Origin of the sequence: Mycetocola miduiensis, from assembly GCF_900115155.1 — a bacterium.
GTDB lineage: Bacteria > Actinomycetota > Actinomycetes > Actinomycetales > Microbacteriaceae > Mycetocola_A > Mycetocola_A miduiensis.
The window spans coordinates 1-110,484 of record NZ_FOVM01000010.1; the positions used below are offsets into that span (position 1 = coordinate 1).

The 110,484-nt window shown below is 65.5% G+C and carries 106 protein-coding genes and 1 tRNA gene; 84 read left to right on the forward strand and 23 right to left on the reverse strand.

Annotated features, from left to right (window positions below):
* From BM197_RS14430 to nusB, 13 genes are all read left to right on the forward strand, one after another.
* Positions 1 to 985: AAA family ATPase (locus BM197_RS14430; protein WP_143095087.1), on the forward strand; the 985-nt coding region annotated here is incomplete at its 5' end.
* A gap of 178 nt (positions 986 to 1,163) precedes the next feature.
* Positions 1,164 to 1,793: a 30S ribosomal protein S4 gene (gene rpsD / locus BM197_RS14435; RefSeq protein WP_090712772.1), complete on the forward strand. Its 630-nt coding sequence runs from the start codon at positions 1,164 to 1,166 to the stop codon at positions 1,791 to 1,793.
* Between the two features lie 144 nt (positions 1,794 to 1,937).
* Positions 1,938 to 2,171: a hypothetical protein gene (locus BM197_RS14440; RefSeq protein WP_090712773.1), complete on the forward strand. Its 234-nt coding sequence runs from the start codon at positions 1,938 to 1,940 to the stop codon at positions 2,169 to 2,171.
* A 43-nt stretch (positions 2,172 to 2,214) separates the two neighbouring features.
* Complete coding sequence (gene alaS, locus BM197_RS14445; RefSeq protein WP_090712774.1) at positions 2,215 to 4,872, forward strand: alanine--tRNA ligase; 2,658 nt, start codon at positions 2,215 to 2,217, stop codon at positions 4,870 to 4,872.
* A gap of 12 nt (positions 4,873 to 4,884) precedes the next feature.
* Positions 4,885 to 5,355, forward strand: a complete 471-nt coding sequence (gene ruvX / locus BM197_RS14450; protein ID WP_090712775.1) for a Holliday junction resolvase RuvX — start codon at positions 4,885 to 4,887, stop codon at positions 5,353 to 5,355.
* Positions 5,356 to 5,358: 3 nt separating this feature from the next.
* Positions 5,359 to 6,702: an endolytic transglycosylase MltG gene (gene mltG, locus BM197_RS14455; protein ID WP_245762562.1), complete on the forward strand. Its 1,344-nt coding sequence runs from the start codon at positions 5,359 to 5,361 to the stop codon at positions 6,700 to 6,702.
* On the forward strand, positions 6,702 to 7,565 hold the full coding sequence (locus BM197_RS14460; protein WP_090712776.1) for a shikimate dehydrogenase family protein: 864 nt from the start codon (positions 6,702 to 6,704) through the stop codon (positions 7,563 to 7,565). Before mltG ends, BM197_RS14460 begins: the two co-directional genes overlap by 1 nt.
* A 50-nt stretch (positions 7,566 to 7,615) precedes the next feature.
* Positions 7,616 to 8,827, forward strand: a complete 1,212-nt coding sequence (gene aroC, locus BM197_RS14465; protein ID WP_090712777.1) for a chorismate synthase — start codon at positions 7,616 to 7,618, stop codon at positions 8,825 to 8,827.
* Entirely contained in the window at positions 8,824 to 9,336 is a 513-nt protein-coding gene (locus BM197_RS14470; RefSeq protein WP_245762563.1) for a shikimate kinase, read from the forward strand. Before aroC ends, BM197_RS14470 begins: the two co-directional genes overlap by 4 nt.
* Positions 9,333 to 10,409 carry a 3-dehydroquinate synthase gene (gene aroB / locus BM197_RS14475; RefSeq protein WP_090712779.1) on the forward strand — a complete coding sequence of 359 codons (1,077 nt, stop codon included), beginning with the start codon at positions 9,333 to 9,335 and terminating at the stop codon, positions 10,407 to 10,409. Before BM197_RS14470 ends, aroB begins: the two co-directional genes overlap by 4 nt.
* Before the next feature lie 2 nt (positions 10,410 to 10,411).
* The gene (locus BM197_RS14480) at positions 10,412 to 10,849 is read left to right on the forward strand and encodes a type II 3-dehydroquinate dehydratase (RefSeq protein WP_090712781.1); all 438 of its coding nucleotides are present in this window, start codon (positions 10,412 to 10,414) and stop codon (positions 10,847 to 10,849) included.
* A gap of 117 nt (positions 10,850 to 10,966) precedes the next feature.
* A complete protein-coding gene (efp, locus tag BM197_RS14485; RefSeq protein ID WP_090712783.1) occupies positions 10,967 to 11,530 on the forward strand; it encodes an elongation factor P in 564 nt (187 codons plus the stop codon).
* Positions 11,530 to 11,943 carry a transcription antitermination factor NusB gene (nusB, locus tag BM197_RS14490; RefSeq protein ID WP_090712785.1) on the forward strand — a complete coding sequence of 138 codons (414 nt, stop codon included), beginning with the start codon at positions 11,530 to 11,532 and terminating at the stop codon, positions 11,941 to 11,943. The genes efp and nusB overlap by 1 nt, the downstream gene beginning before the upstream one ends.
* A gap of 109 nt (positions 11,944 to 12,052) precedes the next feature.
* Here the strand turns inward: nusB and BM197_RS14495 are convergent, their stop codons facing one another.
* On the reverse strand, positions 12,053 to 13,219 hold the full coding sequence (locus BM197_RS14495) for an FAD-dependent oxidoreductase (RefSeq protein WP_090712953.1): 1,167 nt from the start codon (positions 13,217 to 13,219) through the stop codon (positions 12,053 to 12,055).
* A gap of 163 nt (positions 13,220 to 13,382) precedes the next feature.
* On the opposite strand from BM197_RS14495, the gene BM197_RS14500 reads away from it, so the two are divergent.
* On the forward strand, positions 13,383 to 14,057 hold the full coding sequence (locus BM197_RS14500) for a hypothetical protein (RefSeq protein ID WP_090712787.1): 675 nt from the start codon (positions 13,383 to 13,385) through the stop codon (positions 14,055 to 14,057).
* Positions 14,054 to 14,947: a hypothetical protein gene (locus tag BM197_RS14505; protein ID WP_090712789.1), complete on the forward strand. Its 894-nt coding sequence runs from the start codon at positions 14,054 to 14,056 to the stop codon at positions 14,945 to 14,947. Before BM197_RS14500 ends, BM197_RS14505 begins: the two co-directional genes overlap by 4 nt.
* A 242-nt stretch (positions 14,948 to 15,189) precedes the next feature.
* Here BM197_RS14505 and BM197_RS14510 read toward each other — a convergent pair whose 3' ends face one another.
* Positions 15,190 to 15,708, reverse strand: a complete 519-nt coding sequence (locus tag BM197_RS14510; RefSeq protein ID WP_090712791.1) for a SixA phosphatase family protein — start codon at positions 15,706 to 15,708, stop codon at positions 15,190 to 15,192.
* Positions 15,709 to 15,806: 98 nt separating this feature from the next.
* On the opposite strand from BM197_RS14510, the gene pyrR reads away from it, so the two are divergent.
* The 29 genes from pyrR to pyk all read left to right on the forward strand — a co-directional run bounded on the left by pyrR (position 15,807) and on the right by pyk (position 49,923).
* Positions 15,807 to 16,346 carry a bifunctional pyr operon transcriptional regulator/uracil phosphoribosyltransferase PyrR gene (pyrR, locus tag BM197_RS14515; RefSeq protein WP_090712793.1) on the forward strand — a complete coding sequence of 180 codons (540 nt, stop codon included), beginning with the start codon at positions 15,807 to 15,809 and terminating at the stop codon, positions 16,344 to 16,346.
* Entirely contained in the window at positions 16,346 to 17,293 is a 948-nt protein-coding gene (locus tag BM197_RS14520; protein ID WP_090712795.1) for an aspartate carbamoyltransferase catalytic subunit, read from the forward strand. The genes pyrR and BM197_RS14520 overlap by 1 nt, the downstream gene beginning before the upstream one ends.
* A 3-nt stretch (positions 17,294 to 17,296) precedes the next feature.
* On the forward strand, positions 17,297 to 18,640 hold the full coding sequence (locus BM197_RS14525) for a dihydroorotase (protein WP_090712797.1): 1,344 nt from the start codon (positions 17,297 to 17,299) through the stop codon (positions 18,638 to 18,640).
* Positions 18,633 to 19,175 carry a PH-like domain-containing protein gene (locus BM197_RS14530; protein ID WP_245762564.1) on the forward strand — a complete coding sequence of 181 codons (543 nt, stop codon included), beginning with the start codon at positions 18,633 to 18,635 and terminating at the stop codon, positions 19,173 to 19,175. Before BM197_RS14525 ends, BM197_RS14530 begins: the two co-directional genes overlap by 8 nt.
* Positions 19,175 to 20,344, forward strand: coding sequence for a glutamine-hydrolyzing carbamoyl-phosphate synthase small subunit (gene carA, locus BM197_RS14535; protein WP_090712799.1), 1,170 nt, complete (start codon positions 19,175 to 19,177; stop codon positions 20,342 to 20,344). The genes BM197_RS14530 and carA overlap by 1 nt, the downstream gene beginning before the upstream one ends.
* The gene (carB, locus tag BM197_RS14540) at positions 20,344 to 23,637 is read left to right on the forward strand and encodes a carbamoyl-phosphate synthase large subunit (protein WP_090712801.1); all 3,294 of its coding nucleotides are present in this window, start codon (positions 20,344 to 20,346) and stop codon (positions 23,635 to 23,637) included. Before carA ends, carB begins: the two co-directional genes overlap by 1 nt.
* Positions 23,634 to 24,476 carry an orotidine-5'-phosphate decarboxylase gene (pyrF, locus tag BM197_RS14545; protein ID WP_090712803.1) on the forward strand — a complete coding sequence of 281 codons (843 nt, stop codon included), beginning with the start codon at positions 23,634 to 23,636 and terminating at the stop codon, positions 24,474 to 24,476. Before carB ends, pyrF begins: the two co-directional genes overlap by 4 nt.
* Positions 24,469 to 25,398, forward strand: coding sequence for a guanylate kinase (gene gmk, locus BM197_RS14550; protein WP_245762565.1), 930 nt, complete (start codon positions 24,469 to 24,471; stop codon positions 25,396 to 25,398). Before pyrF ends, gmk begins: the two co-directional genes overlap by 8 nt.
* A gap of 64 nt (positions 25,399 to 25,462) precedes the next feature.
* A complete protein-coding gene (gene rpoZ, locus BM197_RS14555) occupies positions 25,463 to 25,720 on the forward strand; it encodes a DNA-directed RNA polymerase subunit omega (RefSeq protein ID WP_090712805.1) in 258 nt (85 codons plus the stop codon).
* Between the two features lie 15 nt (positions 25,721 to 25,735).
* Complete coding sequence (gene coaBC / locus BM197_RS14560) at positions 25,736 to 26,950, forward strand: bifunctional phosphopantothenoylcysteine decarboxylase/phosphopantothenate--cysteine ligase CoaBC (RefSeq protein ID WP_177216855.1); 1,215 nt, start codon at positions 25,736 to 25,738, stop codon at positions 26,948 to 26,950.
* Between the two features lie 149 nt (positions 26,951 to 27,099).
* Positions 27,100 to 28,293: a methionine adenosyltransferase gene (gene metK / locus BM197_RS14565; protein ID WP_090712807.1), complete on the forward strand. Its 1,194-nt coding sequence runs from the start codon at positions 27,100 to 27,102 to the stop codon at positions 28,291 to 28,293.
* 34 nt (positions 28,294 to 28,327) lie between these two features.
* Complete coding sequence (locus tag BM197_RS14570; RefSeq protein WP_090712809.1) at positions 28,328 to 30,340, forward strand: primosomal protein N' family DNA-binding protein; 2,013 nt, start codon at positions 28,328 to 28,330, stop codon at positions 30,338 to 30,340.
* Positions 30,341 to 30,368: 28 nt separating this feature from the next.
* Positions 30,369 to 31,286: a methionyl-tRNA formyltransferase gene (fmt, locus tag BM197_RS14575; protein ID WP_090712811.1), complete on the forward strand. Its 918-nt coding sequence runs from the start codon at positions 30,369 to 30,371 to the stop codon at positions 31,284 to 31,286.
* Positions 31,287 to 31,295: 9 nt separating this feature from the next.
* Positions 31,296 to 32,717, forward strand: a complete 1,422-nt coding sequence (locus BM197_RS14580) for an RsmB/NOP family class I SAM-dependent RNA methyltransferase (protein WP_090712813.1) — start codon at positions 31,296 to 31,298, stop codon at positions 32,715 to 32,717.
* A 9-nt stretch (positions 32,718 to 32,726) separates the two neighbouring features.
* Positions 32,727 to 33,416, forward strand: a complete 690-nt coding sequence (gene rpe, locus BM197_RS14585; protein ID WP_090712815.1) for a ribulose-phosphate 3-epimerase — start codon at positions 32,727 to 32,729, stop codon at positions 33,414 to 33,416.
* 13 nt (positions 33,417 to 33,429) lie between these two features.
* Entirely contained in the window at positions 33,430 to 33,693 is a 264-nt protein-coding gene (locus BM197_RS14590; RefSeq protein WP_090712817.1) for a phosphoribosyl-ATP diphosphatase, read from the forward strand.
* Between the two features lie 55 nt (positions 33,694 to 33,748).
* Positions 33,749 to 34,588 carry an ATP phosphoribosyltransferase gene (gene hisG / locus BM197_RS14595; protein ID WP_090712819.1) on the forward strand — a complete coding sequence of 280 codons (840 nt, stop codon included), beginning with the start codon at positions 33,749 to 33,751 and terminating at the stop codon, positions 34,586 to 34,588.
* A 13-nt stretch (positions 34,589 to 34,601) separates the two neighbouring features.
* A complete protein-coding gene (gene hisF, locus BM197_RS14600) occupies positions 34,602 to 35,363 on the forward strand; it encodes an imidazole glycerol phosphate synthase subunit HisF (RefSeq protein ID WP_090712821.1) in 762 nt (253 codons plus the stop codon).
* Positions 35,363 to 35,743 (forward strand): phosphoribosyl-AMP cyclohydrolase, encoded by a 381-nt coding sequence (gene hisI, locus BM197_RS14605; protein ID WP_090712823.1) that lies wholly within the window; start codon positions 35,363 to 35,365, stop codon positions 35,741 to 35,743. The genes hisF and hisI overlap by 1 nt, the downstream gene beginning before the upstream one ends.
* The gene (locus BM197_RS14610) at positions 35,730 to 37,265 is read left to right on the forward strand and encodes an anthranilate synthase component I (protein ID WP_090712825.1); all 1,536 of its coding nucleotides are present in this window, start codon (positions 35,730 to 35,732) and stop codon (positions 37,263 to 37,265) included. The genes hisI and BM197_RS14610 overlap by 14 nt, the downstream gene beginning before the upstream one ends.
* The gene (locus BM197_RS14615; protein ID WP_090712827.1) at positions 37,262 to 37,867 is read left to right on the forward strand and encodes a Trp biosynthesis-associated membrane protein; all 606 of its coding nucleotides are present in this window, start codon (positions 37,262 to 37,264) and stop codon (positions 37,865 to 37,867) included. The genes BM197_RS14610 and BM197_RS14615 overlap by 4 nt, the downstream gene beginning before the upstream one ends.
* 328 nt (positions 37,868 to 38,195) lie before the next feature.
* Complete coding sequence (locus BM197_RS14620) at positions 38,196 to 38,426, forward strand: DUF6704 family protein (protein WP_090712829.1); 231 nt, start codon at positions 38,196 to 38,198, stop codon at positions 38,424 to 38,426.
* A gap of 4 nt (positions 38,427 to 38,430) precedes the next feature.
* Positions 38,431 to 39,201, forward strand: coding sequence for an indole-3-glycerol phosphate synthase TrpC (gene trpC / locus BM197_RS14625; RefSeq protein ID WP_090712831.1), 771 nt, complete (start codon positions 38,431 to 38,433; stop codon positions 39,199 to 39,201).
* A gap of 3 nt (positions 39,202 to 39,204) precedes the next feature.
* Entirely contained in the window at positions 39,205 to 40,416 is a 1,212-nt protein-coding gene (gene trpB, locus BM197_RS14630) for a tryptophan synthase subunit beta (protein WP_090712833.1), read from the forward strand.
* Complete coding sequence (gene trpA, locus BM197_RS14635; protein WP_090712835.1) at positions 40,410 to 41,201, forward strand: tryptophan synthase subunit alpha; 792 nt, start codon at positions 40,410 to 40,412, stop codon at positions 41,199 to 41,201. The genes trpB and trpA overlap by 7 nt, the downstream gene beginning before the upstream one ends.
* Before the next feature lie 48 nt (positions 41,202 to 41,249).
* Positions 41,250 to 42,221: a prolipoprotein diacylglyceryl transferase gene (lgt, locus tag BM197_RS14640; RefSeq protein WP_090712837.1), complete on the forward strand. Its 972-nt coding sequence runs from the start codon at positions 41,250 to 41,252 to the stop codon at positions 42,219 to 42,221.
* 145 nt (positions 42,222 to 42,366) lie between these two features.
* Positions 42,367 to 46,944, forward strand: a complete 4,578-nt coding sequence (gltB, locus tag BM197_RS14645) for a glutamate synthase large subunit (RefSeq protein ID WP_090712839.1) — start codon at positions 42,367 to 42,369, stop codon at positions 46,942 to 46,944.
* The gene (locus BM197_RS14650) at positions 46,937 to 48,394 is read left to right on the forward strand and encodes a glutamate synthase subunit beta (RefSeq protein ID WP_090712841.1); all 1,458 of its coding nucleotides are present in this window, start codon (positions 46,937 to 46,939) and stop codon (positions 48,392 to 48,394) included. Before gltB ends, BM197_RS14650 begins: the two co-directional genes overlap by 8 nt.
* A gap of 86 nt (positions 48,395 to 48,480) precedes the next feature.
* On the forward strand, positions 48,481 to 49,923 hold the full coding sequence (gene pyk, locus BM197_RS14655) for a pyruvate kinase (RefSeq protein ID WP_090712843.1): 1,443 nt from the start codon (positions 48,481 to 48,483) through the stop codon (positions 49,921 to 49,923).
* A 62-nt stretch (positions 49,924 to 49,985) separates the two neighbouring features.
* Here the strand turns inward: pyk and BM197_RS16380 are convergent, their stop codons facing one another.
* Positions 49,986 to 50,153 (reverse strand): hypothetical protein, encoded by a 168-nt coding sequence (locus tag BM197_RS16380; RefSeq protein WP_177216856.1) that lies wholly within the window; start codon positions 50,151 to 50,153, stop codon positions 49,986 to 49,988.
* Positions 50,154 to 50,313: 160 nt separating this feature from the next.
* Here BM197_RS16380 and BM197_RS14660 point away from each other — a divergent pair, with 160 nt between their 5' ends.
* On the forward strand, positions 50,314 to 50,856 hold the full coding sequence (locus BM197_RS14660; RefSeq protein ID WP_090712845.1) for a DUF6328 family protein: 543 nt from the start codon (positions 50,314 to 50,316) through the stop codon (positions 50,854 to 50,856).
* A gap of 33 nt (positions 50,857 to 50,889) precedes the next feature.
* Positions 50,890 to 51,732, forward strand: a complete 843-nt coding sequence (gene ku / locus BM197_RS14665; protein ID WP_090712847.1) for a non-homologous end joining protein Ku — start codon at positions 50,890 to 50,892, stop codon at positions 51,730 to 51,732.
* Positions 51,733 to 51,738: 6 nt separating this feature from the next.
* Here ku and BM197_RS14670 read toward each other — a convergent pair whose 3' ends face one another.
* A complete protein-coding gene (locus BM197_RS14670) occupies positions 51,739 to 53,232 on the reverse strand; it encodes an FAD-dependent oxidoreductase (protein ID WP_090712849.1) in 1,494 nt (497 codons plus the stop codon).
* Positions 53,233 to 53,418: 186 nt separating this feature from the next.
* On the opposite strand from BM197_RS14670, the gene BM197_RS14675 reads away from it, so the two are divergent.
* From BM197_RS14675 to BM197_RS14690, 4 genes are read left to right on the forward strand one after another with little or no spacing between them, the layout of a single operon-like run.
* A complete protein-coding gene (locus BM197_RS14675; protein ID WP_245762566.1) occupies positions 53,419 to 54,294 on the forward strand; it encodes an SDR family oxidoreductase in 876 nt (291 codons plus the stop codon).
* 28 nt (positions 54,295 to 54,322) lie between these two features.
* Positions 54,323 to 54,589 carry a DUF7218 family protein gene (locus BM197_RS14680; RefSeq protein ID WP_090712852.1) on the forward strand — a complete coding sequence of 89 codons (267 nt, stop codon included), beginning with the start codon at positions 54,323 to 54,325 and terminating at the stop codon, positions 54,587 to 54,589.
* A 26-nt stretch (positions 54,590 to 54,615) separates the two neighbouring features.
* Positions 54,616 to 55,584, forward strand: a complete 969-nt coding sequence (locus BM197_RS14685; RefSeq protein ID WP_090712854.1) for a DNA topoisomerase IB — start codon at positions 54,616 to 54,618, stop codon at positions 55,582 to 55,584.
* A 59-nt stretch (positions 55,585 to 55,643) separates the two neighbouring features.
* The gene (locus BM197_RS14690; RefSeq protein ID WP_090712856.1) at positions 55,644 to 56,159 is read left to right on the forward strand and encodes a CinA family protein; all 516 of its coding nucleotides are present in this window, start codon (positions 55,644 to 55,646) and stop codon (positions 56,157 to 56,159) included.
* Here the strand turns inward: BM197_RS14690 and BM197_RS14695 are convergent.
* Positions 56,153 to 56,560, reverse strand: a complete 408-nt coding sequence (locus BM197_RS14695; RefSeq protein ID WP_090712858.1) for a ribosomal maturation YjgA family protein — start codon at positions 56,558 to 56,560, stop codon at positions 56,153 to 56,155. The genes BM197_RS14690 and BM197_RS14695 overlap by 7 nt on opposite strands.
* 114 nt (positions 56,561 to 56,674) lie before the next feature.
* Between BM197_RS14695 and BM197_RS14700 the strand changes: the two genes are divergently transcribed.
* The 3 genes from BM197_RS14700 (at position 56,675) to BM197_RS14710 (ending at position 59,240) form a co-directional block, all read left to right on the forward strand.
* Complete coding sequence (locus BM197_RS14700) at positions 56,675 to 57,541, forward strand: hypothetical protein (RefSeq protein WP_090712860.1); 867 nt, start codon at positions 56,675 to 56,677, stop codon at positions 57,539 to 57,541.
* Between the two features lie 121 nt (positions 57,542 to 57,662).
* Positions 57,663 to 57,974, forward strand: coding sequence for a DUF7882 family protein (locus BM197_RS14705; RefSeq protein ID WP_090712862.1), 312 nt, complete (start codon positions 57,663 to 57,665; stop codon positions 57,972 to 57,974).
* Between the two features lie 135 nt (positions 57,975 to 58,109).
* The gene (locus BM197_RS14710) at positions 58,110 to 59,240 is read left to right on the forward strand and encodes a fatty acid desaturase family protein (RefSeq protein WP_425435732.1); all 1,131 of its coding nucleotides are present in this window, start codon (positions 58,110 to 58,112) and stop codon (positions 59,238 to 59,240) included.
* Here the strand turns inward: BM197_RS14710 and BM197_RS14715 are convergent.
* Positions 59,218 to 59,682, reverse strand: coding sequence for a hypothetical protein (locus BM197_RS14715; protein ID WP_090712866.1), 465 nt, complete (start codon positions 59,680 to 59,682; stop codon positions 59,218 to 59,220). The genes BM197_RS14710 and BM197_RS14715 overlap by 23 nt on opposite strands.
* 116 nt (positions 59,683 to 59,798) lie before the next feature.
* On the opposite strand from BM197_RS14715, the gene BM197_RS14720 reads away from it, so the two are divergent.
* A complete protein-coding gene (locus BM197_RS14720; RefSeq protein WP_090712868.1) occupies positions 59,799 to 60,275 on the forward strand; it encodes a DUF6194 family protein in 477 nt (158 codons plus the stop codon).
* A 96-nt stretch (positions 60,276 to 60,371) separates the two neighbouring features.
* Here the strand turns inward: BM197_RS14720 and BM197_RS14725 are convergent, their stop codons facing one another.
* Both BM197_RS14725 and BM197_RS14730 read right to left on the reverse strand, forming a co-directional pair.
* Positions 60,372 to 61,016, reverse strand: coding sequence for a hypothetical protein (locus BM197_RS14725; protein WP_090712870.1), 645 nt, complete (start codon positions 61,014 to 61,016; stop codon positions 60,372 to 60,374).
* A 132-nt stretch (positions 61,017 to 61,148) separates the two neighbouring features.
* Positions 61,149 to 61,231: transfer RNA gene (locus tag BM197_RS14730), tRNA-Leu, on the reverse strand.
* Positions 61,232 to 61,269: 38 nt separating this feature from the next.
* On the opposite strand from BM197_RS14730, the gene BM197_RS14735 reads away from it, so the two are divergent.
* Positions 61,270 to 61,875, forward strand: coding sequence for an ANTAR domain-containing response regulator (locus tag BM197_RS14735; RefSeq protein WP_090712872.1), 606 nt, complete (start codon positions 61,270 to 61,272; stop codon positions 61,873 to 61,875).
* A 136-nt stretch (positions 61,876 to 62,011) separates the two neighbouring features.
* On the opposite strand, the gene BM197_RS14740 is transcribed toward BM197_RS14735, so the two are convergent.
* The gene (locus BM197_RS14740; protein WP_090712874.1) at positions 62,012 to 62,434 is read right to left on the reverse strand and encodes a hotdog fold thioesterase; all 423 of its coding nucleotides are present in this window, start codon (positions 62,432 to 62,434) and stop codon (positions 62,012 to 62,014) included.
* Between the two features lie 57 nt (positions 62,435 to 62,491).
* On the opposite strand from BM197_RS14740, the gene polA reads away from it, so the two are divergent.
* The 7 genes from polA to uvrB all read left to right on the forward strand — a co-directional run bounded on the left by polA (position 62,492) and on the right by uvrB (position 73,079).
* The gene (gene polA, locus BM197_RS14745) at positions 62,492 to 65,158 is read left to right on the forward strand and encodes a DNA polymerase I (RefSeq protein WP_090712960.1); all 2,667 of its coding nucleotides are present in this window, start codon (positions 62,492 to 62,494) and stop codon (positions 65,156 to 65,158) included.
* A 45-nt stretch (positions 65,159 to 65,203) separates the two neighbouring features.
* Positions 65,204 to 66,880 carry a DUF885 domain-containing protein gene (locus BM197_RS14750; protein ID WP_090712876.1) on the forward strand — a complete coding sequence of 559 codons (1,677 nt, stop codon included), beginning with the start codon at positions 65,204 to 65,206 and terminating at the stop codon, positions 66,878 to 66,880.
* Positions 66,881 to 66,958: 78 nt separating this feature from the next.
* The gene (locus BM197_RS14755; protein ID WP_090712878.1) at positions 66,959 to 67,888 is read left to right on the forward strand and encodes an ATP-grasp domain-containing protein; all 930 of its coding nucleotides are present in this window, start codon (positions 66,959 to 66,961) and stop codon (positions 67,886 to 67,888) included.
* Between the two features lie 177 nt (positions 67,889 to 68,065).
* Entirely contained in the window at positions 68,066 to 69,511 is a 1,446-nt protein-coding gene (rpsA, locus tag BM197_RS14760) for a 30S ribosomal protein S1 (RefSeq protein ID WP_090712880.1), read from the forward strand.
* Positions 69,512 to 69,688: 177 nt separating this feature from the next.
* Positions 69,689 to 70,348 (forward strand): TetR/AcrR family transcriptional regulator, encoded by a 660-nt coding sequence (locus BM197_RS14765; RefSeq protein WP_090712882.1) that lies wholly within the window; start codon positions 69,689 to 69,691, stop codon positions 70,346 to 70,348.
* 13 nt (positions 70,349 to 70,361) lie between these two features.
* Positions 70,362 to 70,970 carry a dephospho-CoA kinase gene (gene coaE, locus BM197_RS14770; RefSeq protein ID WP_090712884.1) on the forward strand — a complete coding sequence of 203 codons (609 nt, stop codon included), beginning with the start codon at positions 70,362 to 70,364 and terminating at the stop codon, positions 70,968 to 70,970.
* Positions 70,971 to 71,012: 42 nt separating this feature from the next.
* Positions 71,013 to 73,079 carry an excinuclease ABC subunit UvrB gene (gene uvrB / locus BM197_RS14775; RefSeq protein WP_090712885.1) on the forward strand — a complete coding sequence of 689 codons (2,067 nt, stop codon included), beginning with the start codon at positions 71,013 to 71,015 and terminating at the stop codon, positions 73,077 to 73,079.
* 6 nt (positions 73,080 to 73,085) lie between these two features.
* On the opposite strand, the gene BM197_RS14780 is transcribed toward uvrB, so the two are convergent.
* Complete coding sequence (locus BM197_RS14780) at positions 73,086 to 73,760, reverse strand: protein-L-isoaspartate(D-aspartate) O-methyltransferase (protein ID WP_090712887.1); 675 nt, start codon at positions 73,758 to 73,760, stop codon at positions 73,086 to 73,088.
* Positions 73,761 to 73,818: 58 nt separating this feature from the next.
* Here BM197_RS14780 and uvrA point away from each other — a divergent pair, with 58 nt between their 5' ends.
* The 10 genes from uvrA to BM197_RS14830 all read left to right on the forward strand — a co-directional run bounded on the left by uvrA (position 73,819) and on the right by BM197_RS14830 (position 85,117).
* Positions 73,819 to 76,710: an excinuclease ABC subunit UvrA gene (gene uvrA, locus BM197_RS14785; protein WP_090712889.1), complete on the forward strand. Its 2,892-nt coding sequence runs from the start codon at positions 73,819 to 73,821 to the stop codon at positions 76,708 to 76,710.
* Positions 76,711 to 78,612, forward strand: a complete 1,902-nt coding sequence (gene uvrC, locus BM197_RS14790) for an excinuclease ABC subunit UvrC (protein WP_090712891.1) — start codon at positions 76,711 to 76,713, stop codon at positions 78,610 to 78,612. It begins immediately after the preceding gene.
* 42 nt (positions 78,613 to 78,654) lie between these two features.
* A complete protein-coding gene (rapZ, locus tag BM197_RS14795; protein ID WP_281247452.1) occupies positions 78,655 to 79,539 on the forward strand; it encodes an RNase adapter RapZ in 885 nt (294 codons plus the stop codon).
* 48 nt (positions 79,540 to 79,587) lie between these two features.
* Positions 79,588 to 80,568: a DNA-binding protein WhiA gene (gene whiA / locus BM197_RS14800; protein ID WP_090712893.1), complete on the forward strand. Its 981-nt coding sequence runs from the start codon at positions 79,588 to 79,590 to the stop codon at positions 80,566 to 80,568.
* A gap of 107 nt (positions 80,569 to 80,675) precedes the next feature.
* Positions 80,676 to 81,302, forward strand: coding sequence for a superoxide dismutase (locus tag BM197_RS14805; RefSeq protein WP_090712895.1), 627 nt, complete (start codon positions 80,676 to 80,678; stop codon positions 81,300 to 81,302).
* A gap of 101 nt (positions 81,303 to 81,403) precedes the next feature.
* Complete coding sequence (gene gap, locus BM197_RS14810; protein ID WP_090712897.1) at positions 81,404 to 82,408, forward strand: type I glyceraldehyde-3-phosphate dehydrogenase; 1,005 nt, start codon at positions 81,404 to 81,406, stop codon at positions 82,406 to 82,408.
* Between the two features lie 10 nt (positions 82,409 to 82,418).
* Positions 82,419 to 83,636: a phosphoglycerate kinase gene (locus BM197_RS14815; protein WP_090712898.1), complete on the forward strand. Its 1,218-nt coding sequence runs from the start codon at positions 82,419 to 82,421 to the stop codon at positions 83,634 to 83,636.
* Entirely contained in the window at positions 83,633 to 84,427 is a 795-nt protein-coding gene (gene tpiA / locus BM197_RS14820) for a triose-phosphate isomerase (protein WP_090712900.1), read from the forward strand. Before BM197_RS14815 ends, tpiA begins: the two co-directional genes overlap by 4 nt.
* A 69-nt stretch (positions 84,428 to 84,496) precedes the next feature.
* Complete coding sequence (gene secG, locus BM197_RS14825) at positions 84,497 to 84,748, forward strand: preprotein translocase subunit SecG (protein ID WP_090712902.1); 252 nt, start codon at positions 84,497 to 84,499, stop codon at positions 84,746 to 84,748.
* A 9-nt stretch (positions 84,749 to 84,757) separates the two neighbouring features.
* Positions 84,758 to 85,117 carry an RNA polymerase-binding protein RbpA gene (locus tag BM197_RS14830; protein WP_090712904.1) on the forward strand — a complete coding sequence of 120 codons (360 nt, stop codon included), beginning with the start codon at positions 84,758 to 84,760 and terminating at the stop codon, positions 85,115 to 85,117.
* A gap of 87 nt (positions 85,118 to 85,204) precedes the next feature.
* Here BM197_RS14830 and pgl read toward each other — a convergent pair whose 3' ends face one another.
* The 6 genes from pgl to tkt are packed head-to-tail and all read right to left on the reverse strand — an operon-like array spanning position 85,205 to position 93,342.
* Positions 85,205 to 85,975: a 6-phosphogluconolactonase gene (pgl, locus tag BM197_RS14835; RefSeq protein ID WP_090712905.1), complete on the reverse strand. Its 771-nt coding sequence runs from the start codon at positions 85,973 to 85,975 to the stop codon at positions 85,205 to 85,207.
* A complete protein-coding gene (locus tag BM197_RS14840; protein WP_090712907.1) occupies positions 85,972 to 86,934 on the reverse strand; it encodes a glucose-6-phosphate dehydrogenase assembly protein OpcA in 963 nt (320 codons plus the stop codon). Before BM197_RS14840 ends, pgl begins: the two co-directional genes overlap by 4 nt.
* Positions 86,931 to 88,475, reverse strand: coding sequence for a glucose-6-phosphate dehydrogenase (gene zwf / locus BM197_RS14845; RefSeq protein WP_090712909.1), 1,545 nt, complete (start codon positions 88,473 to 88,475; stop codon positions 86,931 to 86,933). Before zwf ends, BM197_RS14840 begins: the two co-directional genes overlap by 4 nt.
* A 36-nt stretch (positions 88,476 to 88,511) precedes the next feature.
* Positions 88,512 to 90,122 carry a glucose-6-phosphate isomerase gene (locus BM197_RS14850; RefSeq protein WP_090712911.1) on the reverse strand — a complete coding sequence of 537 codons (1,611 nt, stop codon included), beginning with the start codon at positions 90,120 to 90,122 and terminating at the stop codon, positions 88,512 to 88,514.
* Positions 90,119 to 91,231 carry a transaldolase gene (gene tal / locus BM197_RS14855; RefSeq protein ID WP_090712912.1) on the reverse strand — a complete coding sequence of 371 codons (1,113 nt, stop codon included), beginning with the start codon at positions 91,229 to 91,231 and terminating at the stop codon, positions 90,119 to 90,121. The genes BM197_RS14850 and tal overlap by 4 nt, the downstream gene beginning before the upstream one ends.
* 20 nt (positions 91,232 to 91,251) lie before the next feature.
* Positions 91,252 to 93,342 carry a transketolase gene (tkt, locus tag BM197_RS14860; RefSeq protein ID WP_090712915.1) on the reverse strand — a complete coding sequence of 697 codons (2,091 nt, stop codon included), beginning with the start codon at positions 93,340 to 93,342 and terminating at the stop codon, positions 91,252 to 91,254.
* Positions 93,343 to 93,618: 276 nt separating this feature from the next.
* On the opposite strand from tkt, the gene BM197_RS14865 reads away from it, so the two are divergent.
* A complete protein-coding gene (locus BM197_RS14865; protein WP_090712917.1) occupies positions 93,619 to 94,539 on the forward strand; it encodes a heme o synthase in 921 nt (306 codons plus the stop codon).
* A 400-nt stretch (positions 94,540 to 94,939) separates the two neighbouring features.
* Here BM197_RS14865 and BM197_RS14870 read toward each other — a convergent pair whose 3' ends face one another.
* Positions 94,940 to 95,899: a COX15/CtaA family protein gene (locus tag BM197_RS14870; protein WP_177216857.1), complete on the reverse strand. Its 960-nt coding sequence runs from the start codon at positions 95,897 to 95,899 to the stop codon at positions 94,940 to 94,942.
* A 273-nt stretch (positions 95,900 to 96,172) separates the two neighbouring features.
* Here BM197_RS14870 and sufB point away from each other — a divergent pair, with 273 nt between their 5' ends.
* The 7 genes from sufB (at position 96,173) to BM197_RS14905 (ending at position 103,141) form a co-directional block, all read left to right on the forward strand.
* Positions 96,173 to 97,591, forward strand: coding sequence for a Fe-S cluster assembly protein SufB (sufB, locus tag BM197_RS14875; RefSeq protein ID WP_090712919.1), 1,419 nt, complete (start codon positions 96,173 to 96,175; stop codon positions 97,589 to 97,591).
* Between the two features lie 6 nt (positions 97,592 to 97,597).
* Positions 97,598 to 98,809: a Fe-S cluster assembly protein SufD gene (sufD, locus tag BM197_RS14880; RefSeq protein ID WP_425435736.1), complete on the forward strand. Its 1,212-nt coding sequence runs from the start codon at positions 97,598 to 97,600 to the stop codon at positions 98,807 to 98,809.
* Positions 98,810 to 98,811: 2 nt separating this feature from the next.
* On the forward strand, positions 98,812 to 99,135 hold the full coding sequence (locus BM197_RS14885) for a non-heme iron oxygenase ferredoxin subunit (protein ID WP_090712923.1): 324 nt from the start codon (positions 98,812 to 98,814) through the stop codon (positions 99,133 to 99,135).
* Between the two features lie 4 nt (positions 99,136 to 99,139).
* A complete protein-coding gene (gene sufC / locus BM197_RS14890) occupies positions 99,140 to 99,904 on the forward strand; it encodes a Fe-S cluster assembly ATPase SufC (RefSeq protein WP_090712925.1) in 765 nt (254 codons plus the stop codon).
* 9 nt (positions 99,905 to 99,913) lie between these two features.
* A complete protein-coding gene (locus tag BM197_RS14895; protein ID WP_090712927.1) occupies positions 99,914 to 100,243 on the forward strand; it encodes a metal-sulfur cluster assembly factor in 330 nt (109 codons plus the stop codon).
* A gap of 26 nt (positions 100,244 to 100,269) precedes the next feature.
* Complete coding sequence (locus BM197_RS14900) at positions 100,270 to 101,478, forward strand: MalY/PatB family protein (protein WP_090712929.1); 1,209 nt, start codon at positions 100,270 to 100,272, stop codon at positions 101,476 to 101,478.
* A 64-nt stretch (positions 101,479 to 101,542) separates the two neighbouring features.
* Positions 101,543 to 103,141, forward strand: a complete 1,599-nt coding sequence (locus tag BM197_RS14905) for an ABC-F family ATP-binding cassette domain-containing protein (RefSeq protein ID WP_090712931.1) — start codon at positions 101,543 to 101,545, stop codon at positions 103,139 to 103,141.
* A 135-nt stretch (positions 103,142 to 103,276) separates the two neighbouring features.
* Here the strand turns inward: BM197_RS14905 and BM197_RS14910 are convergent, their stop codons facing one another.
* The 3 genes from BM197_RS14910 to BM197_RS14920 are packed head-to-tail and all read right to left on the reverse strand — an operon-like array spanning position 103,277 to position 104,642.
* On the reverse strand, positions 103,277 to 104,122 hold the full coding sequence (locus tag BM197_RS14910; protein WP_090712933.1) for an SURF1 family cytochrome oxidase biogenesis protein: 846 nt from the start codon (positions 104,120 to 104,122) through the stop codon (positions 103,277 to 103,279).
* Entirely contained in the window at positions 104,119 to 104,343 is a 225-nt protein-coding gene (locus tag BM197_RS14915) for a hypothetical protein (RefSeq protein WP_090712935.1), read from the reverse strand. The genes BM197_RS14910 and BM197_RS14915 overlap by 4 nt, the downstream gene beginning before the upstream one ends.
* Complete coding sequence (locus BM197_RS14920; protein WP_090712937.1) at positions 104,340 to 104,642, reverse strand: DUF3099 domain-containing protein; 303 nt, start codon at positions 104,640 to 104,642, stop codon at positions 104,340 to 104,342. The genes BM197_RS14915 and BM197_RS14920 overlap by 4 nt, the downstream gene beginning before the upstream one ends.
* A 100-nt stretch (positions 104,643 to 104,742) precedes the next feature.
* On the opposite strand from BM197_RS14920, the gene fabG reads away from it, so the two are divergent.
* Positions 104,743 to 105,465, forward strand: coding sequence for a 3-oxoacyl-ACP reductase FabG (fabG, locus tag BM197_RS14925; RefSeq protein ID WP_090712939.1), 723 nt, complete (start codon positions 104,743 to 104,745; stop codon positions 105,463 to 105,465).
* Positions 105,466 to 105,601: 136 nt separating this feature from the next.
* Here the strand turns inward: fabG and serB are convergent, their stop codons facing one another.
* The gene (gene serB, locus BM197_RS14930; protein ID WP_090712941.1) at positions 105,602 to 106,273 is read right to left on the reverse strand and encodes a phosphoserine phosphatase SerB; all 672 of its coding nucleotides are present in this window, start codon (positions 106,271 to 106,273) and stop codon (positions 105,602 to 105,604) included.
* Positions 106,270 to 107,514 (reverse strand): glucose-1-phosphate adenylyltransferase, encoded by a 1,245-nt coding sequence (locus tag BM197_RS14935; RefSeq protein WP_090712942.1) that lies wholly within the window; start codon positions 107,512 to 107,514, stop codon positions 106,270 to 106,272. The genes serB and BM197_RS14935 overlap by 4 nt, the downstream gene beginning before the upstream one ends.
* Before the next feature lie 46 nt (positions 107,515 to 107,560).
* Here BM197_RS14935 and glgA point away from each other — a divergent pair, with 46 nt between their 5' ends.
* The 3 genes from glgA to BM197_RS14950 all read left to right on the forward strand — a co-directional run bounded on the left by glgA (position 107,561) and on the right by BM197_RS14950 (position 109,944).
* Positions 107,561 to 108,748 carry a glycogen synthase gene (gene glgA, locus BM197_RS14940; RefSeq protein ID WP_090712944.1) on the forward strand — a complete coding sequence of 396 codons (1,188 nt, stop codon included), beginning with the start codon at positions 107,561 to 107,563 and terminating at the stop codon, positions 108,746 to 108,748.
* 50 nt (positions 108,749 to 108,798) lie between these two features.
* Positions 108,799 to 109,581 carry an ABC transporter ATP-binding protein gene (locus BM197_RS14945; RefSeq protein WP_090712946.1) on the forward strand — a complete coding sequence of 261 codons (783 nt, stop codon included), beginning with the start codon at positions 108,799 to 108,801 and terminating at the stop codon, positions 109,579 to 109,581.
* Between the two features lie 114 nt (positions 109,582 to 109,695).
* Complete coding sequence (locus tag BM197_RS14950; RefSeq protein ID WP_090712948.1) at positions 109,696 to 109,944, forward strand: type B 50S ribosomal protein L31; 249 nt, start codon at positions 109,696 to 109,698, stop codon at positions 109,942 to 109,944.
* Positions 109,945 to 110,134: 190 nt separating this feature from the next.
* Here BM197_RS14950 and BM197_RS14955 read toward each other — a convergent pair.
* The coding region (locus BM197_RS14955; protein ID WP_143095088.1) for an integrase core domain-containing protein at positions 110,135 to 110,484 on the reverse strand (350 nt) is incomplete at its 5' end.

Below are 110,484 nucleotides of genomic sequence, written 5' to 3' on the forward strand. Positions count from 1 at the left end.
GGTGATCTCGCCATTACTCTCCCGTTCCCTTCTACTGACTCTTGAGCAGCTCAGCGACGACGACCTGCGCGTCGTCCTCGACCGGGCCATCGACGACCCTCGCGGCCTCGGCGGCCGGTTCGAGGTCACCGCAGACGCCCGCGACACGATCATTCGGCTGGCGTCCGGGGACGCCCGTCGCGCGCTGACGGCGCTGGAGGCGGCATCCGTCAGCGCGGACTCGCTCACGAGCGCCGATGCGCCGCAGGATTCCGACGGCGACGACGAGCTCGACGACGGCGCTCGCGAAGACGCCGATCTCGATGGCACCGGCGAGGCGCCGGCCGAACCCTCGAGCCATCGCCCGGTGATCACAGCAGAAGTGGTGTCGTCGGCTGTCGATCGTGCCCTGCTCCGGTATGACCGGAACGGAGACGAGCACTACGACGTCATCAGCGCCTTCATCAAGTCCATCCGCGGATCCGACGTCGACGCTGCGCTGCATTACCTCGCACGGATGATCGAGGCGGGGGAGGACCCCCGCTTCATTTCCCGCCGGATCATCGTTTCAGCTGCTGAAGACATCGGGATGGCCGACCCGAACGCTCTCGTCATTGCCGTCGCTGCGGCGGACTCCGTGCAGTTCATCGGTATGCCCGAAGGTCGGATCCCACTCGCGGAAGCTGTCGTGTACCTCGCAACGGCCGCGAAGTCGAATGCCTCATACGTCGCAATCGACCGCGCCATCGCCGACGTACGCGCCGGCAATTTCGGCCGCGTGCCGAAGCCCATGCGCGACGCCCACTATGCCGGGGCGAAGCGGCTCGGCCACGGCAAGGGCTACCGGTACCCTCACGATGCCGAGGTCGGCGTGGTGGAGCAGCAATACCTCCCAGACGAACTCCGGGGCGTCCGCTATTACCAGCCCACCCAGCACGGCCACGAACGGGATGTTTCGTCACGGCTGGCGAAGCTGCTCCGGATCGTGCGCGGGGGGCGTGGCTGATCCGTCCTCGTGTTAGGCTTGTTGCTGGCCTAGACCCGGTTTGAGCGTGCGGCTGCGCGAGAACCCTGGTTGACGGACGTGTTCATTAGCCGAACACCCCTGGCTCACCCCTCTGACTTTCCGGCTCGCCTTCGCGCGTGCCGGCACATCCAGTTTGAGATTCCATCGAAAGGAAACCGTGTCTACCAAGTCACGTACACGCAGCAAGACCCGCCTGTCCCGGGCACTGGGCATCGCCCTCACCCCGAAGGCAGCGAAGTACCTTGAGAAGCGCCCATACGCTCCCGGTGAGCACGGCCGCACCAAGCGCAAGACCGATTCCGACTATGCTGTGCGTCTTCGCGAGAAGCAGCGCCTGCGCGCCCAGTACGGCATCCGCGAGAAGCAGCTGAAGATCGCGTTCGAAGAGGCTCGTCGCATCAAGGGACTGACCGGTGAGAACCTCGTCGAGATCCTTGAGACCCGTCTCGACGCTCTCCTCGTGCGTTCGGCCATCGCCCGCACCACCGCGCAGGCCCGCCAGATGGTTGTGCACCGCCACATCCTCGTCGACGGCCAGCTCGTCGACCGTCCGTCCTTCCGCGTGAAGCCGGGCCAGCTCATCCACGTCAAGGCCCGGAGCGAAGGCACCGAGCCGTTCCAGGTTGCAGCGGCCGGCGGACACGTCGACGTTCTCCCGAAGCTCCCGCCGTACCTCGAGGTCGAACTCGACAAGCTCCAGGCTCGCCTTGTTCGCGCCCCGAAGCGTGCCGAGGTCCCCGTGACCTGTGAAGTGCAGTTCGTCGTGGAGTACTACGCAGCTCGCTAAGCATTCGCTTATCAGCAGAACGGGGTCGTGGCTTTGCCGCGGCCCCGTTTTCGCGTCCCAGCCGGCATTCGGCGGGGTCCATGACTTGCCCGATAAGATGAATAGCTTGCAAAGCACCGCCCCACAGTAAATGGAGGAGCCCCTATGAAGAACCTGCTCTGGTTGATCGCAGGCATCGGCGCCGGTTTCGTGGTCGCCCACGAGATCAACAAAACGCAGCGCGGCAAGGAATTCTTCGCCGACCTCGACATCAAGCTTCGCGAGTTCAGCGAAACCGTCGCGGACGCGTACAAAGAGCGCGAAGCCGAGCTTCGCGACAAGATCGATGACCTCGCCCGTAATGCTGAAGACGCGCTCGGCGACCTCAACAAAAACTGATCCACGCGCTTCGACGCACCCCTGAACTTCTCCGAACGGACCCATGAGAACCGCTGATATTCGCCAGCGCTGGCTTGATTTCTTTGCCGAGCGCGGCCACACCGTCGTCCCTTCAGCCTCGCTGGTCTCCGATGACCCGTCGCTGCTGTTCACCGTCGCCGGCATGGTCCCATTCGTTCCGTACCTCACCGGTCTGGTGCCTGCGCCATACCCGCGTGCGACGAGCGTTCAGAAGTGCATCCGCACCAATGACATCGAAGAGGTCGGCAAAACCCCGCGCCACGGCACCTTCTTTCAGATGAACGGAAACTTCTCCTTCGGCGACTATTTCAAGGAGGGCGCGATCACGCACGCGTGGGAACTCCTCACCACGTCGGAGAGCGACGGAGGCTACGGCTTCGACGAGAAGGACCTCTGGGTCACCGTCTACAAGGACGACGACGAAGCCATCGCGCTGTGGAAGAAGATCGCCGGGCTGCCAGAGGAACGCATCCAGCGACTCGACAAAGACACCAACTACTGGCACACCGGCCAGCCAGGCCCTGCCGGCCCCTGCTCGGAAATCTTCTTCGACCGCGGACCGGCGTACGGCGCCGACGGCGGACCGGCGACGGATGACGACCGTTACGTCGAAATCTGGAACCTCGTGTTCATGCAGTACCTGATCGGCGACGTCCGTTCGAAGACCGACTTCCGGATCGTCAGCGAGCTGCCGAGAAAGAACATCGACACCGGCATGGGACTCGAACGAGTCGCGTTCCTCAAGCAGGGCGTCGAGAACATGTACGAGATCGACCAGATCCGCCCCGTTCTCGACCGCGCAGCGGAGCTCTCCGGGCGCCGCTACGGCGCCGATCACTCGGACGACGTGCGAATGCGCGTCATCGCCGACCACGTGCGCAGTTCACTGATGCTGATGAGCGACGGGGTATCCCCGTCAAACGAAGGCCGCGGTTACATCCTCCGCCGCCTGATGCGCCGCACGGTGCGCGCCATGCGCCTGCTCGGCGTCGACGGAGCGTCGTTCCCCGAGCTCTTCGCTGCATCCCGTGACGCCATGAAGTCCTCGTACCCCGAGGTCGAACACGACTACAACCGGATCTCCCAGGCTGCGTTCGGCGAGGAGGAAACATTCCTCCGCACCCTCGCAGGCGGCACGACAATCCTCGACCTCGCCGTCACCAAGACCAAGGACACCGGCAGCGGAAAGCTCCCGGGCGACACCGCCTTCCTGCTCCACGACACCTACGGGTTCCCGATCGACCTGACCCTCGAGATCGCCGAGGAAGCCGGGCTGTCCGTCGACCGCACCGCATTCGACTCGTTGATGGCGAAGCAGCGTTCGATGGCCAAGGCCGACGCGAAAGCCAAAAAGACGGCCCTCGCCGACCTGTCGGTCTACAGCGCGTTCCGTGCACAGGGTGAGACGATTTTCACCGGCTACACCGACCTCGAAACCGAATCACGCATTCTCGGCCTCATCGTCGACGGGCACTCCGTGACGACCGCAGTCGCCGGCGACATCGCCGAAGTGATCCTCGCCGAAACGACGTTGTACGCGGAGTCCGGCGGCCAGGAAGCAGACCAGGGGCTCATCGTCGGCCCGGGCTACGAACTCGACGTCCTCGACGTCCAGAAACCGGTCAAGGGACTGATCAGCCACAAGGTCCAGGTCTCCAGCGGAGAAGTGGGCGTCGGCAGCCTTGCCCGCAGCGTCGTCGACGCGAACTACCGCCGTGGGGCAAAACAGGCCCACTCCGGAACCCACATCATCCACGCCGCACTGCGTCAGATCCTCGGCCCGAACGCACACCAGTCCGGTTCGTACAACAAGGCCGGCTACCTGCGTCTCGACTTCACCTGGAACTCAGGGCTGTCTCCCGAAACCCGTTCCGAGATCGAAGAGGTCTCGAACAACGCGATCCGTGACAACCTCGAGGTCGTCACCCGTGAACTGCCGCTCGACGAAGCGAAGTCGCTCGGCGCGATGGCGCTGTTCGGTGAGAAATACGGCGACGTGGTCCGTGTCGTCGACATCGGCGGCCCGTGGTCGCGCGAACTCTGCGCCGGAACCCACGTCGCATCGAGCGCCGAGATCGGCATGATCAACCTCGTCAGCGAATCCAGCGTCGGCTCAACGAACCGCCGTGTCGAATCGCTCGTCGGGCTCGAGGCGTTCCGCGACCTCGCTGCCGAGCGGGCGATCGTGTCACAGCTCACCTCGTCGCTCAAGACCCCGAGAGACCAGCTGCCCGACCGGATTGCGGAACTCGTCGCGAACCTCAAGCAGGCCGAGAAGAAGATCCAGTCCTTCGAGGCTCGTGCGCTCTCCGAGCGCATCCCGGCACTCCTGTCCAGCGCGCGCGACGGCGGCGGTTACCGCATCGTCGCCGAAGCACTCGGCACCCTTGCGTCGGCAGACGACCTCCGCGCGCTTGTGACCGGCGTCCGTGAACGCCTGGGCACCGAAGCATCCGTCGTCGCACTGGCCGCTACCGTCAACGACCGGCCGATCGTCATCGTGGCCACCAACGACGCAGCCAGGAAGCTCGGGGCGAGGGCAGGCCAGCTGGCCCGCACCGCTGCCGGCATCCTCGGTGGCGGCGGGGGCGGCAAGGACGACCTGGCACAGGGTGGCGGGTCGGATGCCACAGCCATCCCGTCAGCGTTGTCGGCGATCGTCGACGCGGTCGCCCGCTAAACCGTGGCTGGTATGCGCAGTGGCGTCCGGGTCGGCATTGATGTCGGCAAGGCGCGGATCGGTGTTGCCAGGTCGGATGCGCATGCCATGCTCGCGACCCCGGTCGAAACGGTTCCGCGCGCGGCCACCGGCGACGCTGACATCCGTCGGATCCTGCAGATCACCGAAGAGCTGAACCCGATCGAGATCGTCGTCGGCCTGCCGCTCGCCCTGCACGGCGGGCACACGGCATCGACCGACGATGCCGTGGCATTCGCGACCGCGCTGGCGACAGCATCCGCCATCCCGGTCCGCCTCGTCGACGAACGGCTGTCGACGGTGTCGGCGCACTCGGCGCTGCGGACCTCAGGTAAACGGCAAAAGGGATCACGTGGCATTGTCGATCAGGTTGCCGCCGTCATAATCTTGCAACATGCCCTCGATACCGAGCGTGGCAGTGCGCTGCCACCCGGCTCTCTCGTCGGCACGAACGAAGGACCCTAGTACGTGACTGAACAGACGCCGCGTGACGATGCGTTCGACGCCATTTTCGGATCAGACGCACCGGACACGCCCGCCGGGTCGGAGTCGGCCTCAGCCGGGAACCCACCCCCGATGTCGCGGCGTGAAGCACGCGAACAGGCCGAGCGGGCGCGGGCTTCCGCCGCACCCAAGCCTGGGACCGAAACCGTTCCCGATGCCGTTGAAGAGCCAGCAGACCCGCCTGTTCAGGACCGGCCGGCGCGGCGCGCAACTGACGCCCCCGACTACCCGCCGAGAGAAAAACGCAAGCGGACTGGGTGGATCGCCGCGCTCGTCGTCCTTGTGCTCGTCGGCGGCATCGGCGGAGGCGGACTGTACGTCTGGAACACGTTCGAGCCCCAGATCCGGAAGGTGATGGGCTGGCAGGAACCGATCGACTACGAGGGCTCGGGCAGTGGCGAGGCGATGGTCTTCATCTCCGCCGGCGACACCGGCATCGACATTGCCAGGACGCTGAAGAACCGCGGGGTCACGAAGACCACAGACGCCTTCTACGAACTGCTCCTCACCCAGGGTTCCGAACCGGTCTTCCACCCGGGCGTATACAAACTGGCGAAGAAAATGAGCGCGCAGACAGCACTCGACGCATTGCTCGACCCGGCGAACAAGGTCGAACGAACGGTACTAATACGCGAGGGCATCACCGGCGCCGAAATCCTCGCCGAGATCTCCGCCGGAACCGAGATCCCGCTCGAAGAGCTCCAGGCGGCTGTCGCCGACCCGACCGCCTACGGCATCCCCGCCACGGCGCCGTCGATCGAGGGCTGGCTGTTCCCTGCCTTGTACACCTTCGACCCCGACTTGAGCGCGCAGGATGTCATTCAGGTGCTCGTCGACCGCAGCATTCAATCGCTCGACGACGCCGGCGTCCCTGTGGAGGACCGGGAACGCATCCTGACCATCGCGTCCATCATTCAGCGTGAAGCCCGCCACGACGAGGACTTCTACAAGGTCAGCCGCGTCATCTCCAACCGTCTCGCTGCGAACATGAACCTCGAGATGGACTCGACGGCCCAGTACGGCGAGAACGCAGAGCCGGGAACGGTCTGGTCGACCAAGGAGGCACTCGAATCCGACAATCCGTGGAACACCTACGTGCGCCCCGGACTGCCCGTCGGTCCCATCGCGAGCCCCGGCGACGCCGCGATCGCCGCCGCCATGGCGCCTGCAGAAGGCAGCTGGCTGTTCTTCGTCACGGTGAACCTCGAGACCGGTGAGACGGTGTTCACGAACACGCTGGCCGAACACGACGCAGCGGTCAAACAGCTGAGGGCCTGGTGCAAGGCGAACCCGGACAAAGGCTGCTGATGGTTGCGCGCCTTGCCGTCTACGGTTCGCCGATCGCCCACTCACGATCGCCGATCCTGCACCGGACGGCGTATCACCTGCTCGGTTTCGACTGGGAGTACGGCTCCCGCGACGTCATCGCCGCCGACCTGCCCGGCGTCATACGTAGCCTCGACGACGACTGGCGGGGACTGTCCCTGACCATGCCGCTGAAACAGGCCGCTTACCAACTCGCCAACACGCGCGACGCCATGGCCGAGCTCACCGGCGCCGTCAACACCCTGCGATTCGTCGGGTCGGGCGCGGAACGCACCCTGTTCGGCTACAACACCGACGTCGCAGGCATCACCCGCGCCCTGGCCGCGGTCGGTGTCACCGTGGCCCCACACGTCCACGTCCTCGGCGGGGGAGCGACAGCTGCCAGCGCCGTCGTCGCCGCTGCTGAACTCGGCGCGCTCTCCGTGTCGGTCCTCGCCAGGTCACCGGGCAAATCCGAGTCCCTGATCGCGCTTGGCCACCGGGCCGGCCTCACGGTCGACCTGGTCCGGTTCGAGGACGTCGGGCGCCTCCCTCAGCCACAGCTCGTCGTCAACACCCTCCCAGGCGGATCACCGCCCCCTGTGAGCTACCCGGTGCCCGTGATTGCAGGGGCTGCGCTGCTCGATGTCGCCTACGATCCGTGGCCGAGTGAGCTCGCGTCGAGGTGGGCGGATGCAGGCGGCCCGGTCGCGAACGGACTGTCGATGCTCGTCCACCAGGCCCTCATACAGGTCCGCATCTTCGCATTCAACGATCCGTTCCAGCCCGTGGAAGACGAGGAGAACGTACTCGCCGCCATGCTGGCATCCGTCGGTCTCGACATGAGCGGGCGCCCGAACGCCTGATGCCCCTGGGGCCGTCCGAGCGAGGCCGGGCGCTGTGAAAGGATAGAGCCATGCTTCGTTGGCTCACTGCCGGAGAGTCTCACGGCCCGGAACTCATTGCAATCGTCGAGGGTCTTCCCGCCGGCGTTCCCGTCTCCCTCGACGCCATTCGCGCCGACCTCGCCCGCCGCAAGCTCGGCTACGGGCGCGGATCGCGGATGAAGTTCGAACAGGACGAGTTGAACATCTCGGGAGGTGTGCGCCACGGCTTCAGCCTGGGGAGCCCTGTCGCGGTGCGCATCGGGAACACCGAGTGGCCGAAGTGGGTCGAGGTGATGAACCCGGAACCGGTTGAGGAAACCGAGAAGTCCCGCGGCCGCAGTGCGCCGCTGACCCGTCCCCGCCCCGGGCACGCCGACCTCGTCGGCATGCAGAAGTACAACTTCGATGAAGCCCGTCCCATCCTCGAACGCGCCAGTGCGCGGGAGACCGCGGCGAGGGTCGCCCTCGGCGCCGTCGCGCGCGGCTTCCTCGCCGAACTCGGCATCACGCTCGTGAGCCACACCCTGTCGATCGGGCCCGTCCGCGTGCCGGAGAACAGCGCGCTTCCGACCCCGTCCGACGTCGACCGGCTCGACGCCGATCCGCTGCGCTGCTTCGACCCGGCCACCTCGGAACTGATGGTCGCCGAGGTCGACGCTGCGAAGAAGGACGGTGACACGCTCGGCGGCGTCGTCGAGGTCCTCGCCTACGGGCTGCCGCCCGGGCTCGGATCGCACGTGCACTGGGACCGCCGCCTCGACGGCCAGCTCGCCCAGGCGCTGATGGGCATCCAGGCCATCAAGGGCGTCGAGGTGGGAGACGGATTCCTCACCACGACCCGTCGCGGGTCCGCAGCACACGATGAACTCTTCGCGATCGACGACGAGATCGTCCGGTCGAGCGACAAAGCCGGTGGAACCGAAGGCGGCATGAGCACGGGCACCGTCTTGCGCGTCCGCGCCGGAATGAAGCCCATCGCCACCATCCCTCACTCGTTGCGCACCGTCGACGTCGCCACCGGCGAGGCCGCCGGAGCCCACCACCAGCGCTCAGACGTCTGTGCCGTCCCCGCAGCCGGTGTCGTGGCTGAGGCCATGGTGGCGCTCGTCCTCGCCAACAGTGTCCTCGAGAAATTCGGGGGAGACGCCGTTGAAGAGACGAAGCGCAACCTCCAGTCGTACCTCGCGGCGATCCCGGCTGGGCTGAAGACCGCGACGGTATCGACACCAGACATCCCGTGAGCACGCCGGCGCTGCCGCTGCCCCTCGTTTTGATCGGACCGATGGGAGCAGGGAAGACGAAGATCGGCCGCCGTGTGGCGCGTGCGCTCGAGGTGCCGTTCATCGACACCGACAAGCGCATCGTCGCCGACCACGGCGCGATCACCGAGATCTTCGCCGAACGCGGTGAGCCGGCGTTCCGTGAACTCGAGCGGGACGCCGTCGCCGCTGCGCTGGCGGAACCCGCTGTGGTCTCGCTCGGTGGAGGAGCGGTGCTCCACCCCGACACACAGCGGGACCTGGCCGGGTGCACCGTCGTGCTGCTCACCGTCACAGGTGAGGCGGTCGCCGCGCGCATCCGCACCGACAAGCGGCCGCTGCTGAAGAACGGCACAGGCGACTGGCAGCGTATCTACGACGAACGCCGCCCGATTTATGACCGATTGGCGACATTCAGTTTTGACACCTCGAGCGAGCCGATCGAGCGCATCGCCGAACGAATCGCAGACTGGGCGAGAGGACACGCATGAGCACCATCACGACGATAGAGGTCACCGGAACCGATGCGTACAGCATCGAGGTGGGCCGCGGCATCCTCGACCGTCTTCCAGCCATGCTGGGCGACCAGGTGGCAAAAATCCTCCTCGTTCACCCGCCGACTCTCGGTGAGAAAGCGGAACAGCTGCGGGCGAGCCTCGCCGACCGGTACCAGGTGCTGCTCGCCGAAATTCCGGATGCCGAGACCGGCAAACGTGTCGAGGTCGCCGCGTTCTGCTGGCAGATCATGGGGCAGGCGGACTTCACCCGCACCGACGCCGTGATCGGGTTCGGCGGGGGAGCCACGACCGACGTCGCCGGCTTCGTCGCAGCCACCTGGCTCCGCGGTGTGCGGCTTGTACAGGTTCCGACCTCTGTTGCGGGCATGGTCGATGCGGCCGTCGGCGGCAAGACCGGAATCAACACCAACGAAGGCAAGAACCTCGTCGGCGCCTTCTACGCCCCAGCCGGGGTGATCGCCGACCTCGACCTGCTTGACACGCTACCCAGGAACGAAATCCTCGCCGGGTTTGCCGAGATCGTGAAGTGCGGTTTCATCGCCGAGCCGGAGATCCTCGACCTCATCGAGGCAGACGTCGACGTCGTCACCGACCCGACCACCGACGAGTTCCGCCGCGTCGTCGAACTGTCGATTGCGCTCAAGGCGCGTGTGGTCAGCGAGGACTTCAAGGAGGGTGGTGTGCGCGAGATCCTTAACTACGGGCACACCCTCGGGCACGCGATCGAACACGCCGAACGGTACCAGTGGCGCCACGGAGCCGCGGTTTCGGTCGGCATGATGTTTGCTGCCGAGCTATCCCGGCTGGCTGGACGCCTGCCCGATGCGGTCGCCGACCGGCACCGGAGCATCCTCGACTCGCTCAATCTGCCCACCGAGTACCCCGTCGGGCGCTGGAACACGCTTCTCGCGACGATGCAGCGCGACAAGAAGGCGCGGGCGGGGATGCTCCGCTTCATCGTGCTCGACGACCTCGCCAAGCCCACGGTGCTCGCCGGGCCCGAAACCGCCCTGCTCTTCGCCGCCTACCAGGAGATCGGCTCATAGTCATGACAACAGTCCTCGTCCTCAACGGCCCCAACCTCGGCCGGCTCGGTTCGCGCGAGCCCGATGTTTACGGCAGCGGCGACCTCGACGACCTCTGTGCGCTCCTGACCGCCGACGCCCCTGACGGTGTCACCATCGACCTGCGGCAGACCAACGACGAGGCTGAGCTCATCGGCTGGATCTATGAGGCCGTCGACTCCGGATTCCCGGTGATCCTCAACCCGGCAGCATTCACCCATTACAGCTACGCGCTGCGGGATGCTGCCGCTCTCGTTTCGAAGGCCGGCCTGCCGCTCGTCGAGGTCCACATCTCCAACCCCCACGCGCGCGAGACCTTCCGCCACACGAGCGTCATCTCCGGTGTCGCGACCGGCGTCATCGCCGGTTTCGGTTTCGACTCCTACCGCCTCGCTCTGACAGCGGTCACCCGCGCCGGCTGACCGTTCCCAGGTATCCCGGTTAGCGGCGTCTTTGGCGACGGGTCGTGCGGCAGGTAAACTTCCTGAGACGGCCCCGTCGGGCCGGACCTCTTCCCACTGAAATGGAACCCCCTCTTCATGGCATCTACCGCCGACATCCGCAACGGAATCGTCCTCAACATCGACGGCCAGCTCTGGAACGTCATCGAATTCCAGCACGTCAAGCCGGGCAAGGGCGGCGCTTTCGTCCGCACCAAGCTGAAGAACGTCGTCTCGGGCAAGACCGTCGACCGGACATACAACGCCGGCACGAAGATCGAGATCGAGAACGTCGACCGCCGCGACTTCACCTACCTGTACCAGGATGGTGAGTCCTTCGTATTCATGGACGTCGCCGACTACGACCAGCTCACCGTCCCCGGCACGATCGTCGGCGACGCCGCAAACTTCATGCTCGAGAACCAGGCCGTCACCATCGCTCTCAACAACGGCAACCCGCTGTACGTCGAGCTGCCCGCATCCGTCACGCTCGAGATCACGTACACGGAGCCGGGCCTGCAGGGCGACCGATCGACCGGCGGCACCAAGCCCGCCACCGTCGAGACCGGCTACGAGATCCAGGTTCCGCTGTTCCTCGAACAGGGCACCAAGGTCAAGGTCGACACCCGCACCGGTGACTACATGGGCCGCGTCAACGACTAGTGAGCGCCCGTAGTAAAGCCCGCAAGAGGGCTCTCGACATTCTTTATGGTGCCGACCTCCGTGAGATGCCGTTGCGCGACGCCCTGACTGTCGAGGCGCAGCGTGCGGCGAGCGAACCGCAGCGTGAAGCATCCTGGCTCTACGCCCGCGACATCGTCGACGGAATCATCGATAACGCCGAAGAAATCGACGAGCAGATCGAGACCTACGCGCAGGGCTGGACGCTCGCGCGGATGCCCGCTGTCGACCGTGCGATTCTCCGGATCGGCGTGTGGGAGGTTCTCTTCAACGACGAGATCCCCGCGGCCGTCGCCATCGATGAGGCCGTTGAATCCGCCAAGACTCTGTCGACGGATGACTCGGCCGGTTTCGTGAACGGCCTGCTCGGCAAGATCGCGCAGGCGAACGGCTAGAACCCCTCCTGAACGCCCGCCCGTCCTGTGACGCGGCGGGCGTTCGGCGTCGAGGGATGCCGGGGGCTGGGCTCGTGCGCGGGTGTTCCTGCGCCGCGCGGGCCTTTTTTCACCCGCGCGCGGTCGAAACACCCGCGTCGGCGAGTGAAACGACCCGATCGGTCACGGCGTCGTCCGTATCGAGCAGTTTCACGATGCCGGCGACCGCCGCCCGGCCGGCGCGGTTGGCGCCGATCGTGGACGACGACGGACCGTACCCGACAAGGTGCACGCGGCGGTCCGTTGCGACAGCTGTGCCGTCCATGACGATGCCGCCGCCCGGCATCCGCAGGTGCAAGGGAGAGAGGTGGTCGAGGGCCGCACGGAACCCGGTCGCCCAGAGGATCACATCCGCCCGCTGGAAGGAGCCGTCGGTGAGGCGGACGCCGTCCGGTTCGATCGAGGCGAACATCGGATGCCGCTCCAGCACGCCGCGGGACGCCGCCGCCCGCAGCGCGGGGGTCCAGATGAGCCCGGTGACCGAAACGACGCTCTGCGGCGGCAGTCCCTGACGGACCCGTTCCTCGACGAGCGCGACAGCGGCGGAGCCCGCTGTGCTGTCGAAATCCGCATGGCGCCAGACGGGTTCCCGTCGGGTGAACCAGCTCGTGGTCGCGACCGCCGAGATCTCATCGAGCAGCTGGACGGCCGAGATCCCGCCGCCGACAACGACGACGTGCTTGCCGGCGAACTCATCCCGGGAGACGTAGTCGGCGACGTGCAGTTGGCGGCCACGGAACGTCGACTGGCCTGGGTAGAGGGGCCAGAACGGGCGGGTCCACGTTCCGGTGGCGTTGATCACCGCGCGTGCCGACCAGCTGCCGGCATCCGAATCGATGCGCAGTCGCCCGTCCGGATCTTCGTCTTCGCGGTGCACGTGAGTGACCCGCACCGGCCGGACGATAGCGAGGTCGAGCTCGCGCTCGTAGCCGTCGAAGTAGCCGGTCAGGAACTCCGAACTGGGCTGGGCGGGGTCCACATCGGGTTTCGGGATCCCGGGGAGGTCGCTGATCCCGTTCACGGTCGCCATCACCAGGCTCTTCCAGCGGTGCCGCCACGCACCGCCCGGCCCGGTCTCCGCGTCCAGCACGACGTAGGTGCGGGCATCCGTTGGCGTCGTCTGCCCGATCGCGGGCACGAAACCCCGGCGCTGCAGGTGGTACGCAGCGGAAAGCCCGGCCTGCCCGGCGCCGATGACGACGACGTCAGCCAGGCGCGCAGGAGTGGGGGAATTCAGTGTCACGCTCGGATGTAACGCCGCGCGCGCGGAAGTCCTTCCCTCTGCAGCGATCCGCCGGGACGCCGGTGTGCATGGGCGTCAGTAACGCCGCGGTAACGCCCGCTTCGTAGAGTCCAGGCAGCGGTTCGACGCCGCCTGGCTCAGGGCGGGAGGAGATGCCATGCGCCGCGGAATCTCAACTGTTGCGCCAATTCTTGTGGTGGTCTTCGTGCTGGCAGCGTGCGCGCCACTCCTGGCAGACACTCCTGCACCGTCGAGTGTTCCCACCGAGTGCGCGACTTCCGCTTCCACCCCCGGCCCGGACACCGAATGGCCGCCGCCTGACACCTGCGGGGAGTTCTTGCCCGCACCCGATCTTCTCTATCTGCCGGTGGAATTTGCCGGCTGCGGCAGCACCGTTTCGGTGATGGGAGGCGATTCTCGGACCCTCGAGTACACGTCCACCGTCCGGGACGACGGCTCAACCCTCGTGGAATACCGGGGTAGTTACACCCTGGACATCGCTCGGGACTATGGCGGCGGACTGGATGCCTTTGTCGACGAGTTGGATGTTTCGGGGCAGGGATACGATCTCCACTCGACAGACGGGGTAACCGTCACCTATTCACGGGAAGGCCCTGCGATTTTCGCCTCGGTCGATGCAGTGGAGGCGCAGGTCTTCGCAGAAGAGGGATTCCCTGCATTGTTCTTCTTCGAGAGCGGCACCGTCACCGAAAAGGTTGTCTTCACCGGCTCCGACGCTCTGGCGGTCGACGAGGCCGAGTTCACCGAGAACACGGTAAGCGGAGTTCAGAGCATCTGCTATCTGCTCGACCCGTCGAATCCGGGTGAATGATGAGCGATGATGCGGGAGAGACCCCGTCCCGGGAGCCGGCCGGACCAGACAAGAAGAAGCCGCTCGCTCTCCGCCCGATCCTGTGGCTCGGCGGAATCGTCGTCGCAGCGTTGGGCATCGCGCTGACCAACGCCCTGGTCCCGCAGTTCGGCAAAGGCATCAATCAGATCACTCAGTCGGGTGAGGCAGTGAGCGTCGACGACGTGTCCATCTGGCGGGTCGGTTCCTACCTGGCGTTCCCTTTCGAGTTCAGCCCCGACCAGATTGAGACCCTGAACGAGCAGGGGGAACAGGATCAGTGGCTCGTGGACCAGGGCGCCGTCGACATGGGAAGCGTCGAAGTGCGGCTCGCCTTGTCGGGGAACAGGGCAGACACCGTTCGAATCGTCAATATGACGCCGGTCAGCGACTGCTCGCAGTCGCCGTATTCCGGAGCGCTGTTCATTTCACCACCGGCTGGCGGCGAGTCCATCACCCGCTTGAGCTTCGACCTCGACGACCCCAACCCGGTCGCGAAAACCACGAACGTTGAGGACGGCACCTTCGAGGAGGAACCGTACTTCGCCAACAACACAATGTCGCTCAAGCAGGACGAGCAACAAGTGTTTATCGTCACCGCAACGACGCAGCTGCATCTGTGCAGTTTCGAACTCGAACTGTCCATTCTCGAGGACGGCGAGATACGGACGCAGACGATCGACGACCACGGGAGTCCATTCCAGGTGACGGCGCGGCTGCCCGACCGTCGGCAGTGGGGCCAGGTCTATCTGGGCGGGGTGTTGTGTGCGGGCCGTTATGTCGCAGCCACGGAGCGTTGGCTCCAGAGCACGGGGGAGAGTCTGGACGATGTCGCGGTTTGCGACAACGAAGGGAACGAACTGCCCGAGTAGGGCGGATGCCGCGACGCACGATGTGCAGGAGATCGCACGGCTATCAGGATGCTTCCGCCCCTTCGGTCCTGATGACCGTACGATCTCCTGATTTGCGTGCGACCAAGCAGCCCGAGGCAAGGACAGAGGCCCGAGAGAAAGGACAGAGGCGCGAGAAAAGGACGCCACGGCCGCAGCATCCTTATCTGGCGCTGTTCTCCTTGCCCCACACCGATGAGGGGCGGGATCCCGGTACGCCGCCCTCAGCCGCCCCGCGGCACCACGAAGTGGGTGATCTCGGCGTCCCGGCCGTCCAGCTCGGCCCACGGGGTGAGGGTCTCGAGCACGGCAAATGCGCTCGTGGGGTAGCGGAAGGCGGCGTCAGCCGACGCTTCGGAGTCGTTCGACGCCAGGCGGGTCACCAACTCCTGGACGCCCGGCATGTGCGCGACGAGGAGCACACAGCGGGCGGTCTCAAGCACATGGTTGATCACGGCGAGCATGCGAACAGCGGATGCCGCATAGAGCGCGTCGTGCAGGTCGGGCTCGGGAGCATCACCCAGCCCTGACCGAACCTTGGCGCAGGTCTGCTGCGCCCGCGTTGCGGTCGAGCAGAGGATGACATCGGGACGGATGCCGTTCGAGTGCAGCCAGGTCCCGGCGAGCGATGCTTCGCGGACACCCCGGGGGAGGAGGGGCCTGTCGAGATCCGCTACGCCGGGCGGCCACGCCGACTTGGCGTGCCGCATGATCAGCAATCGTTTCGTGAAAGGCTTGCTCATGGCAGCAGCATACGGTCGGGCCCGTGGGCGGGCTGATAGGCTGGAGCAAATCGACAACCTTTAACGCCGTCCAGAGAGACGGAGAAGGGAGTCAGCAGATGAGTGCGCGCGTCGTATTTCAGCAGGCTGATATCGCCCGAGCGTTGACTCGGATTTCTCACGAAATCCTTGAGTCCAATCGAGGCGCAGACGACCTCGTTCTTCTCGGAATCCCGACCCGCGGGGTGGTCCTCGCCGACCGGATCGCCGCGATCATTTCCGACATCAGCGGAACTCCGATGGAGGCCGGGTCGCTCGACGTGACCATGTACCGCGATGACCTCGCCAAACATCCGACGAGAACACCGTCACCCACCCGCATCCCGGCATCCGGCATCGACGGCAAGACCGTGATCCTCGTCGACGACGTGCTCTACTCCGGCCGCACCATCCGCGCCGCACTCGACGCGATCGGCGACATCGGCCGCCCCCGCGCGGTCCGACTGGCCGCACTCATCGACCGGGGGCACCGGGAACTTCCGATCCGCCCGGACTTCGTCGGCAAGAACCTGCCGAGCGCACAGACTGAACGGATCAATGTGCACCTCAGCGAGATCGACGGCGCCGACCTCGTCTCGATCGATTCGGCGGCCCGCTGATGCGCCACCTGCTGTCGACCCGAGACCTCGACCTCGACACCGCGATCCGCCTCCTCGACGTCGCCGAAGACATGGCAGACACCCAGCAGCGCGAGGTGAAGAAACTCCCGACGCTGCGGGGCAAAACCGTCGTCAACCTCTTTTTCGAAGACTCCACCCGCACCCGGATCTCGTTCGAAGCCGCAGCGAAACGCCTGAGCGCGGATGTCATCAACTTCAGCGCAAAAGGATCAAGCGTCTCCAAAGGCGAGAGCCTCAAGGACACCGCACAGACGCTTCAGGCGATGGGGGCGGATGCCGTCGTCATCCGTCACCCGGCATCCGGCGCCCCGCAGACCCTCGCGACGAGTGGCTGGATCGACGCCGGCATCCTCAACGCCGGCGACGGCACCCATGAGCACCCCACCCAGGCGCTGCTCGACGCCTTCACCATCCGCAAACGCGTGCACGGTGCGGGTTCCCGCGGCAAGAGCCTCGACGGCCTCGCCGTCACGATCGTCGGCGACATCCTGCATTCACGGGTTGCCCGGTCGAATGTCTGGCTGCTCACCACACTCGGCGCCACCGTCACCCTCGTCGCGCCGCCGACCCTCGTCCCCGTCGACACGCGCAACTGGCCGGTGACCATCGGCTACGACCTCGACGATGCCCTGGCATCCGGACCGGACGTCGTGATGATGCTCCGTATCCAGGGCGAACGGATGCGTGACGCCTTCTTCCCCAACAGCCGCGAGTATTCGAGACGCTGGGGGCTCGACGACGGGCGACTGCACCGGTTGGAGCCGACTACCATTGTCATGCACCCCGGACCCATGAACCGGGGCCTCGAAATCTCCGCTGCTGCCGCCGACTCACCCATGTCAACCGTGCGTGAACAGGTCACCAACGGGGTTTCCGTGCGAATGGCCGCACTGTACCTGCTGCTTTCCGGCGATCGGGAGAACTAGAACATGACGAACACCTACCTGATTTCCGGCGCAGCTTTACCGGACGGAACACGAACCGACATCGTGCTCAAGGACGGCCTCATCGCTGAACTCGGGACCGGGCTCTCCGCCGCAGGCGCACAGCGCATCGACGCCGACGGCCTCGTCGCGCTTCCCGGTCTGGTCGACCTGCACACCCACCTGCGTGAACCCGGCTACGAACAGAGCGAGACGGTACTCACCGGAACCCAGGCCGCCGCCGCCGGCGGATTCACCGCCGTGTTCGCGATGGCGAACACCTCGCCGGTGGCAGACACCGCCGGCGTCGTCGAACAGGAACTGTCGCTGGGGGAGCAGGCGGGATACGCCACCGTGCAGCCCATCGGCGCTGTCACCGTCGGCCTAGCCGGTGAGCAGCTCGCCGAACTCGGCGCGATGGCATCCTCCCGCGCAAGGGTGCGGGTGTTCTCCGACGACGGTGCCTGCGTCTGGGACCCGGTGCTCATGCGCCGCGCCCTCGAATACGTGAAGTCGTTCGACGGGGTCATCGCCCAGCACGCCCAGGAGCCGCGCCTGACCGTCGGCGCGCAGATGAACGAGGGCGCCGTCTCCGGTGAACTCGGCCTAACCGGCTGGCCCGCCGTCGCCGAAGAGTCGATCATCGCCCGCGACGTGCTCCTCGCCGAGCACGTCGGCTCGAGCCTCCACATCTGCCACGTCTCCACGGCGGGCTCGGTCGACGTCCTGCGCTGGGCGAAGGCCCGCGGCATCCGGGTCACCGCCGAGGTCACCCCGCACCACCTACTTCTCGACGAGGAACTCGTCCGGAGCTTCGACGCCCGATACAAGGTCAACCCGCCGCTGCGCCGCCCGGAAGACGTCCTCGCCCTCCGCGAGGCCCTCGCCGACGGCACCATCGACATCGTCGCCACCGACCACGCCCCGCACCCGGTCGAGAGCAAAGACTGCGAGTGGGATGCCGCCGCAAACGGCATGGTCGGCCTCGAGTCAGCGCTCAGCGTCGTCCACGCATCCGTCGTCGAGTCCGGCCAGCTGGACTGGACCGACATCGCCCGAGTGCTCTCCTCAGAGCCGGCCCGGATCGGACGGATCACCAGCCACGGCCAGGGCATCGTCGCCGGTGCACCCGGCCAGGTCACCCTGTACGACCCGTCAGCCAGCCGTGAGTTCGGCACCGCCGACCTCACCGGGAAAGGCGTGAACTCGCCGTTTTTCGGCCGGACGCTTCCTGGCAGGGTGATCGCCACGTTCCACAACGGTTTCGCAACCGTCCTCGACGGCGAACTCCGGCCGACGGAAGACGTCGCCCGGTTCGCCGCCGAGCAGAGGATGGGCGCCCGTGTCTGAACGCCTCCTTCCCGCAGCTCTCGTCCTGGCGTTCCTCGCCCTCCTGCTCCTCGGCATGTGGCTCGCCTGGCGCGCACGGTCCAGGCGTGATGCCGGGGTGTCCGCCGGACAACCGTTACCGTCGGGCGGCATCCACCCGATCCTCGCCACCGACGTGCTGTACGTTGCGACGACGAAGGCCGGCCAGCCGCTCGAACGCCTCGCCATCCGCGGTCTCGCTTTCCGGGCCCGCGCCGAACTCACCCTCGCCGACGAGGGCGTCGTGCTCGCCGTGCCCGGGCAGGAGCCGATCTTCATCGGCGCCGCGCAGCTCGACTCGGCGCAGCCTGCGACCTGGACGATCGACCGCGTGGTCGAGTCCGACGGGCTGATCGCGCTCTCCTGGCGATCCGGCGATACGGATGTCGACAGTTACCTCCGCGTTATCGACCCGCCCCAGCACACCCGCGTCCTGTCCACCCTGTCGTCCCTGATCTCAGCGCAGGCCAGCCCAGCGCCCGCAGACTCCACCACTCCCACTGAGAGCGAGAAATAATGAGCAGCTCACCTTTCGGTTCGGCGACCCCCGCCGTCCTCGTCCTCGAGGACGGAAGCCGCTACGTCGGCCGTGCATACGGCGCCATCGGCAAGACCCTCGGCGAAGCCGTGTTCGCAACCGGCATGACCGGCTACCAGGAGACCCTCACCGATCCGTCGTACGCCGGGCAGATCGTTCTGATGACCGCACCCCACATCGGCAACACCGGTGTGAACAATGAAGACAAGGAATCGAAGCAGATCTGGGTCGCCGGGTTCGTTGTGCGCGACCCTTCCCGCGTCGTCTCGAACTTCCGCGCAGAGGACAGCCTCGACAACGACCTCAGCGCGAGCGAGGTCGTCGGCATCAGCAACATCGACACCCGCGCGGTCACCCGCCACATCCGCGATAAGGGCGCCATGCGTGCCGGCATCTTCTCGGGCGAATTCTTCGACCTCTCGGAGGGCGACCAGCTCGACCAGGTCCGCCAAGGGCAGGAAATGACCGGTCGGAACCTTTCCCACGACGTCTCCACCATCGACCCGTACGAAGTGCCTGCGACGGGCGACCGCATTGGCCGCGTCGCGGTGCTCGACCTCGGCATCAAGACCTCGACGGTGAAGTACCTGTCCGAACGCGGCTTCGACGTGCTCGTCCTGCCGCAGAACGTCACAGCCGAACACGTGCTGTCGCTCAACCCGGATGCGCTGTTCTTCTCGAACGGCCCAGGCGACCCAGCGGCATCCGACGACCACGTCACCCTGCTGCGGGAGGTCCTCCACGCCGACGTCCCGTTCTTCGGCATCTGCTTCGGCAACCAGCTCCTCGGCCGGGCACTCGGCTTCGGCACCTACAAACTGCCTTTCGGGCACCGCGGCATCAACCAGCCGGTGCTGGAAAAAGCCACAGGCAGGGTCGAGATCACCTCGCAGAACCACGGTTTCGCCGTCGACCTGCCGATCGACGGCGAGCACCAGTCGCCTGAGGGCTTCGGCCGGGTCACCGTCAGCCACTACAGCCTCAACGACCAGGTCGTCGAGGGCCTCGCCTGCCTCGACATCCCCGCCTTCAGCGTTCAGTACCACCCGGAGGCTGCTGCAGGCCCCAACGACGCCAACCACCTCTTCGATCGATTCCGCGACCTCGTGATCTCAAACAAGGCCAACACAGCAGGAGACAACAACTAATGCCCAAGCGCGACGACATCCAGAGTGTCCTTGTCATCGGCTCAGGTCCGATCGTCATCGGCCAGGCAGCTGAATTCGACTACTCAGGCACCCAGGCTTGCCGTGTGCTTCGCGAAGAGGGCGTCCGCGTCATCCTCGTGAACTCCAACCCGGCGACGATCATGACCGACCCCGACTTCGCCGACGCCACCTACATCGAGCCCATCACATGGGAAGTCCTCGAGACGATCATCGCGAAGGAAAAACCGGATGCCATCCTGCCCACCCTGGGCGGGCAGACGGCTCTCAACGCCGCGATCCAGCTACACGAGCACGGAATCCTCGAGAAGTACGACGTCGAACTGATCGGCGCGAACTTCGAGGCGATCAACAAAGGTGAAGACCGCCAGATCTTCAAGGACCTCGTGATCGAGTGCGGCGCTGACGTCGCGAAGTCGTACATCGCGCACACCGTCGACGAAGCCATCGGATTCGCCGAGGACCTCGGCTACCCGCTCGTCATCCGCCCCTCGTTCACCATGGGCGGCCTCGGCTCCGGTTTCGCGTACACCCGCGACGAGCTCGTGCGCATGGTCACCGACGGCCTGCACCAGAGCCCCACCACCGAGGTCCTCCTCGAGGAATCCATCCTCGGCTGGAAGGAATATGAACTCGAACTCATGCGCGACACGGCCGATAACACCGTCGTCGTCTGCTCGATCGAGAACGTCGACCCGGTCGGCGTGCACACCGGCGACTCCATCACCGTCGCCCCGGCGCTCACGCTCACCGACCGCGAGTACCAGAAACTCCGCGACATCGGAATCGACATCATCCGCGCCGTCGGCGTCGACACCGGCGGCTGCAACATCCAGTTCGCCATCGACCCGGCCGACGGACGCATCATCGTCATCGAGATGAACCCCCGGGTGTCCCGCTCGAGCGCGCTCGCGTCGAAGGCGACCGGATTCCCAATCGCGAAGATCGCCGCCAAGCTCGCCATCGGTTACCACCTCGACGAGATCCCCAACGACATCACCAAGGTCACGCCGGCGAGCTTCGAGCCAACACTCGACTACGTCGTCGTCAAGGTTCCCCGGTTCGCGTTCGAGAAATTCCCGGCAGCGGATGCCACGCTCACCACCACCATGAAGTCGGTCGGTGAGGCGATGGCGATCGGCCGCAACTTCACGACGGCGCTGCAGAAGGCGCTGCGCTCCCTTGAGAAGCGCGGCTCCAGCTTCCACTGGGGCGAAGAGAACCGTTCCGTCGAGGAACTCCTCGAGATCGCCGCTGTGCCGACCGACGGCCGCATCGTCGTCGTGCAGCAGGCCCTCCGCCTGGGTGCAACACCGGAGCAGCTGTTCGAAGCCACCAAGATCGACCCGTGGTTCCTCGACCAGATCGTGCTCATCAACGAGGTCGCCGAGTACATCCGGGATGCCGCGCGGCTCGACACCGACGTGCTCACCACCGCCAAGAACCACGGCTTCTCGGACGTCCAGATCGGGCAGCTGCGCGGTTTCGGTGAGGCCGAGGTGCGCGAAGTGCGCCACATCCTCGACGTGCGCCCCGTCTTCAAGACTGTCGACACTTGCGCGGGGGAGTTCCCGGCGCTCACGCCGTACCACTACTCCAGCTACGACTCCGAGACCGAAGTCATCCCCTCCGACCGGCGCAAGGTGGTCATCCTCGGCTCCGGCCCCAACCGGATCGGCCAGGGCATCGAGTTCGACTACTCCTGCGTCCACGCCTCGTTCGCCCTCCGCGACGCCGGGTACGAGACGATCATGGTCAACTGCAACCCGGAGACCGTCTCAACGGACTACGACACCAGCGATCGGCTCTACTTCGAGCCGCTGACGCTCGAAGACGTCCTAGAGATCATCCACGCCGAAAGCAAGTCAGGCGAACTCGTCGGGGTCGTCGTCCAGCTGGGTGGCCAGACCGCCCTCGGGCTCGCCGCCGGCCTGAAGGCTGCCGGAATCCCGATCCTCGGCACCACGCCTGAAGCGATCGACCTCGCCGAGGAGCGCGGCGCGTTCTCGCAGATCCTCGAAAACGCCGGATTGCTCGCACCGAAAAACGGCACAGCCACCGAGGTGAACGGCGCCGTCACGATCGCTGAAGACATCGGGTACCCGGTGCTCGTGCGGCCCAGCTTCGTGCTCGGCGGCCGCGGCATGGAGATCGTCTACGACAGCGCGTCGCTCCGCGACTACTTCGTCCGGATGGCCGATCAGGGCATCATCGGCCCGCAGCACCCGCTGCTGGTCGACCGGTTCCTCGACGACGCCATCGAGATCGACGTCGACGCCCTCTACGACGGCACCGAACTGTACATCGGCGGCGTGATGGAGCACATCGAGGAGGCCGGCATCCACTCCGGCGACTCGAGCTGCACCCTGCCTCCGATCTCGCTGGGGCGTACGCAGATCGACCGGGTCCGCGAAGCCACCCTCGCCATCGCCCAGGGAATCGGCGTGCAGGGACTCCTCAACGTCCAGTTCGCCATCGGCGCAGGCATCCTCTACGTGCTCGAAGCGAACCCGCGGGCCTCGCGCACCGTTCCGTTCGTCTCCAAAGCACTCGGCATCCCCCTGGCCAAGGCCGCATCGCTCGTGATGACGGGTGCGACGATCGCCGAGCTCAAGGACTCCGGACTGCTGCCCCCTGTCGACGGTTCGCGCGTCCCGATGGACTCGCCGGTCTCGGTCAAGGAAGCTGTGCTGCCGTTCAAGCGGTTCCGCACCACGGATGGGCGGATCGTCGACTCCATCCTCGGCCCGGAGATGCGGTCCACCGGTGAAGTGATGGGAATCGACAAGGACTTCCCCCGCGCATTCGCGAAGAGCCAGACCGGCGCGTACGGCGGAATTCCGCTCACAGGCACCGTCTTCGTCTCGGTCTCCGATCGCGACAAGCGGTCGATCGTCCTGCCGATCCTCCGCCTGCAGGAGTTCGGCTACGAGATCCTCGCAACGGTCGGCACAGCGGAGATCCTCAACCGTAACGGCATCTCGGCGCGAACGGTCCGCAAGTACAGCGAGGGCGACGAGTCCGAGCTGGGCGAACCGTCGATCGTGGAACTGATCAACCGCCACGAGGTCGACATCGTCATCAACACGCCGTCCGGACGCAGCGGCCGCGCAGACGGGTACGAGATCCGCGCCGCGGCGGTCGCCGAAGACAAGCCACTGTTCACGACAATCGCCGAACTGACCGCAGCGGTCGCGTCGATCGAAGCAGTGCGCAACGGCTTCGAAGTCCGATCGCTGCAGGAGTACGCCAAGGACCGGGCGCTGCTCGCATGAGCCTCGCCTTTGCGACCCGCCTGGCCGGCGTCTTCGCCGGCCAGGGCCGGCTGTGTGTGGGCATCGACCCGCACAGCTGGCTCCTGTCGGAATGGAACCTCCCCGACAGCGCAGAGGGTGCACGGGAATTCGGGTTGCGCGTCGTGGACGCCGCCGACGGGCTCGCCGGCATCGTCAAGCCACAGGTTGCCTTCTTCGAACGGTTCGGCGCCCGCGGCTTCGACGCGCTCGAACAGGTGATCAGTGACGCCCGCAGCCGCGGCATTCTCGTCATCGCCGACGCGAAACGCGGCGATGTCGGATCCAGCGTCGACGCGTACGGGGAAACCTGGCTCGGTGACGGCTCGCCCCTCGAATCGGATGCAGTCACCCTGAACCCGTTTCAGGGTGTCGGCGCGCTTCACGGGCCGTTCGAACTGGCACATCGGAACGGCAAAGGTGTTTTCGTGCTCGCCGCCACATCCAACCCGGAGGGTATCGCCGGTCAGAAGGCAAAACTCGCGTCCGGTGCGACCCTGGCCCGGAGTATTCTCGACGACGTGACAACATGGAACGCAGCGCACGCGACCGGTCCTCTTGGCGACGTCGGCGTTGTACTCGGGGCGACCCTCGATCTCTCCGGATTCGAACTCGGGGATGCTCCGGTCCCCGCACCGCCCGTGCTCGCTCCCGGTTTCGGGCACCAGGGGGCATCCGCGTCCGCTTTGAAAACTATTTACGGGAACCTGGCCGACGGCGTTATCGTCTCCGAGTCCCGTGCCCTCCTTGCGGCGGGCCCAGGCGGTATCCGCCAGGCCGTCGCCGCCCGAGCAGAAGAGGTGAGGCTGGCCAGTGGCTGAACCGACCGACCGAACACCACCAGAGGTTGACCGCGTCGCGGCATCCCGCGCCGCCGTCGAAGCCCGTCGCGCCCGCGCCGCGTTGAAGAACTCGATCGCCGTTGGCACCGTGACCGCGCTGTCCGTCCTCGATGACGGACTGGAGCATCCCGACGGTGTCGCCGGACGGATGCGGGTCACCGACTTCCTGCTCAGCGTCCCGGCCATCGGCCGTACCAAACTCAGCCGCATCCTCGACGACCTCGGCATTTCGCCGTCGAAACGGATCGGTGGCCTCGGGCACAACCAGCGCGTGCGCCTCAGGAACTTCGTCATCGACCGGGAGGCGCGAAACCGCGGCAGGCGCAAGAGCCGCCTCGTCGTTCTCGCCGGACCGACCGCCGTCGGCAAAGGAACAGTGGCTACCTACATCCGGGAGAACTATCGGGACGTCCTGCTCTCGGTCTCGGCGACCACCCGCGCGCCCCGGCCGGGAGAGGTCGAAGGGGTGAACTACTACTTCGTCGACGACACCGAGTTCGACCGGCTGATCGCCGACCACGAGCTGCTGGAGCACGCGACGGTCCACAACGCGTACCGCTACGGCACTCCACGAGCTCCGATCGACAAAGCACTCAGCGCCGGGCACAGCGTGCTCCTCGAGATCGACATCCAGGGCGCGATGCAGGTACGTGAGGCAATGCCGGAGGCAACGCTCGTGTTCCTGCTGCCACCCAGCTGGGACGAACTCGTCCGCCGCCTGGTCGGCCGGGGCACCGAAGATTCCGAGGAACGCGAACGCCGGCTCAGCACCGCAAAGCACGAATTGGCGGCCCAGAACGAGTTCGATTACCGGGTCGTGAACCACACCGTGGCCGAAGCTGCCCGGGAGGTCGTAGACTTGATGCAGACTCGCGGCCCGTCAGTCGCCCCCAAGGCATGACTCGCGGCCGCCGACAGACCTCTATTTCTCCAATCCGCAACACACGAGGAGTGTGACTTCAGTTATGGCTGAAAAGCCCAAGGGAATCATTGACCCGCCCATCGACGACCTGCTCTCCAAGGTCGACTCCAAGTACGCTCTGGTGATTTTCGCTTCCAAGCGTGCCCGCCAGATCAACGACTACTACTCCGACCTGCACGAAGGCAGCCTCTTCGACAACGTCGGCCCGCTCGTCGACTCACACGTCGAAGACAAGCCGCTCTCCGTTGCCCTCCACGAGATCAACGAGGACAAGCTCGTCCTGCGTCCCATCGTCGAGTAGCACGTCGTCCTCCCGATGACAGGTTCGCTGAATGTCGTTGTCGGCATAACGGGTGGCATCGCCGCGTACAAAGCGGTCGGTGTCATCCGTTCTTTTGTGCTCGCAGGACACCGGGTCCAGGTGGTCGCCACCCAGGGTGCTCTGCGGTTCGTCGGCAGGCCTACCCTCGAAGCGATCTCACGTAATCCGGTGCACACCGAACTGTACGAAGGCGTCGCCGAGGTACGCCACGTGGCGATCGGGCAGGCAGCGGATCTCATCGTCATCGCCCCGGCGACGGCGAACACCATCGCCCGTTTGGCTTCCGGCCTCGCCGAAGACCTGCTGGGCAACACGGTGCTGGCGAGCACAGCGCCCGTGGTGATTGCCCCTGCCATGCACACCGAGATGTGGCAGAACCCCGCCACCCAGGCCAACATCGCCACACTGCGCTCACGCGGGGTCACCGTCGTCGGGCCGGCAAGCGGCCAGCTCACCGGCGCCGACACGGGCCCTGGGCGCATGGAAGAACCTGAGACGATCGTCCAGGCAGCACTCGCAGCGGCAGCCCAAGCCCCTGGCGACCTCGACGGCGCCCGCATCGTCATCACAGCGGGCGGAACCCGTGAAGCGCTCGACCCGGTGCGTTTCATCGGCAACCGCTCAAGCGGCAAGCAGGGCGTCGCCCTCGCCAGTGCTGCCCTCCGCCGAGGCGCGACAGTGACGCTCATCGCGTCGCACCTCGACGTGGCCCCACCGGGCGGCGTCACCCTGGTCTCCGCGCCGAGCGCCACCGAGCTCCAGCAGGCGGTGACGGATGCCGCCGCCGAGGCAGACATCGTCATCATGGCTGCAGCCGTCTCCGACTACCGCCCCGCCGAAGTGCTGGACGCGAAAATCAAAAAAGAAGACACCGGCACCGAGCTCACGCTGAGACTCGTGCAGAACCCCGACATCCTCGCCGGGCTCGCAGCATCCGCCCGCCCCGGACAAAAAATCGTCGGCTTCGCTGCGGAAACGACACCGGGCGAGGACGAACTGCTCGAGATCGGACGGGCGAAGCTCGCCCGCAAGGGATGCGACTTCCTCGTCGTCAACCGGGTCGGCTGGAACGAAGGATTCGCGCTCGACACCAACAGCATCGTGGTGCTCGGGAAGGGCGGCAACGTCGTTCTCGAAGCATCCGGAACCAAGCTCGAGATCGCTGACCGCATCCTCGACGCCGTGACCTCTGGCGTTCCGGTTCGCTGACCACGACCGCTGTCTCCCGAAAAGCCTGCCAGCAACCCGACGATATAGTGATGAGGGCTTTCGCAGCAGCATGATGTCGGTGGTCCCATCGATACTGAACTGCGGGCGTCCCTCACCATTGTTTTCGCCCCGTACCTTTTGGAGTTGGTATGACGCATCTGCGCCTGTTTACCTCGGAATCCGTCACTGAAGGACACCCAGACAAGGTCTGCGACCAGATCTCAGACAGCATTCTGGATGCCATGCTCGACCAGGATCCAGACAGTCGCGTCGCCGTCGAAACGCTCGTCACCACCGGGCTCGTCCACGTTGCCGGTGAGGTCACCACCGAGGCATACGTCGAAATCCCGGCGCTGATCCGCGAACTCGTGACCAACATCGGCTACAACCACTCCGACGTCGGCTTCGACGGCGCCTCCTGCGGGGTCTCGGTTTCGATCGGCCAGCAGTCCCCGGACATCGCACAGGGCGTCGATGACGCATTCGAGTCTCGGGAGCAGGCCAGTTCGGACGCGCTCGACCACCAGGGTGCAGGGGACCAGGGCATCATGTTCGGTTTCGCCACCACGGAAACAAAGCAGCTCATGCCTGTACCCGGCTGGATCGCGCACCGCCTCGCGGAGCGGCTCACCGCCGTCCGCAAGTCGGGTGAACTCGACTACCTCCGCCCAGACGGCAAGACCCAGGTCACGATCGGCTACGACGGAATCACCCCGAAGAGCGTCGAAACCGTTGTGCTCTCGACCCAGCACGAGGACGGCATCGCACTCGACCGCCTGCGCGCAGACGTCGAGGAGCACGTCATCCGGCCCGTCCTCGACGGAGTCGAACTCGACACCTCCGGCGTGAACTTCTTGATCAACCCCACCGGCCGTTTCGTCATCGGTGGCCCCGCCGGCGACGCCGGACTCACCGGCCGCAAGATCATCATCGACACCTACGGCGGAGCTGCGCGCCACGGTGGCGGTGCGTTCAGCGGCAAGGACCCGTCGAAGGTCGACCGTTCGGCCGCCTACGCCATGCGCTGGGTGGCCAAGAACGCCGTGGCCGCCGGATTCGCCGACAAGCTCGAAGTGCAGGTCGCATACGCGATCGGCAAGGCAGCGCCGGTTGGACTGTACGTCGAAACGTTTGGCACGGCGAAAATCTCCGAAGACACCATCGTCGACGCTATCCGCGAGGTCTTCGACCTGCGGCCTGCGGCCATTGTGCGCGACCTCGACCTGAAACGCCCCATCTACGCCGCGACCGCCGCCTACGGGCACTTCGGGCGCGAACTGCCGGACTTCACCTGGGAGCGGCTCGACAAGGTCGCCGACCTGCGAAGCGCCGCGCGGCTCTGAATCATCTGGGAGCGGCAGTGAATCAAGGCGTGTTATGACCACGGGCGCCGCAACCGGATGGGCAACACCGGCGCCGGCCAGGCGTGGCACGACCGCCCGGGTTGTCCTTGATTCCCCGTTGCCACAGCTCGACCACCTCTTCGACTACCGGATCCCCGATGGGCTCGCCGCCGAGGCGATCCCCGGGGTGCGTGTGACCGTGCCCCTGCGTTCAGCCGGCCGGGTCGCTCGCGGCTACATCGTCGAGACGGTCGACGCGTCCGACGGCTTCGACGGCGAACTGAGCCCGCTCGACTCCGTCGTCTCCGCCGTCCCGGTCCTTACGCCTGAGGTGTGGGCGCTCGCACGGAAGGCGGCCGACCGGGCTGCTGGCGGTGCCGGCGACATCCTGCGGCTCGCCATCCCACCGAGGCAGGTGCGGGTGGAGAAGGTCTGGCAACGCGCCCAGGAGGAGAGCCCCGCGGTGTCGTCGCCGCCGGACGCGCCAGAGATCGACGGCTACGGTTCTGCACTGGCCGACCTTCTCGCCGGGCATCAGCGAATCGCGCTCGATGTGATTCCGCAGGTCGTTCAGCTTGAATCAGGGACCTGGGTCGGGCGCTGGGCGGTCACCATCGCCCAGGCTGCCGCGCGAACCGTTGCCGCGGGGGAGACCGCAATCCTCGTCGTTCCCGACTACCGCGACAGCGACCAGTTGTTCGCCGCCCTCAGCGAGTATCTTCCTCCTGACCGGATCACCCGAGTCGACGCGTCGCAACCGAACGCCGACAGGTACCGGGCATTCCTCGACTGTCTCACCGACATCCCGAGGGTGATCCTCGGCAACCGATCAGCCGTGTACGCGCCAGCGAAATCCCTGGGCCTTCTCACAATCTTCGACGACGGAGACCCGCTGTACTCCGAACCGCTCGCCCCGTACGTGCACGCAAGGGATGCAGCGCTCATCCGCCAGCAGCAGTCAGGGGCCGCCCTCGTCCTCGCCGGACACACCCGAAGCGCCGACGCGCAACGGTTGGTAGACATCGGCTGGCTCGACGCCATCGGACCGGAACGAGCCAAAGCACCCCGCGTCGTCATCACCGCGAAGGCGGACCATGAGGATGCTGTCGCCGTGACCGCGCGCATCCCGTCGATGGCGTGGCGGCTGGCCAAGGAAGCGATCGCCTCGGGCCCCGTGCTCGTCCAGGTCGCCCGCCCCGGCTACGCTCCCGTGGTCGCCTGTGGCACGTGCGCCTCGGCCGCGAGGTGCCGCACCTGCGCCGGCCCGCTCAGAATCGCCAGCGCCGGAGCCGCCCCGTCCTGCACGCTCTGCGGGGCCATCGCCGCCGGCTGGGTGTGCCCGACCTGCGAAGGAACGAAGTTACGACTCGTCACCCGCGGAACCGGTCGCACCGCCGAAGAACTCGGGCGGGCTTTTCCCGGTGTGCCTGTGCTCATCTCTGACGGTGAACGCCAGGTCACCGCCGTCGAGGGGAAACCGGCTCTCGTCATCGCAACCCGCGGCGCCGAGCCGGTGGCCGCCGGCGGCTATGCCGCTGTCCTCCTCCTCGACGCAGGCCGGATGCTCGCTGCAGAACATCTCCGCATCGGCGAGGACTGCCTGCGCTGGTGGTCGAACGCCGCCGCTCTCGCCCGGCCCGGCGCCCCTGTGGTGCTCACCGGTGTCACCGGCGACCTCGCTCGCGCACTCGCCACGTGGACCCAGCCCGCCTTCGCACACGCAGAACTTCTGGATCGGCGCGCCCTGCGGTTCCCACCCGCCGTCCGGGCGGCATCCGTCTCAGGCGACGCCGCCGCTGTCGCCGAAGCCCTCGCCGAGGTCCGCGACCTGCCGGGAGCCAGCATTCTCGGGCCGACACCCGCCGATGACGGGGTACGGGCGATCCTCCGGCTCGACTACGGGCAGGCCGGAGAAGCCGCGCGGCTGCTTCGCGGTGCCGTCGTCAGGAACGCGACGAAGCGGCGCAAGGCACCGCAGGGGAAAGCCGGTTACCGGCCGCCACCTACACTGAAAGTCCGCTTCGACGACCCGGAGATCCTGTCATGACCGCCAGCAACACTCGAATCGGATTCGCATGAGACTTCTCTTCGCCGGCACGCCCGACGTGGCTGTGCCGAGCCTGCAGCGCCTCCTCCGGAGCGAGCACGAGGTTGTCGCCGTGCTCACCCGGGAGGATGCACCGCTCGGCCGCAAACGCGTCCTCACCCCGTCGCCGGTCGCCCGTGCCGCTGAGGATGCCGGAATTCCGGTCATCAAGGCGAACCGGCTGACCGACGACGTCACCGCCGCCATCGAGAACCTCGACACCGACCTCGGGGTCATCGTCGCATACGGCGGTCTGCTCCGTGAGCCCCTGCTGTCCACGCCACGCCACGGCTGGATCAACCTGCACTTCTCCCTCCTGCCCGCATGGCGGGGGGCGGCGCCCGTGCAGCAATCCGTGCTCGCCGGAGACACGATCACCGGCGCAAGCGTGTTCCAGCTCGTTCGGGAACTCGACGCAGGCGACCTGTTCGGCGTCGTCGAACACCCGATCGACCCGGATGCCACAGCCGGAACCCTGCTCGCCGAACTCGCCGAGTCGGGCGCCGGGTTCCTCGCCGGCGTCGTCGACGACATCGGCAGCGGCCAGGCCCGAGCAGTGCCCCAGACCGGGACGCCCACCCTCGCCCCGAAACTGCGCATCGAAGACGGCCGGCTCGACTGGGCCGCACCCGCGAACGAGGTCTACAACCGGTTCCGTGGCGTCACGCCCGAACCCGGCGCACACACCACGATCAGCGGCACGCGGTTCAAGATCCTCGACGCCCGACTGGCGCCGTCGGTCACGCTCGAGGCGGGGATGATTGACCGGCTCGACGGCCGCATCCTCATCGGAACCGCAACGTCGGCACTTGAACTCCTGCAAGTCCAGCCGGCCGGAAAACCGGCCATGGCAGCATCCGACTGGTGGCGAGGACTCAGCCACGACCAGCCCGTCCGGGCAGAGTAGGTACCACTCATGACTCCAACACAGGCGCCACCGCCCTCGACCGTCCAGCCCGCCAGGCGCATCGCCTACGATGTCCTCGCCGCGGTGAGCAACGATGACGCGTACGCGAACCTGCTGCTGCCGACCCTCATCGCGCGGGCTGCGCTCAACTCAGCAGACGCGGGCCTCGCCACCGAACTGACCTACGGCACCCTCCGGCTCCGCGGCTACTACGACCGGGTGATCGCCATCGCCGCCGGCCGCGATATCAGCCAGATCGACGCCGGCATCCTCGACGTTCTCCGGCTCGGCGCGCACCAGCTCCTCGCCACCCGCGTCGCGCCGCACGCAGCGGTCAACGAGTCCGTCGCCCTCGCCCGCAGAGTCGGATCACGTTCGGCCGTGGGGTTCACCAACGGTGTCCTGCGTACCATTTCACGCTCAACCCCCGATGAGTGGCGTGAGCGCGTCCTCGCCGCGGCGAAGAACCCGGACGACCGGCTCGCAGCCGACTTCGCCCACCCGGCCTGGATTCTCCGTGCCTTCCGGCAGGCCCTCGCATTGGAGGGCCGCGCGGACGAGCTCGAGCAGCTCCTCGCCGCCGACAACGAGGCACCGCGGGTGAATCTGATCGCGCTGCCGGGTCTCGCTGAGGTACCGGAGGGCGCCGAATCGAACCGGCACTCGCCGTTCGGGTTCACCCTGTCCGGCGGAGACCCGGATGCCGCGATCCGTCACGAGAACGGACGCCTCCGCGTGCAGGACGAAGGGTCGCAGCTCGCTGCCCTCGCGCTGAGCCGGGTGCGTCCGACCACCGCGGGGGAGCGCTGGCTCGACCTCTGCGCCGGACCGGGCGGCAAGACCGCGCTGCTCGGCGCCGAAGCCGCCCTGTCGGGCGCGACGGTCACCGCCAACGAGCTCGTCCCTGCCCGTGCCCAACTCGTCCGCCGTGCCGTCGCCCCGGTTCCCGGCGACATTACAGTCACGGAACTCGACGGCACGCAGGTCGGCGAGCTCCAGCCCGAGGCGTGGGACCGCATCCTGGTCGACGCCCCCTGCACGGGCCTCGGCGCGCTCCGCCGCCGCCCAGAAGCGCGCTGGCGCAAGACCGCGAAGGATGTGGCCGACCTCACCGTGCTCCAGCAGTCACTGTTCCTCTCCGCATTCGACGCGCTCAAGCCCGGCGGCGTCATGGCCTACGTCACCTGCTCACCGCACCTCGCCGAGACCCGTGGCGTCGTCACCGACGCACTGCGGCGGCTGGGGCCAGCGGCTGAGCTGCTCGACACCGCCCGGGTGGTCCAGTCGATCGCCGTTGAGAGCCTCGACCTGCCCGCCGTGGACTCTCCTGACGGCGGTACGACGGTTCAGCTGTGGCCGCATAGGCACGGGACGGATGCGATGTTCATCGCGCTGATCGCCAAATCGCCATCGACCGGCGGCACTCGTTAGGCTGTCGGGATGTCGATTCGAATCTCCCCGAGCATCCTGGCCGCTGATTTCGTCAACATGGAGCGTGACCTCGGTCGAATCGGCACAGCCGACCTCGTCCACGTCGATGTGATGGACAACCACTTCGTGCCCAACCTCACCTTCGGGCCGCAGATGGTCGACCGGATCCAGCAGGTCTCAGTGCTGCCGCTCGACGTGCACCTGATGATCGACAACCCCGACCGTTGGGCGCCCGGCTACGCCGAACTGGGCGCATACAGCGTCACCTTCCACGCCGAGGCGACAGCCGAGCCCGTTGCCCTTGCCCGTCGTCTTCGGTCGATCGGCGCCCGAGCCGGTATCGCCCTCAAGCCGGGCACACCCGTCGAGCCGTATCTGGAGCTGCTCGGCGAGTTCGACCAGGTGCTCGTCATGACGGTCGAACCCGGCTTCGGCGGCCAGTCGTTCATGCACGAGACGATGCCCAAGCTGCACCTGCTGCGGCAGGAACTCTCCCGCACCGGCGGAGATGTCTGGTTGCAGGTCGACGGCGGAATCAACGAGGACACCGTCGGCATCGCCGCCGAAGCTGGCGCAGACACCTTCGTCGCCGGCTCGAGCGTGTTCAACTCGGACCGTCCCGAACTGCGGATCAGCGCGTTGCGCGAGGCTGCGGCATCCGGTCACGCCCACGCGCACGGCCCGTCGGCGCGGACCTAGTACCCTGATAACTGTGAAGACATTCGACGACCTGTTCGCAGAACTCAGCCTGAAGGCTACCGAACGCCCGGAGGGCAGCGGCACGGTTCGCGAACTGGATGCCGGCGTCCACGCCATCGGCAAGAAGATCGTTGAAGAAGCCGCAGAAGTGTGGATGGCGGCCGAGTATCAGAGCGACACCGAGACCGCCGAAGAGATCTCGCAGTTGATCTACCACCTGCAGGTTCTCATGCTTGCGAAAGGCCTCTCGCCGGAGGACGTCTACCGACATCTGTGACGCCAGCGCCACAGCCGACACCTCCACGAACAGATCAAACACGAGAGACTTCCGCATGTTGAGAATCGCAGTGCCCAACAAAGGCTCGCTAGCTGAGACAGCCGCCCAGATGTTGTCCGAGGCCGGGTACGCCGGTCGCCGTGACCCCAAAGAGCTTCACCTTCTCGACGCTCCGAACGGCGTCGAATTCTTCTTCCTCCGCCCGCGCGACATCGCCACCTATGTCGGATCGGGGGCACTCGACGTTGGCGTCACCGGTCGCGACCTTCTCCTCGATTCCGGCTCGGACGCATGCGAAATCGAAAGCCTCGGCTTCGGCGACTCAACCTTCCGTTTCGCGGGACCCACCGGCCGGTTCTCGAACCTCGCCGACCTCGCCGGGCACCGGGTGGCGACGAGCTACCCCGGCCTCGTCGGAGCGTTCCTGGCCGGGCACGACGTCGACGTGACCCTCGTTCCGCTGGACGGTGCCGTCGAATCCGCCGTGCAGCTCGGTGTGGCGGATGCTGTCGCTGACGTCGTCTCCACCGGCACGACGCTGCGCAAAGCGGGTCTCGACATCTTCGGCCCGGTGATCCTCGAATCGACGGCCGTGCTGATCGGCTCCCCGCAGGAGAAACCGGGACTGGAGACGCTCCGACGCCGGCTGCAGGGTGTTCTCGTCGCCCGCCGTTTCGTGCTGATGGATTACGACCTGCCGGCGGAACTGCTCGACCAGGCCACAGACATCGCCGGTGGCATCGAATCACCGACCGTGTCGCCGTTGCGCGACAAGGACTGGGTCGCCGTCCGTGTGATGGTTCCGCGCGAGCGCACCAACCAGATCATGGACTCCCTGTACGAGCTGGGCGCGCGGGCGATTCTCGTCAGCGCCATCCACGCCGCGAGACTTTAGCGGGGGCGGACCGATGACCGTTGCGTGCCGTGTGATTCCTTGCCTCGACGTCGCCGCGGGCCGGGTCGTGAAGGGAATCAACTTCCAGAACCTCCGTGACGCCGGCGACCCCGTCGAACTGGCCCGCCGCTACTACGAGCAGGGTGCGGACGAACTCACGTTCCTCGATGTCACCGCCACCGTCGACAACCGGGCGACCACCTACGACGTCGTCACCCGTACGGCGGAGCAGGTTTTCATCCCGCTCACCGTCGGTGGGGGAGTTCGCTCCGTCGACGACGTGGCTCGGCTGCTCGGCAGCGGCGCAGACAAAGTCGGCGTCAACAGTGCCGCGATCGCCAGGCCGCCGCTCCTTGGCGAGATCGCCGACCGTTTCGGCGCGCAGGTTCTCGTCCTCTCCCTCGATGTGAAGCGGGGCGGATCCACGCACTCCGGCTTCATCGTCACCACCCACGGCGGCCGCACCGAAACGACGATGGACGCGCTCGACTGGGCACGGGAAGCCATCGAGCGCGGTGCCGGGGAGCTCCTCGTGAACTCGATCGACGCCGACGGGACGAAGCAGGGCTTCGACACCGAACTGATCTCACTCATGCGCGAGATCAGCAGCGTCCCAGTGATCGCCTCAGGCGGCGCGGGCAAAGCGGCAGACTTCCCACCGGCGATCGCAGCCGGCGCGGATGCGGTCCTGGCTGCGAGTGTTTTCCACTCGGGCCTGCTGACCATCGCCGACGTCAAACAGGAATTGACCCACGAAGGGGTATTGGTGCGCTGATGAGCGTTTCGTCGACCATCCAGCAGATTCAGTTCGATGCGGACGGCCTCATCCCGGCCATCGTGCAGCAGTGGGACACCGGAGAGGTGCTCATGCTCGGTTACATGAACGACGAGGCGGTCCGGCGCACCCTCACCGAAGGCCGGGTCACCTTCTGGTCGCGGTCCCGGCAGGAATACTGGCGCAAGGGCGACACCTCCGGCAATGCCCAGTACGTGAAGGGCGCGGCGCTCGACTGTGACGCCGATACCCTGCTTCTGCAGGTGGAACAAATCGGCGTTGCCTGCCACACCGGCACGAGGACGTGTTTCGACGCCCACGAGCTCAGCCCCGCCATCGGCGACCAGCCCGACGAGGAATCCGCCGATGACAACGAGTAGGGGCACGGGCTCCACCGACCGGGCGTCCTTCAATGCGCTCGCACGCGACCACCGTGTCATCCCGGTGATTCGTGAACTCTTCGCCGACGGTGAGACCCCGGTCGGGATCTACCGCAAACTCGCCATCGGCAGGCCGGGCAGCTTCTTGCTGGAATCCGCCGAACAGGGCGGCATCTGGTCTCGGTTCTCCTTCGTCGGCGTGTCCACGTTCGGCGTGCTCACCCAGCACAACGAGTCCGTTGAGTGGATCGATTACGGGATCAGCCGGGAACGCGCCCTCGGGGATGCCACGGGGCTGCGTCCCCTGCAGGCGATCTCCGAGCTGCACCGCCGCTGGGAGACGCCGCACATCGACGGTCACCCTCCGCTCACCGGCGGCCTGGTGGGATTCATCGGCTGGGAGGCCATCCGGCAGATCGAGAAGCTGCCGCACCGCCCGCCGAAAGAGTTCGACGTGCCCGGCCAGGCACTGTGCTTCGTCGCCGACCTCGTCGTGCTCGACCACCGCAGCGGCACCGTCCAGCTCATCGCGAACGTGCTCAACGACGGCCTCGACGACGAAGCGACCCTGTGGCGCTCGGCGCAGGACCGGCTCGACGCCATGCAGTCCCGGCTGGCCCAGCCGAACGACGCCTGGCTCGCCGAGGTGGATCTCGCGACGGCTCCGAACCCGCGATTCCGTACGGAGAAGTCCGACTTCCTCGACGCGGTCGTGACGGCGAAAGAGCGCATCCGTGACGGTGATATCTTCCAGGTCGTGGTGTCCCAGCGCTTCGATGAGGATTGCACTGCCGAACCCATCGACGTGTACCGAATTCTACGGAGTCTCAACCCGAGCCCGTACATGTACCTGCTTACCCTGCACAACGTCGATGGCACGCCGTACTCGATTGTCGGTTCGAGCCCTGAAGCGCTCGTCAAGGTGCAGGACAAACGGGTGCTCACCCACCCGATCGCCGGATCGAAGCCACGCGGGGACACCCCGGAACGGGACATCGAACTGGCCGATGAGCTTTCCGGGGACGCGAAGGAACGCGCCGAGCACCTCATGCTCGTCGACCTTGCACGCAACGACCTGCTCAAGGTGTGCACGCCCGGCAGTGTCGAGGTGACCGAGTTCATGCGCATCGAACGGTTCAGCCACATCATGCACCTTGTGTCGAGCGTCGAGGGAACCCTCAGGGACAGCGCGAGCCCGATCGACGTGTTCACCGCCACCTTCCCGGCGGGAACACTGTCAGGGGCGCCCAAACCCCGCGCCCTCGAGATCATCGATGAGCTCGAACCCGCTCAACGGGGCGTGTACGGGGGAGTGGTCGGGTACTTCGCGTTCTCGGGTGACATCGACCTCGCCATCGCCATCCGCACGGCGACCATCGTGAACGGGGTCGCCCACGTGCAAGCCGGCGGCGGTCTGGTTGCCGACTCGGACCCGGAGAGCGAATACCTCGAGTCGCAGCACAAAGCAGCAGCGCCGCTCCGCGCGGTGGCTGTCGCGAATGCGATGAAGCGCGTGCGATGACATCCACACCGCGCTCGGGGAAGCGCTCGAAGTACCTCCTGATCCTGGGCTCGCTGGCCCTCAGCGGAATGGCCCTGATTGCCTGGACGCAGACCTGGCTAGTGGTGGAACTCGCGCCGGGTTCGCCGGCGACAACGGTGACCGTCGATGGCGTGGTCGCGGCTCCGGCCATCGCGGCCCTTGCCCTTGCCGGGCTCGCCCTCGCGGCGGCGCTGGCCATCGCCGGACTGCTGTTCCGCATCATCCTCGGTGTGCTCAACATCGTGCTCGGCGGTTGCATCGCCCTGTCTGGAGTGCTTGTACTCACCGGGCCCGTCGCCTCGAGCGAGGCCGCTGTGACCAACGCCACCGGGATCGCCGGGTCGAAGTCCATCGCGGACCTCGTCTCAGCCACCTCGCTCACCCCGTGGCCGTTCATTGCTCTCGCCACGGGCATCCTGCTCACCCTCGTCGGAGTGGGCATCGTCGTCACCGCCAGGCGCTGGCCGTCGTCGTCCCGCAAGTATTCGGCGGTTCGCATGGAGCCCGCCGACTCGGACGCCATGCCCGACTCGGTCGACAGCTGGGATGACCTCACGAGGGGCGACGACCCGACCCGCTGAGTCACCGTGCCTGGGACCCGCTCGGTCACAATCGGTCGAAACGCCTCCACCTCGGGCGAAAATGGGTGCACTTTCGCCCGACGAGTCGCCATTGCCGACCGAGCAACGGATGCCGCCCGCGAGCCGCAAACAGGAGATCGCACGAATACCAGGACCGAAAGGCCACAAGCATCCTGCTAACCGTGCGATCTCCTGAAAACCGTTCGAAGAGAAGCAAGCCGTCTTTGTGATGCCCGCCGCCCGCCGTTCGGTGGCCAAGCAGCCGCCGCAGGCGCCCACCTCCGACACCCGATAGACTGATCCGGCACTGATTGATTGAAGGAGACCCATGAGCGCAGAGTCGACAGACCTAGGACACGGCCACTCACCGGCTGCCTGGACGGCGGTAGTAGTGATGCTGCTCGCGTTCCTCATCGGCACCGTCGCCTTCTGGCTGGACTGGGCCTGGCTGGTTTGGGCTTCGGCAGGCCTGCTCGTCGTCGGCGCGCTTCTCGGCTGGATCCTCGCCAAGGCGGGATACGGCGTGAACGGCCACAAGTACAGCCCGAAGGACCACTAACCCCGTGCTGGCCGACCTTACGGCTGGCGCACTCCACGACGCACGCGAGCGCGAACTGTTGCGCCCGCTTTCCGTTGTTGAATCCGCTGCTGCGGATGCTGCGCCACCACTCGATGCCCTTTGCGCGCTGTCACCGGCGGCATCCGTCAAGATCATCGCCGAAGTCAAGCGCGCGAGCCCTTCGCGCGGTGACCTCGCCGACATCCCGGATCCGGCCCAGCTCGCTGTCTCGTACGAGCGCGGGGGAGCCAGCGCGATCAGCGTCCTCACCGAAGGCCGCAAGTTCAAGGGATCGCTCGACGACCTCGTGAACGTGCGCAACTCGGTCGAGATCCCTGTGCTCCGCAAAGACTTCATCTCGATCCCATACCAGGTCTTCGAGGCCCGGGCTGCAGGGGCTGACATCGCCCTGCTCATCGTCGCAGCACTCGACCAGCGCACCCTCGCCGAGCTGTACAGCCTGATCACCGACCTCGGCATGACCGCGCTCGTCGAAACCCACAGCGCTGACGAACTGGAACGCGCCCTCGACCTCGGCGCAGGACTCATCGGCGTCAACGCGCGCGACCTATCCACCTTCGAACTCGACCGCGACCTGTTCGGGCACCTCGCACCGCAGATCCCTTCAGGGGTCATCCGCGTCGCCGAGTCGGCCGTCAAGTCCCCGTCCGACGTCGCGCACTACCGCGAAGCGGGAGCGGATGTCGTCCTCATCGGAGAAGCGCTCGTCACGAGCGACCCCATTCTCACCCTCGGCGAATTCCTGGCGGTATAACTCATGGCACTACGCGACGAAACAGGCCCATACTTCGGCGACTTCGGCGGGCGCTTCGTGCCCGAATCCCTCATCGCCGCCCTCGACGAACTGTCGGAGGCCTGGGAGCTGGCGAAGCTGGACCGCGGATACGCGGCCGAGCTCAACGAGCTGCACAAGACCTACACCGGGCGCCCGTCCCTCATCACCGAGGTCCCCCGGTTTGCGCTACACGGCGGAGGGGCCCGGATGATCCTCAAGCGCGAGGACCTCAACCACACCGGCTCACACAAGATCAACAACGTCCTCGGCCAGGCGCTTCTCACCAAGCGGATCGGTAAGACCCGGGTCATCGCCGAGACCGGCGCCGGTCAGCACGGCGTCGCCACGGCGACCGCAGCCGCACTGTTCGGGCTGGATTGCGTCATCTACATGGGCGAAGTCGACACTGAGCGCCAGGCCCTCAACGTCGCCAGGATGCGCCTGCTCGGAGCTGAGGTCGTCGCCGTCAAGACGGGCTCACGCACCCTCAAGGACGCCATCAACGACGCCATGCGCGACTGGGTGACCAACGTCGACACCACGAACTACATCTTCGGTACCGTCGCGGGCCCGCACCCGTTCCCGGCGATGGTCCGCGACCTCCAGAAGATCATCGGCGAGGAAGCCCGCCAGCAGGTCCTCAACCTGACCGGAAAGCTTCCGGATGCCGTCGCGGCCTGCGTCGGCGGCGGATCGAACGCGATGGGCATCTTCCACGCCTTCCTGGATGATGCGGATGTCGCGCTGTACGGTTTCGAAGCCGCCGGCGAGGGTGTCGAAACACCCCGCCATGCCGCCACCATCACCAAGGGCCGCGCCGGCGTGCTTCACGGCGCCCGCAGTTTCCTGCTCCAGGACGAGGACGGCCAGACCATCGAGTCGCACTCGATCTCCGCCGGCCTCGACTACCCGGGTGTCGGCCCTGAGCACTCCTGGCTGGCCAGCATCGGCCGGGCCAACTACCGCCCGGTGACGGATGCCGCCGCGATGGCCGCCCTCCGCCTGCTCAGCCGCACCGAAGGGATCATCCCCGCGATCGAGAGCGCCCACGCCCTGGCTGGCGCGCTCGAGCTCGGCAAGGAACTGGGCCCTGACGCCACCATCCTCATCAACCTGTCCGGTCGCGGCGACAAGGACATGGAAACAGCCGGTCGGTACTTCGACCTGATCGACGCAGGAGCAGAACAATCGTGAGCAGTGTGGCATCCGTCCTCCGAGCTAGACGGGATGCTGGCAGCGGCGCCCTGATCGGTTACCTTCCGGTCGGGTTCCCCAATTTCGACGAAAGCGTCGATGCGGCCGTCGCCATCGCCGAGAACGGCGTCGACATCATCGAACTGGGCCTCCCGTATTCGGACCCGGTCATGGACGGCCCTGTCATCCAGAAGGCCACCCAGCAAGCGCTGGCCAACGGGTTCAAGCTGCGGCACGGTTTCGAGGCCGTCCGGCAGATCACCGCTCGCGTCGACGTCCCCGTCCTCATGATGACCTACTGGAACCCTGTCGTGCAGTACGGCGTCGAGCGGTTCGCCGACGACCTCGTCGCAGCAGGCGGCGCCGGCCTGATCACCCCGGACCTCATCCCAGACGAAGGCAGCGACTGGCTCGCCGCGTCTGAGCGCACCGGGCTCGACCGGGTGTTCCTCGCCGCACCGTCTTCGAGCGACGCGCGCCTCCGCCAGGCCGTCGAGTCGAGCAGGGGATTCGTCTACACCGTGTCCACCATGGGCATCACCGGCGCGCGCAGCGACGTCGACCAGGCCGCGAAAGTCCTCGTCTCGCGACTGCGTGACGCGGGCTGCGAGCACGCCTGTGTCGGGCTGGGGATCTCCACGGCCGAACAGGTGCGCGAGATCCTCGCATACGCCGACGGAGCGATCGTCGGTTCAGCGCTCGTCAAGGCTCTCGCCGAAGGCGGAGTCGAGCGCGTCGCAGCCGTCGCCAGCGAATTGGCGCGGGGAACCAGCCGCGCGAACTAGAGTTAACCGCGCACGAACGACAGCAACCCAGAAAGGCATGGAACCCACGTGTCCATCCACCTGAGCATCCCGAGCCCGGACGTCAGTTCGATCCAGCTCGGTAACTTCACGATTCACTTCTATGCCATCTGCATCCTTGTCGGCATTCTTGCTGCCGCCTTCCTGACCAACGCCCGGCTGACGAAGCGAGGCGCCGAACCCGGCATCGTCCTCGACATCATTCTCTGGGCCGTGCCGTTCGGCATCATCGGGGCGCGGGTCTTCCACGTCATCACCCACCCGGACGACTACTTCTACCCCGGCGCCGACCTGCTGCGCACCCTCTACATCTGGGAGGGCGGCATCGCGATCTTCGGTGCGCTCATTGGTGGAGCGGTCGGCGCCTGGATCGGCTGCCGGATAACCGGCATCCGCTTCTGGACGTTCGCCGACGCTGTCGCTCCCGGGCTGCTCCTCGCCCAGGCATTCGGACGATTCGGCAACTGGTTCAACCAGGAACTGTTCGGTACCCCGACCACCCTGCCTTGGGGCCTTGAGATCGACCAGTCGAATCCCGCCTGGCCGCTCGGCCTTCCGGCAGGAACCCTGTTCCACCCGACCTTCCTCTACGAAGTGATCTGGAACCTCGCCGGCGTCGCCGTCCTCCTCCTGCTCGAGCGGATGTTCCGCCTCCAGTGGGGCAAAGTCCTCGGTCTCTACCTGATCTGGTACGGCCTCGGCCGTACCGTCTGGGAGTCGATCCGGATCGACCCGAGCGAGGTCATCCTCGGCCTGCGGGTCAACGTCTGGGCAGCCCTGCTCGCGATCCTCGTCGGCCTTGTGATCTTCATCGTGCAGTCCCGCAGGCACACCGGTCTCGAGCCTGGGCCGTACGTCCTCGGTCGCGGGTGGGAAGGTGCTCCTGCTGGGGTACACTCGTCTCACAGCGATTCGGACTACGTGGATCTCGGCGAGCCCGAGGAAACCGCTCCCGAATCGATCGACGCCGCCGCCACAAGTGAGATCGGCTCAAAGTCTTAGGTCCAGCCGCACCAACGGCTTTCCCCCGATAACACATTCGCCTGGCGTGTGAGATCACACTGCCCACTGCCGGGCGACGAACCCTCAATTTCTCTGGGCCATCGTCGTCCCACCGCCGATAATTCCTTGTGAGGACGGTTTTTCGATGGAGCCTCGACCCACTTTTTCCCAGTTCAGCCTGGTTCCTCCTGCCCAGGGTCTGTATGACCCTGCGAGCGAGAAGGATGCCTGTGGCCTGGCGATGGTTGCCACGCTCCGAGGCACCGCCGGCCACGACATCATCGTTTCGGCGCTCGACGCGCTGAGAAACCTCGAGCACCGCGGGGCCATCGGCTCTGACGCCGGAACTGGTGACGGTGCGGGCATCCTGACCCAGGTCCCCGACGAGTTCCTCCGGGCCGTCACCGACTTCGAGCTGCCCGCGGCCGGCCAGTACGCCGTCGGCATCGCGTTCCTGCCGCTCGACGACGTCGAACGGGCCGAGCTCAAGGCCGGGATCGAACGGCTCGCCGACTGCGAGGAACTTCAGGTTCTCGGCTGGCGCACCGTGCCGACCGACGACGACAACCTCGGCAGGCTCGCCCGCGACGCGATGCCTGCGTTCGAGCAGCTGTTCGTGTCGAGCACGAACACGACGGATGCTGGTGAGCTGGTCTCAGGGATCGCCCTCGACCGGCAGGCGTTCCGTTTCCGCAAGCGCGTCGAACGTGAACTGAACGGGTACTTCATCTCGATGTCGTGCCGGACCCTCGTCTACAAGGGCATGGTCACGACACTCCAACTCGAGCCGTTCTACCCCGACCTCAGCGACGAGCGCTTCGCCTCGAAGCTCGCGATCGTGCACTCCCGCTACTCCACGAACACGTTCCCGTCGTGGCCGCTCGCGCAACCGCTGCGGATGATGGCGCACAACGGCGAGATCAACACCGTCGAAGGAAACCGCAACTGGATGCGTGCCCGCCAGTCGCAGCTCGAATCCGACCTTCTCGGCGACATCCGCCCGCTACTGCCGATCATCACCCCCGGCGCGAGCGACTCAGCCTCGTTCGACGAAGTGCTCGAGCTGCTCACCCTCACGGGTCGGACGCTGCCGCACGCGATGATGATGATGGTTCCTGAGGCATGGGAGAAGCAAAGCGGAATCCCGCAGGAGCTCCAGGACTTCTACGAGTTCAACTCGATGCAGATGGAACCCTGGGACGGACCGGCTGCGCTGACCTTTACCGATGGCACGGTCGTCGGTGCGACGCTCGACCGCAACGGCCTGCGCCCCGGGCGCTGGCTCGAAACCACCGACGGCCTCATCGTCCTCGGCAGCGAGATCGGCGTGCTCGACATCGCTCCCGAACGGGTGAAGCGGAAGGGCCGCCTGCGTCCGGGTAAGATGTTCCTCGTCGACACCGAGGCACAGCGACTGATCGAAGACGACGAAATCAAGGCGGAACTCGCCGCGTCGCAGCCGTGGGGCGAGTGGCTCGAAGCCGGCCGTATCAACCTCGCCGACCTGCCTGAGCGCGAGCACATCGTGCACACGCCCGCGTCGGTCACCCGGCGCCAGCGCACCTTCGGCTACACCGAGGAGGAAGTGCGGATCCTGCTGCGCCCGATGGGCCAGACCGGTGCCGAACCTCTCGGTGCGATGGGTTCGGACACGCCGATCGCCGCACTGTCGAAGCGTCCCCGCCTGCTGTTCGACTACTTCACCCAGCAGTTCGCGCAGGTCACGAACCCGCCGCTTGACTCGATCCGCGAAGAGGTCGTCACGTCGCTGAAGCTCGGCCTCGGCCCTGAGCGCAACCTCCTCAGCTGGGGTCCGGAGCACGCTCACCAGGTCGTCCTCGACTTCCCGGTGATCGACAACGACGAACTCGCGAAAATCCAGCACATCGACCCGGCACACGGTTCCAGGACCACGACGACGATCAGGGGGCTCTACCGATTCGACGAGGGCCCGGATGCCCTGCGCAACCGGCTCACCGCGATTTGTGCGGAGGTGGACGAAGCCATCGAGGCCGGCGCACACTTCCTGGTGCTGAGCGACCGCGACTCGAACAAGGACCTGGCGCCGATCCCGTCGCTGCTCCTGCTCGCCACTGTGCACCACCACCTTCTCCGTGCCGAGAACCGCCTCAAGGTCGGCATCGTCGTCGAAGCCGGCGACGTGCGCGAAGTGCACCACGTGGCTACCCTGATCGGGTACGGCGCGTCCGCGATCAACCCATACCTGGCCATGGAGACCTGCGAGGATCTCGTCCGCAGCGGAGCCATCGAGGGCGTCACCCCCGAGAAGGCCGTGCGCAATGTCATCTACGCACTCGGCAAGGGCGTGCTCAAGATCATGTCCAAGATGGGCATTTCCACCGTCTCGTCGTACGCGGGCGCTCAGTGCTTCGAGGCCGTCGGGCTGAGCCAGGACTTCGTCGACGAATTCTTCACCGGCACCCACTCGAAGCTCGGCGGCGTCGGGATTGACGTAATCCAGGCCGAGAACCTCCGCCGCCACCAGTCGGCCTACCCGCTCAACACCGCGGAGATCTCCCACGAGCGGCTCGAAACCGGCGGAGAGTACTCGTGGCGCCGTGACGGTTCGCCGCACCTCTTCAACCCGGACACGGTGTTCCGCCTGCAGCACTCGACCCGCACCCGGCGATACGACATCTTCCGCGAGTACACGCAGCTCGTCGACAACCAGGCCGAAAACCTGATGACCCTCCGCGGGCTGTTCAAGCTCAAGACCGCCGATCGGGACCCGGTCCCGCTCGACGAAGTTGAGTCGGTGGCTTCGCTCGTCAAGCGGTTCTCCACCGGCGCGATGAGCTACGGGTCGATCTCCCAGGAAGCACACGAGACGCTCGCCATCGCCATGAACCGTCTTGGCGCGAAGTCGAACACGGGCGAAGGCGGTGAGGACACCGACCGGCTCCTCGACCCCGAACGCCGCAGCGCAATCAAGCAGGTGGCATCCGGCCGGTTCGGCGTCACGAGCATGTACCTCACTCACGCCGACGACATCCAGATCAAACTCGCCCAGGGTGCAAAGCCGGGCGAGGGTGGCCAGCTACCGCCGACGAAGGTGTACCCGTGGGTGGCGCGCACCCGCCATGCGACCGCAGGCGTCGGACTGATCTCGCCGCCTCCGCACCACGACATCTACTCGATTGAAGACCTGAAACAGCTGATTTTCGACCTCAAACGGGCGAACCCGTCCGCGCGAATCCACACCAAGCTGGTCAGCCAGTCGGGGATCGGCGCTGTCGCCGCCGGCGTCGCCAAGGCTCTCTCGGATGTCATCCTTGTCTCCGGCCACGACGGCGGAACCGGTGCCAGCCCGCTGAACTCGCTCAAGCACGCTGGAACGCCGTGGGAACTCGGGCTGGCCGAGACGCAGCAGACGCTCATGCTCAACGGCATGCGCGACCGCGTCGTCGTCCAGGTCGACGGGCAGCTGAAGACGGGAAGGGACGTCATCATTGGCGCCCTGCTCGGCGCTGAGGAATTCGGGTTCGCGACGGCGCCGCTCGTCGTCTCCGGATGCGTCATGATGCGCGTCTGCCATCTCGACACCTGCCCCGTGGGAGTCGCCACCCAGAACCCCGTCCTGCGTGAGCGGTTCGCCGGCAAACCCGAGTTCGTCGTTAACTTCTTCGAATTCATCGCCCAGGAGGTGCGCGAGTACCTGGCTGAGCTGGGCTTCCGCACGCTCGAGGAGGCCATCGGCCACAACGAGCTTCTCGACACAGACACGGCGATCGAACACTGGAAGGCGTCGGGGCTCAACCTCGAGCCGATCCTGATCGGGCCGACGTTCCGCGCGGACGAACCGAGGATGCACGCCAGGGAGCAGGAGCACGACCTCGACAAGCACTTCGACGTCGAGCTCATCAAGCGCAGCCACAACGTCCTGGAGCACGGAGGATCGGTTCGCATCGACCTGCCGATCCGCAACACCGAACGCGCCGTCGGCACCATGCTGGGACATGAGGTCACCCGCCGCCACGGCGAGAACGGGCTCCCGAGTGATTCCATCGACGTCCGGCTGACCGGTTCTGCCGGGCAATCGTTCGGAGCGTTCCTCCCCAGTGGGATCACCCTCCGCCTCGAGGGCGACTCGAACGACTATGTCGGAAAGGGCCTGTCCGGAGGCCAGATCGTGGTGCGTCCGCCGAGGTCGAGCACCTTCGACGCAGACCGCAACGTCATCGCAGGCAACGTCATCGGCTACGGTGCGACGCAGGGGAGCATGTTCATCTCCGGCGTCGTCGGGGAACGGTTCCTCGTCCGCAACTCCGGTGCGACCGCCGTCGTCGAAGGAGTCGGCGACCACGCACTCGAGTACATGACCGGGGGACTGGCGCTCATCCTCGGAGCGACCGGGCGCAACCTCGGCGCCGGGATGTCAGGCGGCACCGCCTACGTCTTCGACCTGCAGCCCGACCGGGTTAACCGCGAGGCGCTCCAGTCCGGCGAGCTCGAACTCACCGCACTCGGCAGCGCCGACGGCGAAATCGTCCGCGACCTGCTGGAGCGGCACCGTGCTGAGACCGGTTCAGCACGTGCGGAACGACTTCTCGCCAATTTCGACGAAAGCATCCGCTCATTCGTGAAAGTCCTGCCCCGCGACTACGCAGCCGTGCTGCGCACTCGCCAGGACGCCGTCGCCGAGGGTCTTGACCCTGACGGTGACGTGGTCTGGGGCCGAATCCTGGAGGTAACCGGTGGCTGATCCCAAGGGATTCCTGAAAGTAACGGAACGGGAGCTGCCGAAGCGGCGCCCCGTGCCGATCCGGCTGATGGACTGGAAAGAGGTGTACGAGCAGGGCGATCCCACCCAGCTGCGCCGGCAGGCTGGCCGTTGCATGGACTGCGGTGTGCCGTTCTGCCACCAGGGCTGCCCGCTCGGCAACCTGATTCCGGAGTGGAACGACCTCACCTGGCGCGGCGAAGGCAGACAGGCCATCGAGCGGCTGCACGCCACCAACAACTTCCCGGAGTTCACGGGCCGGCTGTGTCCTGCACCGTGTGAGAGCTCGTGCGTGCTGGGCATCAACCAGCCGGCCGTGACCATCAAGCAGGTCGAGGTGTCGATCATCGACCAGGCGTTCGCGAACGGCTGGGTCGACTCGCACCCGCCCGAAAGCCTCACCGGCAAGACCGTCGCCGTCGTCGGCTCCGGCCCTGCCGGGCTCGCGGCGGCACAGCAGCTCACCCGCGCCGGCCACACCGTCGCCGTGTTCGAGCGGGACGACCGGATCGGCGGCCTCCTGCGCTACGGCATCCCCGACTTCAAAATGGAGAAGAAGCACATCGACGCCCGTCTCAAGCAGATGGCCGACGAAGGCACCCGGTTCCGCGCCGGGGTGAACATCGGTGTGGACATCAGCTGGAGCGACCTGCGTGCGCGCTACGACGCCGTCGTCATCGCGACCGGCGCCATGGTTCCCCGCGACCTGCCCATCCCCGGTCGGGACCTCGCCGGGGTGCACTTCGCCATGGACTACCTCGTGCCGCAGAACAAGGTCGGCGCCGGAGACGACGTCACCGGCCAGATCACGGCTGAGGACAAGCACGTCGTCGTCCTCGGCGGCGGTGACACCGGTGCGGACTGCATCGGAACCGCGCACCGCCAGGGTGCGGCATCCGTCACCAACCTGGCGATCGGCAAGCAGCCGTCGCCGGTGCGGACCGACGCGCAGCCATGGCCGATGATGCCGAACCTCTTCGAAGTGCAGAGCGCCCATGAAGAAGGTGGAGAGCGGGAGTACCTCGTGTCGACCGTGGAATTCCTCGCCAACGAGTCGGGTGAGGTCCGCGCCATCCGGGTTGCTGAAACCGAATTCATCGACGGTCGCCGGGTTCCGAAGAGCGGAACCGAACGGGAGATCCCCGCGGATCTCGTCCTGCTGGCACTCGGCTTCACCGGACCCGAATCGGATTCGCTCGCCCCACAGCTCGGTGTTCCGTTCGACGATCGCGGAAACGTGGAACGCGACAACGATTACCAGACCAGTGAACCGGGTGTCTTCGTTGCAGGAGACGCCGGCCGAGGACAGTCGCTCATCGTCTGGGCCATCGCAGAAGGCCGAGCGGCGGCCGCTGCGGTCGACCGGTATCTCGAGGGGGAGACGAACCTGCCGGCACCCGTCCGCCCGACCGACCGCGCCATCTCGCTCTAGACTCGATGGCGGGGCTTACGCCCGCCCGCTTCCCGCCCCGCAATCCCGCCAGCGCATTCGAAGCGCAGAAATATGGAGCAGTACCTATGAGACGAGCCAAAATCGTCGCGACCCTCGGCCCGGCTACCGCCAGCTATGAGGATATCCGCGCGATCATCGACGCCGGTGTGAACGTGGCCAGGATGAACCTCAGCCACGGCAGCTACGACGTGCACGAAGGCGTCTACGCCAACGTCCGGAAGGCAGCAGCCGACGCCGGAAAGCCCGTCGCAGTTCTCGTGGACCTCCAGGGACCGAAGATCCGCCTCGGCAAGTTCGAAGGCGGGCCCTATGAGCTCGCCGAAGGCGACATCTTCAAGATCACCACCGAAGACGTTGTCGGCAGCAGGGAACTGTCCGGCACCACCTTCAAGGGTCTGCCGAACGACGTCAAGCCCGGTGACTTCCTGCTCATCGATGACGGCAAGGTGAAGGTCAAGGTTCTCGAGACCGACGGCGTTGTCGTCACCACCGAGGTCGTCGTCGCCGGGGCCGTCTCCAACAACAAGGGCATCAACCTGCCCGGTGTCGCTGTCAACGTTCCGGCCCTGAGCGACAAGGACGAGGCCGACCTTCGCTGGGGCCTCAAGCTCGGCGCCGACTTCATCGCCCTGTCGTTCGTCCGCAACGCCGAAGACATCACCCGCGTCCACGAGATCATGGCCGAAGAAGGCAAGCGACTCCCGGTCATCGCCAAGATCGAGAAGCCGCAGGCGGTCGACAACCTCGAAGAGATCATCGACGCGTTCGACGGCATCATGGTCGCCCGTGGCGACCTCGGCGTCGAACTGCCGCTCGAAGCGGTGCCGATCGTGCAAAAGCGCGCCGTTGAACTGTGCCGCCGCATGGCCAAGCCGGTCATCGTCGCCACCCAGATGCTCGAGTCGATGATCTCCAGCCCGATCCCGACGCGTGCAGAAACCTCGGACGTCGCCAACGCCGTCCTCGACGGTGCGGATGCTGTCATGCTCAGCGGCGAGACCAGCGTCGGTGAGTACCCGGTGATCACCGTGCAGACGATGGCGCGAATCATCGAGTCGACCGAGGACCACGGTCTCGAGCGCATTCCTCCGCTCGGCACCAAGCCCCGCACCCAGGGCGGCGCCATCACCCTGGCCGCGAGCGAGGTCGCTGACTTCGTCGGCGCCAAGTTCCTCTGCGTCTTCACCGAGTCAGGTGACTCCGTGCGCCGGATGGCTCGTCTGCGCACACAGATCCCCGTCCTCGGATTCACTCCGGACGAAGGCATCCGTCGCCGCATGCAGCTCAACTGGGGTGTCGAGACGTTCCTGGTCGACCGGGTGACCCACACCGACGCGATGTTCGGGCAGGTCGACGATGTTCTCCTCGGGCTTGGCAAAGCACAAATCGGTGACAAGGTCGTCGTGATCTCCGGTTCCCCTCCCGGAATCTCGGGATCGACCAACGACCTGCGCGTGCACAAGGTCGGCGACGCACATCACGGAGTCGTACCCGCTTACCAGAACTAAAAGCGGCGGTTTCTACAGCGCGGGTCCGGGTTCCGGGCCCGCGCTGATGTCGTTCGGGGTTGTTACAGGTCGTCAGTCAGGTTGTCGTCATCCGAGTCGAATTCGAGGTCGTCGATCGGACGCTCGTCGTCGGGAAGAACGTCCAGGTCATCGTCGTCGTCTGGCAAAACCGCGAGGTCCTCGTCCTCGTCGTACTCCACCGGGTCGTCGTCTGGTGTCAGGTGCGTCATTGTGCGATTTCCTTCCCGCTTCTGAGCTGGGGTAGCCCTTCCGCGCCCCCGTTGTCGGGAAACACTAGGCTTGCGAGGAGCCGTGCTCAAGCCCTTGACCGGCCTCGAACGCCGGTGTTAACACAGAGCACAGGCACGACCGAGAACCGAAGGCGGACCGATGGCACCGGAGAGCACTTCCCAACCCGAGCGTCCAGGAGGAGGCGACGTCACGGGCGACCGCCACGAGACTGAGACGGAACGGTTGGACCGCAACTGGACCGATGTGCTGCAGGAGTTGAGGGTCGTGCAGGCCGGCACTCAGATTCTCACCGCTTTCCTCCTGGCGATCGCGTTCCAGCCGCGGTTCCCCGAGCTCGACAACTATCAGCTGCTGCTGTACCTGGCACTTGTGTCTGTGTCCATCACCACCACTCTCCTCAGCCTCCTGCCGGTCAGTGCCCACCGAATCCTGTTCGGCCACCTCGTGAAGGAGGCGACCGTGCAGATCGGAGACCGGATGCTTCGCGCGGTTCTCGTGGGCGTGTCCTTGTCGATGATCGGCACCGCGATGCTCATCTTTGACTTCGTGATCAGCCGCCAAGCCGGCGTCATCGCTGCGGTGACCGTCGCACTCATCGTCCTCGCGCTCGGACTCATCATTCCTCTCGCTGTGCGGGGTTCGGTGGCCCGGCGGCACCCCGAACAGGTTCGCAAGGGCTAGGCATCATCCGTTCGACTGGTGTTCACTGGTGGCATGAGAGCAATCTGGAAGGGCGCGATCACGTTCGGGCTGGTCAACGTGCCGGTGAAGGTGTACAGCGCCACCGAAGACCATGATGTCGCCCTGCACCAGGTGCACGACAAAGATGGCGGCCGCATCCGATACCAGCGTCGCTGTGAAATCTGCGGCAAGATCGTCAAATACGAGAACATCGACAAGGCGTATGAGGACGGCGATCGCACCGTCATCCTCACCGCCGAGGACATGGCATCCCTTCCGTCGGAGAAGAGCCGCGAGATCGAGGTCGTCGAATTCGTGCCGAGCGACCAGGTCGACCCCATCATGTACGACCGCAGCTACTATCTCGAACCGGACTCGTCGTCCGCCAAGGCGTACGTTCTCCTGCGCCGCACCCTCGAAGCCACTGACAGGACCGCGATCGTGCAGTTCGCTCTGCGGCAGAAGACCCGGCTCGGCGCACTGCGCTCCCGCGACGGTGTTCTTCTCATCCAGACGCTGCTGTGGGAGGACGAAGTCCGCAAGGCTGAGTTCCCGGCGCTGAACGAGAGTGTCCGGATCTCTGCCAAGGAGCTCGAATTGTCATCGTCACTGGTCGACAGTTTCGCCGACGACTTCACGCCGGAGAAGTTCTCGGACAGCTACCAGGAGGAACTCAAAAAGCTCATCGAGGCAAAGCTCGAGCAGGGCGATGCTGTCGACACCGATGCGACGTTCGGCGAGAGCGCCGAGGAGTCGGGTGAGAGCGGCGAAGTGATCGACCTGATGGAAGCCCTCCGCCGAAGTGTGGAGAAGTCCAGGGACGCGAAGAAGAAGTCGTCGAAGACGCCGGCGAAGAAGACGAGCAAACCCGCCTGAGCCGGCTCACTCGGCGAGCGGCTGGACGGCTGGTCCTTCGAGAACCTCTCCGTTCGGTGTGTACCGGGAGCCGTGTAGCGGGCAGTCCCACGACCTCTCGGCGTTGTTCCACGCGACGATACCGCCGAGGTGGGTGCAGACGGCGGACCGGCGGTGCGTGACACCGTCTATCGTGCAGACCGCCACCGGCGAGACCCCGTGCCGGACGACGATCCCTTCGCCTTCGGCCGGGGGATTCGTTGGCTCGGGAGTGAGTTCGGCTGCTGCCCAGCCGTGTGCCAGGTCGCCGGCGACTTTCGCCCCGGCCTCGAGCGTGCTCCCGATTGCGGTGAACGCCGATGGCCGGCTTTCGAGGCTCTCGGCCCAGGCCGGGCGGGCGTCGGCCAGACGTGACGACAACGCGATCGCAGCGGCGACCGCATTGGTGAAGCCCCATTTCGCGTACCCGGTAGCGACCAGCACGCGATCGTCGCCAGCGGTGATCGGACCGAAGTGTGGCAGCTCGTCTGTCGATCGGTAGTCCTGCGCCGACCAGCTGTGCGAGGCAGCGGTGCCGGAGAATGTCGTCTCTGTCCATCGCAGCAGGTCGTCGAACCGCTCCAACGTCGGAGCGCCCTTGCCGCCTCGGTGGCCGTTGCCGCCGACGACGAGATAGCTGCCGTCTGCGCGATGGACGTCGCGGATCGAGCGGGTCTGCTCGTCGACGGACAGGTACATGCCTTCGAGCGACCGGTCGGGCCAGCGGCAGGCGATCGCGTAGGAGCGCTGGGGGATCAGCGTCGCAAAGTGAGCACCGCGTTTCGGGAACGGGGTGCCCGTCGCGACAACCACGCGCTCGGCGGCGACGTCGCCCCGGCTGGTCGACACAATGCACGGGTTACCGGACTCGATCGATGTCGCGCGGACGCCCTCGATGACCAGCCCGCCGTTCCGGCGAATTGTGCGGACGAGCGAGTCGAGAACGTCCATCGCGTCGACCTGGGCCTGGTCGGCCAGGTACACGGCCGCCAAAACCGGAAACGGGAGCTCCAGACTGCGGGTCGCCGAGACGTCGAGTCCGAGGGCGGATGCCGCGTCAAGCTCCGCTTCGACGGTCGGGGCCCCGGCATCCGTCGCGGCGTATGTGACAGCGGTGCGTTCGTCGTAAGCGACGCCGTTGTCGCGCAGGTGACTGAGCAGCCAATCCTGCCCGGCCCTGTTCGCCGCAACGTAGGCTTCAGCGAGTTCGCGAGAGACGGCATCCCGGATCTGGGACAGCCGAGACCCCTGCAGCAGCGACACCTTACCCGTCGTGTTCCCCGTCGTGACAGCGCCAACCGACCGCGCCTCGAGCACGACGACCGACCGCCCCTGCTCGGCGAGCATCGCCGCGGTGGTGAGTCCGGAGAGGCCGGCTCCGAGGATGACGACATCGACGGGGTCCAGCGAGCGCCATTCGTCCGTCGTTATGGGGGCCGGGCGGTCCAGCCAGAGTGAACGGTGCTGGGGCTGGGGCGTCATGGTGGGTATCTTTCGGTCTCGCGGCACGGGGTGCCCGGGCTGTACTGGGTGCCGGAGCCGGATAACGCTACTGGGATTGCCCGGCGTGGCGCCACCCCTTGAGCCCCGTGAACGCAGGCACGTATGGTTGCTCGCACCATTCGCCCGTCGACCGCCGAGCGCGGATCCCACCCGAAAGGTCTCTCAGTGACCAACACCGATCCCACAAAGAAATACACGTCCGAGGACTTCCCCCGCCAGGAACAGGACCAGCCGGGCCTGACGTCGAAGACCGACCCGCGCCCCGACCACGGCGAGGACAGCTATGTCGGAAGCGGAAAGCTCGACGGGCAGGTCGCGCTGATCACCGGGGGCGACTCCGGAATCGGCCGTGCCGTGGCCATTGCGTTCGCCCGCGAAGGCGCCGATGTGGCGATCTCCTACCTTCCTGAGGAGCAGGACGACGCTGAGGACACAGCGACGTGGATCGAGAAAGCGGGCCGCCGTGCCCTGCTGCTGCCAGGCGACGCGCGCGAAGAGCAGTACAGCACCGACATCGTCGAACTCACGGTGGAGGAGTTCGGGCAGCTGGACATCCTTGTGCTCAATGCGGCATACCAGGAGAACCGGAAAGGGCTGGAGAACATCCCAACACCTGAGTTCGATCGCGTGTTCAAGACCAACCTCTACGCCCCCATGTGGACCGCCCGCGCGGCGATCCCGCACCTCAAACCGGGTTCCTCCATCATCACCACGTCGTCGATCCAGGCCTTCCAGCCGTCACCGGAACTGATCGACTACGCCATGACCAAGGCGGCACAGGTCGCGTTCACCCGAGCACTCGCCGACCAGCTCGGCGAGAAGGGCGTCCGGGTCAACGCTGTGGCCCCAGGCCCGATCTGGACCCCCCTGATCCCTGCGACGTCATGGCCGGACAAGGTTGTGACGTTCGGGCAGGACACTCCGCTCGGGCGAGCCGGGCAGCCGGCCGAACTGGCACCCGCCTACGTTTTCCTGGCATCCGACCAGGCATCATACGTGTCGGGTTCCGTACTCCCGGTCACCGGCGGTAAGAGCCTGTGACCGGCGGAAGAGACCGAGGGGAGGGGCGATGCCAAAGGACAGCAACCCGTCGTTGAAGGACCCGGAGCTCTACGACGAGCTCCGAAAGGATGGCGCATCGAAGCAGAAGGCTGCCCGGATCTCCAATGCGGCTGCCCAGCGGGGACGAGCCTCTGTTGGCCGCAAGGGCGGCGAGTCGGGAAGTTACGAGGACTGGACGGTCGCTGACCTTCGGAAGCGCGCGAAGGAGGTCGGAATCAGCGGCTATTCGAATAAGCGCAAAGCCGACCTTATTTCGGAGTTGCGCAATTCCTGAGTTCACGCGAAACGGCAGGAGGCCCGGTGCCCCGGCTTCGCAGGAGTGACACGACCGGGCCTGGGTACGGGCGGAGGAGGACCCGCTCCGGGTTCCGTTACATCGACGAAGGCGGCCGACCGCTCCACGACGAAGCCACCATCGAGAGGATCACTGCTCTCGTCATCCCGCCCGCCTGGACGGATGTCTGGATCGCCCCATACGCGAACGCACACATCCAGGCGGTGGGCACTGACGGGGCGGGGCGCAGGCAATACCTGTACCACGAGGCCTGGTCGAGAAAGCAGGCCGAGCGAAAGTTCGACAGGGCTCTCGACCTTGGCCTCGCGCTGCCCTCCGCGCGACGGCTGGTGACTCTCGACCTGCGGGGTGTAACCGGCTCGCGTGAACGCGCCCTCGCCGCCGGCTTCCGCCTCCTCGATTCCGCCCGGCTCCGCGTCGGCAGCGAACGCTTTGCGCTGGAACACGGCAGTCACGGGCTGACAACCCTGCTGTGTGCCCACGCGACGGTCAGTGGGAACAGTGTGCTACTCGACTTTCCCGGAAAAAGTGGGCAGGCGTGGTCAAGCGAAACCGAAGATGAGGACCTCGCCGCGGTCGTCCGGTCGCTCAAAACGCGCGGGCCACGGGCGCGGCTCCTGGCCTGGAAGAGCGGAAACACCTGGCGGCCACTGCGGGCGCAGGAGGTCAACGATTACGTCCGCGAACGAACGAACGGCGACTTCACCGCCAAGGACTTTCGCACGCTTCACGGGAGCATCATCGCTGCGACGGCGTTGCGCCGGCTGGGTGTTGCGCCGAACGCGACCCGATGTGCCCGGAACGTCGTGATCGCGGTGAAGGAAACGGCTGACGCTCTCGGCAACACCCCCGCTGTCGCCCGCAGCAGCTACATCGATCCGCGCGTACTCGACCGGTACCAGTCCGGCGACCTGCTCGAGGGTCGGGGTCTCGCGCCGGAGACCGCCCTACGCCGGCTCATCCTTGGAACCTGAACGGGCGCAGAGGAGTCAACCCCTTGGGGGAGCCCCGCCTCGCTGACAAGAATGAGGGGATGACCTCACCTGACCCCAGCGAAGCACAGGCTGCAGCCCTGGCCGAGTCCATTGCAAACGCCGTGGACGGCACCACATTTCGGATAGCCGTCGCGGAGTCGCTGACCGGTGGTCTGCTCGCATCGAGGCTCGCCGCTGCGCCCAACTCGTCGAGCTGGTTCGCCGGGGGAGTGGTCGCATACATGACCGAGACGAAGCACCGGGTACTCGACGTCGGTCCAGGACCTGTCGTCTCCGCCAGGGCGGCCGAGCAGATGGCAACCGGTGTGGCGAGGCTGCTCGGCGCTAACCTCTCGCTGTCCGTCACCGGCGTCGGCGGGCCTGACAAGCAGGACGGCCGGGAGGTGGGCACCGTCTTCATCGGCATCCATTCACCGCGCGGTGAACTCCACGTCGCTGAAAGACAACTCGGCGGCAGCCCTGAGGAGATCGTGGACTCCGCAATAGTTGCAGCACTGCGCCTGCTCGAGTCGCGGGTGCACGCGCTCGTCCAGCAGAACGCGCGCAGTCACTGAGCCTTGGGTTGCCTGCTCACCGCACGACGGGCGATCAAGCGCCTCGCCAGGTGGTCGATGAGCACCGCACAGAGTGTTCCCGCCGCATAGGCGATGAGATCGGATGCCACAAACGTCGTACCGAGGACGTAACGGGTCGGCGGCACCAGGCGTGCAGCGGCCGTCGGGATGCCGGTGAGCTGCAGCATTTCGACGACGACGCAGATGCCGAACGCGATCGCCCCGATCCGGACGGACGGCGCCGCGGGCATCACCAGCGCGATGAGCGCGAACAGCAGCGTCGCGTAGAGGATGCCACCCGCAGCGTCGCCCGCAACCCCTGGCACCGTTCGCAGCAGCAACCCAACCGCAACGATAGGTACGCAGACAGCGAGGAGGACACCTCTCGATCGGGTCCTCATGAATGGGTTCCTGGGCACGCCCTCATTCTGGCGGACTGCGCCAGAGCCCGTCGTCCGAACTCGAGTGCCGTCTGCCGCGTATCCTGAACGAAGAACGAGCAGGGGAGAACGCCGATGGACTTGACCGACGTGCTCTCCGACCTCTATCTCCGCGCTCCGACGGAATTCGTGACGGTGCGCACCGCCCGGGTTCAGGCAGCGCGGGACGACGGCGACGCCGAGCTGGCGAAGCGCATCGGCCGGCTTTCGAAGCCGTCGACCGCTGCATGGCTCATGAACCTGCTTGCAGCGAGACGGACGACGGACGTCGACGACATCGTCGAGTTGGGGGCGTTGATCCGGGATGCCGAGAAAAACATGGACGCCCAGGATCTGCGACAGCTTGGAAAACAGCGCATAGCGCTCATCCGCGCCCTGGCCAGGCAGGGCGAAGCGCTGGCGGCGGAGGCGGGCCAGAAGGTCAGCGCTGCCGCCATGCTCGAGGTGGAGCAGACGCTGCACGCGGCGATGTCCGACCCGGCGGCTGCCGACGCGGCGCGGAGCGGACGGCTCGTCCGGGCGTTGTCGTCGAACGGAATCGAACCCGTCGACACCGACGGCGCCGTTGCTGAGCCATCGGTGATCATCGAACGGGCGTCACGCCCTGCACTCAGGGTCGTTGAAGACGCGTCTTCCCCCCGCCGCCTCGCGGAAGCCGAGAAAAAGGCTGAGGCTGCCGCGGCCGCGGCCGCAGCGGCAAAAGACGAACGGGAGGGGGTTCGCGAGAAACATCGTGCCCTCGCCGGGCACCGTGCCGAACTCACGCGGGAACGACAGGATCTCACAGCCCGGCTTTCGAAGCTTGACGAGGAATTGTCGGCCATTGAGCGGGAAGACGACGCTCTTCGCCGCGCCGCGGCGTCCGTCGATCACCGGCTCGATGTCGCCAAGCGCGCGGCGGACCGGGCAGCCGAACGCGTCGCCTCGCTTCGCAAGAAGTGATCGCGTTCGCCGCTGAAAGCATCCGGCGCCGGTCAAATCGTTTTCGGCCAATGTGTGATCTGGAGCCCCTTCGCCCACTATCGTGCTTAAGGGGGCACATCACCCGTCCGGAGAGGAAAGCATGGGAAAACTGCTCTATGGACTTCCGCCCGTCGAGATCAATGCCACCGATCGGGAGTTGGCGCACCTCAGGGTCGTGATGATCACAAAGCTCCGGCGCGGTGAGATGTTCGCTTTTGCGGTGGACGGCCGGGTCGAGAACGCGGGTCCTGGACGGCGGATCCTCTGGGTACACCCGTCGATTCCTCTGCAGTTCCAGTTCGACGGCACGGTCGAGGAAAAGCTCAACCGGGAATGGCTCGAAGAGCTGATGTCTGCGGCGAACAGCGGCGGAAACCTTCGACTCACAACAGAACCCGCCGAACACGCCTGACCCCCACACCTGACCGGGGCGGCGTCATACCTCGATGTCCGATGTGAATCTGGATCCTGCACACCCTGGCGCGTAGACTTACGCTCACGGCAGCCCCAGACCCGGTAGCCCCCTTCCGCCGGTCTGGAGGACTCCGTGGCATCCGACGTTCCCCTTTCTCTCCCCGTTCACTCGCCGCGGCCGCACATCCGGCAGAATCCGACGAGCGACTTCTCCGAGTTGGCGCGAAGAATCCAGGCCTCTGGCCTGATGCGGCGGCGATACGTGTACTACTGGGCCAAACTGCTCGCTGTGCCGCTCGGGTTTGCCGGGGCTTTCGCCGTCTTCATCCTGGTCGGAGACACCTGGTGGCAGTTGCTCGTCGCCGCCGGGCTGGCTGTGTTGTTCACCCAGACAGCATTCCTCGGCCATGACGCGGCGCACCGGCAGATCTTCCGGTCTGGCCGGTGGAACGACTGGACAAGCCTCGTGATCGGCGACCTGTTCGTCGGGATGAGCTACGGCTGGTGGCAGCACAAACACACTCGCCACCACGCGAACCCGAACAAGGAGGGCGCAGACCCCGACATCGAACTGCCGGTGATCTCCTTCACCCCTGAGCAGGCCGCCCAGCGTCGCAACCCCGTCACCGCGTGGGCAGTCGCCCACCAGGGGGCGTTCTTCTTTCCGATTCTGCTGCTCGAAGGCCTGTCTCTTCACGCGTCGAGTGTCCGGCGGGTTTTCAGCAGGGAACACATCGACCGGCGCTGGGTGGAGATTGGGTTCCTCGTCTTCCGCCTCGGCGGGTACCTGGCTCTCGTCTTCGTCGTTCTGTCGCCGGGGATCGCTTTCGCGTTCCTCGGTGTCCAGCTTGGCCTGTTCGGCTTCTACATGGGTGTCGCGTTCGCGCCCAACCATAAGGGGATGCCTCTGCTCCCGCGCGAGGCGAAGCTTGACTTCCTGCGCAGGCAAGTGCTGATGAGCCGGAATGTGCGGGGCACAAGGTTCCTCGATGTCGTGCTCGGAGGACTGAACTATCAGATCGAACATCACCTGTTTCCGTCGATGCCGCGGCCTCATTTGCGCAGGGCCGCTCCGATCATCGCCGCGTACTGCCGGGAACGCGGCGTGACCTACACGCAGACCGGGTTGTTCGAGTCATACGGGATCGTGCTGCGGTACATCAACCGGGTCGGCCTGGGCCAGAGCGACCCGTTCGCCTGTCCTCTCGTCGCCGAGCGTTCCGCTTTGCAACCGGGCGACCTTACGCGCCGGTCCGCTCAGTGACGTCGGCTGGCCGCGCCTCGTGGTGTCGCAGTCCGTGGGTCCGCCGGTCTTCTTTCATTTCAGCTTCGAAGAGGTGGCGTTTGCCGCCGACCAGTTGCTGCCTCGCGTTGTCTTCTGCCGCGACGACGGCGCGATAGTAGTTCGCGTCGTAGTCTTCGACGATCTGGAAGGTCCAGCGTCCCTCGATCACATTGCGACCGACAATGTCGCGGTCGATCTCCGCGGCCAGGTCCTCATGGCCGGCCTTCCTGAGCAGCTCGACCGCCTCCCCGATAGCCAGGTCCGCTTTGCCGGTGAGCCGGTGGAATCCGTAAAGGTAGCCCCGTGCGTGCTCGATCACCTCGAGAGCTTCCGAGAGCTTGCCGAGCGCCTCTACGGTCTCATCGCTCACTCCATCCGGGCGTCGGTGTTCAGAGTCAGGGCCCGATTCGAAGGAAGTCATAGCCAGCCATTATGCCGTCGCCGGGTTGGGAACCGCCATCCCTACGCTCTGCCGAGTCGGCCACGGGAACTGACTGAGACGACCGTGATTCTCGGTGATCTGGCAAACTGGCGCGCATGAGCGCAGAAGCCCTTCTGGCATTCGGCAGGACGCTTCCTGGCGTGGTGGTCGACACCGTCGGCGCCGGATCCGCTGCGCCCGAGATCGCCTGGGGTGACTCCTTCTTCTACTACGACCCGGACGACGACGAACGCAACCGGATGCATCCGTTCGCCACGATCGCCACCAAGGACTACACCGGCTTCGACGAAGCATCCGATCTGGATCGGCCGGGGATCTTCCGGCTCAACATCGCCGTCGGTCGGGCCGCGTTTCGTGATCTGCTCGGCTTTGAGCCGGATCAGCTCCAGACGCACACCGGCGGGTTCGACTACACCCGGCTCGACCTGCTGCTGCCGCATCCCATCTACGCAGCGCAGGGCTGGGTCGCGATCCTGAACCCGGGGGAGAGGACGCTCGAGACGGTGAAGACGCTCATCGCCGGCGCCCGCGACCTCGCGGCGAAACGCTACGATCGGCGGGCGTCGCGCTGAGAAGGCTCGACTAACGGATGCTGTGCGCCGCGAAGAATCAGCCCAACAACGCCAACGGTGAGGAAGGTCACCCCGAGGGCGCGCCGTCGCACGGGGTTATCCGACCGCGACGTGTGAGGGCTGGCGTGCGGGGCGTCGCACCCGGTCGGCGAGCAGGATGGCCACGACGCCGAGGACCACGGTGCAGATGCTGCGGGCCAGCGCGTCAAACGCGGTGAGGTACATCATGAGCGTCGGGTCGGACTCGGGCGATGTGCCGGCGGTCACGACCTGTCCAAGCACCCACGGCACGGTGAGCACCGCAAGCGCCCAGGCAGGAGCCCAATTCCACGGGGCAGGCACCACGGGGGTGCGCCCCACCTGCATGGCCGCAACGAGTGCGAGGGCGAACCTGAGGTACGGGTCGATGAGGCTGTACACGATGAGAGCCGAGGACGGTTCGTTCTCAATGGGGCCGGAGAGGAGAACATCCGTCAACAGCGGGCTGAGCAGGACCCACACGGCAAGGATCGTGAGCGCCGCTGTCCCCAACGGGCGGCGTGCGGTGACGCTTTCTGCCCTGCGGAAACCGAACGCGAACACCAGCAGGGCTGCCGCGAACAACATGGTTCCGAGGACTGAGATCACGCTGACGACGGGGCTCGGCAAGTGCGAGTTCCATCCGAGTACGAGCGACCCCAGAAGGAACGAGCCACCGACGAACCAGGTGTGCCGGAACGCTCCACCCTGAGAACTGGTCATACTCCGCAGGCTAGCGGAGTCGGTGGTGGAACGTGGCGCGTTTCACATCCTGAAAAGGGATGCCTCCGGTGGAAAAGACGATGACCCCTCGACTTCGCTGAAAACGAGGGAAGTCGAGGGGTCATCCTGTTGTGCCGGTGGTGGGACTCGAACCCACACGTCCTTTCGAACAAAGCATTTTGAGTGCTCCGCGTCTGCCATTCCGCCACACCGGCGCGTAACAACGTGCACAAGAGTACCGTAGGATTAAGGCGTGACCGAGCCAGATGTAACGCCCCCAGCCCCGCGCCGAGTTGTCGTAGCCGAAGATGAATCCCTCATCCGGCTCGATATCGTCGAGATCCTCCGAGACAACGGGTTCGAGGTTGTCGGAGAAGCTGGTGATGGAGAAACCGCTGTGGCCCTCGCCACCGAACTCCGCCCGGACCTCGTCATCATGGATGTGAAGATGCCGCAGCTCGACGGCATCTCGGCTGCCGAACGCCTCAACAAGGCCCAGATCGCACCGGTCGTCCTGCTCACCGCGTTCAGCCAGAAAGAACTCGTCGAACGCGCAAGCGAGGCGGGCGCCCTTGCGTACGTCGTCAAGCCGTTCACACCGAACGACCTCCTGCCGGCCATCGAAATCGCGCTTAGCCGGTACCAGCAGATCATCACCCTCGAGGCCGAAGTCGCCGACATGGTCGAGCGTTTCGAGACACGCAAGCTCGTCGACCGGGCGAAGGGCCTGCTCAACGAGAAGATGGGCCTGACCGAGCCGGAAGCTTTCCGCTGGATCCAGAAGGCGTCCATGGACCGCCGCCTGACCATGCACGACGTCGCGCAGGCGATCGTCGAACAGCTCACCGCGAAAAAGTAGCTTCCACGCAGAAAACGGGCCGGTCCTCCGGCCCGTTTTGCGTTTAACAGCGGCGGATGCGCCAGGTTCATCCGTCGCAGACGTCGACTTCCGGCGCGAAAAACCGGCATCTGCGACAGATGAAGAAAGGTGTGCGTCAGCCGTTCGGCAGATCCTTGATCAGATTCGTGATCCGGATGGTGGAGCAACGGCGCCCCTGCTCGTCGGTGACCGCAATCTCGTGCACGGTCATCGACCGGCCGAGGTGGATCGGCGTGCAGACACCGGTGACGATGCCGGACGTCGCGGACCGGGTGTGCGTCGCGTTGATGTCGATGCCGACGGCCAGCTTGCCGGGTCCCGCCCACAGGTTCGCGGACATGGAGCCGAGCGACTCCCCAAGGACCACATACGCGCCGCCGTGAAGCAGCATCGCCGGCTGGGTGTTGCCCTCAACCGGCATGGTCGCAACGGCCCGGTTCACCGAGAACTCGACGAATTCGATACCCATCTTCTGGGCGAGCGCACCGCCTCCGCGCTGCAGGACATAGTCGAGATCGTTGGGGGTTGTGTCGGTCATCGTCGCCTTTGCTCGTACTCGAAACCCACTGTCGCAAGTCGCTTGTAGGCTGGTGTGGTGTCGGACAACGAAAAGCCTACCCTCCTCGTCATAGACGGTCATTCCCTAGCATTCCGGGCGTTCTACGCACTCCCGGTCGATAGTTTCTCGACGAAGGACGGGCAGCACACGAACGCCATCCACGGCTTCCTCGCAATGCTCATCAACCTCCTGCGCGATCATCAGCCGAGCCACATCGCAGTGGCTTTCGACATCTCACGGTCCAGTTTCCGCACCCGCGAATACCCCGACTACAAGGGCACAAGGGGCGAGACCCCATCGGAGTTCATCGGGCAGGTTCCGCTCCTGCAGGATGCCCTCAAGGCGATGAACATCACGACCATCTCGATCGAGGATTACGAAGCCGACGACATCCTCGCCACGCTCTCCGTGCAGGGCACCGAGCAGGGCTACCGCACCCTCGTCGTCTCTGGCGACCGCGACACGATCCAGCTCGTCAACGACGACGTCACCCTGCTGTACCCCTCGCGCATGGGCGTCTCCGACCTCACCCGCTACGACGCCGCCAAGGTCATGGAGCGGTACGGCATCCAGCCCCACCAGTACCCGGAGGTCGCCGCGCTCGTCGGCGAGACGAGCGACAACCTTCCCGGTGTGCCGAAGGTCGGCGAGAAGACCGCCGTGAAGTGGCTGAACCTGTACGGCTCGCTCAACGGCATACTCGAGAACGCCGACAAGATCACCGGCAAGGTCGGCGAAAGCCTTCGCGAACACAAAGAGAACGCAATCCGCAACCGCCGGCTCAACCAGCTGCTCACCGATGTGGAGCTACCGGTCTCGATCGACTCGCTCGCCAAGAAGCCGATCGACGAGCAGGCCGTCCGCGACATCTTCGGCCGCCTCGAGCTGCGAACCATGCTCGACCGCCTCTTCAAGGCAGAAGGTATCGGCGAGGAGGAGGGCGAGGCATCCGGTTCGCCGTCTGCCGGCGCCGTCAGCAGCCCCGTACCGCAGCAGCTCCTCGATGAAGAACTCCGCGGATGGCTGGACCGGGCAGTCGCCGCCAACCCGAACGGCCTCGGCTTCACCGTCGACGTGTTCGAGGGCAAGCCGGCAGGAATGGGCATCTCGACTCCCACCGAGAGCGTCACCATCAGCTGGCTGCCCGGCCGAGCCGACTACGCGCCGTTCGAGGAGTGGCTCGCCAGCCCGGCACCGAAGCTGATGACCGACTCAAAGCGGCAGCTCAAGGCGCTCAAAACCGCCGGCCTCGCGTTCGACGGGCTCGCCTACGACACCCACGTGGCCGGGTGGCTGCTGCGACCGAGCGGCCAGGAAAAGACGCTGGCCGACCTGGTCAGCCGTTACCTCGGCGAAACCCTCCCGGTGTCAGACCCCAACCAGCTGGTCCCAGTGAACGAACCGGCTTCCGCCCCGGTCGAAGCCTGGTACACGGTCCGGCTGGTGGATGCGCTCAACGAGGCGCTCGACCCGGGCTCCCGAAACGTCCTCACTTCGATCGAAGTCCCGACCTTGCTCACCCTCGTCGACATCGAACTTCGGGGCGTCACCGTCAACCACACCCAGCTCACCGCGCTGAGCACCGAACTGGCCGCGAAAGCCGCCGACCTGGCATCCAGGGCTTATGCGATCATCGGCCACGAGGTGAACCTTGGCTCGCCGAAACAGCTGCAGGAGGTCCTGTTCAACGAACTGGACATGCCGAAGACCCGCGCCAACAAGACGGGCTATTCGACGGATGCCGGCGCGCTGGCCGACTTGCAGGCATCCAACCCGCACCCTTTCCTCGGGCTCCTGCTCGAGCACCGCGACGCGACCAAGCTGCGCCAGATCGTCGAGACCGTCGACAAGGCCATCGGCCCCGATGGCCGCGTCCACACGAGCTACGTGCAGACCGGAACCACCACAGGGCGGATCTCATCGACCGACCCGAACCTGCAGAACATCCCGGTGCGCACCGAAGAAGGACGCCGCATCCGGGCGTCGTTCGAGGCAGGCGCCGGCTACGAAACGCTGCTCACCGCCGACTACTCACAGATCGAGATGCGCATCATGGCGCACCTCTCGGGCGACGAGGGTCTGATCGAAGCGTTCCGCTCGGGTGAGGACCTTCACCGCTTCGTCGGTGCCCGGATCTTCGGAGTCGCCCCGGCGGATGTGACCAATGAGATGCGCACCAAGGTCAAGGCGATGTCGTACGGCCTGGCCTACGGGCTCAGCGCGTTCGGCCTGTCCAAGCAACTGCGGATCGACACGTCCGAAGCCAAGACGCTCATGAGCGACTACTTCGCCCGCTTCGGAGCCGTCCGCGACTACCTGCGCAACGTCGTCGAGCAGGCGGTCGAAGACGGCTACACAACGACGATCTTCGGCCGTCGCCGACCGTTCCCCGACTTGAAGAGCCCCAACCGGGTACTGCGGGACAACGCCCAGCGAGCAGCGCTCAATGCGCCGATCCAGGGGTCAGCTGCAGACATCATGAAGATCGCCATGGTCAACATCGAAGCCGACACCGCAGCCCAGAACCTCCAGTCGCGGATGCTCATGCAGGTGCACGACGAGTTGATCTTCGAAGTGGTCGAGGGGGAGTGGGATGCCCTCGAGGCGATCGTCCGCACCCGGATGGCCGGTGCCGCCGACCTCACTGTCCCGCTCGACGTGCACGTCGGTCGTGGTCACAACTGGGACGCCGCCGCGCACTGAGCGGATTCCGTGACGGGCGCGCGCGGCTGTCGTAGGCTTCACTCCATGACTGAACCCACGCGCGCCCCATCCGCCGTCGATGCCATCGCCGAAGAGTGGGTTGACACTCTCGTTGAGCTGGACCCGCTGGTCGGGACGTACATCGGTCGCAGCGAAGCGAACAGCAGGTTCGGGGACTTCTCACCGGCCGGGCACGAGCGGTATGTCGCAGAGGCGAAGAAAACGCTCGCTGCGCTCGACGCTGCAAGGCCCGTCGACAGCATCGATGAGGTCACCAAGACCGACCTCAGCAGCGAGCTGCGCCTCGACCTGGAGAGCTCGGACGCCCAACTGCACTTGCGCGACCTGAACGTGATCGCGTCACCCGCCCAGGGCATCCGGGAGATCTTCGACATCATGCCGACGGCGACCGTCGACGACTGGGAAGACGTCTCCGCGCGGCTGAAGGCCCTGCCGGATGCCATCGCCGGGTACATCGAAACGCTGCGCCTCGGCATCGAACGCGGAGTCACACCGGCCAAGCGGCAGGTGCGCGAGGTCTTCGAACAGGCGAAGAAGTACAGCGCAGACGAAGGCTTCTTCGTCTGGCTCGCTGCCACCGCGTCGCCCGCAGACGGCCAGCTGCCGGCATCCCTCGCCTCTGACTTGTCAGTGAACGCCGGGCGGGCCGCCGTCGCATACCGTTCGTTCGCTGACTTTCTTGCCCACGAGCTGGAGCCTGTCGCCCAGGAGCAGGATGCCGTCGGCCGCGACATCTACGCTCTCCAGTCCCGCAGGTTCCTCGGCGCCACCATCGACCTCGACGAGACCTACGAATGGGGCATCGACGAACTGGCCCGCATGGTCGCCGAGCAGGAGTCCATCGCGCGCGAGATCAAACCGGGGGCAAGCGTCGAGGAGGCCATCGCATTCCTTGACGGCGACGCCAGCCGCAAACTGAACGGCACCGAAGCGCTGCAGCAGTGGATGCAGGAGACCAGCGACCGCGCGGTTGCCGAACTTGGGCGAAGCCACTTCGACATCCCGGAGGAGATCCGCACGATCGAGTGCATGATCGCGCCGACCCAGGAAGGCGGCATCTACTACACCGGCCCCACCGATGACTTCTCCAGGCCCGGCCGGATGTGGTGGTCCGTGCCCGAAGGCGTCACCGAGTTCGACACCTGGCGTGAGCTGACCACCGTCTACCACGAGGGTGTCCCAGGGCACCACCTGCAGATCGGCCAGGCGGTGTACAACCGCGCCAAGCTCAACACCTGGCGGCGCCAGCTTGCAGGAACCTCCGGCCACGCGGAAGGCTGGGCCCTCTATGCCGAACGGCTGATGGAGCAGCTCGGCTACCTCGACGACCCGGCCGACCGACTCGGGATGCTCGACGGGCAGCGGATGCGCGCGGCGCGCGTTGTGCTCGACATCGGTGTACACCTCGGCAAACCGCACCTGGACGGCACCGGGACGTGGACTGCGGACGACGCGTTCGCATTCCTCGGGAAGAACGTGAACATGAACGAAGGCTTCGTCCGGTTCGAGGTTCACCGTTACCTCGGCTGGCCGGGCCAGGCGCCGTCGTACAAGGTTGGCCAGCGGATCTGGGAGCAGCTCAGGGACGAATACTCCCGCCGCGAAGGCAACGCTTTCGACATCAAGGAATTCCACCGCAAAGCGCTGGATCTCGGCGGCGTCGGACTCGACACGCTCAAGCGCACCCTTCTCGCCGACTGACCCGCACGGTACGGCGGACGCACTGTCCGCTGCACAGCCGCGCGCCGAACCTGTTCCTTTTCCCCGGAGAACCACGCAATGACCAAGATCGCGCTCGTCAGCCACGGCCTGACCGACCCCGCTTTGATCGATGACGACCTTCCGCTCCTCGTCGACGCCCTCGCCGCCGCCGGCCTTCCTGCCCGCGTCGTGCTCTGGACCGACCGGGCGGTCGCCTGGGAGGACTTCGACCTGGTGATCATCCGGTCGCCGTGGGACTATCCGGCGGATGCCGCGGCCTTCCTCGACTGGCTCGAGCGAGTGGCATCCGTCAGCCAGGTCCTCAACGCACCCGACCTGATCCGCTGGAACATTGACAAGGTCTACCTGCGGGACATTGCCGCGGTCTCCAACGTGCCGCTGGTGCCGACCACATTCTGCACCACCATCGACGAGGTCGCCGCGGCCGTCGCCGCACTCAACAGCGATCGCCTCGTGATCAAGCCATCGGTGTCTGCCGGATCGCAGAACACCGGACTGTTCGACGCGGGGGACCCGGCTGCGCTGAGCCTCGCCGAGCACATCCTGGCCATCGGCAAGACCGTGATGGTGCAGCCGGCGATCGACGGCGTGCAGGAACGCGGCGAGCACGCGCTCCTCTTCTTCAACGGGCGGTTCAGTCACGCGATCTCAAAAGGTCCGCTCCTGGCGGTCGGCGGAGGCCTCCGCGGGGGAGTGTACGTCGAGGAGATCGCGCGGGTCGACCCCGGGCCGATCGAGCTGGGCGTGGGCACCGCCCTCATCGACGCCGTCGCGGAGGTACTGACCGGACGCGGCCTCACGGCATCCGACGCCCTTCCTCTCTACGCTCGCATCGACGTCGTCGACGACCCCGGACGCGGGCCGCTCGTGCTCGAAGCCGAGCTCTTCGAACCCTCGCTCTTCCTCGGCTCCCACCCGGACGCCGTCGCCAATTTCGTCGCGGCCGTGCGACAACGCATCCTCAGCACGAGCGATCAGCCGGCCTAACATCCCGGGCAAAACGCCCTCATCCGCGCGTTTGCCACCGGCCCCCCATTCCCGATAGACTGACATGTCACTTTTGTGACGTTCTATCCGTTCGCCGTATACGGAAAACATCCTGACAGTTCACTATTGGCAGGATCGTGTCGGCCTGAAATCAGTCCTTACTGGAGCAACCACTACATGACAACCGCAACGACCGCTAAGCAGGTCGCTATCAACGACATCGGATCGGCTGAAGACTTCCTGGCCGCGGTCGAGAAAACACTGAAGTTCTTCAACGACGGAGACCTCATCGAGGGCACCGTCGTCAAGATCGATCGCGACGAGGTTCTCCTCGATGTCGGCTACAAGACCGAGGGTGTCATCCCCTCGCGCGAACTTTCCATCAAGCACGACGTCGACCCCAGCGAGGTCGTCCAGGTCGGCGACATGGTCGAAGCCCTCGTCCTCCAGAAGGAAGACAAAGAAGGCCGTCTCATCCTGTCCAAGAAGCGCGCACAGTACGAGCGTGCGTGGGGCGACGTTGAGAAGATCAAGGACACCGATGGCGTCGTGACCGGTTCGGTCATCGAGGTCGTCAAGGGTGGCCTCATCGTCGACATCGGACTCCGTGGCTTCCTGCCCGCATCGCTCATCGAGCTTCGCCGCGTTCGTGACCTCACGCCGTACCTCGGCCAGGAGATCGAAGCGAAGATCCTCGAACTCGACAAGAACCGCAACAACGTTGTGCTTTCACGTCGCGCGCTGCTCGAGCAGACCCAGTCTGAGAGCCGCACGACATTCCTGAACAACCTCCAGAAGGGCCAGGTCCGCAAGGGCGTCGTCTCCTCGATCGTCAACTTCGGTGCGTTCGTCGACCTCGGTGGCGTCGACGGCCTCGTCCACGTCTCTGAGCTCAGCTGGAAGCACATCGAGCACGCTTCTGAGGTCGTCGAGGTTGGCCAGGAGGTCACCGTCGAGATCCTCGAAGTCGACCTCGACCGTGAGCGTGTCTCCCTGTCGCTCAAGGCGACGCAGGAAGACCCGTGGCAGGTCTTCGCCCGCACCCACGCCATCGGCCAGGTTGCACCGGGTAAGGTTACCAAGCTCGTTCCGTTCGGTGCGTTCGTTCGCGTCGCAGACGGCATCGAGGGCCTCGTTCACATCTCCGAGCTCAGCGGCAAGCACGTTGAACTCGCCGAGCAGGTTGTCTCGGTCGGCGACGAGGTCTTCGTCAAGGTCATCGATATCGACCTCGAACGCCGCCGTATCTCGCTGAGCCTCAAGCAGGCCAACGAGGGCGTCGACCCCGAGGGCACCGAGTTCGACCCGGCTCTCTACGGAATGCTCACCGAGTACGACGACCAGGGCAACTACAAGTACCCTGAGGGCTTCGACCCGGAGACCAACGAGTGGAAAGAGGGCTTCGACACCCAGCGCGAGAAGTGGGAGCAGGACTACGCTGCAGCCCAGGCTCGTTGGGAAGCTCACAAGAAGCAGGTTGCTACCGCCGCAACGGAAGAGGCCGCAGCAGCGTCCACCCCGTCAGCCGGTTCGACTTTCTCGAGCGAGACGGCCGGCAGCGGCACCCTCGCGGATGACGAGTCGCTCGCGGCTCTTCGCGAGAAGCTGACCAGCAACTCCTAGGCACCACCTCACTGCGGCTGGCCGGTCCCACACGGGACCGGCCAGCCGTTGTGTTCCTGCCCTCTTCGTTCCCCCGCATGTGGGGGATCAGCGGATCGGTCTGACTGATAATGTTGGCCGTGAATGCTGCGAGTTGGGGGCGGCTCCCTGTTCATAAAACAAAAATGAAGGCGCGACGTGGACGTTGGTTCTCTAAAGCAATACCTGGCAACGGACATCTCTAACGAGAAATCTCTGCGGAACAGCCCACAGCAGGAGAGAAGCCGCCAGAGTCTCGAAGCGGTTCTTCGGGTTTGCGGTGAGATCATCGACGAGTCAGGGCACGCCGGCGTCACGACCGCCGAAGTCGCCAAGCGGGCCGAGATGGCGATCGGAACCGTTTACCGGTTCTTCCCGGACCGGATCGCCCTCATGATGGGTGTGTACCAGTTCATGCAGGACCAGTACGTCGCCCTCTGCATCGAGAAGCTGCTCGAGGCGAACCCGACCACCTGGCAGGAGACGCTGGGGATCATGACAGACGCGTCTGTCCTCGCCCGCCGCACCATCCCCGGTTTCAAGGCGACGCAGTACCGGATCCTCGGCGACGAGGAGAGCCAGGAGCAGTACCTCAAGGCGTCGCACGAGTTCGTCGCCGCCGTTGCCGGTCTTCTCGCCCAGTTCGACTTCCCGACCGATGAACGCTGGCTCGTCCACCTCAACGTCGCCGTCGAACTCTCCCGCGCGCTGCAGCGCCTCGCCTTCGATGCATCCCCTGAGGGCGACCCGTGGCTTCTCGACGAAGCACGCTCCGTCCCGGTCGGATACCTCGAGGGCCACCTCGTCCCGGTCTCCTGACAGCGCGACATCCGTGTACCTGATCGGTCTGACCGGCGGCATTGCCTCAGGCAAGTCCACCATTGCCAGGCGCCTCGCGGAACACGGAGCCGTCCTCATCGACGCCGACCAGCTCTCCCGGGAAGCTGTGGAACCAGGCACGCCCGCACTGGCAGCGATCGTCGACCGGTTCGGCCGCACGGTGCTGGCCCCTGACGGCGGACTCGACCGTGCCGCGCTCGGCGGGATCGTCTTCTCAGACCCTGAGGCCCTCGCGGCGCTCAACGCGATCGTTCACCCGGCCGTGCACAATCTGAGCGCCCAGCGCATCGCCGATGCCGGTAGCGCCGATCCTGGAGCCGTCGTCGTCTACGACATTCCCCTTCTGGTCGAGTCCCAGAACGAATACCCGTTCGACCTCATCGTTGTCGCGCACGCCACGGGGCCAACGCGCACGAAGCGCCTCATCGAAACGCGAGGGATGCCGGCCGCTGAGGCGGCGAGACGAATCGGCGCGCAGGCGAGCGATGACGAACGCCTCGCCATCGCCGACCTCGTGATCGACACGGACGGTAGCCTCGACTGGACGCTCACGCAGGCGGACCGGCTGTGGGAACGGGTTCGGACTGCGCCTGCCGATTGAACCACGGGCTCCAATGTCGGTGGACCTGCTTAGACTCGAAGTATGCAACCCACCCGCTCCGTGCACCCCTTCGAGGTCATCAGCGAATACACCCCGAGCGGCGATCAGCCCAAAGCCATCGCCGAACTCAGCGCCCGGATCAACGCAGGCGAGACGGATGTCGTACTGCTCGGTGCTACCGGAACCGGCAAGTCGGCGACGACCGCGTGGCTGATCGAAGCCGTCCAGCGTCCCACTCTCGTTCTCGCGCACAACAAGACGCTCGCTGCGCAGCTGGCGAACGAGTTCCGCGAGCTGATGCCGAACAACGCCGTCGAGTACTTCGTCTCGTACTACGACTACTACCAGCCTGAGGCGTACGTTCCCCAAACCGACACCTTCATCGAGAAGGACTCGTCGGTCAACGCTGAAGTCGAGCGGCTCAGGCACTCCACTACGAACTCCCTGTTGAGCCGTCGCGACGTCGTCGTCGTGTCGACGGTCTCCTGCATCTACGGCCTCGGTAAACCAGAGGAATACCTCAATGCCATGATGGCGTTGCAGGTGGGCCAGCGCGTCGACCGGGACTGGCTGATCCGCAAGTTCATCTCGATGCAGTACAACCGCAACGACGTCGACTTCTCGCGGGGCAACTTCCGGGTCCGTGGCGACACGATCGAAATCATCCCGGTCTATGAAGAACTCGCGATCCGGATCGAGATGTTCGGCGACGAGATCGAGGGGCTGTATTCCCTTCACCCGCTGACCGGCGACATCGTCAAGAAGCTCGACTCGGTGTCCGTGTTCCCCGGGTCCCACTATGTCGCCAGCACCGACGTGATGCAGCGCGCAATCGGTACCATCCAGGAGGAACTGGAGGAGCGCCTCGCCGAGCTGGAACGGCAGGGCAAACTCCTTGAAGCCCAGCGGCTGCGAATGCGGACGAACTTCGATCTCGAGATGATGCAGCAGATCGGGTTCTGCTCCGGCATTGAAAACTACTCGAGGCACATGGACGGGCGGGCTCCCGGCCAGGCCCCGCACTGCCTCATCGATTACTTCCCCGATGATTTCCTCGTCGTGATCGACGAGTCCCACGTCACCGTGCCGCAGATTGGGGCGATGTACGAAGGCGACTCTTCGCGCAAGCGAACCCTCGTCGAACACGGATTCCGACTCCCGAGCGCGCTCGACAACCGCCCGCTCAAGTGGAACGAGTTCAAAGACAGGGTCGGGCAGGCCGTGTACCTCTCGGCGACACCCGGCCGATACGAGATGGGAGTCGCCGACGGCGTCGTCGAGCAGATCATCCGTCCGACCGGTCTCGTTGACCCGCAGATTATCGTCAAGCCCTCGAAGGGCCAGATCGACGACCTGCTCGAAGAGATCCGGTTGCGTGCCAGCCGGGACGAACGCGTCCTCGTCACCACCCTCACCAAGAAGATGGCCGAGGAACTCACCGACTTCCTCACCGAAGCGGGCGTGCGGGTCCGTTACCTGCACTCCGATGTCGACACGCTGCGCCGGGTGGAGCTGCTCAGCGAACTCCGGTCCGGGCTGTACGACGTTCTCGTCGGCATCAACCTGCTTCGCGAAGGCCTCGACCTTCCCGAGGTCTCGCTTGTCGCCATCCTCGACGCAGACAAAGAGGGATTCCTTCGGTCGTCGACGTCGCTCATCCAGACGATCGGGCGTGCCGCCCGAAACGTGTCAGGCGAAGTTCACATGTATGCAGACGTCCTCACCGATTCGATGCAGCGCGCGATCGAAGAGACCACCAGACGCCGCGAGACCCAGGTCGCGTATAACCTCGAACACGGCATCGACCCGACACCGCTCCGCAAGAAGATCGCGGACATCACGGATGCCCTCGCCCGCGAGGGAGCCGACACTGCCCAGATGCTTGCACACCGCGATGGCCGAAAGAAAAGCCCGACCCCGCGGCTGCGCCGTGAAGGGATCGCATCTGAGGGTGCCGCCGAACTCGAGTCGATCATCGCGGATCTCAACGCGCAGATGCTGGCAGCGGCGGCGGAACTCAAGTTCGAACTCGCCGGTCGGTTGCGTGACGAGCTGTCCGATCTGAAACGAGACCTGCGCCAGATGGAGAAGGCGGGCCACCTCGGCTGACGCCGATCAGTCGTCGTTCTCTTCGAACAGCGGAGAACCGATGCCGTAGGCACCGATCAACGGCACGAAGGTGACGCCGCCGAGGTCGTCGGCCCGGGGGACACGGCCGGGTCCGAGTGTGATCCGCTGCAACCTCTGCCCGAACCCAGGAGTACCGACGGGCATCACCAGGCGACCGCCATCCTTCAACTGCTCGAGCCAGGGACCCGGCACGCGCGCTGCGGCCGCCGCCACGACGATCGCGTCGTAGGGGGCGGCATCCGGCCAGCCGAGTGTCCCATCGCCGGTCACCACTGAGACGGTTGAATAGCCGAGGCGTTCGAGCACCTCGCGCGCACCATTTGCGAGTTCAGGGTGCCGCTCGATAGACACCACGTCGGCGACGATCTCAGCGAGGACCGCTGCCCCATACCCGGACCCGGTCCCCACGTCGAGGACGTGGCTGCGCTCATCTACCAGCGCTGCCTCCACGGTGAGTGCGACGATGTACGGCTGGGAGATCGTCTGCCCCGAGGCGATCGCCAGCGGATGGTCTTCATAGGCGCTCGACCGCGACAGGCGCCGCACGAACTCTTCCCGCGGCACGCGCCGCATGGCATCGAGGACGCGGGAATCCCGGATGCCTCTGGCCGCTATCTGCTCCGCCACCATCCGTTCGCGTTTCGAGCGATAGTGGTCCATAGCCCTCATTGTCCACCTTGGGGAGAGCGATGTCAGTGGGTCAACGTAGACTCGTGGGGTGTCAATCTCGAAGGTAAATTCCACGTCAAAACTCAGCGTCCGCGGTGCCCGCGTGCACAACCTGCACAACGTCGATCTGGACATTCCCCGGGACTCCCTGGTGGTTTTCACCGGATTGTCCGGCTCCGGAAAGTCGTCGCTCGCCTTCGACACCATTTTTGCTGAAGGTCAACGCCGGTACGTTGAATCACTTTCGGCGTACGCCCGCCAGTTCCTCGGCCAGGTCGACCGACCAGACGTCGACTTCATCGAGGGTCTCAGCCCGGCGGTGTCGATTGACCAGAAATCCACCAACCGCAACCCACGGTCCACGGTCGGCACGATCACCGAGGTGTACGACTACATGCGGCTGCTCTGGGCGCGCATCGGCGTTCCCCACTGCCCGGTATGCGGCGAGCCGATCGAACGTCAGACGGTGCAGCAGATCGCCGACCAGCTCATGGAGCTTGAAGCCGGCACCCGGTACATGGTGATGAGCCCCATCGTCTCGCAGAAGAAGGGCGAATTCGTCGACCTGTTCAAGGAGCTGGCCGCGAAGGGGTACGCCCGTGCCCTCGTCGACGGCGAGCAGGTCCAGCTGAGCGAGCCTCCGACTCTGAAGAAGTCGTACAAGCACGACATCTCTGTCGTCGTCGACCGGCTCGTCGCCGGGCCCGATGCTCTCAGCAGGCTCACCGACTCGCTCGAGACCGCCCTCGGCCTGACCGACGGCGTGGTCCAGATCAAACTCGTCGACGAGGATGGCCCTGACTCGGTGCGTTCGTACAGCGAGAAGCTGTCCTGCCCGAACAATCACCCGGTCCAGCTGACCGAGATCGAGCCGCGCACGTTCAGCTTCAACGCGCCGTTCGGCGCGTGCCCCGAATGCTCCGGGCTTGGCACCCGGATGTCAGTCGACCAGGACCTGCTCATCGGCGATGAGGAACTGAGCATCGACGACGGCGTGATCATCCCGTGGACCACACAGGGCAAGGGGCTCTACCAGTACTACGAGAAGCTGCTCGAGGGTCTCGCGCGCGACCTGGACTTCTCGCTCAGCACCCCATGGAAGAAACTGCCGACCAAAGTGAAGGACGCCGTTCTGCGCGGTGAGAACTTCAAGGTGAAGGTCAAGTGGAAGAACCGTTACGGCCGTGAGGTGAGCTACACCTCCGGTTTCGAGGGTGTCATGCCATACATCGAACGTCAGTACTCCCAGGCCGAAACCGATGTCCAGCGCGCCCGCTGGGGCGAGTACCTCCGCGAGATCCCGTGCCCCGTGTGCGACGGCAAACGGCTGAAGCCCGAAGTGCTGAGCGTGCTCATCCACGGCGCCAACATCGCGGATGTCGCGTCGCTGAGCCTCACAGACGCCCGCGAGTTCATGGACCAGATGCACCTCACCGATCGGGAGGGGATGATCGGCGCCCAGGTACTCCGCGAGATCAAGGTGCGCCTGGACTTCCTGATCCAGGTCGGACTGAACTACCTCAACCTCTCACGCACGGCCGGTTCACTGTCCGGCGGTGAGGCGCAGCGCATCCGCCTGGCCACCCAGATCGGGTCGGGGCTCACCGGCGTGCTCTACGTCCTCGACGAGCCGAGCATCGGCCTGCACCAGCGCGACAACCGCCGCCTCATCCAGACCCTCGTCACCCTGCGCGACCTCGGTAACACGCTTATCGTGGTCGAGCACGACGAGGACACCATCCGGACGGCTGACTGGATCGTCGACATCGGACCCGGCGCCGGCGTCAACGGCGGCACCGTCGTGCACTCGGGCGATTACGACGACCTGCTATCGAACACGCGCTCGCTCACCGGTGATTACCTCTCCGGTCGCAAGGAGATCGCTGTTCCTGAGTTCCGCCGGCCGGTGGACCCTGAGCGGATCATCACGGTGGTCGGTGCGGAGGCGAACAACCTCCGCAAGGTGACCGTGGACTTCCCCCTCGGGATCTTCACCGCTGTGACCGGCGTGAGCGGGTCAGGCAAGTCCTCGCTCGTGAACGACGTGCTCTACCGTGTGCTCGCCAACAAGCTCAACGGCGCACGGAAGCTCCCCGGGAAACACACCCGTGTCACCGGCGTCGAACAGCTCGACAAGGTGATCCACGTCGACCAGGCACCGATCGGCCGCACCCCGCGTTCCAACCCGGCGACGTACACCGGGGTCTTCGACCGCATCCGAAACCTGTTCTCAGAAACGATCGAAGCGAAGACGCGGGGCTATCTTCCCGGACGGTTCAGCTTCAACGTCAAGGGTGGGCGCTGCGAGGCCTGCTCGGGCGACGGCACGATCAAGATCGAGATGAACTTCCTTCCAGACGTGTACGTCGCGTGCGAGGTGTGCGGGGGAGCACGGTACAACCGCGACACTCTGTCTGTGCACTACAAGGGCAAGAACATCGCTGAAGTCCTCGACATGCCGATCGCGGAGGCCGCAGAATTCTTCGAACCGATTACGGCGATCCACCGATACCTCAAGACGCTGGTCGAAGTCGGCCTCGGTTACGTGCGCCTCGGCCAGAGTGCGACGACCCTGTCGGGCGGTGAAGCGCAGCGCGTGAAACTCGCCACCGAGCTTCAACGCCGGACGAACGGCCGGAGCATCTACGTGCTCGACGAGCCGACGACAGGGCTGCACTTCGAAGACGTGCGCAAACTGCTGCTCGTGCTCAACAGCCTGGTCGACAAGGGCAACACCGTCATCGTCATCGAACACAACCTCGACGTGATCAAGTCGGCAGACTGGCTGATCGACCTCGGGCCTGAGGGCGGAGCAGGGGGTGGCAAGGTCCTGGCCACAGGAACCCCCGAGAAGATTGCCACCGTGAAGAAGAGCCACACCGGGTATTACCTCAAGGAAGTTCTTGAGGCCGGCCAGATCTCTGCCCGTAAGGCGGGGTAAGTGGGCAAAACCCTCAGTTACCGGCCGCGCCCGGGGGAGATCCCGACGAGTCCTGGCGTGTACCGATTCCGCGACGAAAACGCGCGGGTACTGTACGTCGGCAAGGCGAAGAACCTCCGCGCCCGGCTCAGCAACTATTTCGCGCCCCTGCCGAGCCTGCACGAACGCACGCGACGGATGGTCACGACAGCGCGGAGTGTCGAGTGGACGGTTGTCGGCAGCGACATCGACGCCCTGCAACTCGAGTACACGTGGATCAAGGAGTTCGAGCCGCCGTTCAACGTCAAGTTCCGCGACGACAAGACCTACCCATACCTCGCCGTGACCCTCGCAGACGAAGCCCCGCGCGTGCTCGTCACCCGTAATCCGCGAATCCGCGGAGCGAAATACTTTGGCCCGTACCCGAAGATCTGGGCCGTCCACGAAACCATCGACCTGATGATCAAAGCGTTCCCGATCCGCACCTGCTCGGACTCGAGTTACAAACGCGCCATGCAGTCAGGGCGCCCATGCTTTCCCGGCCAGATCGGGCGCTGCGGCGGTCCGTGCTCAGGCAGGGTCACCATCGAGGAGCACCGGGCCATGGTGCAGGACTTCGTCAGTTTCCTCAACGGAAACGACAAGCGCTTCGTCACCGAAGCGACAAAGAAAATGCGTGAAGCGGCGGAGGTGCAGGACTACGAGGCCGCCGCGCGCTACCGGGACCGTCTTCAGGCACTCGAGGCCGTCCTCGACAAAAGCGCCGTCGTCCTCAAAGATTCCGTCGACGCCGACCTGTTCGGCCTCGCCCACGACGAACTCTCCGCCGCGGTGCAGCAGTTCATCGTCCGGGGCGGGCGTATTCGGGGTGTCCGCTCGTGGACGGTCGACAAGGAGCTCGATCTCTCGACCGCCGAACTCGTCGACAGTGTGCTGCAGCGGGCATACGACTCCGGCGGTGTCGTCGACATCCCGAAGGAAATCCTCGTCCCCGAGCTCCCAGAGGATGCCACCGAACTCGAAACCTGGCTCGCTGGGCTTCGCGGCAAGGGCAAGGTGCGGGTCCACACGGCGCAGCGCGGCGAAAAGGCTGCGCTCATGCAGACCGCCGTGATCAACGCCAAGAACTCGCTTATGCTCTACAAAACGAGACGAAGCGCCGATTTCGTCGCCCGTTCGCAAGCGCTGACCGACATCCAGACCGCGATCGGCATGGAACAGGCGCCTCTGCGGATCGAGTGTTTCGACGTCTCGCACCTGTCGGGCACGAACATCGTCGCATCGATGGTGGTGTTCGAAGACGGACTCCCACGCAAGGACCAGTACCGCCGGTTCAGCATCGCCGAATCGACGGACGACACCGAGTCGATCTACCAGGTCCTCTCGAGGCGCCTGGCGTACCTGAGCGAACCAGAAGCGGGCGAAGAGGGGGACACCGCGCCGGACACGGATTCGGCGATCGAGAACGTCGCCAAACCCCGCAAGTTCGCCTACCCACCACAACTGCTCATCGTCGACGGCGGACAGCCGCAGGTACAGGCGGCACGGCGGGCCCTCCTCGAATCCGGGAGGGCAGACATCCAGCTCGTCGGGATGGCGAAGCGGCTGGAAGAAATCTGGCTGCCGGACAGCGACTACCCGGTGATCCTTCCCCGCAATTCCGAGGCCCTGTTCCTTTTGCAGCGCGTTCGTGATGAGGCGCACCGGTTCGCCATCACCTACCAGCGGACGAAACGCCGTGCAGACATCTCCAGTGTTCTCGCGGATATCCCGGGGCTGGGCCCGGCCCGGGTCAAGTCGCTGCTGCGGCATTTCGGTTCCGTCGCAAAGCTCAAACAGGCCACTCCCGACGCAATCACCGAGGTCGCCGGCATCGGCCCTGCTCTTGCCACCGCCATCCATGCGCAGTTGAACAGTCGGTAGGCTGGGGAGGGCAGCCGGACCACGCCGGTTGCGATACGGAAAGTGCAGGAAACGGTGGAGCAGCCGATCCCTCAGGAAGTACTGATCGTCACGGGTATGTCGGGCGCCGGCCGGTCGACGGTCGCGAACGCACTGGAGGATCTCGACTGGTACGTCGTCGACAACCTTCCGCCGCAAATGCTCCGGCCCCTGATCGACCTCGCCGAACGTGCCGGCGAAGAACTGCCGCGGATCGCCGCAGTGGTCGATGTCCGCGGCCGCGATTTCTTCAGCGACTTCCAGCAGATGATCCAGAAACTGCGGGTCGGCACGAAGCTCCGTGTCGTCTTCCTGGACGCAACGGATGCCGCACTGGTTCGCCGCTTCGACGCCGTCCGCCGGCCGCACCCGCTCCAGGGCGGCGGGACGATCCTCGACGGCATCGGCAGAGAGCGCGCCAGGACGGCGGCGATCCGCGAATCCAGCGACATCATCATCGACACGTCCGACCTCAACGTCCACCAGTTGGCCACCAAAACCGCGGAACTGTTCGCCGCCGAGGGTACACCGGGGGTCCGCCTGACCATCATGAGTTTCGGCTTCAAGTACGGTCTTCCGTCGGATGCCGACACCGTCGCGGACGCCCGGTTCCTGCCGAACCCATTTTGGGTTCCGGAGTTGCGGGCGCATACTGGACTGGACGCCGAAGTCAGCGACTTCGTGCTCGGCCAGCTCGGCGCCAGGGAATTCCTGGACAGCTATGCGAAGGCCCTTGCCCCGGTTCTGGCCGGGTATCAGCGGGAGAACAAACGATTCGCCACGTTCGCCATCGGCTGCACGGGCGGTAAACACCGCTCCGTCGCTCTCGCGCTTCAACTCGCCGACAAGCTCGCCGAGTTGCCCGGAGTGGCCACGAGCGTCAAACACCGGGACCTGGGACGCGAATAGCAGCGTCGGCGCCCGCATTCGACTTCAACACACGAGATAGGACAACGATTGGCACTGACTGCTGAGGTCAAAGAAGAACTGGCCGGGATCGTGGAACCGAAGACAGCAGCGAGAGCTGCCGAACTGACCTCGATCCTTCGCTTCAGCGGTGGGCTCCACCTCATCTCGAGTCGCATTGCGATCGAGTCGGAGCTGGAAACTCCGCAGCTCGCCCGCCGCATCCGCAAGGACCTCGCCGAACTGTACGGCGTGCGCAGCGACGTCAGCATGATCAGCGGCTCCGGTACCCGCAGGGGCGAGTCGTACCTGGTTCGCGTCCAGGACGGCGGCGAGACCCTCGCGCGCCAGACCGGCCTGCTCGACGCCCGGCGCCGTCCAATCCGCGGACTGCCCAACCGCCTCACAACGGGAACCAAGGCGGAGCTCGCTGCCGTCTGGCGGGGTGCGTTCCTCGCAGCGGGGAGCCTCACCGATCCTGGCCGCTCGGCAGCACTCGAGATCACCTGCCCGGGCAACGAGTCGGCGATGGCGCTCGTCGGCGCGGCCGGCCGTCTCGGCGTCGCAGCCAAGGCACGGGAGGTCCGCGGCGTTCACCGCGTCGTCATCCGCGACGGCGAAGCGATCAGCGCCATGCTCGTCCTCATGGGAGCCCACGGAACGGTCAAGGCATGGGAGGAGCTGCGCCAGCGCCGGGAGGTCCGCGCAACCGCAAACCGGCTGGTCAATTTCGATGACGCCAACCTGCGCCGGTCGGCGCAGGCCGCTGTCGCCGCTTGCGCACGAGTCGAACGAGCAATGGAGATCCTCAGCGATGACATCCCCGAGCACTTGCGTTATGCGGGGGAGCTCCGACTGCGCTTCCGGGACGCCAGCCTCGACGAGCTCGGCCACCACGCCGACCCGCCCATGACGAAGGACGCGATCGCCGGGCGCATCCGTCGCCTTCTCGCGATGGCGGACAAACGCGCCCAGGACCTCGGCCTTCCTGGCACCGATGCCAACCTGCCCCCTGGCCTCGACGACGTCTGATCGGTTCCGTGCCTCGCCCCAAGGGGCTAGAGGACCTGACTAGACTGGAAATGTCGGCCTGTGCCGCATCACAGGCGGCCGGCGGCACAAGAAGAGGAGACATAACAATGGCTGAATACACCCTCCCTGACCTCCCGTACGACTACTCGGCACTCGAGCCGAGTATCTCAGGGGCCATCATGGAACTGCACCACTCGAAGCACCACCAGACCTATGTGACCGGAGCGAACACCGCCATCGCACAGCTGGCTGAGGCCCGGGACTCCGACAACCTCGCCAACGTGAACAAGCTTGAGAAGGACCTCGCCTTCAACCTCGGCGGTCACGTCAACCACTCGATCTTCTGGACCAACATGTCGCCGAACGGTGGCGACAAGCCGACCGGTGAGCTCGCGTCTGCCATCGACGAGTTCTTCGGCTCCTTCGACAAGTTCCGCGCTCACTTCACCGCCGCTGCCCTCGGCGTCCAGGGGTCCGGCTGGTCCGTGCTCGCCTGGGATTCAATCGGCCAGAAGCTCATCGTCCAGCAGTTCTTCGACCAGCAGTCCAACTTCGCCGCAGGCACCGTGCCCGTGCTCATGCTTGACGTCTGGGAGCACGCGTACTACCTGGACTACAAGAACGTCCGCGCCGACTACGTCAAGGCGTTCTGGAACATCACCAACTGGGAGAACGTCGAAAAGCGTTTCGTCGCGGCTCGTGAGAAGACCGCCGGGCTCCTGCTACTGTCATAACCGACATGGTCGTCCGGGGGTTCCCGGACGACCATTTCCTTCTCCCACCCCAACGATTCACCCAAAATCGCGCTTCGGCGCCACAGAAACAGGAGAGATCCTTGTCCGTAAAGATCGGTATCAACGGGTTCGGCCGCATCGGCCGTAACTACTTCCGCGCAGCTCTTGCCAAGGGCAGCGACCTCGAGATTGTCGCGGTCAACGACCTCACCGACAACAAGACTCTTGCGCACCTTCTCAAGTACGACTCCATCACCGGCCGCCTCGACGCCACCGTCGAGTTCGACGGCGAGCAGATCACCGTCGACGGCAAGGCCATCAAGGTGTTCGCTGAGCGCGACCCCGCCAACCTGCCCTGGGGCGAGCTGGGCGTTGACATCGTCATCGAGTCCACCGGTTTCTTCACCAAGGCCGTCGACGCGAAGAAGCACATCGACGCAGGTGCCAAGAAGGTTCTGATCTCGGCACCCGCAACCGGCGAAGACGCAACCTTCGTCATGGGCGTCAACGAGGACCTGTACGACCCGGAGAACCACCACATCATCTCCAACGCGTCGTGCACGACCAACTGCCTCGCGCCACTCGCGAAGGTCTTCAACGACGAGTTCGGTATCGAACGCGGCCTGATGACGACCGTTCACGCGTACACCGCCGACCAGAACCTGCAGGATGGCCCGCACAGCGACCTCCGCCGCGCTCGCGCAGCAGCGGTCAACATCGTCCCCACCTCCACCGGTGCAGCCAAGGCCATCGGCCTCGTCCTGCCCGAGCTGAAGGGCAAGCTGGACGGCTTCGCACTCCGCGTTCCGGTTCCCACCGGCTCGATCACGGACCTCACCGTCGAAGCGTCGCGCCCGGTTACGGTCGATGAAGTGAAGGCCGCGTACAAGGCTGCAGCAGAGGGACCGATGAAGGGCATCCTCCTCTACACCGAGGACGAGATCGTCTCGAGCGACATCGTGACCGACCCGCACTCGTCGATTTTCGACGCCGGCCTGCTGCGCGTCATGGGCAACCAGGTCAAGCTGGTCAGCTGGTACGACAACGAGTGGGGTTACTCGAACCGTCTCGTCGACCTCACCGAGTACGTCGCAGAGCGTCTCTAGAGACGCAGCCGTGTCGCTTCGCACTATCGAATCGCTTGGCACGCTTGCCGGCACGCGCGTCGTCGTCCGGTGTGACCTCAACGTTCCTTTGCAGGACGGGGTCATCACCGACGACGGGCGCGTGCGCGCATCGTTGCCCACGCTAAAAGCTCTCGCCAATGCCGGTGCGCGGGTCCTCGTGATCTCGCACCTGGGTCGCCCGGACGGCGCACCTGACGACCGGTACAGTCTCACCCCCGTGGCCCAGCGCCTTTCGGAACTCCTGGGCTCCGCTGTCCCGTTCGCATCTGACACTGTCGGGCCAGACGCACAGAAGGTTGCCGCCGCGGTTCAGGACGGCCAGATCGCCGTTCTGGAGAACCTCCGGTTCAACCCGGGCGAGACCAGCAAGGACGAGGCGGAACGTACCGCCTTCGCCGAGAAGCTTGCCGCTTTCGGCGACGCTTTCGTCTCTGACGGGTTCGGCGTCGTTCACCGCAAACAGGCCAGTGTGTACGAGCTCCCGAAACTCCTGCCGAGCGCGGCTGGACTTCTGATCACCACTGAACTCGAGGTTCTCGACAAGCTCACAGAGTCGCCCGAGCGCCCATACACCGTCGTCCTCGGCGGTTCGAAGGTTTCGGACAAGCTCGGTGTCATCGGTCACCTGCTGCCTCGAGTCGACACGCTCCTGATCGGTGGGGGGATGCTGTTCACGTTCCTCGCCGCGCAGGGCCACAAAGTGGGCTCAAGCCTCCTCGAGGAGGATCAGATCGAGACGGTCAAGGGTTACCTCGCCGAAGCCGAGAAGCTCGGTGTCGACATCGTCCTGCCGACGGATGTCGTCGTCGCGGCGTCGTTCAGCGCCGACGCGGACCACGTCGTCCAGGCGGCAGACGCGATCGAGGACACCGCCTTCGGTGCGTCAGGCCTCGGCCTGGACATCGGGCCGGAGACATCCGCGCGGTTCGCCGACGTCATCCGTTCTTCGAAGACCGTGTTCTGGAACGGCCCGATGGGCGTGTTCGAGCTCGCGCCGTTCGCGGCCGGAACCAAGGCGATTGCGCAGGCACTCACCGATGTCGACGGCCTCAGCGTCGTCGGTGGTGGCGACTCGGCAGCCGCGGTGCGCGCACTCGGCTTCGACGACGACCAATTCGGGCACATATCGACCGGTGGCGGCGCGAGCCTCGAGTTCCTCGAGGGCAAGCGACTCCCCGGACTGGAGATTTTAGGATGGGAACAATGACCGGAACCGTTCGGCGGACACCGCTCATCGCGGGTAACTGGAAGATGAACCTGGATCACCTCCAGGCCATCGCCTTCGTGCAGAAGCTCGCGTGGGGCCTGGCTGATGCCAAGCACGACGTGGCCAGCGTGGAGGTAGCGGTCTTCCCTCCCTTCACCGACCTTCGCAGCGTCCAGACCCTCGTCGCGGCAGACAAACTGCCGATCGCGTTCGGGGCACAGGACCTGTCCGAGCACGACTCCGGCGCCTACACCGGGGAGATCTCCGGTGCGTTCCTCAGCGCGCTTGACTGCAGCTACGTTCTCATCGGGCACTCCGAGCGGCGTACGCTGCACGGCGAGTCGGACGAGCAGGTGTCGGGCAAGGTCCGCGCGGCGCTGAGGCATAACCTGGTACCCATCATCTGCGTCGGTGAAACGTCCGACGACCTTGAGAAGCATGGTCCGAGCGCGGTGCCTGTCGCACAGTTGAAGGCAGCGCTCTCCGGCATCACGTCCACCGTCGACATCGTCGTGGCGTACGAGCCGGTCTGGGCCATCGGTTCCGGCCAGGCGGCCACTCCTGAGCAGGCCGAACAGGTCGCTGCAGCTCTTCGGGCAGTGCTCGTCGATACGCTGGGGGAGGACGTGGCTCAGAAAACCCGCATCCTGTACGGCGGATCGGTCAAGTCATCCAACATCGCCGGCTTCATGCGCGAGCCGAACGTCGACGGCGCACTGGTCGGAGGCGCGAGCCTCGACCTGAACGAGTTCACAAGCATCGTGCGGTACCAGAAGCACGTCGGACTCTGACGCCCGCACGCTCACGCTATAATTGAGGGCGGTTCATGGAACTCCATGTCCGCCTATGAAAGGTCCTTTGTGGAGATACTTCAGGTCGTTCTGCAGGTGGTGCTCGGAATCACGAGCCTCCTGCTCACATTCCTCATCCTCTTGCACAAGGGGCGCGGTGGTGGATTGTCGGATATGTTCGGCGGCGGCATGGGTTCGAGCCTCGGCTCGTCCGGCGTGGCTGAGCGTAACCTCAACCGGTTCACCGTCGTACTCGCTCTCGTTTGGTTCAGCTCGATCGTTGCACTTGGTCTCATCACCAAGTTCTCCTCGGGCGTGTAGGAGGAAAATATGGCTGCCGGAGGTAGCGCAATTCGTGGTTCACGTGTGGGTGCAGGCCCGATGGGTGAGCAGGACCATGGCTTCCATGCCGACCGCATCGCGGTTTCGTATTGGGACATCCTCGGCAATGAGACGGTTCGGTATTTCTCTGCCAGCCTTCCCGACGAGGAGATCCCTGAAACGATCGACAGCCCGTCGTCAGGTCTGCCGGCCGGCCGCAACCAGGCCAGCCCGCCTGAGGTCGCCAAGCTCGAGCCCTACAAGACTCACCTGGCGTATGTGAAAGAGCGTCGCACTGAAGAAGAAGCGGAGGCTCTTCTCGATGAGGCCCTGCAGCAGCTCCGTGCGCGTCGCGGAACCGCGCAGTAAGAACGCTTTGCTCCCGGTGTTAGCCCGGAACGTAAGAAGCCCCCGTCGGAATCCCGACGGGGGCTTCTTACGTGAAGACAGCCTGGCTCAATAGCTCCGGGCGATGAGGTTCTCCGGAACTTCGGATGCCGCGTCCGAATCGACGAAGAAGACCGTGCGCTTGCGTCCCTTCATCCCGGCGATGGGAACCTCGGTGTATGCGGCGCCGGCGAGGGCGAGGCCGAGCACCGATGCTTTGTCGGCGCCGGAAAGCGCCACCCAGATTCGCTGTGACGAGTTGATCGCCGAGCGCGTCAGGCTGATCCGCTCGGGCGGGGGTTTGGGCGAGTTGCGCACAGCCACGACGGTGGCCTCACGCTCGAGGACCTCAGGACGATCCGGGAACAGTGATGCCGTGTGTCCGTCAGGGCCGACGCCGAGGAAGGTGATGTCGAACCGGGGTAGGCCGCTGTCTCCGTCGGCGTTCGCCGCGAGTTCGTCCGCGTAGGCCGCCGCCGCCGCATCCAGGTCGAGCGTGCCGCCTGAGGAGGCACAGGTATGGATGTTGGCTGCAGGGATGTCGATGTGGTCGAGCAGCGCTTCACGCGCTTTCACCTCGTTGCGCTCCGGGTCCCCAGCGGGGAGCCAGCGTTCGTCGCCCCACCAGAAGTGCACGCGGGACCAGTCGACGCTGTCCCTCGCAGGCGACGCGTTGATCGCGGCGAGGATCTTGATCGCCACGCGGCCACCCTCGAGTACGACGTTGACCCGGTCCAACTCGTCGAGCAAGTCGACCGTCTTGGTCAGGAACCGGGCCGTGATGGATGCGGCCAGAGCATCGCTGTCGGCATGTACGAGCACACGTCGTTCGTTTGTCATTGAGTTGTACCTTCCCCGGTGCCGCTCTCCACTTTGAGCTGGCGCACACCTTTGGTGATCACTTCACCGTACAACGGATCGGGGTCGAGTCGGCGCAGTTCCTCGGCGAGGCAATCACGGAGATTCCGTCTCGGCAGACTCAACTCGTGGGTCGGCTGATTCGGCTGGGTGAGCTTGGCGATGGTGTCGTGCGGGCGCTCGAGGACGATGTCGCCGCTCGCACGGGTCAGGCGCACCCCGTGGATGCCGGTGTCGCCCGAACCACGCGGAGTCAGCTCCTGCACGACGGGGACCTGCAACTGCATCTGCAGCCAGGCGGCGAGCAAGACGGTGGAGGCGGAATCTGCGGCGCCGGCAACGGTCACACCGGTCACCGGCTCATACGGCGGCTGGTCGAGAACTGCGGCGAGCTGGGCACGCCAGAGCGTCAGCCTCGTCCAGGCGAAGTCGGTGTCTCCAGGGGCATACGATCGCGACAAATCGAGGAGCGCGGCATGCGGGTCCTCGTGTTCAGAGGCATCCGTGATCCGGCGCTGCGCGATGTGCCCGATCGCCGTGTTGACGACATCGGCGGGCGCTTCGATCGGCCACCAGGCGACGACGGGGGCGTCGGGCAGAAGGAGCCCGTTGACGAGGCTCTCCTCGTTACTCGCCGCGTCGCCGTAGGCGCGGAGGATGATGACCTCGCTGGCGCCTGCGTCCCCGCCGACGCGGATCTGCGCGTCGATCCTCGCTGCCTCAGCAGAATCCGCGGGGATCTGCGACAGCACGAGAACACGCATCGGGTGCTCGCGTGACGCTTCGTTGGCAGCCTCGATGGCCTCCTCCTCCTCGCCATACTGCGAGACGATGACGAGGGTGAGCACACGGCCGAGCGCGACGGCTCCACCGTCCTCGCGAAGCGTGACGAGTTTCTTCGACAGCTTGCTGATGGTGGTGTCGGGCAGATCGACAATCATGGTCGCCTCCAGGTGCGCCCGTCGCGCGCGAGGAGCGCGTCAGCGGAGGCCGGACCCCAAGAGCCCGGCCGGTACTGTTCAAGGGGTCCGCCCTGGGCAGCCCAGTATTCTTCGATCGGGTCGAGGATCTTCCACGACAGTTCGACTTCCTGATGGCGCGGGAACAGCGGCGGGTCGCCGAGAAGCACGTCGAGGATGAGTCGTTCGTACGCTTCAGGACTTGCCTCAGTGAACGCGTGGCCGTAGCCGAAGTCCATGGTGACGTCGCGCACCTGCGTGCCCGCACCAGGCACCTTCGAGCCGAAGCGGATGGTGACGCCCTCGTCGGGCTGGACCCGGATGACAAGCGCGTTCTGGCCGAGTTCAGAGGTCTGGCTCTCGGCGAAGAGGAACTGCGGGGCACGCTTGAACACGACGGCGATCTCCGTCACGCGGCGACCGAGACGCTTGCCCGCACGAAGGTAGAAGGGCACGCCGTCCCACCGCCGGGTCTTGATGTCGAGGCGCATGGCCGCGTACGTCTCCGTCGTCGACTCGGGAGACATCCCGTCTTCCTCGAGGAAGCCGCGAACCTGTTCGCCGCCCTGCCAGCCGCCCGCGTACTGTCCACGAGCGGTGGCGGTGCCGAGATCTTCAGGAAGGCTGACCGCGGCGAGTACCTTCTCCTTCTCGGCGCGGAGATCCTTCGCGTCGAACGAGAGAGGCTCCTCCATCGCCGTGAGGGCGAGGAGCTGCAGGATGTGGTTCTGGATGACGTCGCGTGCCGCTCCGATGCCGTCGTAGTACCCGGCCCGCCCGCCGACACCGATGTCCTCGGCCATGCTGATCTGCACGTGGTCGACGAAGTGCGAGTTCCAGATCGGCTCGAACATCTGGTTGGCGAAGCGCAGCGCCAGAATGTTCTGCACCGTCTCCTTACCCAGGTAGTGGTCGATCCGGAAAACCGAGTCCGGTGGGAAGACCGACTCGACGACGGTGTTCAGTTCGCGCGCGGTCTTCAGGTCGGAGCCGAACGGCTTCTCGATGACAACACGGCGCCACGCGCCGTCGCGGGCCTCGGCAAGCCCAGAACGGCGCAACTGCTCCGTCACCTCCGGAAACGCCTTCGGCGGGATCGACAGGTAGAACGCGTGGTTGCCCATCGTGCCCCGCTCGGCGTCCAGCTTTTCGACGGTCTCCTTGAGGTGCTCGAACGCCTTGTCGTCGCCGAATTCACCGGAGACGAAGCGGATGCCCTGGGCGAGCTGGTTCCAGACCTCCTCGCGGTATTCGGTGCGCGCGTACGATTTGACGGCCTCGTGCACCACCTCCTCGAAGTCCTGGTCCTCCCAGTCCCGCCGGGCGAAACCGACCAGCGAGAATCCGGGGGGAAGGAGCCCGCGGTTCGCCAGGTCGTAAACGGCGGGCATCAGCTTCTTGCGCGACAGGTCACCTGTCACGCCGAAGATGATCAGGCCGCTCGGACCGGCGATGCGGTTCAGGCGACGATCGGAATCCACCCGCAGCGGGTTGAACTCCGGGGTGATATCCACGGGGGACATACAGCTCCTCGGTAACGGCGGATCAACCAGCCTCGGCTAGTTGATCGCCTCAAACAGTGACACGATGTTGTTCTCAGGGTCAGTCAGGTGAAGCGTGAGAACCGGGCGACCGGCATCAGCGAGCACGCTCGCGTCGCCCTGCGCCTGTGCCTGAATCAGCTGGCCGAATGTGAACGGACGCCCAGGAACCTCAAGGTCGATAGGGGAGTCCTGCGTGATCTGCAGGAAAACGCCTGACGCCGGGCCGCCCTTGTGGAACTGACCGGTGGAGTGCAGGAACCGGGGACCCCACCCGAAGGTGACCGGACGCCCGGCGACACCCGCGAGCATGCCTCGGACGCCTTCCAGCTGGGGGAGCGCAACCCGGTCGACGTAAGCCTGAACCGCGAGGTAACCGTTGTCGTCGAGCTGGGCGAGAAGAGCGTCGATTGCCTGCTTCACGGTCGTGGCCTGACCGAGGACCTTCGCGTCGCCGCGCACCTCGATGCCGTTTTCGGAGAACAGCGGCGCTGTCGGCTCCGGGCGTGCGTCGAGGAGGCCGCGGCTCGCGATCTTCGCGGATTCGACGTCTGGCTGGTCGAAGGGGTTGATCCCGAGGATGCGGCCGGCAACGACCGTCGCGTACTCCCAGACCAGGATCTGGGCGCCGAGCGTGCCCGAAACGAGGATTTCGCCCTCGTGGCGGTTGCGCGGGAACAGGTGGAGCTGCGACGCATCGTCAACCAGCCGAACCACCTGAACGTCGGGGTAGTCGCCGGACAGTTCAGGGGCCAGGGTGTCGACAACGACGGGAAGCAGCCCGGTGCCCTGCTTGCCGGTGGACTCGGCCAGGAGCTGTTCAGCCCAGTCGGCGAATCCGATGATGTGGGTGCCGTCGGCGACGATGGCCAGCTTGTCGCGAAGCGGGCTTGTGCCGGCGATTGCCGCACCCAGGATCAAGCCAGGGTTGTGCTTGTCATCGATCGACAGTTCGACAGCGACGGAGTCCGCTTCGTCGAGGAGGGCACCCACGTCGACGCCGGCCAGTCCTGACGGGACAAGTCCGAAGGCGGTGAGCGCCGAGTACCGGCCTCCGACATTCGGGTCAGCGTTGAAGACCCGGTAGCCGGCTTCACGCGCTGAGGCGTCGAGCGGTGAACCCGGGTCGGTGACGACGATAATGCGGCCGCGTGGGTCGATGCCGGCGTCGGTGAACGCCTTCTCGTACGCGCGACGCTGGCTGTCGGTCTCGACGGTCGAGCCGGACTTCGACGACACGACGAGGGCAGATGCCTCAAGTCGGTCGGCGAGTGCAGCGAGGACCTGCCCGGGGGCGGTCGAGTCGAGGACCGTGAGGTTTCCACCCAGCGTGCGGGTGATGACCTCGGGTGCCAGCGACGATCCGCCCATCCCGGCGAGGACGATGTGCTCGACGCCGGCTTCGTTCAGTTCAGCCCGGAGCGCTTCGATCTGGGCAACCAGCGGCCGGGAGACGGTGGTGGCCTCGGTCCAGCCGAGCCGCTTTGCCGACTCTTCTTCGGCGTCGGGACCCCACAGGGCGGGGTCCTGGGCGGTGATTCCCGAAGCGACCATGTCGGTCACGAGCGTCGGCACGACCGCGTCTACGGCCGCCTTGGCCGCGCCGGAGACGTGGATCTTGAAGCTCATTTTGCTGCCGCCAGTGCCTCTGTGACAGTGTCGAGGAGTTCGTTCCAGGAGACGATGAACTTTTCAACGCCTTCCTTCTCGAGCAGCGCGGTGACCTCGTCGTAGGAGATGCCGAGACCGGCAATGGCGTCGAGGACCTTGTTGGCCTCGTCGTACGAGCCGGTGACGGTGTCGCCATCGATCTGGCCGTGGTCGAAGGTGGCCTCGAGGGTCTTCTCCGGCATGGTGTTGACGACGCCGTCGGCTACGAGCTGGGTCACGTACAGGGTGTCGGGCAGGCTCGGGTCCTTGACACCGGTCGAAGCCCACAGCGGACGCTGCTTGTTGGCGCCGGCGGCGAGCAGGCCTGCTGCACGCTCGCTCGCGAACGTCTGCTCGAAGACCTCGTAGGCGAGCTGGGCGTTGGCGACGCCCGCCTTGCTCTTGAGCGCGAGTGCTTCATCGGTGCCGACGGCCACGAGGCGCTTGTCGATCTCGGTGTCGACACGCGACACGAAGAAGGAGGCGACGGAGTGGATGGTCGACAGGTCGATGCCGGCAGCCTTGGCCTGCTCGAGACCGGTGAGGTACGCGTTCATGACCTCGCGGTAGCGCTGCAGGCTGAAGATGAGCGTGACGTTGACGCTGATGCCTGCGCCGATCGCCGCGGTGATGGCTTCGAGGCCTTCGACCGTTGCTGGGATCTTGATCATCACGTTCGGCTTGTCGATCTTCGCCCAGAGTTCCTTCGCTTCGGCGATGGTCGCAGCGGCGTCGTGGGCGAGGCGAGGCTCGACCTCGATCGACACCCGGCCGTCGAAACCATTCGAGGCGTCGTAGATCGGGCGGAACACGTCTGCGGCGCGGGCGACGTCTGCTGTGGTGATCTCGAAGACCGCCTCAGTGACATCCTTGCCGGCTGCAGCGAGTTCGGAAACCTGCTCGGCGTAGCTTTCACCGTTGCTGAGGGCGCCAGCGAAGATCGTCGGGTTGGTGGTCACGCCGACGACGTTGCGGGTGTCGATGAGTTCCTGCAGGCTGCCCGAGTCCATGCGGCCTCGGGACAGGTCGTCGAGCCAGATGCTGACGCCTGCGGCGGAAAGCTGGGCGGTGGGGGTGTTCTCAGTCATTGTTTCTCCTCTGCCCGGCGTTACTTGCCGAGCGTTTCTTTGGCGGCGGCGACGACGGCTTCAGTGGTGATGCCGAATTCGCGGAACAGGGTCTTGTAGTCGGCGGATGCTCCGAAGTGCTCGATCGACACGGAACGACCGGCGTCGCCGACGATGCCCCGCCAGCCCAGCGCAAGGCCGGCCTCGACAGAAACCCGGGCGGTGATCGCCTTCGGGAGAACTTTTTCCTGGTACGCGGCATCCTGCTCCTCGAACCATTCGAGGCAGGGGACCGACACGACACGCGCGTTCACGCCGTCGGCCCTGAGCGCCTCACGCGCTTCGACGGCGAGGTGAACCTCGGAACCCGTCGCGATGAGGATGACGTCTGGGGTGCCGTTCGGCGCCTCGGCGAGGATGTACGCACCCTTTGACACGTTCGACGCCGCAGCGAAGGTCTCTCCCGAGGCGTCGCCGTCGCCGCGCTCGAACACCGGGATGTTCTGACGGGTCAGGGCGATACCGGCGGGGCCGCCGCGGCGGGTGAGGATCTCCTGCCAGGCGTAACCGACTTCATTCGCATCGCCCGGGCGGACGACGGCGAGGTTCGGGATGGCGCGGAGGGCCGCCAGCTGCTCGATCGGCTGGTGGGTCGGGCCGTCTTCACCGAGGGCGACGGAGTCGTGCGTCCAGACGAAGATCGACGGCACGTTCATCAGCGCGGCGAGCCGCACAGCGGGACGCATGTAGTCGCTGAAGATCAGGAAGGTTCCGCCGTACGCGCGGGTCGGCCCGTGCAGGACGATGCCGTTGAGGATCGCGCCCATGGCGTGCTCGCGGATACCGAAGTGCAGCACGCGGCCGTACTCGTTGCCGGTCCACTCGTGGGTCGAGTGCTCGCTCGGGACGAACGACGCCGCGCCTTCGATGGTCGTGTTGTTCGACTCGGCGAGGTCGGCCGATCCACCCCACAGTTCGGGGATGATCGGGCCGAGCGCGTTGAGCACCTTGCCGGATGCGGCGCGCGTCGAGACGTCCTTGCCCGCTTCGAAGACCGGAAGGGCGTCTTCGACACCGTCGGGCAGTTCGCCCGAGAGCAGGCGGTCGAGGAGGGCGGACTTCTCGGGGTTCGCGGCCTTCCAGGCGTCGAAACCCTTCTGCCACTCGGCACGCTCCGCGGCACCGCGCTCCACAGCCTTGCGGGTGTGCGCGAGGACCTCGTCGGCGACGACGAAGCTCTCAGCCGGGTCGAAGCCGAGGACTTCCTTCACCGCTGCCAGTTCGTCAGCACCGAGCGCTGAACCGTGGATTTTTCCGGTGTTCTGCTTCTTCGGGCTGGGCCATCCGATGATCGTCTTGAGGATGATGAGCGACGGGCGGTCGGTCTCTGCCTTGGCGGCTTCGATGGCGTCGTTGAGGGCCTGCAGGTCCTCGACGTACTCGCCAGTCTTCTTCCAGTCGACGGTCTGCACGTGCCAGTGGTAGGCCTCGTAGCGCTTGGCGACGTCCTCGGTGAAGGCGATGTTGGTGTCGTCTTCGATCGAGATCTGGTTGCTGTCGTAGATCGCGATGAGGTTGCCGAGCTGCTGGTGGCCGGCCAGCGAGGATGCCTCGCTGGTGATGCCTTCCTGCAGGTCGCCGTCACCGGCGATGACGTACACGAAGTGGTCGAACGGGCTCTTGCCCGCTGCGGTGCCCGGGTCGAGCAGGCCGCGCTCGAAGCGGGCGGCGTAGGCGAAGCCGACGGCGGAGGCGAGCCCCTGGCCGAGGGGGCCGGTGGTGATCTCGACACCGTCGGTGTGGCCGTACTCCGGGTGGCCTGGCGTGAGTGAGCCCCAGGTGCGCAGAGCCTTGAGGTCTTCGAGCTCGAGGCCGTATCCGCCCAGGTACAACTGGACGTACTGCGTCAGCGAGCTGTGGCCGACGGAGAGCACGAAGCGATCCCGCCCGAGCCAGTGCTGATCGCTCGGATCGCGCCTCATGACCTTCTGGAAGAGCAGGTAAGCGGCGGGAGCGAGGCTCATTGCCGTACCTGGGTGGCCGTTCCCGACCTTCTCGACCGCATCCGCTGCGAGGAGGCGGGCGGTGTCAACCGCCGTGTTGTCAATGGAATCCCATTGCAAAGCTGCCACTTTTGTGACCCTTCTGATCGAAATCGTCGGGCCATCTCTGACCCGCCGATGAGGCGCGATATCACGCACATTGGCTTCATTGGCTCCGCCGGACGCGACCCGTCCCGCAGAAGAGCAGGAAGAACATAGCGCCGCGGACGGTAAGGCGAGCGTCTCCAGTATAGGGAACCTCGCATCCATGTGTCCGGATGGTTACGGCGGATGGCGGGCCCGCCCGCGGCCATGCCCTCGCGGAGTTCTCGCCTAGAATGGGGAACGCAAACGGTTAGAGGAGCGATGAACATTGCTGTAGAAGACCGCGTCACGCCGCAGCGCGTGAACGCCGTCGACAAGGTCAAGGGATACATCTCCCTTACTAAACCCCGCGTGATGGAACTTCTCCTGGTGACAACCATCCCCGTGATGATCCTCGCTCAGGGGGGCATCCCGGACCTCTGGCTCGTTTTGGCGACCGTGATCGGTGGATCGCTCAGCGCCGGTTCGGCCGGCGCGTTCAACTGCTACATCGACCGCGACATCGACAAGGTGATGAAGCGCACAAGCAACCGGCCGCTGGTTACCGGTGTGCTGACCCCGCGGGAGGCCCTGGTCTTCTCCTGGGTACTCGCCATCACATCCACCGTCTGGCTGTACCTGACCACGAACCCGCTCACCGCAGCGCTGTCGGTCGGCGCCATCTTCTTCTACGTCGTCATCTACACCCTCTGGCTCAAGCGCTGGACATCGCAGAACATCATCTGGGGCGGGATCGCCGGGTGCTTCCCGGTGCTGATCGGCTGGGCCGCTGTCGCGAACTCGCTCAGCTGGGCGCCGTTCATCCTCTTCGCCGTCGTGTTCCTGTGGACACCTCCGCACTACTGGCCGCTGTCGATGAAGTACCGCGACGATTACAAGTCGGCCGGCGTTCCGATGCTCTCCGTGATCCGTGGCCGCGCCCAGGTCGGCCTGCAGGTCATCCTGTACGCCTGGGCGACGGTGGCGTGCTCTCTGCTGCTCATCCCCGTGGCCGCGATGGGACTCGTCTACACGGTTGTCGCAGTGGCATCCGGTGGATGGTTCATCTACGAGACGCACCGCCTGTACAACCTGGCGATCCGCCACGAGAAGGTGTCGCCGATGCGGGTCTTCCACGGGTCGATCAGCTACCTCACGCTGCTGTTCCTGGCCGTGGGAATCGACCCGTTGCTTCCGTTCTGATCCGTCGTCGCTCACTCCAGGGGGATCCCTCACCACTCACACTGGGGGAGTAGTCCGGGCCACCCGCATGGGTCGCCGCGAATTGCTGTTCGGCGGCATCCTGAGCGACCGGTTGCGGGTCAGGCCCGTCGATCGGCCCCGAAGTGCTGTTCCCGTGCTCGCGAGCGACCCTTAGGGACCGATCGAATGCATGAACATCGCTTTGGGACCAATCGAATGCATGAACATCCCTTTGGGACCGATCGATTCCGCAACCCAGCGAATGCAGCTGATCGTACGAGGCTGAGTGGCCCTCCATGCGGCTCGAGGAACTCGCGAACGACCAATCCGGCCCCTCGACGCCGCTCGACGAGCTGGCGAGCGACCATTTGGCCCCTCAAGCTATGACGAGGGGGAGTGCCTACGCCGCCTTGAGCGCCTCGACGGGTTCGACCCCGACCGGAACGGATGCCGGCGTCTTCAGGTTGAGGACCGTCGCCGTCATCGCCGCCGCGAGAACGCAGGCGAGCACCATGTGAAGGCCGACGAGGATCTCTGGGAGTCCCATCCGTGCCTGGGCGACACCGACGACAATCTGAACACCCTCAACGGCGAGCAGAAGCGCCGAGGGGAAGCGAAGGCTCGGCACGGGGAGCAGCCACGCCGCCGCGACGATGACGACGGTCAGGCCGAGGGTGATGTAGGCCGGCCAGGAGTGCACGTGCTGCAGCAGTTCAGGGTCAAGGCCGTTGCGGGCGGCACCCTTGTCTCCTGCGTGCGGTCCAGACCCGGTGGTGAGGATGCCGACGATGATCGTCACCGCGACGAAGAACGACGCAGCGTGGGTGACCGCAGCCAGCCAGGTCGGAACCGCGAGCACCCGTTCGGCGTTGCCGTTGTAGACCCGGAAAACCAGCACAGCGGCGAGAACGACAAGGGTGATGCTGAGCACGAAGTGCAGCCCGACAACGTACGGGTTGAGGCCGCTGAGCACGGTGATACCTCCGACAACCGCCTGGAACAACACGCTGCACGCGGGGATCAAGGTGAGGATGAAGAGGTCCCTGCGCTGCTTGCGGTACTTCAGGACGAAGAGCAGCGCGAAGATGGCGATGATCTGGAGAACGAAGAACAGGGTCCGGTTGCCAAACTCGATCACGCCGTGGATGCCCATTTCCGGCGTCGACACGAAGGATTCAGCGGTGCACCTGGGCCACGTCGGGCAGCCGAGCCCCGACCCGGTGAGGCGAACGGCGCCTCCCGTGCCGACAAGCGCGGTCTGGGCCACAAGGTTGAGCCACGCCACCACCCGCACCCGTCGGTCGACATCCGTCGGGAGCCAGTTCCAGAAACGTCTGGCGGCTTGGGCGATGGTATTCACTTTGAGTGTTCCTCTACTTGTGTTGTTACTGTGACTGGTTGGCGGCCTGCTGCTATTTGCCCGCGCAACCTGTAGAATCTATGGGGTTCAAGCATTTAAGTCTGGCACTCGCCAGCGAACGGCGCGGGAGCAGCGCGGCCCCCGTCCTTGAACAATTGTAGATACGCACATCAGCCGCCCGCACATTCCTGAGGAACACCTGTTGCTCTGGCGTGCGCGGGAATGCGACGCGCAGAAATCCTGTTACGCAGCTGAGAAGGAAAGAGGTTGAACATGTCAGACGTTCTGATTGACCGCCCCGAACTCGCAAGCCTTGGGCAGTACGAATTCGGATGGTCGGACTCGGACGCCGCGGGTGCTTCGGCCCGACGCGGTGTCTCACCTGAGGTCGTCACCGACATTTCTCGCCTGAAAGATGAAGACGAGTGGATGCTGCAGCGCCGGCTCAAGGGCCTCGCCCTGTTCGAGCGCAAGCCGATGCCGACCTGGGGCGCAGATCTCTCCGAGATCGACTTCGACAACATCAAGTACTTCGTCCGCTCCACCGAGAAGCAGGCGCAGACCTGGGAAGACCTCCCGGACGACATCAAGAACACGTACGAGAAGCTCGGCATCCCCGAGGCGGAGCGCCAGCGTCTCGTCTCCGGTGTGGCCGCACAGTACGAGTCCGAGGTCGTCTACCACCAGATCAACGAGGACCTCGAACGCCAGGGCGTCATCTTCATGGACACCGACACGGCGCTCAAGGAGCACCCCGAGTTCTTCGAGGAGTACTTCGGCACCGTGATCCCCGCCGGCGACAACAAGTTCGCCGCCCTGAACACGGCCGTCTGGTCGGGCGGATCGTTCGTCTACGTGCCGCCAGGCGTCCACGTCGAAATCCCGCTGCAGGCCTACTTCCGGATCAACACCGAGAACATGGGCCAGTTCGAGCGCACGCTGATCATCGCCGACGAAGGCAGCTACGTGCACTACATCGAAGGCTGCACCGCTCCGATCTACAAGTCTGACTCGCTGCACTCCGCAGTCGTCGAGATCATCGTCAAGAAGAATGCCCGCGTTCGCTACACGACGATCCAGAACTGGTCGAACAACGTCTACAACCTCGTCACCAAGCGTGCGACGGCCGCCGAAGGCGCGACCATGGAGTGGATCGACGGCAACATCGGTTCCAAGGTCACCATGAAGTACCCGTCGATCTTCCTGATGGGCGAGCACGCCAAGGGTGAGACCCTCTCGGTTGCCTTCGCTGGCCCCGGCCAGCACCAGGATGCCGGCGCCAAGATGATCCACATGGCTCCGTACACGCAGTCGTCGATCGTTTCCAAGTCGATTGCCCGTGGCGGCGGTCGTGCCGGCTACCGCGGTGAGGTCCGGGTGGATGCCAACGCGCACCACGCCGCGAACACGGTGCGCTGTGACGCCCTCCTGGTCGACACGATCTCGCGGAGCGACACTTACCCGGCCATCGACATCCGCGTCGACGACGTCCAGCTCGGCCACGAAGCGACCGTCTCCAAGGTGAGCGAAGAGCAGCTCTTCTACCTGATGAGCCGCGGCATGCCCGAGGACGAAGCGATGGCGATGATCGTCCGCGGCTTCATCGAGCCCATCGCCCGTGAACTCCCCATGGAATATGCACTCGAACTCAACAAGCTCATCGAAATGGGCATGGAAGGATCGGTCGGCTAAATGACGATCTCCGCGCCGGAAGCAACAACCACGAAGCTCGAGAACACCGGGCAGCTTGGCTACAAGAAGCACACCGACGGCGGATGGGGACTCGTCCCGATCCAGACCCGTTCCGAACGGTTCGCGTCAACGAACGTCGAAGATTTCCCTGCCGTCACCGGACGGGAAGCCGTCTGGAAGCTCACCCCGATCGACCGGGTGGCCGACCTCATCGACGGACAGCTCGACGGCGGTGAATACGCTATCGACGCCACCCTGGTGAATGACGTGGACGTGAGCTGGGTCGACCGCACAGACGCCAGGATCGGCACTGCAGGAACGCCCGAGGAACGCGCATCGGCAAACGCCTGGACGCAGTTCGACAAGGCCCTCGCCATCACCGTGTCCGGCGAAGAACCGAAGACCGTCCGGGTTCGCCGCTCCGAGCTCGGCACGAGCCCCCGCGCGGCGCACGTCCTGCTCGAGGCCAAGCCGTTCAGCACCGGGCTCGTCATCCTCGCGAACGCCGGCCAGGCCCGCCTGACCGAGAACGTCGAAATTATCGTCGGCGAGGGCGCTAATCTCACCGTCGTCACCGTCCAGCAGTGGGATGACGACGCGGCCCACCTCGCGTCGCACTTCACCACCGTCGGCCGTGATGCCCGCGTCAAGCACGTCGTCGTCACCCTCGGCGGCAGTGTCGTCCGCGTCAACCCGTCGACCCACCTCAACGCCCAGGGCGGAGAGGTCGAAGCGCTCGGTCTGTACTTCGCGGATGCCGGCCAGCACCTCGAACAGCAGGTCTACGTCGACCACGACGCACCGCACACTCGCAGCCGCGTCACCTACAAGGGCGCCCTCCAGGGTGAAGGCGCACGCACCGTGTGGATCGGCGACGTCCTGATCCGCCAGTCGGCGACGGGAACAGACAGTTACGAGCAGAACCGGAACCTCGTCCTCACCGACGGGACCCGCGCAGACTCGGTTCCCAACCTCGAAATCGAGACCGGCGACATCGCCGGCGCCGGCCATGCCAGCGCCACCGGGCGTTTCGACGACGAGCAGCTGTTCTACCTGCAGGCCCGCGGCATCACGGAGGAAGAGGCACGCCGCCTCGTCGTCCGGGGATTCCTCACCGAGATCGTGCAGCAGATCGGCGACGCCGAACTGCAGGAACGACTCGAGATCGCCATCGAGGAAGAACTGAACGGAACCAACCTGTCGACGGACGGACGCTAAACGTGGCCGAACTCGTCTGCGCCCTCAGTGACCTCACAGTCAATGAGGCGAAGCGTGTCGTCGTCGGCGGCAAACCCATCGCTCTCGTCCTCGACGGCAGCGGCGACGTCCACGCGATCGGTGACACCTGCACGCACGGTGACATCTCCCTGTCGGAGGGGTTCGTCGAGAATGACACCCTCGAATGTTGGGCGCACGGCTCGCAGTTCTCCCTCCGCACCGGCAAGCCGCTGTCGCTTCCCGCCTACGAACCCGTCCCGGTCTACTCGGTAGAACTCACCGACGGCAACATTTTCATCGACCCGACTGTAACGAAAGAGATCTAAGCTCATGGCTGTACTTGAAATCCGCGACCTGCACGTCAGCGTCGAGACCGACCAGGGATCCAAGCCCATCCTGCGCGGCGTCGACCTCACCATTCGCAAGGGCGAAACACACGCCATCATGGGCCCCAACGGCTCAGGCAAGTCCACCCTTGCTTACACGATCGCCGGCCACCCGAAATACACGGTCAACTCCGGATCGATCACCCTCGACGGACAGGACGTCCTCGCGATGACCGTCGACGAGCGCGCCCGCGCCGGCCTGTTCCTCGCCATGCAGTACCCGGTGGAGATCCCCGGGGTCACGGTGACGAACTTCCTGCGCACCGCGAAGACCGCGATCGATGGCGAAGCACCGCCCATCCGCCACTGGATCAAAGACGTCAAGTCCTCGATGAAGAACCTCCGGATGGACTCGACCTTCGCCGAGCGCAACGTCAACGAAGGCTTCTCCGGTGGCGAGAAGAAGCGCCACGAAATCCTCCAGCTCGAGCTGCTCAAGCCGACCTTCGCAGTTCTCGACGAGACCGACTCCGGCCTCGACGTCGACGCGCTCAAGATTGTCTCAGAGGGCGTGAACCGTGCCAAGGAAAACACCAACCTCGGCGTTCTCCTGATCACGCACTACACGCGCATCCTCCGCTACATCAAGCCGGACTTCGTCCACGTCTTCGTCGACGGCCGCATCGCTGAAGAGGGTGGCCCCGAACTGGCCGACCGTCTCGAAGACGAGGGCTACGACCGCTTCCTCGTCGGCGAAGCAACGGCGTAAGCTTCGATCATGGTGACCACACTGAGCCCCCAGCGCTTCGACGAAGTCGAAGAGGCCCTCAAAGATGTGATGGATCCCGAGCTCGGGATCAACATCGTCGACCTCGGGCTGATCTACGACCTCGGCTGGGATGACGAAAACAACGCGCTCGTCATCCACATGACCCTCACCTCCGCCGGCTGCCCGCTCACGGATGTCCTCGAAGAGCAGACCGCCCAGGCGCTGGACGGCGTCGTCGAGGCATTCCGGATCAACTGGGTCTGGATGCCGCCGTGGGGTCCTGAGAAGATCACCGACGACGGCCGCGACATGATGCGGGCGCTCGGCTTCTCGATCTGACCGGGACAACCGGATATCGTCGGAAGATGACAGCGATCTCCTCCGACCCGATCGACATCCTGCGTTCGCGAACGAGCGAAAAATGGGCAGAACATCCTGAGGATGTTCTGCCCATGTTCGTTGCTGAGATGGACTACCCGCTCGCCGAGCCGATCAAGACGGCGCTGCACGACGCGATCGAGCGTGGAGACGCGGGTTATGTCGCGTCAAGCAACCCGCTGGGCGACGCGTTCCGCGGTTTCGCACGACGACGCTGGAACTGGGACCTGGACGAGGCACGGCTTCTGTCGACGGCGGATGTCAGCATGGGCATCGTCGAGCTTCTCCGGCAGGTCACCAAGCCCGGCGACCCTGTCGTGATAACGCCGCCGGTCTACCCGCCGTTCTTCGATCTCGTTCGCGAGGCGGGAGCATCCGTTGAGACCGTTCCGCTCACAGACGCGGGGGATGGCCTCCGCCTGGACCTGTCGGGCCTCGACCGGGCTTTCTCCAGCGGTGCACGCGCGATCGTGCTGTGCAACCCGCAGAACCCGATCGGGCACCCGCACAGCAGGGACGACCTGGCGGCACTGGCCGAGCTCGCCGCCAGGTACGACGTCCGGGTGCTCAGCGACGAGATCCACGCGCCGCTCGTGCAACCCGGCGCCACGTTCACGCCGTACCTCAGCGTCTCGGAGACGGCGAGAGCCTCCGGTTTTGCGCTGCATTCGGCCAGCAAGGCGTGGAACATCGCCGGACTGAAGTGCGCCGTTCTCGTGGCCGAGGGGGACGAGCCGTCGGGGATTCTCGACGGAATGCCGTATGAGGTGTCCTGGCGGACGGGACAGTTCGGGATGCTCGCATCGGCAGCAGCGTATGCCGACGGAGAGGACTGGCTCGACGGGGTCCTCGAAGCGATCGCAGGCAACATCCGCCTTCTGGATCGTCTGCTTCGCGACCACCTGCCTGAGGTGAACTGGCAGCGCCCGGAGGCGAGCTACCTGGCCTGGCTCGATTTCCGCGGCTGCGGCTGGGGCGACGATCCCGCAGAACGCATTCTGCGTGAGGCAAAGGTCGCGCTCAGCCCTGGCCCCGGGTTCGGCGAACCGGGTGCCGGATTCGCGCGGATGAACATCGCCTGCTCGCCTGAGCTGCTCGAGGAGGCGGTCAGTCGGATCGCCGCCATCCCGCGCGGTTCGGGGGAGAGCACCCCGCCGGCTGACCGGCGGGGCAGGCTCCCAGCTGCGACACCGTAGACTGTCGGGTTGACCCCTTTGTTTTTTGCGTCTTTTTGGCGCGCCGTCAAGAATTGGACCTGCTTTGCTGAGTGTGCACGATCTCGAAATTCGCGTCGGGGCACGGGTTCTCATGGACGAGGTCAACTTTCGCGTCTCCGACGGCGACAAGATCGGCCTCGTCGGCCGCAACGGTGCAGGCAAGACCACACTGACGAAGGTCCTCGCCGGCGAGCTGCAGCCGACGAACGGCAAGGTCGAGCGCTCAGGAGAACTCGGTTACCTGCCTCAGGACCCGCGCTCAGGCGACCCGGAAGAGCTCGCGAGAACCCGCATCCTCAACGCCCGCGGGCTCGGCAGCCTCGTCCTTGGCATGCAGGAAGCCACGATGGGGATGGCGTCGACGGATGCCGCGACGAGCGCAGCCGCGATGAAGAAGTACGGGAACCTCGAAGAACGGTTCCAGATGCTCGGCGGTTACGCTGCCGAAGCGGAGGCGGCGTCGATCGCAAGCAACCTCAACCTGCCCGACCGTATTCTCGACCAGCAGCTGAAGACGCTGTCCGGTGGCCAGCGCCGCCGGATCGAGCTCGCCCGGATCCTCTTCTCCGACGCCCGCACGATGATCCTCGACGAGCCGACGAACCACCTTGACGCCGACTCGGTGGTCTGGCTTCGTGAGTTCCTCAAAACCTACACCGGCGGGTTCATCGTGATCACCCACGATGTGGAGCTCGTCGGCGAAACCGTCAACAAGGTTTTCTACCTCGACGGTAACCGCCAGGTCATCGACGTCTACAACATGAACTGGAAGAACTACCAGCGCCAGCGCGAAGCCGACGAGGAACGCCGCAAGAAGGAACGCGTCAACGTCGAGAAGAAGGCGACGACCCTGCAGCTGCAGGCCGCCCGGTTCGGCGCGAAGGCGTCCAAGGCCGCAGCAGCCCACCAGATGGTCGCCCGCGCCGAGAAGATGCTGGCAGGGCTCGATGAGGTTCGTGCCGTCGACCGGGTCGCGAAGCTGCGTTTCCCTGAGCCGGCGCCTTGCGGTCGGACGCCACTGATGGCATCCAACCTGTCACGCAGTTACGGATCCCTGGAGATCTTCACCGCCGTGGACCTCGCGATCGACCGTGGTTCGAAGGTCGTCGTCCTCGGCCTCAACGGCGCCGGAAAGACCACTCTGCTGCGCATCCTCGCCGGAGTGGATGCCCCGGACACCGGCCAGGTCGAGCCCGGTCACGGGCTGCGGATCGGCTACTACGCGCAGGAGCACGAGACACTCGACGTCAAGCGCAGTGTTCTCGAGAACATGGTGTCATCCTCACCGCACATCACCGAGACGGAGGCCCGCAAGGTCCTCGGCTCGTTCCTGTTCACCGGTGACGACTCGCACAAGCCGGCCGGCGTACTCTCCGGTGGAGAGAAAACCCGCCTTGCTCTCGCCATGATCGTCGTCTCAGGCGCCAACGTGCTGCTCCTCGACGAGCCGACGAACAACCTCGACCCCGCCAGCCGCGCCGAGATCCTTGACGCACTCGCGCACTACGCGGGAGCCGTCGTCCTCGTCAGCCACGACGAAGGCGCTGTCCAGGCGCTCAACCCGGAGCGGGTTCTCATCCTGCCTGATGGTGTTGAGGACCACTGGAACAAGGACTATTTGGAATTGATCGAGCTGGCCTGATCGTTCGTAACCGGATCGCGCGCCATCGGAAAAGAGCGCTATTTGGAACTGATCGAGCTGGCCTGACCGTCCGTAACCGGATCGCGCGCCATCGGAAAAGAGCGCTATTTGGAACTGATCGAGCTGGCCTGAGGGTCACCGCACGGATGCGTCGAGGATGTCGTCCTCCACGTCGGCATCCGAGCGCTTGGCGACGCGTTTGCGTTCCCGCTCGGCAGCGCGAGTCTGTTCGGCCGGGTCATCCGCGTTGAGGTGACGGTATTCCTCGCGGATCGCGTACCCGAGGAAGGCGAAGCCGAGCAGCCCAAAGACGATCCACTGCAGGGCATACGACAGGTGCGACCCTTCGTCGAGCTCCGGTTTGAACGCGGGGAGCGGGCGGTCCTCGGCCGGTGCCGGCGTTTCGGATGCCATCAGGCCGTATGCGCCGGTGTACACGGGTGCGTCAAGGCGGTCGTCGAACTGGGCGAGTTCAACGGTGGCCATCTGGCCCTCAGCGGCGCTGCGGCCCTGCAGGGCGGGCTCGCCCGGCTTCAGACGTGCGGTCACTGTGACGTCGCCGGTCGGCGGGGCAGGCACGACGTCCGGGAGGTCCTGCGCGTTTCCGGTCGGAAGCCATCCGCGGTCGACGATGAAGACGCTGCCGTTCGACAGCTGCAGGGGAGTGAGGACCTCGAAGCCGGGCTGGCCGTTGCGGGGCCGGTTGCGAACGAGGACCTGCTCATCGACCAGGTAGCTGCCGGTGACGGACACCGGAGTCCACTCCCGGTTGTCCTCCCACGACTCCGGCGTGGCGAGTGCCTCGTCGAGCGGGATCGGAGCGTTTTCGTAGTTCTGGAGCACCCGCGAGTTCTCCAGCCGTTTCTCCTCGAGCCTCGACACCTGCCAGTTCGACAGCAGCACGCAGACGACCGCGAATACAACGGCGACGGCGAGGTAGCCGAACCACCGCCTGCTGATCACGAATCGCCAGTTCTTCACGATGCTTCCTTCGTCGTCAGGGGGAGGGTGGTGACGGGGAAGTCCCGCGCCGCGAGGAAGTCGTGCAGGTAAGCCCGATGCTCATCGCAGGCGAGCCAGACCTTGACCCGGTCCTCGGTGTGAATCTTCGGGTTGCGCCATTCGATCCGCCATCCGGCCGTGGCGGGGCAACCGGCCCGGGAACAGGTGAACTGTTCGGGCTCCTGGAACAGTCCGATCATGACGCCTGTCGGTCCTGTTCGTCGTCCTCGGGCGCTTTGCGCTCAGGGATGGCGACGACACCGCCGGGACGCAACACCGTGGTGTCCGCCGTGGGCGCACCGACGTTGGCGAGGACGACGGCGATGTACGGCAGGCAGATCGCTCCTGCGGCGCAGACGAACAACCACCAGCCATCGACGAACAGCATCATCACAAGGCACACCACACGGATGCTCATCGCAATCGTGTACTTGAGCATTCGTGCTCGCCGGTCCGCATCGGGCGACGGCGGCAGTGATGTGATGGATGGCTGTTTCATTCACTCCAAGACTACGCTTGTTTGCGCACCCCCAGCCGGGTTCGCGCTGGGAAACGCGCGAGGAAATCGCTGGGACACACCACACCACCGAAAGGCCGACATGCCCCACTCTGAGAACTCCCCGCGCACGGTACTCGTGACAGGCGGGAACCGTGGAATCGGCTACGCCATCGCCGAGGAGTTCGTCGCGCTCGGGCACCGGGTCGCCGTCACCGCACGCTCTGGCGAAGGCCCCGCCGGAAGCCTCACCGTTCGCGCCGACGTCACCGACGCCTCCTCCATCGATGCCGCGTTCAGCGAGATCGAGCAGAAGCTCGGGCCTGTCGAGGTGGTGGTTGCGAACGCGGGGATCACCCGCGACACCCTCCTCATGCGGATGAGCGAAGACGACTTTGACAGCGTTGTGAACACGAACCTGGGCGGGTCGTTCCGGGTGGTCAAGCGCGCCTCGAAAGGGATGCTCAAGGCCCGGTTCGGCCGGATCGTACTGATCTCGAGCGTCGTCGGGCTGTACGGCGGACCGGGCCAGGTCAACTACGCATCGTCAAAGGCCGGGCTCGTCGGCATGGCCCGGTCGATCACCCGCGAGCTCGGCGCACGGGGCATCACAGCCAACGTCATCGCTCCCGGCTTCATCGAGACCGACATGACGGCCGAACTGCCTGAAGCAACCCAGGCCGAGTACAAGAAGGGCATCCCGGCAGGACGGTTTGCGACACCGGCCGAGGTCGCGAAGGTCGTCGCCTGGATCGCCGGTGACGACGCAGGCTACATCTCGGGGGCGGTCATCCCGGTCGACGGTGGCCTCGGGATGGGCCACTAACCCGGTCGGACGGTGTGACGCCGGGCGCGCCCGTAAGGCGCGCCCCACCGATCCGCAACACGCCGCGACGCATACCGCGACACGCCGACACTCACCCGAACCATCCGCCTGAGGTGCGCCGGGGTCGGCAGAGTCTTTAGCCGCGCAGGCCGAGCAGCGGGAGGACGTCAGCGAGGTCGACGTTATCGAGTACCACATCGGCCCGCTCACGAACAGCGGGTTTGGCGTTGAACGCGACGCTAAGCCCGGCAACGCCCATCATCTGCAGGTCGTTCGCACCATCGCCGATCGCGATCGTCCGCGACACGGGCACGCCGGCATCCGCTGCCCATTCGAGCAGAGCGGATGCCTTCGCGTCGGCGTCGATGATCGGTCCGTCGACGCGCCCGGACAAGACGTTACCGGACACCTCGAGCCGGTTCGCTCGCCAGACGTCAAGACCCAGTTCTTCCCCGAGTGGATCGAGCAGTTCGTGGAAACCGCCGGACACGACGCCGACCCTGCCGCCCGCCGCCTGGATCCCTGCGATGAGTTCGTGGACGCCTCGGGTGGGCCGGATGCGGTCGGACACCGTCCGGAAGACGGACTCGGGGAGGCCGGCGAGGGTCGCGACGCGGCCGCGGAGGCTTTCCGCGAAATCGAGTTCGCCGCGCATCGCGCGTTCGGTCACATCGGCGACGAGCGCGAGCGAGCCAGCCTCCTCGGCGAGGAGTTCGATGACTTCATTTTCGATGAGCGTGGAGTCGGCGTCGAGCACGACAAGGAACCGGGCCGGCGCCTGCGGCGACGGCGTAAGGGGAGAACTCATCGGGTAACGCGCACTCCCTTGCCCACAACGGTGAGTCCTGAGTCGGTCACGGTGAAGCCCCTGGCGCGGTCGCGGTCGTGGTCGACCCCGATCGCGGCGCCGTCTTCGACGATGACTTCCTTGTCGAGGATCGCGCGTTTCACCGTCGCATCCGGCCCGACGACTACACGGTCGAACAGCACCGAGTCGACCACTTGCGCGCCGGACTCGACGTTCGCCCAGGCCCCGAGGACGCTGCGTTCGATGTGGGCGCCCGAGATGAGGGAGCCGAGCGAGACGATCGAGTCGACGACCCGCCCAAGGTTGCCTTTGCCGTCGCGCACGAACTTCGCCGGGGGAGAGTTGAGCTGCTGGCTGAAGATCGGCCATTCGCTGTTGTACAGGTTGAAGATCGGCAGTGTCGAGATGAGGTCCTGGTGGGCCTCGAAGAACGAATCGATCGTTCCGACGTCACGCCAGTAGTACCGGTCACGGTCGGTCGACCCCGGCACCTTGTTGTTCTTGAGGTCGAAGACGCCGGCGTCGCCACGGGAAACGAAGTCCGGGACGATGTCGCCACCCATGTCGTGGTTGGAATTCGTTCGCTCACCGTCACCGGTGACGGCGTCGATGAGCGCGTCGGTGTTGAACACGTAGTTACCCATCGAGGCGAGGACCTCGTGCGGCGCGTCGGCGAGCCCCTCGGCGTTGATCGGCTTCTCGAGGAATTCGGCGATCTTCGTCGGGTCGTCCTTGTCGAGCTGGATCACACCGAACTGGTCGCTGAGCTCGATCGGCTGGCGGATCGCCGCGACGGTTGCGCCACGACCCGAATCGATGTGCGCCTGGACCATATCGCGGAAGTCCATCCGGTAGACGTGGTCGGCACCGACCACGACGACGATGTCGGGCTTCTCATCACGGATGAGGTTGAGGCTCTGCAGGATCGCATCCGCTGAACCAGAGAACCAGCGCTTCCCGAGCCGCTGCTGCGCGGGCACCGACGCGACGTATGAGTTCAGGAGGCCGGACAGGCGCCACGTCTGAGACACGTGCCGGTCGAGGCTGTGCGACTTGTACTGCGTCAGGACGACGATCTGGGTGAAGCCGGAGTTGATCAGGTTGGAGAGCGCGAAGTCGATGAGACGGTACTGCCCTGCGAACGGCACTGCGGGCTTTGCCCTGTCCGCAGTGAGCGGCATCAGGCGTTTCCCTTCGCCGCCGGCAAGGACAATGGCAAAGATCTTCTTCGTTGCGACCATGCCCCAACACTAGAGGCAACCCCATACCTGTACTAGCGTTCGTTTCATGCGAGTTGATCTTCTCACCCGGGAATACCCACCAGAAATCTACGGCGGAGCCGGTGTGCACGTCGCCGAGCTCGTCTCGGCGATGCGCGGAGAGATTGATGTCACCGTGCGCTGTTTCGGCGAAGAACGCACCGAGGCGGACACATTCGCCTACCGAGTCCCTGCAGAACTCGCGGGAGCGAACGGGGCGCTCACCACCTTGGGCACAGACCTCCTGATGGCGCAGGACGCCGCAGGAGCCGACCTCGTGCACTCACACACCTGGTACGCGAACGGCGCAGGGCATATCGCCAAACTGCTGCACGGCATCCCGCACATCGTGTCGGCGCACAGCCTCGAACCGCTCCGGCCGTGGAAAGCGGAACAGCTCGGCGGCGGGTACCGGGTGTCGAGCTGGATCGAGAAGACTGCGTTCGAAGCGGCGGATGCCGTCATCGCCGTCAGCAACGGCATGCGCCGCGACATCCTCCGCAGCTACCCGGCGCTCGACGAGTCCCGCGTGCACACCATCTACAACGGCATCGACCTCGCCGCCTGGAAGCCGGTGCACGACGACGAGCTGGTGCGCTCGCTCGGAATCGACCCGACCCGCCCGAGCGTCGTGTTCGTCGGCCGGATCACCCGGCAGAAGGGCCTCCCGTACCTCCTCCGCGCGGCCGCCCAGCTGCCCGCCGACGTACAACTCGTGCTGTGCGCCGGTGCACCGGACACGCCCGAGATCCTCGCCGAGGTCGAAGCCGGCGTCAGGGAACTGGCGAAGGAACGGTCCGGAGTGGTGTGGATCGACCGGCTGCTGCCGCGCAACGAACTGTGCGCCGTGCTGACCGCCGCCACCACCTTCGTCTGCCCGTCGGTGTATGAACCGCTCGGCATCGTCAATCTCGAGGCTATGGCCTGTGGCGCCGCCGTTGTCGGGACTGCGACCGGCGGCATCCCTGAGGTCGTCGAGGACGGTGTCACCGGACGACTTGTGCCGATCGAGCAGGTCACGGACGGCACGGGAACCCCCGTCGACCCTGATCGGTTCGTCGCAGACCTCGCTGCAGCGCTCACGGCCGTGGTATCTGATCCGGATGCCGCCAGGGCGATGGGCGAGGCTGGGCGGCTGCGTGCCGAACGGGAATTCAGCTGGGACCGGATCGGCCGCGAGACCATCGCACTTTACCGCTCGATTCTCGCGCCCTGACGGGCGAGCCTCGGCACGGCCAGCCGAATCGGACGGATAGGCTAGAGCACATGTCGAGCGTTTTGCAGTTGAATGACGTGTCCGTTGTGCGCAACGGCCGCGCGATCGTGGATTCCGTGTCGTGGACCGTCGAGGGGGACCAGCGCTGGGTGGTGCTCGGGCCCAACGGGGCGGGCAAGACAACGATCCTGCAGGTCGCATCGACGCTCATGCACCCGAGCTCCGGAAAAGTCGAAATCCTCGACTCCGAACTCGGCAAGGTGGATGTTTTCGAACTGCGCCCGCGGATCGGAATCGCGTCAACGGCCATGGCCCGTCGCGTTCCGTTCGATGAGACGGTTCTCAACGTCGTCATGACGGCCGCATACTCGGTCACCGGACGGTGGAACGAGGATTACGAAGACATCGACGAGAAGCGCGCCAGGCGCGTCCTCGCGGAGTGGCACCTCGACGGCCTCGCCGAGCGCCGCTTCGGGACGCTGAGCGACGGTGAACAGAAACGGGTGCAGATTGCACGGTCCGTGATGACCGACCCTGAGCTGCTGCTTCTCGACGAGCCCGCAGCCAGCCTCGACCTAGGCGCGCGCGAAGAGCTCGTGAAGCTGCTCGGCGGTTACGCCCAGTCCGGGGAGTCGCCGGCCATCGTCATGGTGACCCACCACGTCGAGGAGGTGCCAGTCGGCTTCACGCACGCCCTGCTCCTCAACGACGGCAAGGTCGTGGCATCCGGCCCGATCGCCGAGGCACTGACGAGCGACACGCTGACCGAAGCATTCGGCCTGCCTATCGAGCTCAGCGAAAGCGACGGCCGGTACAGCGCGCGTGCCCACTGACGCCCGGCATCTGATAAAGTAGGTAGCTGGCCCGATGGCCATACACTTTCTTGCCGTGCAATCCGCGCGGGCGAGACTGAAAGACAATTTCCTCCGACTCACAAGGAAGTCCTCATGAAGACTGACATCCACCCCGACTACAAGCCGGTTGTTTTCCGCGATCTCGCCTCAGGCGCGACGTTCCTGACCCGCTCGACCGTGGGCAGCTCAAAGACCATCGAGCTGGACGGCACCGTCTACCCCGTCATCGACGTTGAGATCTCTTCCGAGTCGCACCCGTTCTACACGGGCAAGCAGCGCATCATGGACTCCGCCGGACGCGTCGAGAAGTTCAACAAGCGCTTCAAGGGCTTCGGCAACTAAGCTCAATCTGCTTTCGCAACGACCCGCAGTCTTCGGACTGCGGGTCGTTGTCGTTGGTGGCATGGTGTGGGCCCTGGGTCCACAGCGACGTAGTCACCCGCTCCGGAACCGCTCACCCGGTACGCCGGGTGAACCCGTCCGCAGTGAGTGACATGGCCGCGCAGAGGCACCGCGACCTCGACACGCCGAGCTAGCTGTACTGCACAGGCAGGTTAGTTAGCCGGCTAATGGGTGGGTGGCCTCCGATGGCGGTGTGGGGTCTGTGGTGATTGTATTCGTGGAGCCAGGCCGGGAGCGCGTTCCGGCGGGCTGATTCCGTTGGGTAGTGCTTGCTGAATGCCCAACCGTCGGCGAGAGTGCGGTGGAAGCGTTCGATCTTCCCGTTCGTCTGTGGACGGTAAGGGCGGGTCTTCTTCGCTTTGACGCCAAGCTCGGAGCAGGTGTCGCGCCAGAGGTGAGATTTGTAGGCAGAGCCGTTGTCAGAAAGCACGCGTTCGACCGTCACGCCGCGGGCGGCGAACCAGGACACTGCCCGGCGCA

Bases quoted from the DNA above. Each gene is read 5' to 3' on its own strand.
- BM197_RS14440 (WP_090712773.1), top strand. From the start codon at position 1,938: ATGAAGAACCTGCTCTGGTTGATCGCAGGCATCGGCGCCGGTTTCGTG.
- alaS (WP_090712774.1), top strand. From the start codon at position 2,215: ATGAGAACCGCTGATATTCGCCAGCGCTGGCTTGATTTCTTTGCCGAG.
- ruvX (WP_090712775.1), top strand. From the start codon at position 4,885: ATGCGCAGTGGCGTCCGGGTCGGCATTGATGTCGGCAAGGCGCGGATC.
- BM197_RS14460 (WP_090712776.1), top strand. From the start codon at position 6,702: ATGGTTGCGCGCCTTGCCGTCTACGGTTCGCCGATCGCCCACTCACGA.
- aroC (WP_090712777.1), top strand. From the start codon at position 7,616: ATGCTTCGTTGGCTCACTGCCGGAGAGTCTCACGGCCCGGAACTCATT.
- aroB (WP_090712779.1), top strand. From the start codon at position 9,333: ATGAGCACCATCACGACGATAGAGGTCACCGGAACCGATGCGTACAGC.
- BM197_RS14480 (WP_090712781.1), top strand. From the start codon at position 10,412: ATGACAACAGTCCTCGTCCTCAACGGCCCCAACCTCGGCCGGCTCGGT.
- efp (WP_090712783.1), top strand. From the start codon at position 10,967: ATGGCATCTACCGCCGACATCCGCAACGGAATCGTCCTCAACATCGAC.
- BM197_RS14500 (WP_090712787.1), top strand. From the start codon at position 13,383: ATGCGCCGCGGAATCTCAACTGTTGCGCCAATTCTTGTGGTGGTCTTC.
- BM197_RS14505 (WP_090712789.1), top strand. From the start codon at position 14,054: ATGATGAGCGATGATGCGGGAGAGACCCCGTCCCGGGAGCCGGCCGGA.
- BM197_RS14510 (WP_090712791.1), bottom strand. From the start codon at position 15,708: ATGAGCAAGCCTTTCACGAAACGATTGCTGATCATGCGGCACGCCAAG.
- pyrR (WP_090712793.1), top strand. From the start codon at position 15,807: ATGAGTGCGCGCGTCGTATTTCAGCAGGCTGATATCGCCCGAGCGTTG.
- BM197_RS14520 (WP_090712795.1), top strand. From the start codon at position 16,346: ATGCGCCACCTGCTGTCGACCCGAGACCTCGACCTCGACACCGCGATC.
- BM197_RS14525 (WP_090712797.1), top strand. From the start codon at position 17,297: ATGACGAACACCTACCTGATTTCCGGCGCAGCTTTACCGGACGGAACA.
- carA (WP_090712799.1), top strand. From the start codon at position 19,175: ATGAGCAGCTCACCTTTCGGTTCGGCGACCCCCGCCGTCCTCGTCCTC.
- carB (WP_090712801.1), top strand. From the start codon at position 20,344: ATGCCCAAGCGCGACGACATCCAGAGTGTCCTTGTCATCGGCTCAGGT.
- pyrF (WP_090712803.1), top strand. From the start codon at position 23,634: ATGAGCCTCGCCTTTGCGACCCGCCTGGCCGGCGTCTTCGCCGGCCAG.
- rpoZ (WP_090712805.1), top strand. From the start codon at position 25,463: ATGGCTGAAAAGCCCAAGGGAATCATTGACCCGCCCATCGACGACCTG.
- coaBC (WP_177216855.1), top strand. From the start codon at position 25,736: ATGACAGGTTCGCTGAATGTCGTTGTCGGCATAACGGGTGGCATCGCC.
- metK (WP_090712807.1), top strand. From the start codon at position 27,100: ATGACGCATCTGCGCCTGTTTACCTCGGAATCCGTCACTGAAGGACAC.
- BM197_RS14570 (WP_090712809.1), top strand. From the start codon at position 28,328: ATGACCACGGGCGCCGCAACCGGATGGGCAACACCGGCGCCGGCCAGG.
- fmt (WP_090712811.1), top strand. From the start codon at position 30,369: ATGAGACTTCTCTTCGCCGGCACGCCCGACGTGGCTGTGCCGAGCCTG.
- BM197_RS14580 (WP_090712813.1), top strand. From the start codon at position 31,296: ATGACTCCAACACAGGCGCCACCGCCCTCGACCGTCCAGCCCGCCAGG.
- rpe (WP_090712815.1), top strand. From the start codon at position 32,727: ATGTCGATTCGAATCTCCCCGAGCATCCTGGCCGCTGATTTCGTCAAC.
- hisG (WP_090712819.1), top strand. From the start codon at position 33,749: ATGTTGAGAATCGCAGTGCCCAACAAAGGCTCGCTAGCTGAGACAGCC.
- hisF (WP_090712821.1), top strand. From the start codon at position 34,602: ATGACCGTTGCGTGCCGTGTGATTCCTTGCCTCGACGTCGCCGCGGGC.
- hisI (WP_090712823.1), top strand. From the start codon at position 35,363: ATGAGCGTTTCGTCGACCATCCAGCAGATTCAGTTCGATGCGGACGGC.
- BM197_RS14610 (WP_090712825.1), top strand. From the start codon at position 35,730: ATGACAACGAGTAGGGGCACGGGCTCCACCGACCGGGCGTCCTTCAAT.
- BM197_RS14615 (WP_090712827.1), top strand. From the start codon at position 37,262: ATGACATCCACACCGCGCTCGGGGAAGCGCTCGAAGTACCTCCTGATC.
- BM197_RS14620 (WP_090712829.1), top strand. From the start codon at position 38,196: ATGAGCGCAGAGTCGACAGACCTAGGACACGGCCACTCACCGGCTGCC.
- trpB (WP_090712833.1), top strand. From the start codon at position 39,205: ATGGCACTACGCGACGAAACAGGCCCATACTTCGGCGACTTCGGCGGG.
- gltB (WP_090712839.1), top strand. From the start codon at position 42,367: ATGGAGCCTCGACCCACTTTTTCCCAGTTCAGCCTGGTTCCTCCTGCC.
- pyk (WP_090712843.1), top strand. From the start codon at position 48,481: ATGAGACGAGCCAAAATCGTCGCGACCCTCGGCCCGGCTACCGCCAGC.
- BM197_RS16380 (WP_177216856.1), bottom strand. From the start codon at position 50,153: ATGACGCACCTGACACCAGACGACGACCCGGTGGAGTACGACGAGGAC.
- BM197_RS14660 (WP_090712845.1), top strand. From the start codon at position 50,314: ATGGCACCGGAGAGCACTTCCCAACCCGAGCGTCCAGGAGGAGGCGAC.
- ku (WP_090712847.1), top strand. From the start codon at position 50,890: ATGAGAGCAATCTGGAAGGGCGCGATCACGTTCGGGCTGGTCAACGTG.
- BM197_RS14670 (WP_090712849.1), bottom strand. From the start codon at position 53,232: ATGACGCCCCAGCCCCAGCACCGTTCACTCTGGCTGGACCGCCCGGCC.
- BM197_RS14680 (WP_090712852.1), top strand. From the start codon at position 54,323: ATGCCAAAGGACAGCAACCCGTCGTTGAAGGACCCGGAGCTCTACGAC.
- BM197_RS14690 (WP_090712856.1), top strand. From the start codon at position 55,644: ATGACCTCACCTGACCCCAGCGAAGCACAGGCTGCAGCCCTGGCCGAG.
- BM197_RS14695 (WP_090712858.1), bottom strand. From the start codon at position 56,560: ATGAGGACCCGATCGAGAGGTGTCCTCCTCGCTGTCTGCGTACCTATC.
- BM197_RS14700 (WP_090712860.1), top strand. From the start codon at position 56,675: ATGGACTTGACCGACGTGCTCTCCGACCTCTATCTCCGCGCTCCGACG.
- BM197_RS14705 (WP_090712862.1), top strand. From the start codon at position 57,663: ATGGGAAAACTGCTCTATGGACTTCCGCCCGTCGAGATCAATGCCACC.
- BM197_RS14715 (WP_090712866.1), bottom strand. From the start codon at position 59,682: ATGACTTCCTTCGAATCGGGCCCTGACTCTGAACACCGACGCCCGGAT.
- BM197_RS14720 (WP_090712868.1), top strand. From the start codon at position 59,799: ATGAGCGCAGAAGCCCTTCTGGCATTCGGCAGGACGCTTCCTGGCGTG.
- BM197_RS14725 (WP_090712870.1), bottom strand. From the start codon at position 61,016: ATGACCAGTTCTCAGGGTGGAGCGTTCCGGCACACCTGGTTCGTCGGT.
- BM197_RS14740 (WP_090712874.1), bottom strand. From the start codon at position 62,434: ATGACCGACACAACCCCCAACGATCTCGACTATGTCCTGCAGCGCGGA.
- BM197_RS14750 (WP_090712876.1), top strand. From the start codon at position 65,204: ATGACTGAACCCACGCGCGCCCCATCCGCCGTCGATGCCATCGCCGAA.
- BM197_RS14755 (WP_090712878.1), top strand. From the start codon at position 66,959: ATGACCAAGATCGCGCTCGTCAGCCACGGCCTGACCGACCCCGCTTTG.
- rpsA (WP_090712880.1), top strand. From the start codon at position 68,066: ATGACAACCGCAACGACCGCTAAGCAGGTCGCTATCAACGACATCGGA.
- uvrB (WP_090712885.1), top strand. From the start codon at position 71,013: ATGCAACCCACCCGCTCCGTGCACCCCTTCGAGGTCATCAGCGAATAC.
- BM197_RS14780 (WP_090712887.1), bottom strand. From the start codon at position 73,760: ATGGACCACTATCGCTCGAAACGCGAACGGATGGTGGCGGAGCAGATA.
- BM197_RS14805 (WP_090712895.1), top strand. From the start codon at position 80,676: ATGGCTGAATACACCCTCCCTGACCTCCCGTACGACTACTCGGCACTC.
- tpiA (WP_090712900.1), top strand. From the start codon at position 83,633: ATGACCGGAACCGTTCGGCGGACACCGCTCATCGCGGGTAACTGGAAG.
- BM197_RS14830 (WP_090712904.1), top strand. From the start codon at position 84,758: ATGGCTGCCGGAGGTAGCGCAATTCGTGGTTCACGTGTGGGTGCAGGC.
- pgl (WP_090712905.1), bottom strand. From the start codon at position 85,975: ATGACAAACGAACGACGTGTGCTCGTACATGCCGACAGCGATGCTCTG.
- BM197_RS14840 (WP_090712907.1), bottom strand. From the start codon at position 86,934: ATGATTGTCGATCTGCCCGACACCACCATCAGCAAGCTGTCGAAGAAA.
- zwf (WP_090712909.1), bottom strand. From the start codon at position 88,475: ATGTCCCCCGTGGATATCACCCCGGAGTTCAACCCGCTGCGGGTGGAT.
- BM197_RS14850 (WP_090712911.1), bottom strand. From the start codon at position 90,122: ATGAGCTTCAAGATCCACGTCTCCGGCGCGGCCAAGGCGGCCGTAGAC.
- tal (WP_090712912.1), bottom strand. From the start codon at position 91,231: ATGACTGAGAACACCCCCACCGCCCAGCTTTCCGCCGCAGGCGTCAGC.
- BM197_RS14865 (WP_090712917.1), top strand. From the start codon at position 93,619: ATGAACATTGCTGTAGAAGACCGCGTCACGCCGCAGCGCGTGAACGCC.
- sufB (WP_090712919.1), top strand. From the start codon at position 96,173: ATGTCAGACGTTCTGATTGACCGCCCCGAACTCGCAAGCCTTGGGCAG.
- sufC (WP_090712925.1), top strand. From the start codon at position 99,140: ATGGCTGTACTTGAAATCCGCGACCTGCACGTCAGCGTCGAGACCGAC.
- BM197_RS14895 (WP_090712927.1), top strand. From the start codon at position 99,914: ATGGTGACCACACTGAGCCCCCAGCGCTTCGACGAAGTCGAAGAGGCC.
- BM197_RS14900 (WP_090712929.1), top strand. From the start codon at position 100,270: ATGACAGCGATCTCCTCCGACCCGATCGACATCCTGCGTTCGCGAACG.
- BM197_RS14915 (WP_090712935.1), bottom strand. From the start codon at position 104,343: ATGATCGGACTGTTCCAGGAGCCCGAACAGTTCACCTGTTCCCGGGCC.
- BM197_RS14920 (WP_090712937.1), bottom strand. From the start codon at position 104,642: ATGAAACAGCCATCCATCACATCACTGCCGCCGTCGCCCGATGCGGAC.
- fabG (WP_090712939.1), top strand. From the start codon at position 104,743: ATGCCCCACTCTGAGAACTCCCCGCGCACGGTACTCGTGACAGGCGGG.
- serB (WP_090712941.1), bottom strand. From the start codon at position 106,273: ATGAGTTCTCCCCTTACGCCGTCGCCGCAGGCGCCGGCCCGGTTCCTT.
- BM197_RS14935 (WP_090712942.1), bottom strand. From the start codon at position 107,514: ATGGTCGCAACGAAGAAGATCTTTGCCATTGTCCTTGCCGGCGGCGAA.
- glgA (WP_090712944.1), top strand. From the start codon at position 107,561: ATGCGAGTTGATCTTCTCACCCGGGAATACCCACCAGAAATCTACGGC.
- BM197_RS14945 (WP_090712946.1), top strand. From the start codon at position 108,799: ATGTCGAGCGTTTTGCAGTTGAATGACGTGTCCGTTGTGCGCAACGGC.
- BM197_RS14950 (WP_090712948.1), top strand. From the start codon at position 109,696: ATGAAGACTGACATCCACCCCGACTACAAGCCGGTTGTTTTCCGCGAT.